Origin of the sequence: Arthrobacter sp. U41 (genome assembly GCF_001750145.1) — a bacterium.
Classification (GTDB): domain Bacteria; phylum Actinomycetota; class Actinomycetes; order Actinomycetales; family Micrococcaceae; genus Arthrobacter.
On record NZ_CP015732.1, the window covers coordinates 618,791 to 730,998 of the forward strand.

General features: G+C 65.9%; 108 protein-coding genes and 2 pseudogenes (2 of these 110 running past the window's edge). 47 read left to right on the forward strand and 63 right to left on the reverse strand.

Annotation, left to right across the window (positions count from 1 at the left end; genetic code table 11):
• A protein-coding gene (locus ASPU41_RS02985) for a VOC family protein (protein ID WP_069949664.1) crosses the window boundary here: on the reverse strand, positions 1-189 show its start. The gene continues 231 nt to the left of window position 1, outside the view; only the first 189 of its 420 coding nucleotides appear in the window; its start codon is at positions 187-189; its stop codon lies off the left edge, out of view.
• Between the two features lie 193 nt (positions 190-382).
• Positions 383-949: a type 1 glutamine amidotransferase domain-containing protein gene (locus ASPU41_RS02990; RefSeq protein WP_069949665.1), complete on the reverse strand. Its 567-nt coding sequence runs from the start codon at positions 947-949 to the stop codon at positions 383-385.
• A gap of 223 nt (positions 950-1,172) precedes the next feature.
• Between ASPU41_RS02990 and ASPU41_RS02995 the strand changes: the two genes are divergently transcribed.
• Both ASPU41_RS02995 and ASPU41_RS03000 read left to right on the forward strand, forming a co-directional pair.
• The gene (locus ASPU41_RS02995) at positions 1,173-1,424 is read left to right on the forward strand and encodes a DUF2630 family protein (protein WP_069949666.1); all 252 of its coding nucleotides are present in this window, start codon (positions 1,173-1,175) and stop codon (positions 1,422-1,424) included.
• Between the two features lie 22 nt (positions 1,425-1,446).
• Positions 1,447-2,424, forward strand: a complete 978-nt coding sequence (locus ASPU41_RS03000) for a CapA family protein (protein ID WP_069949667.1) — start codon at positions 1,447-1,449, stop codon at positions 2,422-2,424.
• Here ASPU41_RS03000 and ASPU41_RS03005 read toward each other — a convergent pair.
• The gene (locus ASPU41_RS03005; RefSeq protein WP_083266322.1) at positions 2,344-3,474 is read right to left on the reverse strand and encodes an LLM class flavin-dependent oxidoreductase; all 1,131 of its coding nucleotides are present in this window, start codon (positions 3,472-3,474) and stop codon (positions 2,344-2,346) included. The two genes, ASPU41_RS03000 and ASPU41_RS03005, sit on opposite strands and share 81 nt — an antisense overlap.
• Before the next feature lie 156 nt (positions 3,475-3,630).
• Here ASPU41_RS03005 and ASPU41_RS03010 point away from each other — a divergent pair, with 156 nt between their 5' ends.
• Positions 3,631-4,365: a GAF and ANTAR domain-containing protein gene (locus ASPU41_RS03010; protein ID WP_231941149.1), complete on the forward strand. Its 735-nt coding sequence runs from the start codon at positions 3,631-3,633 to the stop codon at positions 4,363-4,365.
• Between the two features lie 32 nt (positions 4,366-4,397).
• On the opposite strand, the gene ASPU41_RS03015 is transcribed toward ASPU41_RS03010, so the two are convergent.
• A complete protein-coding gene (locus tag ASPU41_RS03015) occupies positions 4,398-5,150 on the reverse strand; it encodes a GAF and ANTAR domain-containing protein (protein WP_083266323.1) in 753 nt (250 codons plus the stop codon).
• A 282-nt stretch (positions 5,151-5,432) separates the two neighbouring features.
• Between ASPU41_RS03015 and ASPU41_RS03020 the strand changes: the two genes are divergently transcribed.
• A complete protein-coding gene (locus ASPU41_RS03020; protein WP_231941150.1) occupies positions 5,433-6,632 on the forward strand; it encodes an IS110 family transposase in 1,200 nt (399 codons plus the stop codon).
• Positions 6,633-6,746: 114 nt separating this feature from the next.
• Here the strand turns inward: ASPU41_RS03020 and ASPU41_RS23690 are convergent, their stop codons facing one another.
• Together ASPU41_RS23690 and ASPU41_RS03025 are read right to left on the reverse strand one after the other, a co-directional pair.
• On the reverse strand, positions 6,747-6,875 hold the full coding sequence (locus tag ASPU41_RS23690; protein ID WP_269450072.1) for a hypothetical protein: 129 nt from the start codon (positions 6,873-6,875) through the stop codon (positions 6,747-6,749).
• Positions 6,876-7,263: 388 nt separating this feature from the next.
• Positions 7,264-8,391, reverse strand: a complete 1,128-nt coding sequence (locus tag ASPU41_RS03025) for an aromatic acid exporter family protein (protein ID WP_157356911.1) — start codon at positions 8,389-8,391, stop codon at positions 7,264-7,266.
• A gap of 612 nt (positions 8,392-9,003) precedes the next feature.
• On the opposite strand from ASPU41_RS03025, the gene ASPU41_RS03030 reads away from it, so the two are divergent.
• The 3 genes from ASPU41_RS03030 (at position 9,004) to ASPU41_RS22960 (ending at position 10,230) form a co-directional block, all read left to right on the forward strand.
• Positions 9,004-9,633 (forward strand): hypothetical protein, encoded by a 630-nt coding sequence (locus tag ASPU41_RS03030; protein ID WP_157356912.1) that lies wholly within the window; start codon positions 9,004-9,006, stop codon positions 9,631-9,633.
• Between the two features lie 77 nt (positions 9,634-9,710).
• Positions 9,711-9,923: a hypothetical protein gene (locus ASPU41_RS03035; protein ID WP_069949669.1), complete on the forward strand. Its 213-nt coding sequence runs from the start codon at positions 9,711-9,713 to the stop codon at positions 9,921-9,923.
• A 154-nt stretch (positions 9,924-10,077) separates the two neighbouring features.
• A complete protein-coding gene (locus ASPU41_RS22960; protein ID WP_197515737.1) occupies positions 10,078-10,230 on the forward strand; it encodes a hypothetical protein in 153 nt (50 codons plus the stop codon).
• Positions 10,231-10,822: 592 nt separating this feature from the next.
• On the opposite strand, the gene ASPU41_RS03040 is transcribed toward ASPU41_RS22960, so the two are convergent.
• Together ASPU41_RS03040 and ASPU41_RS03045 are read right to left on the reverse strand one after the other, a co-directional pair.
• The gene (locus ASPU41_RS03040; RefSeq protein WP_069949670.1) at positions 10,823-11,641 is read right to left on the reverse strand and encodes a DUF1206 domain-containing protein; all 819 of its coding nucleotides are present in this window, start codon (positions 11,639-11,641) and stop codon (positions 10,823-10,825) included.
• A gap of 391 nt (positions 11,642-12,032) precedes the next feature.
• A complete protein-coding gene (locus ASPU41_RS03045; RefSeq protein ID WP_069949671.1) occupies positions 12,033-12,770 on the reverse strand; it encodes a GAF and ANTAR domain-containing protein in 738 nt (245 codons plus the stop codon).
• Between the two features lie 266 nt (positions 12,771-13,036).
• Here ASPU41_RS03045 and ASPU41_RS03050 point away from each other — a divergent pair, with 266 nt between their 5' ends.
• Positions 13,037-13,516, forward strand: coding sequence for a transposase (locus ASPU41_RS03050; protein ID WP_069949672.1), 480 nt, complete (start codon positions 13,037-13,039; stop codon positions 13,514-13,516).
• A 78-nt stretch (positions 13,517-13,594) separates the two neighbouring features.
• Here ASPU41_RS03050 and ASPU41_RS03055 read toward each other — a convergent pair whose 3' ends face one another.
• Complete coding sequence (locus tag ASPU41_RS03055) at positions 13,595-13,831, reverse strand: hypothetical protein (RefSeq protein ID WP_157356913.1); 237 nt, start codon at positions 13,829-13,831, stop codon at positions 13,595-13,597.
• 513 nt (positions 13,832-14,344) lie between these two features.
• On the opposite strand from ASPU41_RS03055, the gene ASPU41_RS03060 reads away from it, so the two are divergent.
• The 5 genes from ASPU41_RS03060 to ASPU41_RS03080 all read left to right on the forward strand — a co-directional run bounded on the left by ASPU41_RS03060 (position 14,345) and on the right by ASPU41_RS03080 (position 18,543).
• Positions 14,345-15,019 carry a response regulator transcription factor gene (locus ASPU41_RS03060; RefSeq protein ID WP_069949674.1) on the forward strand — a complete coding sequence of 225 codons (675 nt, stop codon included), beginning with the start codon at positions 14,345-14,347 and terminating at the stop codon, positions 15,017-15,019.
• 595 nt (positions 15,020-15,614) lie between these two features.
• Entirely contained in the window at positions 15,615-16,049 is a 435-nt protein-coding gene (locus tag ASPU41_RS03065) for a hypothetical protein (RefSeq protein ID WP_069949675.1), read from the forward strand.
• Positions 16,050-16,293: 244 nt separating this feature from the next.
• Positions 16,294-16,518 carry a hypothetical protein gene (locus ASPU41_RS03070; protein WP_069949676.1) on the forward strand — a complete coding sequence of 75 codons (225 nt, stop codon included), beginning with the start codon at positions 16,294-16,296 and terminating at the stop codon, positions 16,516-16,518.
• 61 nt (positions 16,519-16,579) lie between these two features.
• Entirely contained in the window at positions 16,580-16,897 is a 318-nt protein-coding gene (locus tag ASPU41_RS03075; protein ID WP_069949677.1) for a DUF6221 family protein, read from the forward strand.
• Positions 16,898-17,097: 200 nt separating this feature from the next.
• The gene (locus tag ASPU41_RS03080; protein ID WP_083266325.1) at positions 17,098-18,543 is read left to right on the forward strand and encodes a S8 family peptidase; all 1,446 of its coding nucleotides are present in this window, start codon (positions 17,098-17,100) and stop codon (positions 18,541-18,543) included.
• Positions 18,544-18,582: 39 nt separating this feature from the next.
• Here the strand turns inward: ASPU41_RS03080 and ASPU41_RS03085 are convergent, their stop codons facing one another.
• Positions 18,583-19,203 carry a J-domain-containing protein gene (locus ASPU41_RS03085; RefSeq protein WP_069949678.1) on the reverse strand — a complete coding sequence of 207 codons (621 nt, stop codon included), beginning with the start codon at positions 19,201-19,203 and terminating at the stop codon, positions 18,583-18,585.
• A 192-nt stretch (positions 19,204-19,395) separates the two neighbouring features.
• Between ASPU41_RS03085 and ASPU41_RS03090 the strand changes: the two genes are divergently transcribed.
• The gene (locus ASPU41_RS03090; protein ID WP_157356914.1) at positions 19,396-20,565 is read left to right on the forward strand and encodes a glycosyltransferase; all 1,170 of its coding nucleotides are present in this window, start codon (positions 19,396-19,398) and stop codon (positions 20,563-20,565) included.
• Positions 20,562-22,013, forward strand: a complete 1,452-nt coding sequence (locus ASPU41_RS03095; RefSeq protein ID WP_069949680.1) for a lipopolysaccharide biosynthesis protein — start codon at positions 20,562-20,564, stop codon at positions 22,011-22,013. The genes ASPU41_RS03090 and ASPU41_RS03095 overlap by 4 nt, the downstream gene beginning before the upstream one ends.
• Before the next feature lie 45 nt (positions 22,014-22,058).
• Here the strand turns inward: ASPU41_RS03095 and ASPU41_RS03100 are convergent, their stop codons facing one another.
• From ASPU41_RS03100 to ASPU41_RS23695, 10 genes are all read right to left on the reverse strand, one after another.
• The gene (locus tag ASPU41_RS03100; protein ID WP_069949681.1) at positions 22,059-23,987 is read right to left on the reverse strand and encodes a hypothetical protein; all 1,929 of its coding nucleotides are present in this window, start codon (positions 23,985-23,987) and stop codon (positions 22,059-22,061) included.
• Between the two features lie 248 nt (positions 23,988-24,235).
• Complete coding sequence (locus tag ASPU41_RS03105) at positions 24,236-25,924, reverse strand: long-chain-fatty-acid--CoA ligase (protein ID WP_069952438.1); 1,689 nt, start codon at positions 25,922-25,924, stop codon at positions 24,236-24,238.
• A gap of 86 nt (positions 25,925-26,010) precedes the next feature.
• On the reverse strand, positions 26,011-27,039 hold the full coding sequence (locus ASPU41_RS03110) for an aminoglycoside phosphotransferase family protein (RefSeq protein WP_069949682.1): 1,029 nt from the start codon (positions 27,037-27,039) through the stop codon (positions 26,011-26,013).
• Positions 27,036-28,394 carry a hypothetical protein gene (locus tag ASPU41_RS22965; RefSeq protein ID WP_197515738.1) on the reverse strand — a complete coding sequence of 453 codons (1,359 nt, stop codon included), beginning with the start codon at positions 28,392-28,394 and terminating at the stop codon, positions 27,036-27,038. Before ASPU41_RS22965 ends, ASPU41_RS03110 begins: the two co-directional genes overlap by 4 nt.
• 71 nt (positions 28,395-28,465) lie before the next feature.
• Entirely contained in the window at positions 28,466-29,266 is an 801-nt protein-coding gene (locus tag ASPU41_RS03120; protein WP_197515739.1) for a glycoside hydrolase family 16 protein, read from the reverse strand.
• A 19-nt stretch (positions 29,267-29,285) separates the two neighbouring features.
• On the reverse strand, positions 29,286-31,445 hold the full coding sequence (locus ASPU41_RS03125) for a hypothetical protein (RefSeq protein WP_197515740.1): 2,160 nt from the start codon (positions 31,443-31,445) through the stop codon (positions 29,286-29,288).
• A gap of 219 nt (positions 31,446-31,664) precedes the next feature.
• Positions 31,665-32,975 (reverse strand): glycosyltransferase, encoded by a 1,311-nt coding sequence (locus ASPU41_RS03130; protein WP_157356916.1) that lies wholly within the window; start codon positions 32,973-32,975, stop codon positions 31,665-31,667.
• Entirely contained in the window at positions 32,972-33,979 is a 1,008-nt protein-coding gene (locus ASPU41_RS03135) for a glycosyltransferase family 2 protein (RefSeq protein WP_231941151.1), read from the reverse strand. The genes ASPU41_RS03130 and ASPU41_RS03135 overlap by 4 nt, the downstream gene beginning before the upstream one ends.
• Before the next feature lies 1 nt (position 33,980).
• Positions 33,981-34,844 (reverse strand): glycosyltransferase family 2 protein, encoded by an 864-nt coding sequence (locus ASPU41_RS03140; protein ID WP_331712768.1) that lies wholly within the window; start codon positions 34,842-34,844, stop codon positions 33,981-33,983.
• Complete coding sequence (locus tag ASPU41_RS23695) at positions 34,838-34,969, reverse strand: hypothetical protein (RefSeq protein WP_269450074.1); 132 nt, start codon at positions 34,967-34,969, stop codon at positions 34,838-34,840. Before ASPU41_RS23695 ends, ASPU41_RS03140 begins: the two co-directional genes overlap by 7 nt.
• A 513-nt stretch (positions 34,970-35,482) precedes the next feature.
• Here ASPU41_RS23695 and ASPU41_RS03145 point away from each other — a divergent pair.
• Positions 35,483-37,465: a hypothetical protein gene (locus ASPU41_RS03145; protein ID WP_157356918.1), complete on the forward strand. Its 1,983-nt coding sequence runs from the start codon at positions 35,483-35,485 to the stop codon at positions 37,463-37,465.
• A gap of 94 nt (positions 37,466-37,559) precedes the next feature.
• Here the strand turns inward: ASPU41_RS03145 and ASPU41_RS03150 are convergent, their stop codons facing one another.
• Positions 37,560-38,339, reverse strand: coding sequence for an SDR family NAD(P)-dependent oxidoreductase (locus tag ASPU41_RS03150; protein WP_069952442.1), 780 nt, complete (start codon positions 38,337-38,339; stop codon positions 37,560-37,562).
• Positions 38,340-38,423: 84 nt separating this feature from the next.
• Here ASPU41_RS03150 and ASPU41_RS03155 point away from each other — a divergent pair, with 84 nt between their 5' ends.
• From ASPU41_RS03155 to ASPU41_RS03165, 3 genes are all read left to right on the forward strand, one after another.
• Complete coding sequence (locus ASPU41_RS03155) at positions 38,424-39,029, forward strand: TetR/AcrR family transcriptional regulator (protein ID WP_069949687.1); 606 nt, start codon at positions 38,424-38,426, stop codon at positions 39,027-39,029.
• Positions 39,030-39,360: 331 nt separating this feature from the next.
• Positions 39,361-39,840, forward strand: a complete 480-nt coding sequence (locus ASPU41_RS03160; RefSeq protein ID WP_231941152.1) for a YidH family protein — start codon at positions 39,361-39,363, stop codon at positions 39,838-39,840.
• A gap of 2 nt (positions 39,841-39,842) precedes the next feature.
• Positions 39,843-40,190, forward strand: a complete 348-nt coding sequence (locus tag ASPU41_RS03165) for a DUF202 domain-containing protein (RefSeq protein WP_069949688.1) — start codon at positions 39,843-39,845, stop codon at positions 40,188-40,190.
• A 17-nt stretch (positions 40,191-40,207) separates the two neighbouring features.
• Here ASPU41_RS03165 and ASPU41_RS03170 read toward each other — a convergent pair whose 3' ends face one another.
• The 5 genes from ASPU41_RS03170 to ASPU41_RS03190 form a co-directional block, all read right to left on the reverse strand.
• On the reverse strand, positions 40,208-42,163 hold the full coding sequence (locus ASPU41_RS03170) for an ATP-binding protein (protein ID WP_069949689.1): 1,956 nt from the start codon (positions 42,161-42,163) through the stop codon (positions 40,208-40,210).
• A gap of 272 nt (positions 42,164-42,435) precedes the next feature.
• A complete protein-coding gene (locus ASPU41_RS03175; RefSeq protein WP_069949690.1) occupies positions 42,436-44,721 on the reverse strand; it encodes an alpha-galactosidase in 2,286 nt (761 codons plus the stop codon).
• Positions 44,722-44,842: 121 nt separating this feature from the next.
• Positions 44,843-46,180 carry an ABC transporter substrate-binding protein gene (locus ASPU41_RS03180; protein ID WP_069949691.1) on the reverse strand — a complete coding sequence of 446 codons (1,338 nt, stop codon included), beginning with the start codon at positions 46,178-46,180 and terminating at the stop codon, positions 44,843-44,845.
• 59 nt (positions 46,181-46,239) lie between these two features.
• Positions 46,240-47,193 (reverse strand): carbohydrate ABC transporter permease, encoded by a 954-nt coding sequence (locus tag ASPU41_RS03185; RefSeq protein WP_069949692.1) that lies wholly within the window; start codon positions 47,191-47,193, stop codon positions 46,240-46,242.
• Positions 47,194-47,205: 12 nt separating this feature from the next.
• Entirely contained in the window at positions 47,206-48,162 is a 957-nt protein-coding gene (locus ASPU41_RS03190) for a carbohydrate ABC transporter permease (RefSeq protein ID WP_069949693.1), read from the reverse strand.
• A gap of 286 nt (positions 48,163-48,448) precedes the next feature.
• Between ASPU41_RS03190 and ASPU41_RS03195 the strand changes: the two genes are divergently transcribed.
• Complete coding sequence (locus ASPU41_RS03195) at positions 48,449-49,480, forward strand: LacI family DNA-binding transcriptional regulator (protein WP_197515816.1); 1,032 nt, start codon at positions 48,449-48,451, stop codon at positions 49,478-49,480.
• 66 nt (positions 49,481-49,546) lie between these two features.
• Here ASPU41_RS03195 and galK read toward each other — a convergent pair whose 3' ends face one another.
• Entirely contained in the window at positions 49,547-50,707 is a 1,161-nt protein-coding gene (galK, locus tag ASPU41_RS03200) for a galactokinase (RefSeq protein WP_069952444.1), read from the reverse strand.
• A 42-nt stretch (positions 50,708-50,749) separates the two neighbouring features.
• Positions 50,750-51,868 (reverse strand): annotated as a pseudogene (gene galT / locus ASPU41_RS03205) (galactose-1-phosphate uridylyltransferase); the annotation flags it as partial.
• Positions 51,869-52,033: 165 nt separating this feature from the next.
• Here galT and ASPU41_RS03210 point away from each other — a divergent pair.
• Complete coding sequence (locus ASPU41_RS03210) at positions 52,034-52,828, forward strand: DeoR/GlpR family DNA-binding transcription regulator (protein ID WP_069949695.1); 795 nt, start codon at positions 52,034-52,036, stop codon at positions 52,826-52,828.
• A gap of 8 nt (positions 52,829-52,836) precedes the next feature.
• On the opposite strand, the gene ASPU41_RS03215 is transcribed toward ASPU41_RS03210, so the two are convergent.
• The 8 genes from ASPU41_RS03215 to ASPU41_RS03250 form a co-directional block, all read right to left on the reverse strand.
• On the reverse strand, positions 52,837-54,312 hold the full coding sequence (locus ASPU41_RS03215; protein ID WP_069949696.1) for an FGGY-family carbohydrate kinase: 1,476 nt from the start codon (positions 54,310-54,312) through the stop codon (positions 52,837-52,839).
• A gap of 111 nt (positions 54,313-54,423) precedes the next feature.
• Positions 54,424-55,308 (reverse strand): NAD-dependent epimerase/dehydratase family protein, encoded by an 885-nt coding sequence (locus ASPU41_RS03220; protein ID WP_069949697.1) that lies wholly within the window; start codon positions 55,306-55,308, stop codon positions 54,424-54,426.
• A gap of 132 nt (positions 55,309-55,440) precedes the next feature.
• On the reverse strand, positions 55,441-56,067 hold the full coding sequence (locus ASPU41_RS03225; protein WP_069949698.1) for a dihydroxyacetone kinase subunit L: 627 nt from the start codon (positions 56,065-56,067) through the stop codon (positions 55,441-55,443).
• A 3-nt stretch (positions 56,068-56,070) separates the two neighbouring features.
• The gene (locus ASPU41_RS03230; protein ID WP_083266329.1) at positions 56,071-57,072 is read right to left on the reverse strand and encodes a dihydroxyacetone kinase subunit DhaK; all 1,002 of its coding nucleotides are present in this window, start codon (positions 57,070-57,072) and stop codon (positions 56,071-56,073) included.
• 87 nt (positions 57,073-57,159) lie between these two features.
• On the reverse strand, positions 57,160-58,233 hold the full coding sequence (locus tag ASPU41_RS03235) for an ABC transporter permease (RefSeq protein WP_231941153.1): 1,074 nt from the start codon (positions 58,231-58,233) through the stop codon (positions 57,160-57,162).
• Positions 58,230-59,285, reverse strand: a complete 1,056-nt coding sequence (locus ASPU41_RS03240; RefSeq protein ID WP_069949699.1) for an ABC transporter permease — start codon at positions 59,283-59,285, stop codon at positions 58,230-58,232. The genes ASPU41_RS03235 and ASPU41_RS03240 overlap by 4 nt, the downstream gene beginning before the upstream one ends.
• Positions 59,282-60,796 (reverse strand): sugar ABC transporter ATP-binding protein, encoded by a 1,515-nt coding sequence (locus ASPU41_RS03245; protein WP_069949700.1) that lies wholly within the window; start codon positions 60,794-60,796, stop codon positions 59,282-59,284. Before ASPU41_RS03245 ends, ASPU41_RS03240 begins: the two co-directional genes overlap by 4 nt.
• Positions 60,797-60,855: 59 nt before the next feature.
• Complete coding sequence (locus tag ASPU41_RS03250) at positions 60,856-61,902, reverse strand: substrate-binding domain-containing protein (RefSeq protein ID WP_069949701.1); 1,047 nt, start codon at positions 61,900-61,902, stop codon at positions 60,856-60,858.
• A gap of 191 nt (positions 61,903-62,093) precedes the next feature.
• Between ASPU41_RS03250 and ASPU41_RS03255 the strand changes: the two genes are divergently transcribed.
• On the forward strand, positions 62,094-62,873 hold the full coding sequence (locus ASPU41_RS03255; RefSeq protein ID WP_069949702.1) for a DeoR/GlpR family DNA-binding transcription regulator: 780 nt from the start codon (positions 62,094-62,096) through the stop codon (positions 62,871-62,873).
• Positions 62,874-63,322: 449 nt separating this feature from the next.
• A complete protein-coding gene (locus tag ASPU41_RS03260) occupies positions 63,323-63,532 on the forward strand; it encodes a hypothetical protein (protein WP_069949703.1) in 210 nt (69 codons plus the stop codon).
• A gap of 572 nt (positions 63,533-64,104) precedes the next feature.
• Here the strand turns inward: ASPU41_RS03260 and ASPU41_RS23225 are convergent.
• The 5 genes and pseudogenes from ASPU41_RS23225 to ASPU41_RS03290 form a co-directional block, all read right to left on the reverse strand.
• Complete coding sequence (locus tag ASPU41_RS23225) at positions 64,105-65,283, reverse strand: ABC1 kinase family protein (protein ID WP_069949705.1); 1,179 nt, start codon at positions 65,281-65,283, stop codon at positions 64,105-64,107.
• 73 nt (positions 65,284-65,356) lie between these two features.
• Positions 65,357-65,440: pseudogene (locus ASPU41_RS23960) on the reverse strand (AarF/UbiB family protein); the annotation flags it as partial.
• 589 nt (positions 65,441-66,029) lie between these two features.
• Positions 66,030-66,467: a DUF2871 domain-containing protein gene (locus ASPU41_RS03280; RefSeq protein ID WP_069949707.1), complete on the reverse strand. Its 438-nt coding sequence runs from the start codon at positions 66,465-66,467 to the stop codon at positions 66,030-66,032.
• Positions 66,468-66,501: 34 nt separating this feature from the next.
• Positions 66,502-67,233, reverse strand: coding sequence for an ABC transporter ATP-binding protein (locus ASPU41_RS03285; RefSeq protein WP_069949708.1), 732 nt, complete (start codon positions 67,231-67,233; stop codon positions 66,502-66,504).
• Positions 67,234-67,339: 106 nt separating this feature from the next.
• Positions 67,340-68,473, reverse strand: a complete 1,134-nt coding sequence (locus tag ASPU41_RS03290) for an ABC transporter permease (RefSeq protein ID WP_069949709.1) — start codon at positions 68,471-68,473, stop codon at positions 67,340-67,342.
• Between the two features lie 564 nt (positions 68,474-69,037).
• Between ASPU41_RS03290 and ASPU41_RS23840 the strand changes: the two genes are divergently transcribed.
• The 4 genes from ASPU41_RS23840 (at position 69,038) to ASPU41_RS03305 (ending at position 71,460) form a co-directional block, all read left to right on the forward strand.
• Entirely contained in the window at positions 69,038-69,643 is a 606-nt protein-coding gene (locus tag ASPU41_RS23840; RefSeq protein ID WP_331712769.1) for an NAD(P)/FAD-dependent oxidoreductase, read from the forward strand.
• A gap of 32 nt (positions 69,644-69,675) precedes the next feature.
• Complete coding sequence (locus ASPU41_RS23845; protein WP_331712770.1) at positions 69,676-70,443, forward strand: hypothetical protein; 768 nt, start codon at positions 69,676-69,678, stop codon at positions 70,441-70,443.
• Between the two features lie 413 nt (positions 70,444-70,856).
• Complete coding sequence (locus tag ASPU41_RS03300) at positions 70,857-71,060, forward strand: hypothetical protein (RefSeq protein ID WP_069949710.1); 204 nt, start codon at positions 70,857-70,859, stop codon at positions 71,058-71,060.
• A 223-nt stretch (positions 71,061-71,283) separates the two neighbouring features.
• Complete coding sequence (locus ASPU41_RS03305; protein WP_069949711.1) at positions 71,284-71,460, forward strand: CsbD family protein; 177 nt, start codon at positions 71,284-71,286, stop codon at positions 71,458-71,460.
• 143 nt (positions 71,461-71,603) lie between these two features.
• Here ASPU41_RS03305 and ASPU41_RS03310 read toward each other — a convergent pair whose 3' ends face one another.
• Entirely contained in the window at positions 71,604-71,975 is a 372-nt protein-coding gene (locus ASPU41_RS03310; protein ID WP_069949712.1) for a VOC family protein, read from the reverse strand.
• A 257-nt stretch (positions 71,976-72,232) separates the two neighbouring features.
• Here ASPU41_RS03310 and ASPU41_RS03315 point away from each other — a divergent pair, with 257 nt between their 5' ends.
• Positions 72,233-73,429 (forward strand): NAD(P)/FAD-dependent oxidoreductase, encoded by a 1,197-nt coding sequence (locus ASPU41_RS03315; protein WP_069949713.1) that lies wholly within the window; start codon positions 72,233-72,235, stop codon positions 73,427-73,429.
• Here ASPU41_RS03315 and ASPU41_RS21910 read toward each other — a convergent pair.
• On the reverse strand, positions 73,378-73,839 hold the full coding sequence (locus tag ASPU41_RS21910) for a carbohydrate kinase family protein (RefSeq protein WP_231941154.1): 462 nt from the start codon (positions 73,837-73,839) through the stop codon (positions 73,378-73,380). The two genes, ASPU41_RS03315 and ASPU41_RS21910, sit on opposite strands and share 52 nt — an antisense overlap.
• Before the next feature lie 294 nt (positions 73,840-74,133).
• Here ASPU41_RS21910 and ASPU41_RS03325 point away from each other — a divergent pair, with 294 nt between their 5' ends.
• The 4 genes from ASPU41_RS03325 to ASPU41_RS03340 all read left to right on the forward strand — a co-directional run bounded on the left by ASPU41_RS03325 (position 74,134) and on the right by ASPU41_RS03340 (position 77,912).
• Entirely contained in the window at positions 74,134-74,445 is a 312-nt protein-coding gene (locus ASPU41_RS03325) for a helix-turn-helix domain-containing protein (RefSeq protein WP_069949715.1), read from the forward strand.
• A gap of 156 nt (positions 74,446-74,601) precedes the next feature.
• Entirely contained in the window at positions 74,602-75,087 is a 486-nt protein-coding gene (locus tag ASPU41_RS03330; protein ID WP_069952447.1) for a hypothetical protein, read from the forward strand.
• A 70-nt stretch (positions 75,088-75,157) separates the two neighbouring features.
• Entirely contained in the window at positions 75,158-76,582 is a 1,425-nt protein-coding gene (locus ASPU41_RS03335) for an MFS transporter (RefSeq protein WP_069949716.1), read from the forward strand.
• A gap of 82 nt (positions 76,583-76,664) precedes the next feature.
• Positions 76,665-77,912 (forward strand): NYN domain-containing protein, encoded by a 1,248-nt coding sequence (locus ASPU41_RS03340; protein WP_069949717.1) that lies wholly within the window; start codon positions 76,665-76,667, stop codon positions 77,910-77,912.
• A gap of 6 nt (positions 77,913-77,918) precedes the next feature.
• On the opposite strand, the gene ASPU41_RS03345 is transcribed toward ASPU41_RS03340, so the two are convergent.
• From ASPU41_RS03345 to ASPU41_RS03355, 3 genes are all read right to left on the reverse strand, one after another.
• A complete protein-coding gene (locus tag ASPU41_RS03345; protein WP_069949718.1) occupies positions 77,919-78,674 on the reverse strand; it encodes a GOLPH3/VPS74 family protein in 756 nt (251 codons plus the stop codon).
• A 152-nt stretch (positions 78,675-78,826) separates the two neighbouring features.
• Entirely contained in the window at positions 78,827-79,006 is a 180-nt protein-coding gene (locus tag ASPU41_RS03350; RefSeq protein WP_069949719.1) for a hypothetical protein, read from the reverse strand.
• A gap of 16 nt (positions 79,007-79,022) precedes the next feature.
• Positions 79,023-79,370, reverse strand: a complete 348-nt coding sequence (locus ASPU41_RS03355; protein WP_069949720.1) for a hypothetical protein — start codon at positions 79,368-79,370, stop codon at positions 79,023-79,025.
• Between the two features lie 140 nt (positions 79,371-79,510).
• On the opposite strand from ASPU41_RS03355, the gene ASPU41_RS03360 reads away from it, so the two are divergent.
• From ASPU41_RS03360 to lhgO, 7 genes are all read left to right on the forward strand, one after another.
• Complete coding sequence (locus tag ASPU41_RS03360; RefSeq protein WP_069949721.1) at positions 79,511-80,287, forward strand: electron transfer flavoprotein subunit beta/FixA family protein; 777 nt, start codon at positions 79,511-79,513, stop codon at positions 80,285-80,287.
• An 11-nt stretch (positions 80,288-80,298) separates the two neighbouring features.
• Positions 80,299-81,285: an electron transfer flavoprotein subunit alpha/FixB family protein gene (locus ASPU41_RS03365; protein WP_069949722.1), complete on the forward strand. Its 987-nt coding sequence runs from the start codon at positions 80,299-80,301 to the stop codon at positions 81,283-81,285.
• A 494-nt stretch (positions 81,286-81,779) separates the two neighbouring features.
• Positions 81,780-82,859, forward strand: a complete 1,080-nt coding sequence (locus ASPU41_RS03370; RefSeq protein ID WP_231941155.1) for a cytochrome b/b6 domain-containing protein — start codon at positions 81,780-81,782, stop codon at positions 82,857-82,859.
• A 74-nt stretch (positions 82,860-82,933) separates the two neighbouring features.
• Positions 82,934-83,362 (forward strand): NAD(+)--rifampin ADP-ribosyltransferase, encoded by a 429-nt coding sequence (arr, locus tag ASPU41_RS03375; RefSeq protein ID WP_069949724.1) that lies wholly within the window; start codon positions 82,934-82,936, stop codon positions 83,360-83,362.
• Between the two features lie 143 nt (positions 83,363-83,505).
• Positions 83,506-84,405, forward strand: a complete 900-nt coding sequence (locus ASPU41_RS03380) for an alpha/beta fold hydrolase (protein WP_069949725.1) — start codon at positions 83,506-83,508, stop codon at positions 84,403-84,405.
• A 45-nt stretch (positions 84,406-84,450) separates the two neighbouring features.
• On the forward strand, positions 84,451-85,107 hold the full coding sequence (locus ASPU41_RS03385) for a flavin reductase family protein (RefSeq protein WP_069949726.1): 657 nt from the start codon (positions 84,451-84,453) through the stop codon (positions 85,105-85,107).
• Positions 85,104-86,372, forward strand: coding sequence for an L-2-hydroxyglutarate oxidase (lhgO, locus tag ASPU41_RS03390; protein ID WP_069949727.1), 1,269 nt, complete (start codon positions 85,104-85,106; stop codon positions 86,370-86,372). The genes ASPU41_RS03385 and lhgO overlap by 4 nt, the downstream gene beginning before the upstream one ends.
• A 98-nt stretch (positions 86,373-86,470) precedes the next feature.
• Here the strand turns inward: lhgO and ASPU41_RS03395 are convergent, their stop codons facing one another.
• The 12 genes from ASPU41_RS03395 to ASPU41_RS03455 form a co-directional block, all read right to left on the reverse strand.
• Positions 86,471-87,631, reverse strand: coding sequence for an acyl-CoA dehydrogenase family protein (locus ASPU41_RS03395; protein WP_069949728.1), 1,161 nt, complete (start codon positions 87,629-87,631; stop codon positions 86,471-86,473).
• A gap of 4 nt (positions 87,632-87,635) precedes the next feature.
• On the reverse strand, positions 87,636-88,850 hold the full coding sequence (locus tag ASPU41_RS03400) for a CaiB/BaiF CoA transferase family protein (RefSeq protein ID WP_069949729.1): 1,215 nt from the start codon (positions 88,848-88,850) through the stop codon (positions 87,636-87,638).
• Positions 88,847-89,782, reverse strand: coding sequence for a fumarylacetoacetate hydrolase family protein (locus tag ASPU41_RS03405; RefSeq protein ID WP_083266333.1), 936 nt, complete (start codon positions 89,780-89,782; stop codon positions 88,847-88,849). Before ASPU41_RS03405 ends, ASPU41_RS03400 begins: the two co-directional genes overlap by 4 nt.
• A gap of 15 nt (positions 89,783-89,797) precedes the next feature.
• Positions 89,798-90,571, reverse strand: a complete 774-nt coding sequence (locus ASPU41_RS03410) for an SDR family oxidoreductase (RefSeq protein ID WP_069949730.1) — start codon at positions 90,569-90,571, stop codon at positions 89,798-89,800.
• The gene (locus tag ASPU41_RS03415; protein ID WP_069949731.1) at positions 90,571-91,476 is read right to left on the reverse strand and encodes a dihydrodipicolinate synthase family protein; all 906 of its coding nucleotides are present in this window, start codon (positions 91,474-91,476) and stop codon (positions 90,571-90,573) included. The genes ASPU41_RS03410 and ASPU41_RS03415 overlap by 1 nt, the downstream gene beginning before the upstream one ends.
• Positions 91,477-91,594: 118 nt before the next feature.
• Positions 91,595-93,730, reverse strand: a complete 2,136-nt coding sequence (locus tag ASPU41_RS03420; protein WP_083266334.1) for a TRAP transporter permease — start codon at positions 93,728-93,730, stop codon at positions 91,595-91,597.
• On the reverse strand, positions 93,727-94,242 hold the full coding sequence (locus ASPU41_RS03425; RefSeq protein ID WP_069949732.1) for a hypothetical protein: 516 nt from the start codon (positions 94,240-94,242) through the stop codon (positions 93,727-93,729). The genes ASPU41_RS03420 and ASPU41_RS03425 overlap by 4 nt, the downstream gene beginning before the upstream one ends.
• Positions 94,243-94,248: 6 nt before the next feature.
• Positions 94,249-95,268: a TAXI family TRAP transporter solute-binding subunit gene (locus tag ASPU41_RS03430; RefSeq protein ID WP_069949733.1), complete on the reverse strand. Its 1,020-nt coding sequence runs from the start codon at positions 95,266-95,268 to the stop codon at positions 94,249-94,251.
• Positions 95,269-95,279: 11 nt separating this feature from the next.
• Complete coding sequence (locus ASPU41_RS03435) at positions 95,280-95,957, reverse strand: carboxymuconolactone decarboxylase family protein (RefSeq protein ID WP_231941156.1); 678 nt, start codon at positions 95,955-95,957, stop codon at positions 95,280-95,282.
• The gene (locus tag ASPU41_RS03440) at positions 95,950-96,696 is read right to left on the reverse strand and encodes an SDR family NAD(P)-dependent oxidoreductase (RefSeq protein ID WP_231941157.1); all 747 of its coding nucleotides are present in this window, start codon (positions 96,694-96,696) and stop codon (positions 95,950-95,952) included. Before ASPU41_RS03440 ends, ASPU41_RS03435 begins: the two co-directional genes overlap by 8 nt.
• A gap of 123 nt (positions 96,697-96,819) precedes the next feature.
• The gene (locus ASPU41_RS03445) at positions 96,820-97,503 is read right to left on the reverse strand and encodes a GntR family transcriptional regulator (protein WP_069949735.1); all 684 of its coding nucleotides are present in this window, start codon (positions 97,501-97,503) and stop codon (positions 96,820-96,822) included.
• Positions 97,504-97,796: 293 nt separating this feature from the next.
• Positions 97,797-99,017 carry an MFS transporter gene (locus ASPU41_RS03455; protein WP_231941158.1) on the reverse strand — a complete coding sequence of 407 codons (1,221 nt, stop codon included), beginning with the start codon at positions 99,015-99,017 and terminating at the stop codon, positions 97,797-97,799.
• A gap of 278 nt (positions 99,018-99,295) precedes the next feature.
• On the opposite strand from ASPU41_RS03455, the gene ASPU41_RS03460 reads away from it, so the two are divergent.
• Positions 99,296-99,625 carry a hypothetical protein gene (locus ASPU41_RS03460; RefSeq protein ID WP_069949737.1) on the forward strand — a complete coding sequence of 110 codons (330 nt, stop codon included), beginning with the start codon at positions 99,296-99,298 and terminating at the stop codon, positions 99,623-99,625.
• Between the two features lie 109 nt (positions 99,626-99,734).
• Here the strand turns inward: ASPU41_RS03460 and ASPU41_RS03465 are convergent, their stop codons facing one another.
• Positions 99,735-100,841: an exonuclease domain-containing protein gene (locus tag ASPU41_RS03465; RefSeq protein WP_083266335.1), complete on the reverse strand. Its 1,107-nt coding sequence runs from the start codon at positions 100,839-100,841 to the stop codon at positions 99,735-99,737.
• Positions 100,842-101,388: 547 nt separating this feature from the next.
• Here ASPU41_RS03465 and ASPU41_RS03470 point away from each other — a divergent pair.
• Together ASPU41_RS03470 and ASPU41_RS03475 are read left to right on the forward strand one after the other, a co-directional pair.
• Complete coding sequence (locus ASPU41_RS03470; protein ID WP_069949739.1) at positions 101,389-101,649, forward strand: hypothetical protein; 261 nt, start codon at positions 101,389-101,391, stop codon at positions 101,647-101,649.
• A 62-nt stretch (positions 101,650-101,711) separates the two neighbouring features.
• Positions 101,712-102,284, forward strand: coding sequence for an MOSC domain-containing protein (locus ASPU41_RS03475; RefSeq protein ID WP_069949740.1), 573 nt, complete (start codon positions 101,712-101,714; stop codon positions 102,282-102,284).
• Between the two features lie 19 nt (positions 102,285-102,303).
• Here the strand turns inward: ASPU41_RS03475 and ASPU41_RS03480 are convergent, their stop codons facing one another.
• Positions 102,304-104,307, reverse strand: a complete 2,004-nt coding sequence (locus tag ASPU41_RS03480) for a vWA domain-containing protein (RefSeq protein ID WP_069949741.1) — start codon at positions 104,305-104,307, stop codon at positions 102,304-102,306.
• Positions 104,308-104,332: 25 nt separating this feature from the next.
• On the reverse strand, positions 104,333-105,721 hold the full coding sequence (locus ASPU41_RS03485) for a sigma 54-interacting transcriptional regulator (RefSeq protein WP_069949742.1): 1,389 nt from the start codon (positions 105,719-105,721) through the stop codon (positions 104,333-104,335).
• Positions 105,722-105,936: 215 nt separating this feature from the next.
• On the opposite strand from ASPU41_RS03485, the gene ASPU41_RS03490 reads away from it, so the two are divergent.
• The 4 genes from ASPU41_RS03490 (at position 105,937) to ASPU41_RS03505 (ending at position 110,815) form a co-directional block, all read left to right on the forward strand.
• Positions 105,937-106,506 (forward strand): histidine phosphatase family protein, encoded by a 570-nt coding sequence (locus tag ASPU41_RS03490; protein WP_231941462.1) that lies wholly within the window; start codon positions 105,937-105,939, stop codon positions 106,504-106,506.
• Between the two features lie 22 nt (positions 106,507-106,528).
• A complete protein-coding gene (locus ASPU41_RS03495; RefSeq protein ID WP_231941159.1) occupies positions 106,529-107,254 on the forward strand; it encodes an SCO1664 family protein in 726 nt (241 codons plus the stop codon).
• Between the two features lie 160 nt (positions 107,255-107,414).
• Positions 107,415-107,972: a hypothetical protein gene (locus ASPU41_RS03500; RefSeq protein WP_069949743.1), complete on the forward strand. Its 558-nt coding sequence runs from the start codon at positions 107,415-107,417 to the stop codon at positions 107,970-107,972.
• Positions 107,969-110,815 carry an ATP-binding cassette domain-containing protein gene (locus tag ASPU41_RS03505; protein WP_069949744.1) on the forward strand — a complete coding sequence of 949 codons (2,847 nt, stop codon included), beginning with the start codon at positions 107,969-107,971 and terminating at the stop codon, positions 110,813-110,815. Before ASPU41_RS03500 ends, ASPU41_RS03505 begins: the two co-directional genes overlap by 4 nt.
• Here the strand turns inward: ASPU41_RS03505 and ASPU41_RS22970 are convergent.
• Positions 110,805-110,957 carry a hypothetical protein gene (locus tag ASPU41_RS22970; RefSeq protein WP_197515741.1) on the reverse strand — a complete coding sequence of 51 codons (153 nt, stop codon included), beginning with the start codon at positions 110,955-110,957 and terminating at the stop codon, positions 110,805-110,807. The genes ASPU41_RS03505 and ASPU41_RS22970 overlap by 11 nt on opposite strands.
• 122 nt (positions 110,958-111,079) lie before the next feature.
• On the opposite strand from ASPU41_RS22970, the gene ASPU41_RS03510 reads away from it, so the two are divergent.
• Positions 111,080-112,039, forward strand: coding sequence for an IS481 family transposase (locus ASPU41_RS03510; protein WP_069949745.1), 960 nt, complete (start codon positions 111,080-111,082; stop codon positions 112,037-112,039).
• Between the two features lie 71 nt (positions 112,040-112,110).
• On the opposite strand, the gene metH is transcribed toward ASPU41_RS03510, so the two are convergent.
• Positions 112,111-112,208, reverse strand: partial view of a methionine synthase gene (metH, locus tag ASPU41_RS03515; protein WP_069949746.1) — the 3' portion only. The gene runs 3,553 nt beyond the window's last position; only the last 98 of its 3,651 coding nucleotides appear in the window; the start codon falls outside the window, past its right edge; it ends in the stop codon at positions 112,111-112,113.

Below are 112,208 nucleotides of genomic sequence, written 5' to 3' on the forward strand. Positions count from 1 at the left end.
CATCAGGACCATGCCCTTCTCCGCGATCAGCATGCCGTGCATGATCTTGTCCTGTTCGGCGGGATCCTCGCTGGCGTGATATTCGCCAAAGGTGCTCATGTTCAGTTGACCGCCGAAGACCGACTGATAAAAGGACATGGCTTCCTTGGCGTTGTCGCGGAAACTCAGGTACGGGTTCAGCGTGGTCATATCCGTGACTCCTTGCAGCTGGGGCGCCGGCCGGGATGTGCCGCGTTGCGGCCGTGGCCGGCACGCTTTTACAGGGCATATCCTGCCCCAAATCAGCGGCCCAGGGTAGGTGTCTGCGACAGGAAGGGACCGGCGGCGGTATGTGCCGCCGTCGGTCCCGGTCCTTATGTCCGTTCGGACCGGCTCCGGCCGCTCAGGCCGTCTGTCCGGCGTGCTCGCCCTCTTCGATTTCCTCCAGCAGCTTGTCGTTGAAGGCGGTAAGGTCGCGCGGGCTGCGGCTGGTCACCAGGCCCTGGTCCACCACCACTTCCTGGTCACTCCAGTTGGCGCCGGCGTTCTTCAGGTCGGTCTGGAGCGTGTGGTACGAGGTGACGTTCCGGCCGCTGATGACCCCGGCCTCGATCAGCAGCCAGGGGCCGTGGCATATCGAGGCCACCGGCTTGTGCTGCTCAAAGAAGGCGCGGGTGAACGCCTGGGCGTTCTTATCGGCGCGGAGATGGTCCGCGTTGACGACGCCGCCGGGGATCACCAGGGCGTGGAAATCGGAGGCGTTGGCCTCCGCGACGGTGAGGTCGACGTCGAACTTCTGCCCCTTCTCGGTGCCGTCGTAGCCCTGGATCTTCCCGCTCTTGGGCGCCACGAGCGTGGGCTCGCCGCCGGCTTCCTTCACGGAGTTCCAGGGGCTGGTCAGCTCCACCTGCTCCACGCCGTCCGTCAGCAGGAAGGCGACTTTCTTACCGGCAAGATTGTGCCCTGACATGTGTCCTCCTCTGGTACCGGGGAGATCCGCGCGGCCGTTGGACCGGCCGGGATCCTCCATTCGGTGAGTTGATGCCTTACAGAATTCACTCTAGGAAGCAACAAACTAATAAGCAAGCTGATTATGTTTCCCTGGCCTGCAGGAGGGTGGAACCTGCACTCTGGCCAGCGCGTTGCGGCCTCGCTACGCTGGCGGAAGTACTCCTACCCGAAAGAAGGCCGTGATGGACGAACAACACATCCTGGAACGCATCTCCGCGCTGGTGGACGAAGAGCAGGCGCTCCGCGAGAAGGCCCCGTCCTCCACCCCGGACTATGAACACGGTCCGGAACACGCCCGGCTCAAGCGGATTGAAGAGGACCTGGACCAGTGCTGGGACCTCCTGCGGCAGCGGCGGGCCAAGCTGCAGTACGGCGAAAACCCGGATGAGGCGCAACCCCGCCCCGTCAAGCAAGTGGAAAACTACGAGTCCTAGCTCACCGGCAGGCGGGTGTGCCATGTTGATTGCGCTGTTGGGGGACGTCATGCTGGGCCGGCTCGTGAACGAGCGGCTGCGGCGGGTCGGCGCCGACTACCCGTGGGGAGATACGGAGTCCGCGCTGGGCACGGCCGACCTCACGGTCGCCAACCTTGAATGCGTCCTCGCCGCGGGCGGGGAACCGGAAGCGGGGAAGGTCTTCCATTTCCGTTCCGACCCGAAAAACGTGGACTGCCTCCGCGCTGCGGGGATCGGAATGGTGTCGCTGGCCAACAACCATGTGCTGGACTACGGCGCCGGTGCCTTCCGGGAAATGCTGCCGGCGCTCGATTCCGCCGGCATCCTGCATGCCGGTGCCGGACTGGACCGGGAGGCCGCCCGCCGGCCGGCGGTGCGGCGCGTCTCGGGGACCGCCGTCGGCCTCATTGCCTTCACCGACAACCAGCCGGACTGGGAAGCGGGCCACGGACCCGGCGTCTTCTACGTGCCGGTGGTGGACAGCGACCGCAGGGTGGCGGAACTGCTGGCGCTGGTCCGGCGGACGAAGGCCCGCGTCGGCCTCCTGATCGTCTCGGCCCACTGGGGGCCAAACTGGGGCTCCGGGGCACCGGCGGAGCACCGCGAGCTGGCGCGGGCACTGATTGAGGCGGGGGCCGACGTCGTCTACGGGCACTCGCCGCACATTTTCCGCGGCATCGAGCTGTACCGGAACCGGCCGATCATCTACAGCGCCGGGGACTTCGTGGACGACTACGCGGTGGATCCGCTGGAGCGCAACGACCAGTCGTTCATCTTCCTGCTGGAGACGGACGCGGCCACGCCCCGGACGCTGCGGCTGTATCCGACGGTGATCACCGACTTCCAGGCCCGCCTGGCGGGCCGGAGTTCCCGGCAGATCGCGGAACGGATGCAGCGGCTAAGCCGGCACCTCGGGACCGCGAGCAGCTGGGATGCCGGCGGCGGGTTCCTCGAGATTCCGCTCGCGGCCGCGGGCTGAGCCGCCGTCCGGCGCCGGTGGGACCGTTCCGATCTCCCGGTTCACGGCCGGCATGATTTCGGTGGCGAGCAGCTCGATGGACCGGGCTGTCTCGGCAAACGGCAGTCCGCCGAGTCCGATCTGGGCCATGTAGCGGCTGTTCCCCAGGGTCGCATGGATTTCCAGCAGTTTCTCGGTCACCTCCTGCGGACTGCCCACCAGAAGTCCGCCACCGGGTTCGGTCCAGTTTTCGAAGGTGGAGCGGGGAAAATGGTCCACCGGGCGCGGCATGTTCTGTTCAAAGTAGGCGCGGCAGTAGGGGTAGAACGTGTCGCGGGCCCGCTGGGACGTCGCGGCCGCGTAGAAGTGTCCGCCGGCCCCGACCTGAAGGGCGGCCGGGTCGTGGCCGGCGTCGGCGGCGGTCTGGTGGTACAGCTCCACCAGACGCCGGAACCTTGCGGGTCCGGACAGCAGGGCTACAAACAAGGGAAGCCCCAGGCGTCCGGCCCGCGCGAAACTGGCCGGGGTCCCGCCGACACCCACCCAGACGGGGAGCTTGTCCTGGACCGGGCGGGGCGCGATGTCCATACCGGGAATGCTCTGGGTCAGCGACCCCTGCCAGGTCACGGCGGCGTTGTCCCTCAGTTCCAGCAGCAACCGCAGCTTCTCCTCGAAGAGGGCGTCGTAGTCCTCCAGTTCGTGGCCGAACAACGGATACGACTCGATGAAAGCGCCACGGCCGGCAATGATCTCGGCGCGCCCGTCGGAGATCAGGTCCAGGGTGGCGAACTGCTCGAAGAGCCGGACCGGGTCCTGGGTGGAGAGCACCGTGACCGCCGTGCTGAGCCGCAGCTTCGTGGTTTCCCGGGCGATGGCGGCCAGCACTATTTCCGGGGCGGACAGGGCGAAATCGCGCCGGTGATGCTCGCCGAGGCCCAGGAATCCCAGGCCGGCCTGGTCCGCCAGCTTGGCCAGCTCGATGATCTCCTTGAGGCGCTGCTGCGGGGACAGCGCCTTGCCGGTGCTGAGGTTGCGGGAAAGCTCGCCGAAGGTAAAGATGCCGAAGTCCATGATTCATTGAACATTCAAGCGTTGGATTTCATTCCGCCCGTTAGCCACCGCGCATCGGGCCGGGCTATGCTTTAAGTGGATCGCCGCTTGAGGCGTCCCGGCTCAAGCAGGGGGCATACGCAGGGTAGTTTCTATCCTCACGCCATAAGGCCCCAAGTGCTGAGCCAACCATTCAATCCACTCCCCCTCGATGAACTGACCGCCGTCTTCGCCCGCATCAAAGGCCTGCTCCTGACCGAGGACAAGGTAGACCGGGCGTTGCAGCTGCTTGTGCAGGCTGTCAGGGATGCCATTCCGGGATCGGCCGGGGCCGGGATCTCCCTCTTCGACGCCCAGGGCCGCGGAAGCAGCACGGCGGCGTCAGAACGGCTCGTGGAGCAGGCGGACGCCGCCCAGCATGACTTGGGACAGGGCCCGTGCGTCGCCGCCTGGACCGCAGGAAAAACGGTCCTGGTTCACGATGCCGCCGAGGATGGCCGGTGGCCGCTCTGGAGCCGGGCTGTCGCTTCGCTGCCGGTCCGATCCCTGGTCAGCACCCCGCTGGGGACCACCGGCGGGCCAATCGGCACCCTGAAGGTTTACGCCGCCCTGCCCGCTGCCTTTACCGCCGAGACCGGGCAGCTGCTCGAGAAGTTCGCCGTTCCCGCGGCAACCCTGATGGCCCATGTTCAAGGTCCGGAAACTCCCCGGCACCTGAGCGGGCCGTTCAAGGGTGCACTCGCCGGCCGGGACAACACCAACCGCGCCTGCGGGATCCTGATGGAACGCCACGGGCTGACGGCGGAGCAGGCCTTCCGTGAACTGCTGCGACGTGCCCGGACTGACGGAACGCCGCTGTCCCGGGTCTGCTCCGATCTCACCGACGGCCCGCGCCTGCCCACCGTCGGCTGACCCGCTGCCAAGCCCCATTCAGCCCGGCCGCGTCAGCCCTTCTCGGCCATTTCCCCGCTGACGGTCAGCTGTTCCGCGACGACGTGAAGCTTGATGTTCAGCTCTGAGCTGGCCCGTGAGAGCAGCAGGAACGCCTGCTGGGCGGTGATTTTGAACCGCTCCATCAGGATTCCCTTGGCCTGCCCGATCAGGTCCCGGGTATCAAGGGCCTGGGTGAGCTGGCTGACCTGCCGGCTGCCCGCGACGGCGACAGCCGCGTGGGCCGCCACCAGCGCCCCGATCCGCTCCGATTCGGCGTCGAAGACGCCCGCGTCATTCCCGAAGAGATTCAAGGCTCCGAGGTGGTCACCATCCACAAAGAGCTGGAAGGAGAGCATGCTCCGCGCTCCGAGCTGGAAGGCCTGCCGCGAGAATTCCGGCCACCGCTCATCCGTGCTGAGGTCCGGAACGCTGACCACCCGCTTTTCATAGGAAGCGTCCAGGCACGGCCCCTGACCGGTTTCGCTTTGGAGAGCATCCACCCGGCGCGGCAGATCACTGGAAGCGGCACGCGATTCGATCGTCCGGCTTCCCGTGATCAGGCTGACCGAGGCCTCGGCCGCGTGCGGCACCAGCTCCAGCGCGGCGTGCACGATCCCGTCCAGCATCGATTCGGTGTCCTCCTCGTGCTGGAGTTCCCGGGCGATGTCGCCCAGCCGGGCGGCAAGGCCATCGGCGCTGGTCGGCTGAACGCCGCGCGGAGCCCTTGCCTTGTCACCGGTTTCCGCTGAACTTGGTACCGTCATGGCGCACCCCTTATTTGCCTGGTTGGCTCCGTTGCTGTTCTCCTTATGGTGTTGCCGGGTGGTTCCGTGGCCGTTGTAGGGTCGTGGCTACCCGGGGGAGGCGGGTATGGCTTTGTTGCTGTGGCCGGACGACTCAGGTCGTGACGGCTCCGAAGGATTGGCCGCCCGCCGCCCCGCGATGACCCGACCGCTCATTGAGAGAAGCGACTTGAATCGCTGGATAAGGACACGACGGCGCGGTTATCTGCCGGGTTCGACCCGTACGACAGACTGGAGGCTGTTTTGGCGAAATTGTGGGCCGGTATCGACGCCGGCAAAGCCCATCATCACTGCGTTGTGATCGACGTCGACGGAAACCGGCTGCTCTCGCAGAAAATCCCCAACGACGAACCCGCCCTGCTCGAGCTCATCACCGCCGTCCTCAAACTCGGCGACGGGGACGAGGTCATCTGGGCAACAGACCTGAACCACGGCGGCCCGGCGCTGCTGATCGCCATCCTCGTGGCCCACGGCCAGAACATCCTCTACATCCCGGGCCGGATCGTCCACCACGCCTCCAAGCTCTACCGCGGCGAGGGCAAAACGGACGCGAAAGACGCCGCCGTCATCGCGGACCAGGCCAGGATGCGCCGCGACCTGCAGCCCCTGCGGGCCGGGGATGAGATCAGCACGGGCTTGCGGATCCTCACCGCCCGCCGGGCCGACAAATCCGCGGACCGCGTCCGGGCAATCAACCGCCTTCAGGCCCAACTGCTCGAATACTTCCCGGCGCTGGAACGGGCCTTCGACTACAGCCGCTCCAAAGCCGCGCTGCTGCTGCTGACCAAACACCGCACCCCGGACGGGATCCGCCGCGCCGGTCAAGCCAGGATCCACGCCTGGCTCAAAAAGCAGGGTGCCCGCTCGTCGGCAGCAGTTGCGACATCTGCCGTAGAGGCCGCAAAATCCCAGCACACCACCGTCCCGGCCCAGTACCTCGGCGAACTGATCGTCGCCGCCCTCGCACGGGAGGTCATCACCCTGAACAAGGAACTGGCCGAGCTGGACGCGCTGATCAGCGAGAAAGTCACCGAACACCGGCACACCAAGGTGCTGCTGAGCATGCCCGGCTTCGGACCCGTCCTCGCCGCGGAGTTCCTCGGGGCCACCGGCGGGGACCTGGAAGTCTTTGAAACCGCGGACCGGTTCGCCGGCGTCGCCGGACTCGCACCCGCACCCCGGGACTCCGGCAGGATCACCGGCAACCACCACCGCCCCCGACGCTACGACCGCCGGCTGTTGCGGGTCTTCTACCTCTCCGGGCTCTCGGCGCTGAAAAGCTGCCCCGCCTCACGGACCTACTACGACCGCAAACGCGGCGAAGGCAAAACCCACATCCAGGCCATGCTCTCCCTGGCCAGGCGCCGCCTGAACGTCCTCTGGGCCATGCTCCGCGACGGCACCACCTACGCACCTGTTGCTGCGGAGCTGAAAACTGCGTAATGGGTCGCTAGCCGCTGTCGGCGGTGAGGTACGGCAAGTGGAGCTCTGTCAGGCGCTCATTGATGACCAACGCCAGCAGATTGCAGTCCTGGGGCGGCAACGGTTTCAGTCCGTTCAGATATGCATCCACGGCCCATCGGCCGCGGTTGCCCCGTATGAGAGGTACGCCAGCCAGACTTCATCGGCCTCGAGGCCCGAGAGCAGGAAGGCAATATGAGTCAATTCCTGCTGGTATTCATCCACCGGGATCCGCACTTTCTGACCTCCCGAACTTCGCAGACCGTGCGGACGTCTGCAAGCCTCGGTAACCGAGCATGCCGGAACGTTCCGCAATCGGGACATACCTGGCGTGGCCAAATTTGGCATCATTCCTCCCGGAAACCAGCGCGAACTGGGCCCGGGGATAGAAGGCGACACTGAGCTAGTACGCGGGGCCGTGTTCCATCCGCCGGGCGATCTCTGGCCTTCTCCAGCCTCGGAGACATGCGCAGGGCCGAATCTCCCCACGTACCTGGATCGTAGGTCTCCGGCAATTCGTTGACCCGCCGGCCAAGGGATGTCCATCTCCCCTGAGTGCTCTCGCAGTTGTCGAAAGATCACCGCCCCCTGGGCCTCCGATGTCGGCCTGGTCCTAGTTCCTGGGTCCGCCGGACTTCACGACGCGGAGCATGCGGTGCAGGCTGACCAGGATGGATTCCACGGCACTGGGCGCGTTCGTTGCCGCTTCCTCGGCGCCGATACGGGCGGTCAATTCCTTCACCGCGACGTCGGCCGTGTCCATCAGCTCCGCCTGCCGTTCCGGGGGCTGCTCTTCGAGGGAACGCAGGATGTCAGCCACCGCGGCCATGGCGTCGGCGAGCGGGACGGTGTATTCATCCGGTATAACGAAGGGTGTGTCTCCGGCCCAGATGACATCCGAGAGGACCTGCGTGACGTCCTGGACGTGGAACGTCACCTGCTCCAGGTCCCGGAGATTCCGGTAGTCCAGTTCCACATCCCGCGGATGGAGGCGTCGCCGGAGGTTGGCCTGCCGGCTGGCATCTGCTTTTTCCACCGCGAGTCTGACCATGCGGGCCGAGCCTGCCAACTCCTCGGAACGGCCAGACCAGTCCTCATACTCCGGCGGCCAGTTCTCCTTCAGCGCCTTGCCCATGTCCCCCAATTGCCGGGCCAGGGCCAGACGCAACTCAGCGATGCTGAGCGCGGCGGCATTGAAATACAGCGGCGGGAACACGAGGAGGTTGACCACGATTCCCACAGTGACCCCTGCTCCCATCTGAACCAGGTAACCGAATGAGAAGCTATCGGGATTGTTCCCGCCGACCAGCAGGACCAGGAGCGCAGCCGTCGGGATCCAGTCGCTGCCGGATCCAATCCACGGGAGCCCGGCGAGAATGACACCAAAGCCTATAACGATGGCAACCGACACCGGGGTGGGGTTCCCGAGGCTGACGAGCACGAAGGCCAGGCCGATGCCGATCGCCAGTCCCGCCAGCGTCTGGACACCCCGGCGGATGGACCCAGCCACGTTCTCGTACATGGCGACTAGGGCGCCGAGCGGAGCGTAGTAGGGGTAGTCGGCTGCGGACCCGGGCATAAAGGGTGCAATTGCGAAGGCTATGCCGGCGGCCAGCCCCGCCTTCATGGCCAGCTGCAGCCGGGGCCACAGTAACGCCTGGGCCACGCTGCCGGACCCGATCCGCCAGAGTCTCGCCGCGGCGGAAGGCCGCGGAGTGCTTGGGTCTCTTACGTTGCCCATCCTGCTTCACCTTAGGGCGGGGGCGTTGTTACGACAAGTGGGCTCGATTCAAACTGCAGAAGTGGTCTCCATTCAAACTGCCATAATCAGCCGGACGGCCGCGGACGAGCGGGGGTGCACCCGCGGGGGCGGCCCTCTTAGCTCGGGCGGGGGCGGCCCTCTTCGCTCGGGCGGGAACGAAGGCCCCGGGCTCCCGCGTCCGGGCCAGGGTGGAAGAGCAGAAACTACTTGAACTGGTCTACGGCTCAGGCTGGACGGAGCCCCGGGCATCAGCGTCTGGTGGACGGATCACTCGGACCGCCAAGTGAACGTGCTCCTTGACCCCCGCAGCCCGTTCTCCTGCACTGAGGCGGCCCTCCAGGCCCCTCAAGCGTTCCCTGATCCGCGACAGAAACGACCCTGGGCGGCTTGTGCCCCCGTCTCCAGAGTAGCCGGGAGTCAGAGCAGGCCGGGTCGGCTGGCGAGGATGTAGTCAGCCGCGGCTGGCCCCATCATGCGCAGGCGAGGCCAGCCGTATGTGGACTTCATCGCCGAGGAGCTCAACGACAGACCCGACGCCGTTTCCCGGCTACCTGACACCGAGGAAAGTCGTCACCAAACTATTGAGCGGGGATGTTGCTTCGACAGCTTGACGGCGCCGGTCATTCCATAGTTAGTGGGCAGGTTTTGTTGTTTACTGGTGGTATCTGCATTGCCGCAAGCGGAAAGAGGCAGATCACCATGGATTCGGGCCAGCTGGTATGGATCATAGTCGTCGTCATCGTCGTGGCACTCGCCGTTGTTGGCCTGGTGGTCTTCTTCGGCCGCAAGCGGAAGCTGAACGCTGACCGGCGTCAGGCGGTCGAGATGCGCCAGCAGGCGGAGACAGATGAACTCGGCGCACGGGAGGGTGAAGCGAAGGCGGCCCGGGCGGAAGCGGACGCGCAGCAGGCCGAAGTGGATGCCGAACGCCTCCGCAGGGAGGCCCGCGATCGTCAGAAGGAGGCCCGGACTGTTCGTGAGGGTTCGCAGGAACGGGTCCGGGAAGCTGATCAACTGGATCCGGATGTTGATGCCGGCGGACGCCGGGATGCCCAGACCGGTGAGGGCCGGCCGGGCCCCGACGGCCCCGACGGCCCCGACGGCCCCGACGGCCCCGACCGGCCTGCTCAGGAAACCGGGCCGGGATCAGACATCTCCGGCGATGGCCAGAGCAGCCGCAACCCTGGCGGGCCAGAGGATCAGCTGAGGCGGCCGCTCTGATCCGGGGTGGATCAATTCCCTCCAAGGTGTGAATATTTACGCTGAAACGTCAGTCAGATCCGGTATCGGAGGACAAAATGCGGGTCAGAGTCAGAGTCATCGTCGGAATATTGGTGATCGTCTGGCTCGCGATCGGGGTCGCCGCGGCCGCGCAGCGCGACTATTTCGCCGGACAGCCGGTATCCTGCGCCTCGGTTGGAACTGTCGCGCTGACCATCGTTACGGGGCCGCTGAACTACACGGGCCTGAACCCCAAGATCGCCTGTGAGATTCCCCAGCCATCGCAGTAGCCCCGGGCCCGGAGCCCGGTCGTCGGGCCGGAACCGGCCTCTTGTGGAGAGCCGCCGCCGGCAGGCCCGGATTGCGGCGTACCCACCGGGGCGCCAGGCCCGGTGGCGGTGTCATTGTTGAACGTTTCAAAAAATGAAAAGGCAGGTAACGGTCATGAACATTCTTCTCATCGTCGTAGTGGTCCTTGCGGTGCTGTTCTTCTTCGGAGGCGGGCTGGTTCCTTCTTTGAACTTCCTGATCTGGGTTGGCGTGGTGCTGTTGATCCTCGCCGCCGTCGGTTTCTTCGTCGGGCGCAGGAGGAGCTGAAACCTCCGGGCTGGATGAGTCTGCGAAGAGTCGCTATCGGCTGGTCGGCCCGGGCCTGCCGCTGGCGGTGAATGTGCGGCGATCGCAGGGGTTTTCCGGATACTCATTCACTCCCCGGACCGGAAATCAGGCGACGATGCTCATTCTCATACGACTACCGTGACGGGCTGCAGGTCCGGACTAGCACCCTTCATCCAGGTGGCCCATCAGCCGAACGCATGACGGGGGGCGTTTATCGGCCGAATCCAGTGCGGCACGGTGCGGCGTTGGTTCGTTCATGCCAGTGCGAAGGCGAGCAGTCGTCAGTTTAGAGTTGCCGCTTACAGCCCGGTGCGTATCAGTGATGCGGGCCGCTTTGTCCTGGAATCACCGGCGGCCGCATTGATCTGAATCCGCGGCGTGAACAGCGGCGTTCCGGAAGATCGGCACGGTTCACGTCTGCACCGCGAAGATCGTCTCCGGTGAGGCCTGCTGACCTTCCCGGCGCCCGGCCCCGTCGGCTGTCGGCGGCCTCGTGATTGTTGCCGTCCCGGGCGGGCCGGTCGTTCCCCCTCACGTCGATGGAGCAGGAGCCGGCCGCGCCGGGGGCGGTTTACATCCGCGCGAATTTGGCCTTCACCATCAGGTATAGGCCGTAGCAGATCAGGCCGGCGCCGACGGCGGTCAGCATATATACCCCGTAGGGCTGCTCGCGCAGGGCCTTCAACCCGCCATCCAGGCCAGTGGACTCCTGGGGGCGGGCGGAAACGGTGGCAATGATGAACAGCAATCCCACCAGAAACAGGGCTATGCCCTCGGCCATGTAGCCGACAACGCCCAGCCCCGTAATAACGGACCGGCCGACGGCTGAGGTCGGCAGCCGCAGATCCTTCTTGAACGATGCCTTGACTCCGAGGACCATGAAGACAATGCCGACGACGGCGACCGCGGCCCCGATGGCGATCAGCAGCAACGGACCCCCGGGTGCTTTCATGATGGAGACCGTGAAATCGCTGGTGGACTGTCCGCTGTTCTTGCTGTTTCCGCTCGCGGAGGCAGCGAACGTCAGCGCCATGACGGCGAACACGACCGCCTTGCCGCCTGCGGAAAGTCTATTCCCCACCTTCTTTTTGGCTTCCAGCTGACCGTAGCCGAACACGGCGTTCCCGGTTTGCCAGAGCGCCAGAGCCACGCAGGCGGCGAATCCGGTCCACAGCAGCAGCAGTCCCTCGGGCTGTCCGGCGAGTTGGGCGACGGCGCCGCCCTGGTCCGCCTGTCCGGCCTTGCCGAAGGCCAACTGGATGGCGACGGAGCCGGTCAGCAGGTGCAACAGGCCGCTGACGGCAAAGCCTGCCCTGGCGGCGATCACGAGGGCCCTGGAATTCGATGCCTCCTCGACCGCGTTCGCGGCGTCGTCCAGCTCCTTCTTCATTTCCCGATCCTTCGTGCAAGCGCGCGCAGATGCCGTGGTGTGTAACACGCCTATTTTGTCACGTGAGTCCACGCTCACACAGGCCCGGTCTGAGCCAGCGAAGACAGCCGGTACCATCGTCGGTTTCCCGGCCGCGGCCCGGATTGCTTCGCGGGCAGAGGTACGGTAAGCGAGCACACCAGACCATCCCCGGGGCTTCGCCTCGGCGCAATCCCTGCAACGCTGCGTCAACACCGGGGAGGCGACGGCCGCCCTGACCGGACATGGCACACTTCTCCGCGGCGCGGGTCCTGGGAGAGCCGGCCGGGGCGAGGGCAAATCTCGCGCAGGGTGACTCGTGGGGACACCCGGTGGGTGTTGTTTGGAAGAGCGGGGAAGTCAGGGTTGTTGTTCAGGCTTCGAACCGGGCACTTGGCGGCACGTGCCCGGAGAGCCCGAGCAGCAGTTCTTCGGCGACTTGGTGTAGTTTTTGGTTCCGGTGGTTTGAGGCCCGGGTCAGGATGGCGAAGGCCTCTTCCTGGCTGCAGCGGTTTTGGGCCATGATGGCCCCGCAGGCGAGGTCGATCGTTGACCGGCTTGTCATGGCGGCTTTGAGGTCTTCGGCCAGGAGTTGTGCGGTTCCTATCCGGACGGCCAGGCGCAATGCGTCGCCGGCGATCGTGGCGAAGTTTTCGGCGATGGCGATGGACGCCGGGGTGAAGGCCCCGGCGGCCGGAGCGAACAGGTCAAGAGCGGCCCAGGAATCTTTGCCGAGCTCGAGCGGGATTCCGAGGACGGCGTGGTAGCCACGGTTGGTGAGTTCGTGTTGGAAGTCGGGCCAGCGCGGGTCGCCGTTGACGTCATTGAGCAGGACTGTGGTGTTGGTTTCCAGTGCCAGCATGCAGGGGCCGGCGCCGAGGGCCTGCTCGATCTGGTCCAGGGCGCGTGCCTCCTCGCTGCTTCCGGCGATCGTGATGGTGCGCCGGCGCCGCCGCAACGCCACGGCGCACTCGACCGGACGGCCGATGGCCGGGCTGATGGTCCGGGCCGCGAAGAGCGCCAGTTCGTTCAGGAACTCGCTCACGGTACCGGACTCCGTGATGAGGTCCTGAAGGTCTGAGACGGCGGATTCATCGGAAGGACTTGTCATGGCCTCAGAATACGACGCACCGGGCCCCGTGTGTGCCTTTTTCATATCCGGTTACCCGGCCTGACGCTGATCTTGCATCGACCGGCCGTGGCGGCTTCACTGCCCTGGGCCATCAGCAGATCTCCGTCCGCGAGCGGCACCATGTTGTGTAGGATTCTGCGCACGCCCGGACCCCGGACGGGATCCGCCGCACCGGCCAGGCCAGGATCCACGCGTGGCTGAAGAAACACGGTGCCCGCCCCTCCGCCGCGGTCGCCCAGGACGCCGTGGACGCCGCGAAATCCCAGCACACCACCGTCCCGGCCCAACACCTCGGGGAACTGATCGTCGCCGCCCTCGCACAGGAAGTCATCACCCTGAATGAGGAACTCGCCGAGCTGGACGCGCTGATCAGCGAGAAGGTCACCGAACACCGGCACACCCGGACCCTGTTGAGTATGCCCGGCTTCGGACCCTTCCTCGCAGCCGAATTCCTCGGTGCCACGGGCGGAGACCTCACCGTCTTTCAAACTGCGGACCGGTTTGCCGGGGTCGCCGGACTCGCCCCCGCACGCCGGGACTCCGGACGGATCACCGGCAACCACCACCGCCCCCGCCGCTACGACCGCAGGCTCCTGCGCGTCTTCTACCTCTCCGGCCTCTCGGCACTGAAAGCTGCCCCGCCTCCCGGACCTACTACGACCGAAAACGGACCGAAGGCAAAACCCACATCCAGGCCATGCTCTCCCAGGCCCGGCGAAGGTTGAACGTCCTCTGGGCCATGCTCCGCGACGGCACCACGTACACTCCTGTTGCTGCGGGACTGAAGGCTGCGTGATGCATCCTCAGCCGCTGTAGGAGGCAAGGTGCGGCAAGTGGAGGTCGCTCAGGCGCTCATTGAGGACCAACGCCAGCAGATCGCTGTCCTGGATCGGCAGCAGAATCAGTCCGTTCAGATATGCATCGACGACCAACAGGTCCTGGTTGCCCCCGTACACGAAGTACGCCAACCACGCGTCATGGACTTCGAGGTCTGCGAGCAGGAACGCAACATGAGTCAATTCCTGCTGGTTTTTGTCCATCAGAACCCACACCCTCTTACCTCCCGAACTTCGCAGAAGTGCGGGATTTCAAGCCGTTGTTTGATCGCAGGACAAGCATTCCCGCGGTCTCCCATAAGGCTACGACTGCGCCCGCACGGCGGCCACCCTTTCTTCATCGGGCCACCGCGCACTGCGGTGTTCTGTCCCGGATGGCCGGAAGCTGGCACGACGGGCCCGGCAAGGGGCCGATACGGGCCTCGCTGCGCTCGTGCAGCATGGGCGTTTCTCTTGACCTCGCCGGGGCATATGCCGCAACGCGTTGGTTCCGGATCCGGGATGCCTGCGCGCCCAAGGTGTCAGGCCTGACCCGGTGTCGCCGCGAAGCAGCATCTCCCGCGCCAGGTCACCACTGCCACTTCCTGGCTGGGTGATGGTCCTTTGGCCCTAGCAGCAGGTCTTCCCGTTTGGAACGATTTTGGTAGGTGACCCCCGGGTGGGAGGGACCTGCACGAAGTGGCGGGTCGGTGGCGCTCAAACAACAGGAGTCTGTCGATGGGTTTGCCTTTGGACGCCGCTGCTGCCCGGGAACGGGCCCCGGGGTCGGTGCGCGTCTTTGTCGTCGATAGTCACGAGCTCGTCCGGGAAGGGCTGAGGGACTTTCTCGAGGGAGAAGGCCTCGAGGTGGTCGGTGAGTGCTGGTCAGCGGCCGAGGCCAGCCGCCGGATCGTGGAAGCGGGCGCGGACGTGGCGGTACTGGATGGACCTCTGCCTGACGGGACCGGAATTGAAGTCTGCCGGTATGTGCGCTCCGTTGATTCGGATCTGCAGTGCCTGATGATGACCAGCTATGTCGATGACGAGGTGCTTCGCAGTGTCGTTCTTGCCGGCGCGGCAGGTTGTGTGCTCCGGCAAGTCCGGGGCCTCCACCTGGCCGAGGCCATCCGTCGTGCCGCTACGGGGGAATCGCTCCTGGGCACTGAGGTGGTGGACAGGGCGAGGGCGTGGTTCGCCAACGCGGCGGCGGACCCGGGATTTGGTGACCTGGCCGGCGCGGAGAGGGAAGTGCTGGCACTGATTGGCAAGGGTCTGAGCGACCGGCAGATCAGTGAGGCATTGGGTCTGGCTGAGACGAGGGTACGTGAGCTCGTTTCCACGCTGCTGGTCAAACTGGGGTTCGGAGGCGGTAGCGGGCCAGCGGTCGGCCGGCCGACAGATGCGCTCCCGTGAATCGACGAGACTGAGCCGTCCGGCGGCCGGATCCCGGGCCTGATCAGTGCACTTCACATTGGGTTGCCGCTGTGGCGTTCGCCCGGCAGCGCATCCTCCACGGATGAGACGAGGAGAAGGGTCCGGCCACCTTCACGGGATTCCTCCCGCCCCGGATACCCCTCGGCCGGCTCATGAAGAATCGTGGGACGAAGGCCGCACCCTGCTATCGCCTGTGAGGACCGGCAAGTCATCCTTTTCGGATGAGGTGCTCTTCCCCGGGCGCGGTGCAGACGATACAAAGCCCGCAATCGGGCCTCGCTGCGCTCGGGCAGCCCAAGCATTTTTCTTTTCCTTTTTTGCTGCTGTCCGTTGGATCCTACGTGCCCGCTCCACCGGCGCAACCGTCCTCCGGACGGCCGCGCACCGGACGCCTTGGGTCGGCGCTGCGCTTATTTCCTCCCACAACCCACCCGCTGCTTGCCCTTCGGGTTGCCCCGGCTCCGTCAGGCACAGCTACGCGATGCTCCGCCAGCAGGCAAAAAACATGGTGGGGGAGAGGGATGGCCGGTACTCCAGGCACCCGCCCCGCCCCAGCGAAACGGAGCATCACCTCATGAGCACAGCAACAATGACCCACACGACAACGGCCGACACCGCCGAACCGGTCACCGCCCCGGCCCTTCCCGCCGACGACCGGTCAGGGGACGGGTACGACTGGATGGACACCCTCGACGGCACCGCCTGGTCCGTGTTGCCGAACTGGGGCAGCGAGGGCTGGGATGCAGGGTCCTGGCCCTACATTATCTTCGCCGTCGCCCGCACCCGGGACGGGAACGGGGAACTGTTCGGCTACGGCACCTACGTCGAAGGAGACACCGCCACCCACTGGTTCCGGACCCAGGACGCCTGCTTCGAAGCAATCACCGCCGAAGTCTTCTTCCACTGGGCCTCCGGCCAGTCCGACGGCCCCGACAACCTCCCAGCCACAGCCACAGCCGCAGAACTGCCGCACCAGGACCGGAAGCCCTACCCGGGCTGGACGGACTAGAAGCGCTCCGGTGCCCCGGCCGCGAACCGGCCGGGACACCCGATAGGCACGCCAACATCCATTGACAACATCATTGAGATTCCTTCGAAATATACCCTGCGATCGGACCCCGGAGCCGGGCCCGGGACAAATATCTAAGGGACATTAGCCCCCAGGGAGCGTGGCCGTGTGAGACTGGGGGCATCGGACTCAATCGAGACTGGCAACCCGGCTGCACCCAGAAGCTCCAAGGAGCCACCCAGACATGAACAGTCAAGACCCCAACGCCTCCGGCCGCCCCCAAATTCACGAGCAAAGCCAGGCCCGGCCCGACCTCAGCAGCCTCCACGTCCGCGAGGACATCGCCGTCACCGGGCTCTGCGGCAACGTTCATCTCCCCACCGGCCGGACCTGCGATGCGTCCGAGCGGCACGACGGTTCCTGCAATTTCATTGGCCCCGAGGACGCGGAAAACCTGGCAGCGCACTAATCAGCAGCCCCGGCTGCAGCCGGAGCTGGTTGCCGGCCGGTACCGCGCGTACGCTCGCCGTGTGGACATTGTCGAATTCCTGTCCGAGCGGATCAGCGAGGACGAGGCTGTAGCCAGGACCCTCCTCGGCGACCGGACTGTCTCGAAATCCGGTGCCTGGTACGAGCAGCGGCTGTTGCTTGAATGCGAGGCCAAGCGGCGCCTGATCCGCATCGTGGAATCGGCCCGGCAGGCGGCCCTGGCTGCGCTGGTCAGCGACCCCGGTCAGGACGCGGGCTGGATCCCGCAGTCCCTGGAGTGGATGGAACACTCGCTCTACGCCCTGGCCCTGCCCTACTACGACCACCCGGACTTCCACCAGGACTGGTTCCGCGCCTAGGCCTCTGCCTGATTGATCAGGGCCGCTTCGTTCAGGCGGCCAACGGCGGCGGGATCCCGCCGCCTCAGGATCCCGCCGGCGGGCATCGCCTTTCGCTGGTCCCCGCGAAGTAATGCCAAAGGTCCGTGTGCAATAGACAGTCCCGGGCCTAAGCTAGGACCGGGGGCGCTCAGTAGCGAAGACGCTTAAGGGAGGCCAGTATGTTCAGCCACGTCCGCCGTCCGGGGTCATCACGGGAGCCCGCGGTTACCGCCGCCGGGCCGCGCCAGAATCCCGGGACCGCCGCGCCCCCGCCCAAGACCGGCACACTGATCCGGGGAATCGTGGGCGTCCTCGCAGCGCTGAGCCTGACCGTCGCCGGAGGCCTCGTCACGGCCCTCCCCTCAACCGGCGCCGAGCGGGAACAAAGCTACATTGTGGTGCTGAAGGACGGCGTCGTGGACGCCGGCACCGCAGCCGCAGCCCAGCAGGGCAGCTACGGCCTAACCGTGTCCACGGTCTACCGCGATGCCGTGAGCGGTTACGCCGCGAAAATGACACCATCCGTCGCGGCCCGCCTCGCTGCGGACCCGGGCGTTGATTTCATCACCGTGGCCAGGGAATTCCAGAAACCCAAGGACCCCGCACCGAGTACCCAGGTGGCGCCGCTCTGGTGGCTGAGGATCGGAGGCACTCCCCCCGAAGACCGGCACCATAAATCATCGGACGCTGTCGACGTCAACGTGGCCGTGATCGACAGCGGCATCGACGGAACCCATCCGGACCTCAATGTGCGCGGCGGCATCGACTGCTCCACAGGCTCGCCCGCCGAGGTGACCCCCACGGACAAAGTCGGACACGGGACCTTCGTGGCCGGGGTGATCGGCGCCAAGGACAACAAACGGGGCGTGATCGGCACGGCACCGGGAACCCCGCTGTGGTCGGTGCGCGTGGTGAACGACTCCGATGTGATCACCGAAGAAATGCTCATCTGCGCCATCGACTGGGTGACGGCAACGCGCAAGGACAAGGATCCGGACAACGACATCGAGGTGGCCAACATCAGCATCGGCGGGCCGGGCACCGAAACCGCCAACTGCGGCAAGGGAACGGATCCGATGCACTACGCCATCTGCCGCTCGGTCAAAGCCGGCGTCGCCTACGCCGTGGCGGCCGGCAACTCCGGTCAGGACATCGCCGGCTTTGTCCCGGCCACCTACGACGAGGTGCTGACCGCCACGGCGATGGCGGACTTCGACGGCAAGCCCGACGGCCTCGCCGCCCCGGTCTGCGGGCCCGAGGACTGGACCGAGATCGGGCAGCTGGATGACCGGCCGGCGTTCTTCTCCAACTTCGCCAGCAAGTCCAAGGACAAGGCCCATACCGTCGCCGGCCCAGGGGTCTGCATCACCTCCACCTCCATTGCGCCGGAAGGCTATGCGGTGGCCCACGGAACCAGTTTCGCAAGCCCCGTCGTCGCCGGCTCGCTGGCGCTGTGCATCAGCGAAGGGGAATGTGAGGGCTCGGGCAAGGAAGTGATGTCCCAGTTCATGGATCTCACCGCCGCGTACAACAAGAAACACCGCGACTTCGGCTTCGAAGGCGACCCGTTGCGCCCGATGGACGGGCAGTACTACGGCTACCTCGCCCAGATCGCGAAGTACTGACCACCGGCCCGGCCCTTAACGGATCCAGGCCAAGGCCAGCTAGGAACGGAACCGGATCCACCGCCACCAAGGACGGCGGATCCGGTCCTGTTCCTGCCCTGCCGCTTGTGCTGCGGCCTGCTCTGCGGCGGCTGCGAGCGCCGCCCGGCGTTCCGCCCAGTTCCGAACCTCGGTGTCGACATCGCGGGTCCTGGTGACAACCGGCGGTCCGCCCTGCAATTGCCGCCGCGCATCAATTACGCGGGCATTGAAATCCTCCAGGAGCTGGCGGACCGGTTTTTCGGACTGGAACTCGTCGATCCGGTCGTCGAGCCCGGCGTCCTCGGTGCGGAGCAGGATGGCTTTGGGCCCCATCCCGGTGATATTTTCGCGCTGGATCAGGCCCTTTACCCACCAGTCAGGGTCGTATTTTTCGCCCAGCCCGGGAACGGGTTTTCCGGCGTATTTGAGGTGGTCGAATTTTCCCTGCGCCATGGCATCCCGGATCAGGTACTCGGCCCTGGCGGCGTCGTCGAATTTTGCGCGCAGTCCGCGTTCCTTCTCTTCGGCTGCGGCCAGCTCCTCCTCTTCCTGCACCGTCATTCCGCTCACCCGCAGGGCGCGGAGTTCCGCTGCACGCTCCACCCTGCGCCGGAACGACCCGCCTGACGCGTCGCTCATGGCCTCCCACCCTTCATAGCTGCCCGAGATGCATCCTGCTTCCAGTATGCGAATCAAAGACCGGGCGGCCAAGGAGAAAGCTGCGGCGCTTCGGACCGCGGCTTCGGCGGCCCCTTGGGTCCGGGTGAGCCGTCCAGAACAGGGCCGTTCGACCCCCGGCTGCACGCCCGGGGGGTCCAGTACACTCATGCAATGAGGCTTCTGTACATCACAGAAAGTGTGCCCAACCGGGACCCCGTGTTCGGTGACGGCAGCTCGATGATCCCTTATGAGATTCTGCGGAATCTGCCGGCGGACGTTGACGTGACCCTGCTGACCTACGCGGGGCCGGTCGGGCTGCCGGACGAGGTGTTCAGCCGTTGTGAGTCGGTCCAGGTTCTGACTCCCCGGAGCCGCAAGGCGGCGTTCGTGCGGTCCTTCGCCGGCCTGAACGGTGTGGGAAAGCACGAACGTGCCACTGCGGAAGCCATTTCCACGGCAGCCAGGCTGTCAGCGGACAGTGATGCGACCCTGATCCACGGCCCGCACGCCCTCTTCCTCGCCCGCCACGTGCAGGGGCCGGTGGTCCTGCAGACAGTGGACCCTTGGTCGATCAGGGCCGGGATGGACAGTGCCATTGCGCCACGTTTCCTGCGGCCGGCGTACCGGGCGCGGGAGCGCCGGGCGCTGCGGGCCGAACACCGCCTGCCTGCAAGGGCCCGCCTCCTCACGGTGGGGTCCCGGGACGCCGTTGAATGGTCTGAGCGTCTGGGCCGGCCGGTGCGGAGCATCCCGAACGGTGCCGAGCGGGCCCTCCGCCCCGCCGCAAGGCAGTCCGGCCCCGTGGTCTGCTTCGTCGGCAGCCTGAACTACGGGCCCAACATCGACAGCGCGAAGGTCCTGGTCGGCAAGATCGCTCCCCTGGTGTGGGAGAAGGTGCCCGAGGCCAGGTTTGTCCTCGCGGGGCGCCGTCCCGGGCCGGATGTGCTCTCGTTGGCCGGCCCCCGGGTGGAGGTCCTGGCCAATGTGCCGTCGGTCCTTGACGTCTTCCAGTCAGCTGATGTGGCAGCCTTTCCCGACGAGCATGGCGTTGGCATCCGGAACTCGGTCCGCGAGGCGCTGGCTGCCGGCCTTCCCGTGGTTGCCACGCCGGTCGCCGCGCGTGAACAGGACCCCCATCCCTTGCTGACCGTCGAGCAGGACACCTCGAGGTTCGTTGATCACGTCGTGAACCGGCTGACAGGGCCCCGGCCAGGGCCTGCAGAGCGTGACGCCGACGCCGTCCGGACCTGGCAGACGGTCACGCAGGAGTACCTGGCCGAGCTGCGCAGCGCGATCCATCCCGGCAGCACCGGCCTGCCGCTTGGAAGCTCACCGGCATGACGTCCGCTCCCGGGGACCTGGCCCGGACCGGCGTCCGGGGCGCCATCTGGCAGGGGCTGGCATTCGCCAGCGGGAGAATCATCGTCCTGGCCACGACGATCGTGCTGGCCCGGCTGCTGTCTCCCGAGGAGTACGGTTTGGTGGCCCTGGCCCTGGTCCTCATTGCCTACACGGAGACCATTGCCGACGCCGGGGTGGCCCAGGCCTTGGTCTACCTGCCACGTGCCGGGGTTATTGCCAGATCTGCGCTGCTGATCTCGGTGGTGCTGGGCACGCTCCTGGGCCTGGGCGCCTTCCTTGCCGGGCCCCTGATTGCCCAGCTCTTCAGCCTGCCCGAGGTGGAACCCCTGGTCCAGGTCCTGGGGATCTCGGTGCTGGCCACCTCGCTGGGCGCTGTCCCCGAGGCCCTGCTGCGGCGTGACCTGCAGTTCAAGAAACTCACGGCGGCTCCCGTTATTCGAGCCGCCACGATGGGCACGGTGACCCTCAGCCTGGCATTGTCCGGCCATGGCGCCTGGTCACTGGCCGTGGGAACAGCTGCCGGGTCCGTGGCTTACGCCGCGACGTGCTGGTTCCTGGTTGGCAGGAGCGCGCCGTGGCAGATCTGGCGTGTTGGCAAAGATGCCCTCCGGGCCAACTTGAAATACGGCGCACCGGTCGCCGGCAGCAGCCTGCTGGCACGGTTGATCTTCGACATCGATTACCTCATCATCGGCCTGTTCCTCGGGGCGCAGGCACTGGGCTACTACACCCTGGCTTTCCGCCTCCCCGAGGTGCTCATCCTCAACGTGTTCTTCGTCCTCTCGACCGTCCTGTTTCCCTTGTATTCCCAGGTGCGCAGCGAGCCGGAACGGCTCCGCTCCGGCTATCTGACCAGCGTGCGGATCCAGTCCCTGTATGGCGTCACCACCGGTGTGGGGTTGGCCGTCGTGGCTCCGGTTCTGGTGCCGCTGGTCTTCGGCGAGAAGTGGATGGACGCCGTGTTGCCCCTCGTGTTCCTCGCCCTCTATGCCGCGGCCCGCTCGCTGGGCGCGGGCGCCAATGACGTGTACAAGGCCATCGGCCGTCCAGGCCTCTCGATCTGGGTGTCGCTGGTGCGGCTCGTGATCCTGCTGCCGGTCCTGCTGTTCGCCACCCAGTGGGGCATCGTGGGCATCGCGTGCGCGCAGTTCGTCGTCGCAGTGCTCTTCGCCAGCGGCATGCAGTTCGTGGCCGCCAGGGTCATTCAGCTGCGGGCGCGCGAACTGCTCCGCGCCGTGGCGCCCGGCCTGGTCTGCGGGGCGGCCGTGGCGTTGGCGGGCCTCGGCATCCTGGCGGCGCCGGTCCTGGGCGGTGTGACCACCCTGATCCTGGTAGTCCCCACGGCCGTTGCGTTGGTCTACGCGGTGCTTCGGTTCGGGTTTCGGCCGCTGCATGATGAGCTGGTGCAGCTGGTCCGCCGCCGCTGAGCCCGAAGTCCCGCCGACTCAGTCTGGCTGCCGGACAAGGCGTTCTCAGCTCTCCGGCCGGCGGCCGGTCACGGTCCCCTCCGGGACCGCCACCTCGAACAAATGCAGCACCAGGGCAAGACGGGCCATAACGGCCTTTGCCCATCCGAAGCGGACCCCTCTGTGCAGCGACAGCGTGTCCAGGACCGCCGTCGGCTGCGCCACGGGAACCATGCGGCCCGGGCTGTCCAGGCTGGTCGCGTGCCAGTAGACGCTGACGTCCTCGAAACCCTGCCGCTCAAAGGTGTGCTTCCACCCCGCCAGCGTGCGCGGGCCCGAGCGCCGAAGGAACGACCGTTTCACCTGGGCGCACATCCAGCCTCCGGGCTGGACCGCCGCCGCCGCGTCGCGGAAAAGCGGCAGCGCGGGCTCCCTGAGCAGCACAACCTCGAACCTCTCATCCGGGGTGCCGTTGCGGCCGGCCTGGATGCGGGCGGCGGCGGGGTCCAGGAGATGGAGCGCCGTCATCAGTTCCGGACCGATCACTCCGCCGTACCCCACGCTGCGGGGCTGCAATACGGGTATCAGGAACCGCCAGTCGAGCAGCCGCCAGAGGTGCAGCGAGAGGGCAGCCGCATCCCCCGGAGCCGCCCCGGTGGTGTCCGGGGCGCCCGGGCACATCCGATGCCACACCGTGTTCGTGGCCAGCCGCTGGACCAGGGGCTGGGGCTGTGCTGCGTCGAGTATCCGGGATCCGGGCAGCCGGTCGGCCAGCTGCAGGTACGACTGCCGCCATTTCTCCAGAATCTCCGCTGTGTGTTCGCCTTTCCGGGAGAACATCACGTCACCGGGCACGTCCAGGACCAGCAGGAGGTCGGGGGCGGCGCCCAGCCAAACGGCGAGGGCGTTGGAGACGCCGCCCTTGGGTTTGCTCTCCCCGGCCCCGGGCAGCAGGGCATCGTAGGCGACTCGATCCATCAGCACCAGGCGCCCGCGGAGTCGGTGGTACCGGGCGGCCATGCCGCCTTTGAGGGCGCGGATCATCTTCTTCGCGGTTCGCCCGCCGGGGACCCGGTGCAGCCAGCCGTCCCACGGACCCGCGCCCCACAGTCCCATGTAGACGTAGGCGGTAGGGATCGGGAAAGCTGCCCGCAGGCCGTGGAGCAGCGTGGTCTTGCCGGCGCCGTCGGGGGCCATCACCCCCACCACCAGGCCCCGGCCCGGCAGCCTCGGCCTGAGCTGGCGCAGGGCGCGGTTCCGCAGGGCGAGCGCCGGCGTGCGCAGGCGCGCGGCCCTGGTCCAGCCGGACCTCAGCCGGGCTGCCATGGCGGGGGCTTCGTCAAATCTTCCGGCACGGACCAGTTCCAGCAGGGACGCGGCGGCGCCCGCCCCGCTGCGCTGGTCCACGTATGCGGCGATGCGGTCCTCCGCGGAGGCGACCGCGGCAGCCACCCGGGCGCTTTGTTCGCGCTGCGGCTGGATCTGCCCTTTGTCCAGGGCGAGATGGAGCAGTTGCAGCCAGGCCTGGTCGTCCGGCGCGGGCAGCCACAGGGCACCGTTCCGGACCCGCCGCTCAAGGCAGCCCGGCGCCAACGGGGTCCGCCACTGCTGGAAGGGCCCGAAGGAGATTTCCGAGACGATGTCCAGTTTCAGCCACAGCTCACCGGAGTCCGAATAGCCGAAGTAGAAGCGGTGGCTTCCGTGCCCGGCGGCGCGCACCCGGCACAGTCCGATCCCGTTCATCAGCTCATCCAGGCCCGGCAGCATCCCGCCTGCCACGAGGATGTCCACATCCCCGGAGGGCAGGGCGAGGTCGTCCTCACCGCGGAGCAGGAGCCAGGCCAGTCCCGTTTCGTCAAGGGCGTGAAACGCCCTGGCCACCGTCGGATGCAGGGCCGAATGGCTGGTTTGCGGGAGGGCGGTCACGCGCGCCGCCGCCGAGCGTGTCCCCCGCGGCGGGGGCGCCTGGGCTTCGTTGCGAACCGCGTGAACCATGTGGGACCTCCTTGGCCGGGCCACCAGCCGGCTGCCGGGTGGAGCCGTCCCACCACGTCCACTCACCCGCTTCAGCCACCGGAAGACACCAACGACGAGCGGCCGTTGGAGCCGTGTACTGAAGCCTACGATCCGCGCCGCGGGGGTGTCACCAGTAGCCGCTTCTGGTCCGGCAAGGCATATCTACTTGAGCGGTGCGCTTAACCCACGTAGGGCTACTCGCCGAGTCAGGCCCGGCTGTCAGGCGCTCAGAGCGTCGGCAGCACCTGTTCGCGGACCTGCTTGCGCAGGATCTTGCCGAGCATCGAGCGCGGCATGTCAGGGATGGCGACAATCCGCCGGGGGACCTTGTAGCCGGTCAGGTGCTCGCGGCAGTGTCCGCGAAGGGCGTCCTCGTCCAGCACCGTGCCGGGTTCAAGCTCGACGGCGGCGACCACCATCTCGCCGCCCCGCTCGAGTGGTTTGCCAACGACGGCAGCGTCCTTGATGTCCGGGTGCAGCCGCAGCACCGTTTCCACCTCGGTGGGCGAGACGTTGAAGCCGCCGGTGATGATGAGCTCCTTGGCCCGGTCAACGATCGTGGTGAAACCGTCCCCGTCGACGGTCACGACGTCACCGGTCCGCAGCCAGCCGTCGGCGGTGAGTGTCTTCGCTGTTTCCTCCGGGTTGTTCCAGTAGCCCTGGAACACCTGCGGGCCTTTCAGCAGCAGCTCCCCCGGCTGGCCCGGCGCCACCTCGACCGCGGGATCGTGCAGGTCCACGACCTTCATCATGGTCGAGGGGAACGGCACCCCGATCGTGCCATTCCGGCGTGTGGGGTGGAAGGGGTTGCCCAGCGCGACCGGGGAGGATTCGGTCATGCCGTAGCCCTCCACCAGCAGCCCGCCGGAGACCGACTCCCACAGTTCCACCACATGATCCGGCAGGTTCATGGCGCCGGAGATGCAGTACTTGCAGGACCGGAGCGAGATGCCCTTCTCTTTCGCTGCCATGGCGGTGCGCTCGTAGATCGGCGGGACCGCGCAGTAGACCGTGGCGGGCGATTTCTTCATGGCGGCCAGCACAAGCTCGGGGTCGAACTTGGGGAACAGAACCAGCAGGCCCTGCTTGCGGATGCCATAGGTGAGGTAAAGCGTCATGCCGAAGGCATGGAACATCGGCAGGATCGCGTAGAAGATTTCCTTGCGGTACTCGGCCCCCTGCATCCAGGCCTCACCCTGCAGGGCGTTGGAGTACAGGTTGAAGTGGGTGAGCATGGCGCCCTTGGGACGGCCGGTGGTTCCCGAGGTGTACTGGATCGCGGCCAGGTCACCCACCGAGGGGCGGGGGTGTTCCGGGTCGATGCGGCCGTGGCTGAGAAGTTCCTTCCACGGGACGGTTCCCGGGGCGGAGCCGGTCAGCGCCTCGCGTGACTCACGAAGTTTCTTCAAGGGCAGGTGCAGGGCAAAGCGCTTGACGGCGGGGAACGCCTCGAGGAGGTTGACGGAGACCACCTGGTCGATCTCGATGTCGGACGGGAACTCCCGGATGGCCGCCGCGGCCTTGTCCCAGGTGATCACGACGCGGGCCTGGTGGTCCTCGAACTGGTGGCGGAGTTCCCGGGAGGTGTACAGCGGGTTGTGCTCGACGACGACGGCGCCGAGGCGCAGGACCGCGTAGAAAGCAACGACATGCTGCGGGCAGTTCGGCAGGATCAGGGCCACCCGGTCGCCGGCGCGGACACCCAGCCGGCGCAGGCCCTCGGCCGCCCGGTCGACCTGTTCGCCGAGCTCGGTGTAGCTGGTGCGCCGGCCGAAGAACTCCAGCGCGGGGGCGCTCCCGGCCTCGGCCACGGAGCGCTCCAGCATCGCGACCAGCGACTCGGTGGGCAGTTCGATTTCAGCCGGGACGCCCGGCTGGTAGTTCTTTACCCAGGGCTGCTGGTCGGTGTTCTCCATGGTCACATCTTGCCGTGAACCGCGTGCCTGCAGCGAATTTTCGGCCCTGCTGCGGTCCGCTCTAGTCCGGGCCAGTCCTGCCCGGACTAGTTCGGCCCGGACTGGTTCGGCTCCGCCGTCACGACGTGCCGCCACAGCCAAAAATCGCGGTCGTCCAGGATGGCGGTCCGAAGCCGGGCTGAGTCCGGCGCCGGAACGCCCTCGGACGCGAGGCGGTAGGCCAGCGTGGAGGCAGAGCGCGCCCAGGTCGCGATGACCAACAACGGGAGCAACGCCGGGTCGACATTCCTGAACTTCAGATGCTCGCGCAGTGGCGGCAGCGCCCACCCGCCGGGTCCGAAAGCTTTGTCGAACGCCGCAAGCTGCGCGACCCGGGAAAATGCCATATCGGAGGATTCACTGAGGTATTGAAGGTAGAAGATGAGGTCGTGGCCAGGCAGGCCGAACAGTGACGACCGTTCCCAGTCCATGACTTGAAGCCGGCCACCGGCCTGCACCAGGAGATTGGGGTGGCTCAAGTCCCCGTGTTCAAACACGGCGGGCAGCGTGCTGTTACGCAGTGGCCGCAGCAGCTCGTGGGTGCGGTCGACGAGTGCGGAGACTTCAGCGTCGCCTGGCAGCAGCGAGGCGAGGGCCTCCAGCGGGCGCTCGAGCGTCCGCTCGTACCAGTCCCGGTTGTCCGGGCCGGGCAAGGTGCAAGGCAGGGCAGCCACGAAGTCCACACCGAGTGCGACGGCCCCGGCCAGATCCTTCGCGACCCGGTACGGGCCCAGCGCAGCGCCGGTCAAGGCAGTCTCCACCAGGACGGTGTGCTCTCCCACGTCCAGGGTGGCCACAATGTGGGGGGTCCCTTCCATCCGCCCGTCGCTGAGGGCCGTGAGCTGCCGCAGCATCTCCGCCTCCCGCCGGACGCCTTCATTGTCGCCGGGGCACCGCGGGATCTTGACGACAAGGCTGGGACTGTGGGCGCCCACCGGGAAGATCAGTCCCACGACGTGCCGGGAGGTGGTGAACTGCGGCGTAATCATGACGGTGGACCACTCCGCGCCCGGCCCGTATGCCGCCAGACCCCACTCTTCGTAGTGCTCGTGAAGCACCGAGTCAATGAAGTTCATGGCTGATCTCCGGGTTCCGGAGCCTGTGAACCGGACCGCCCGGGCGCGGCCGGGGCCGGGGAGGATCCCGCCAGCTGCCCCCAGACAATCTCGGTGGCGACCCTCTGGATGAGCGGCTGGGGCTGGGCATCGTCGAGAACCCATGTCTTCGGGTGCCGCTTCGCCAGGTTCGGGCGGGCCTGAAGCGACCGGTCCCGGACCCCGGCCGGGTGCCCGCCGTTCCCCGCGGGCACGACCGGGCCAGGTGCGCCGAGCACGAGCAGCACGTGGGGTTCGGGCGCCAGCGCGGACGCCAGTGCGGTCTCAGTGCGGCCTCCGGCAGTGGTCGAGGGGGCCGGCGGCAAAGCATCGTAGGCCGGCCGGTCCACAACCACGACCCGGCCCCGAAGGTAATGGTATTTGGCGGCCAGCGCGCCCCGGAGCTGCCTGATCACCGTCTGGCCGCGTCGCCCGCCGGGAATCCGCGAGATCCAGCTGTCCCTCCGATCTTGCCCTTTCACGCCCAGGTACACGTAGCGGCTGGGAAGGGGAAAGGTCTCTCCGAGCCGGTGCAGCAGCAGCGTCTTGCCCGGGCCGGCCGGTCCCATCACACCAACGACAATCCCTCGGCTGAAGCGTCCGGGAAAGGTCGGGCCCAGCAGCCGGAGTATCCTGTTTCTCGCGGCGGTCACCCGGGTGCGCAGGGGTGCGTTCCGGGTCAGGGCTGATGCCATGCGCCCGGCGGGATCCCGGAAATCGTCAAAGCTGCCGGACCGGACGAGCTTCAGCAGCTCCGCCGCGGTTCCGTGTCCCACCTGGCGGTCGACGTAGGCCGCGATCGCGTCGTCGGTCGAGGCCAGCGCGCCGGCGACCCTGACGGTTTCCATCCGCCCTGGTGTGACGACTCCGCCTTTGTCCAGCATGATGTGGAGGAGGTGGAGCCATGCCTGCTCGGTTGTTGCGGGGAGCCAGAGCAGTCCGTTCCGGAGGCGCCGTTTGAGGCAACCCCCGGCCAGGGGGGTGTGCCACTGCTGGAACGGCCCGAAGGAGATCTCCGAGACGATGTCCAATTTGAGCCACAGGTCTTCCGTGGCGTCGTAGCTGAAATAGAACCGGTGGCTTCCGTGCCCGCGGGCCAGGACTCGATGGAAACCGACACCCGCCAGCAGCGCGTCCATGCGCTGGGACAGGCCGTCCCCGACGAGGATGTCCACATCCCCGTGTGGGCGGACCAGGTCATCCTCACCGCGCAACAGCACCCAGGGAAGACCCGATCCGTCAAGCGCGCGGAACGCCCTCGCGATCGCCGGGTGTATGTCTGGTTGCTCTCCGCTCCATTCCCCCGGGTCGGGCTGGCGGTTGCTAGGGACGTCCATCTGTTCCTCCCGCCGTGACACTGGAAATCATGCCTGACGAATCGTGCCGGTGTTTGGCGAGTGGGTGGGGGCTAGGGCGCGTAGGCATACTGCACGACCCAGTCGACCTCCAGGTGCCCGGAAGTCTCAGGCTTGGGAGAGGACCAGTCTGCCCCGTCCTTCGTCTCGGCCTGCAGCGTCAACCGCATGTTCGTGGTGGGAACTCCTTTGGGCATCGTCGTCTCACCGACGAGTTCCCCATCCCAGAACCACTTGACTTTTCCGGGGGTCCATTCCGTCGTGGCCACATGCCAATCTGTCGCGTCGGTCCGCGAGTAGTACCGGGTGGAGGGATCGAACCGGGCCGGGCCCTTCAGGGTGGAGTCCTTGATGGCTGAAACGCCGTACATCTTCCCGTCGAGTTCGCCCTCCGGCCAGTCAATTTCGCCCTCGATCCAGTCGTCGCTTGAGGGCCAGAGCATAAAGGCGATCTTGTAGCCCGGCAGGGTGTCTGACCGGAACCGGATGGAGTACCGGGCGTAGGTCTGACCGGCATAGCCGAAGGGGACGATGCTCGCCACCCGCGGAATCCCGCCCTTCGTGTGCAGGTGGTAGTCGAGTTTTCCGTCTTTCACGGAGAGCACGGAATCCGGCGTGTAGAGGCCCTCACCGGAGGTGTCCTCAAGGTCGTGGTAACCGCGCATGTCCGAGCCGTATACTTCACCCACTCGGCCCAGCCGGGCCGGCGTGGTGAAGTCCTGGGCGCCGGTTTGCTTCCAGCCCGGCAGGTCCCCCACGGGCATCTCCGTCGTGGTTGATTCCCGCGTAGAGATGAAGAGCAGGGCGCTCAGCAGCGCGACCGCGGCGAACATCGCAGCAACCCTGGCGAGCACCGCGCCGCCTTTCCCCAATCTAAAGGGTTTTTTTGATTTGGTAGATTCGGACGGCTCCATTGTCAAATACATGATCGGCCTTATCCCCTGCAGCTAGCTCCCGTTCAAGAGCGGGGAGCATGTTGGCATCGAACAGCTTGTCTTTGATCGCCTGCTCCAGCTGTGAGTCCGAGAAGACTACGAAGATGCGCTCAGGTTTCCAGTTGTTGTTCGCGTAGCGCTCCACGTCCTCAGGCAGCACGTTTCCGTTGGATCTCTGGAGGAACTTGGTCAGCGAGGTGACCCGGCCCCATTCCAGATAGCTGGGGTAGTTCGGCCCGATCAGGAGCGGGAAAAAGGCGTTGGTTTCAAAGATTACGTCCTTCTCGCCAACCCGCGCGTCCAGCCACTGCGCGGCCACCACGTCTTCCTTGGGTACCCGGAATTTCGCCTCCTGCTGGAAGTACACAATGGTGAACAGAACAGCCATGATCGTCAGCGAGGCGACGGTGCCCGTGACAGCATTCCGGGTTCGAACGGGCCCGGAACAAAACAGCCAGGCCGCCCCGATCGCAAGCCAGGGGAGGGCGAACATAAAGACCCGGAACTTCGCTTCCCCGCCATAGGACTGGCCCAGGAGCCAGAACATTGGTGCGACTGCCAGCCAGCCGACAATCAGTGTCTGCCTGACGTTGCCCCGGAGCAGGTTGCGGATAAAGCCCGCCAGCCCCAGCAGCCCCACAAAGAGCGAGAGGCCATCCGGAGTGCGTGCCATCCAACGGGACGCGTCGTCAATATGGCTGACCTCGGGCAGCGTGTAACTTGCGTTCTTGAAGAAGTCGAAGCCGGTGAACAGGCCATATTTATTGTCAACATAGTCGAGGTTGGGCAGCAGGTACGCGAACGCCATAATCGCCAGCACCGGACCAAGCCACTTGGGCCTGAAATAGCCGAAGACGAAGAGCGGGAACAGCGACAGGATGACCATGTACGGTGTCAACTGATGGCTCGCGACCGTTACGGCCTGCAGGAGGAGGAGAGCCGCCACCGCCGGCATGACCAGGGCGCGGCTGGAGTGGACGATTTCAGCCGTGGCGGTCGGAGTCGTCCGGTGAAAGCGCCCCTGCAGCCCTTTCAGCCGGCCCTCCACCACCGCGGCGATTTTGACCGGAGTGCTGCGGAGGAACGTCAGCGCGATCAGGCACATCGTCAGGTACAGCGTGTAGGAGAACGCCTGCGGCGAGTAGTAGTTCTGGTTCACCCAGTTGGTGAGGGTGAAGACCAGGGTCGCGGTCCAGTAGATCCGCGGGTTGGAAGTGAGCGTCCGCGCTATGGCGAGGATAATCATGACATCCAGCAGGGCGAACCCGAACTCTGCCAGGGCGGCATAGTCCAGTGCATTGCGGTAGCCAACAACCTCGCCCAGGAAGGCACTGACGGAGAAGAAACCCGGCCACCGGTTGTAGATGTCGATCGAGGGATCCACCTGGCCCGCGGCACCGATGTAGTTCGTTACGGCGATGTGTTTGTAGGACCATGGCAGGCGCGGAACACTGACCACCATCGGCGCAGAGGCGTAAAGCATGGCGACGAGCCCCGTGGTGGAGGCTGCGAGAAAGGCGTGGGACGCCATCTTCCGCGCCGCCACGGCCCAGATGCACAGCCCCACGGCTGCTGCCACGGCCAGGTACCAGATCGGGGGGAATGTTGTCAGCAGCCCCCGGCCTCCGACGAGTTCCTCGCCCGTCATCGACAGGGCGACACCCCAGACCACCAGCGCGGCACCGAGGACGGCCCACGGCACGTACGGCGCAATGCCCCGGCCCCGGAACGCGTCCAGACTCCACACGGAACGCCAATCGAAACGGCTCCTGTTGACCGGATGCCCGTAAATTGCATGCCGGCCAGTTCCGGCAACAGGGGGAAAGACGGCGATCAGGGCCGAGGCGGCAACCAGGACGGCCGCCGCGACGGGCCGGGGATGCCAAATGTGGGCCCACGCCATGATGAGGGCCGGAATTGTGTAGATGGCTGCGCTCATCACTACGGTCCACACCACCCGTGCCACCGGGTCAGCGTCCGGAAGCCGCCGGACCAGGACCCATCCGGGCAGCACGAAGCAGCCGAAGATGGTGACCGGGGCGAGCACCGGGCCGCCCAGGTCGAGAAGGATAAGGGCTGCAAGCAGGAGGCCGGCCAAAGCCAGCCCAAAGTCCAACGGCCGGTCCGCCCTCAACGCCGATATCGTTGGTCTCGGGTCTTTCGGGGTTGGTGTTTCGTCTTGGAGTAAGAGACTCATGTCGCTGAACTTCCTTGATCGGTCTGCGGGGACTTTGCGAGTGGGAAGTCAGCGTCCCCTTGTGACGCATTCCCCCAGGAACTGTGTGCGATCGGCCGTGCCAGAGATGATGAAGACCTACTATGTCTTTCCCGACCAGCGTTCGAGAAGGTAGTTCAGCGGCCCTCGCGCCACCGAGAAGAGTTCAGTCCGCAGGGCCTTTTCGACTCGGGGATCGCGGGACGCCGACGTCGTCGCGGTCGCGGTCGCGGTCGCCGCAGTTTGCCCCCGTGAATGGTTCCGTGCGTTTCTTAGGAAATGCCGGGCGCCCTGGGGGCTTCGGGCGATCGCCAGCCGCGCCGTGTGCGGGTTCAAGAGGATTTTGGTCAGCCAGGAGCCGAGGCCCTTGCCGTACCCGCGGGCCTGAACCATCAGGTCCTCGACCTCTGCCCGGTGGCGGTGCCAGACGATCGCGGACGGCTGGACGACCAGCGAGTGGCCACCGAGGATGACCCGGGTGAACATGTCGATGTCCTCGCCACCGCCCGTGCGAGTTCCGACGCCGAGCGCCGGGTCAAAGGCGCCCAGCGCCAGGGCAGTGCGTCGATCGAGCGCAAAGTTCGCTCCTGTGCCGAAGGCCCCCACGCAGAACGGAAACGTCGGCAGATCGGCCGGAGGATCCGCCATGGAATAGACTTTCGGCGCGACGATCTTGGACCAGTTCACCCGTTCGTCGAAGTAGCCCTGGGCGGGCGAACGCAACTCTCCGGCCGGCACTAGTCCTGTCACGCATCCAACATCAGGGGCCTGTTCAAAGCCGGCTGCAATCCCCCGCAGCCAAAACTCGTCCACGACGACGTCGTCATCGGTGAACGCGACGATGTCCCCGCGCGCACGGCGCAAACCGGCATTGCGTGCCTTTGACAGCCCGGGCTTGGGCTCCGAGATCAGGGTGAGCCGGGGGTCGGGGAACTCGTCACGGATCATGTCACGGGTCTCAGCGGTGCTGGCCCCGTTGTCCACGACGATGACGTCGAAGTTCGGGTAGTCGAGGCGCAGGATTGCAGCGATGGCGCCACGCAGCAGTGCGGGGCGGTCCCGGGTGCAAACGATCACGGTGATTGACGGTGTCGACGACGGCTGGGATGCCACGGCCGCCGGCAGTGCCGCCGCAGCGGACTCTAGGACGCCGCGGTCCAGGACGCCGTCTGGAGCTTCGACGTCGATGAATCCGCGGACGGACGATCCGCTGCGCACCAGCAAGCGAGCGCGGTGATAGCCGATGGAGTCCTGAAGCCTCAGGTGGGTGTAGCCGGCGAGGGAATCGAGATCGACGGCGCCAACCCACAGAGCTCCTGGCCAGTCGGGGACGGCCTCGGTCCCCATCGACGGTGCAATATCCAGTCCTGCGTCCTCATGTGCCACCACAATCTCGTTTCCAACTTCAATCACGTGGCTTCCCTCCAGGGAAGACGGCGATGGTGGACAGGAGTTGAGCCGGTTAGGAGCGATCCGGAGCCTTCGGCGACCCTGCGCCCGCGGAAGTATCCTGCGGCTGTAACAGCCAGGACGGCCACGTAGGCGCCGGCCCGGCGCAAACCCTGGGGGTCGGCACCGCGGCTCCAGTCCGCCATGGCGGAGAAGACCGCTCGGGGCAGGACACTGCGTACGTAGCGCCGCTCCGGACCCAAGGCCCGTTTGTGGCCCACCACGTGGCTGACCTGGGCTTTGGAAATACCCTCCGACCAGGACCGTTCCATCATGTAGCGGAATGTCCCCCGCTGGACCGGAACGTGGTGACGCACCAGGGCCGCCGGTTCGTACACGATGCGCGAACCCGGGGAACCGATCGCTGCCCGGATGCAGATCTCCGTCTCTTCGCATCCCAGCGGTTTCGTCCCCTGACGGCCGAGGGCGACATTGAAGCCCCCCACCTGCTGGAGCACTGAAAGGCGGAAGGACATGTTGGCGCCGATGACGTTCCGCACTTCGGAGGCAACTTTGGGTAAACCGCGGTGGCTGCAGCCGACGATCCAGTCCAGCTCCGGGCCGAAGTAACCGGGCCGGCCGGCTTCCCACACCGGTTCGACCTTGCCGCCGACTGCCAGGACGTCGGAATCGTCGTAGAGTGCCGTCAGTTTTTCGAGCCAGTCGGGAGTCGCCACGGCGTCGTCGTCCAGAAACGCCACGATCTCCGAGGTGGCCAGGCCGACGCCCGTGTTTCGTGCCCCGGAGAGCCCTTGAAGCCCGGTGCTCTCCACCAGGGTGACATCCTGCACGGCGGCCACCAGCCGCTTGTACAGGTCCTCGTTGTGGTCAACCACAACGATCACCTGCTTCGGCTGGAGCGTCTGGGCGTGGACGGAGTCAATGACGTCCATCAGTAGCTCCCAGCGCTGCTCCGTGTAGGAGCAAATGACCACAGAAGCGGCGGGCCTGAAATTGAAGTCGAGCACCTTAGGCTCCTTCCGCCACGGTAAGGACGCTTTGCGGATCCGTGGGTGTTCGAGCAAACCGGACATTCGGATAGGTGTACTTCACCCGCCGGAGGGCTTCGGGCCTGGCCCCGGCGGTAGGCGCTTCCCAGGTGATGCATTCCCGGGCGAGGGTGCGGAGGACCCGCCATCCGTCGCGGAAGGTCTGCAGGTTCGAGGCTCCCGAGATGCGGTTCAGTTCAAAACTCGGTACCTCGGCAATGCGCAGACCCGCGCGCGCCGCCCTGACAATGAGTTCCGTCTCGATCTCAAAGCCGTCCGACTCCAGCTCGAGAACCTCGAGGCATTCCCGGCGGAGTGCTATGTAGCCGTAGCAAAGGTCCGAGTAGTTGCTTCTGAGGACGATGTTCGCCAGCTTCGTCAGGACGCGGTTGCCGATGTTCCGGAGCCAGGTCAGATCCTCCGACCCGCCGCCGGTGACATAGCGCGAGCCCTTGACGAAGTCGTAGTCATGCTGGAGCGGGGAGACGAACCAGCCGATTTCCTGCGGATCCATGCTTCCGTCCGCGTCAAGCATGACGATTATGTCCCCCGAAGCCGCTGCGAAGCCGGCACGGACAGCGATGCCCTTGCCCTTTCGCGGTTCAGCCACCACCACGACGTCGACCCTGAGGGCCCGGGCAACGTCGATGGTGTGGTCCCGGGACCGCCCATCCACGATGACAACTTCATCCACATAGGAAGGCATCCGCCGCAGCACCCACGGCAAGTTCATTTCTTCATTTAGCGTTGGAATTACGACGCTCACCGAAGCCCGTGGCGAGGAGGTAATTCGCTCGGACGGCGAATTCGGGACCAAATTTGGAATAGACAAAAGCCTCACCACTTCATGAAATTTCCGGTCGCCGACTGCGATGCCATCAGCGAATGAGAACCTAAAGGACGAATTCGTAGCAATCCGTCGAAATTATGCGCAACCCCATACCCCAGCTGCCACTGGACGGTGGCCATGCCTTGAGCCTAAAGTTCACCCAAAGTTGTGTCACGAGTGGCTAGTACTTGGTTTACTGTTCAAGTCCCCGAGTGACTCCCGCGCCTCTACTTGGGTCTTCGGGGCGGCCTACTCGGGAACCACGAGTCATCCTCGAATGGTGTACTCGGTCAGCGGCCAAGGGGCGAAAATCCGTTGAGTTTCAGCGCTTTTGTCCCGATACTGGAACCGTACGCCGACGGGATGGCAAGGTCTAGGGCCGGCGTTACTCCACAGTCAAAAAAGCGAAGATGCCGCGGTGACTGCGGACGCAGGGGGAAACGGGGCCTGGTGCAGTTCAGCTGGACAACCAGGGTGCATATCGCGGATTTCATTGCGGTGCTTTCTCCGCCAGAAAAGCAGAACAGAACTCCGAAAAGGCAAAATACCCTTTTCACTTCCGGAAAGAGTGGCTAGCATCACCCTAGTCGGGAGACATCTGCATATTCACCATGGAAACGGCGATCAAACGCATGAAAGAAACGGCGATCAAGATGAAACGTACAGCCCGCTGGCTTAGCCAGAGCCTGGTATTGGTATTAGTTGTGGCCGGCGGCCTGCTGGGAATTTCAAGCAGCGCTTCGTCGGCCAGCAACTACGGATATCCCAGCATCAGCTACTCAGGAGTGAGCAACCCGCCAACATCGGACAAACCCCAGAGCAAGCTCTGGTGGACCGGTGGATCGTGGTGGGCCGACATGTGGACCTCCGGGAAGGGCTGGCAAATCTACCGGCTGGACGTCGCCTCGAAGACCTGGGTCAACACCGGCATCACGAATGACACCCGCGCCAGCACGCTGGCGGATACGCTCTGGGATGGCACTCATCTCTACATCGCCTCCCACGTTGTGACCATGTCGAGTGAGACGTCGCCGAAGGCATCGGTCTCGGGCCAGCCGGCCAAGCTGTACCGCTACAGCTTCTCCGGAGGAACGTTCACCCTGGACAGCGGCTTCCCGACCACGATCATGAACAACAGCAGCGAGTCGCTGACGATCGACCAGGACAGCACCGGCGCAATCTGGGCCACCTGGACCCAGGTTTCCGGCAGTTCGACCAGCGGCTTCACCAACACCGTCTACGTCAACCGCTCCGCGCCGGGCGGGACCAGCTGGAACTCACCGTTCGTCATCCCTGTCTCCAACCCGAACCCTGCGCCGGATGACATTTCGGCGATTGTGGCCTACGGCGGCAACAAGATCGGGGTCATGTGGAGCGACCAGCGTGCAGGCGCCGTACGCTGGGCGACCCACACCGACGGGAGCAGCCCCACCGCGACGTCCGCGTGGAAAGTCCAGGACGCCGTCAAGGGCAACAAGCTCGCCGACGATCACTTGAGCGTCAAAACGCTCCAGTCCGACAGCACCGGCCGGGTGTTCGCAGCGATCAAAACCGGCCTCAACGACGGTTCGACCAACAAGAGCCTGGCGCAGGTGCTGCTGGTGGTTTTCAAGCCCGGAACAGGCGCGTTCTCGCAGTCAACGGTGGCCACGGTCGGGGACTGCGTGTCCCGCTCGCAGATCGTCCTTGATACACAGAACAACACTGTTCACGCCTTCCACACAGCACCCGGCACCGGCGTCAGCGGCTGCGCTTACTCCGGCATCCCCGGCGCCATCTATGAAAAGACGGCTTCCATGGACAACCCGGTCTTCCCGACCGGGCGCGGCACGCCGATCATCCAGGACGGCGCGTCCGCGAACATGAACGATGTGACCACGAGCAAGCAGAGCGTTGACAGCACGACCGGCCTCGCAGTGCTGGCCAGCAATAACGTGACCAAGCGCTACTGGTTCTCCTACCGGACGCTGGGAGGCACACCGGAACCGCCGCCGCCGCCGCCGTCGTCGTCAGCGATCAGCGTCGTTGCCTCCAGCACCACGAACAACCCACTTGCCGCAACGGCCGTCTCGCTGACCAAACCGTCGGGCACGGCAGCCGGCGATGTGCTGGTCGCTTCGTTCACGGCGGACAAGAACCCGACGGTATCCGCCGTCCCGGCGGGCTGGACAGCCATCGTCAACAACCTGTCCATCAGCAGCGGCGCACGGGTGTTCGCCTACTACCGGGTGGTGGGTTCCGCTGACCCGGGAAGCTACAGCTGGACCCTGAGCACCACGGCAAAGTGGGGCGGCGGAGTCACCGCCTACCGGGGCGTCAACAACACGACACCCCTGGACAGCGCTGTCGCCACCGCTGCGAACACGAGCTACACGGCGACCAGCATTGCAGCCCCCAGCATCACCACGGCGAGCAACAATGCCATGCTGATCGGCGGCGTCGGCTTCGACAGCTCGACACCGGGCGCCGCCGCCCCGAGCGGCTGGACCGAGCGCTGGGAATCCGCGGACGGTCAGATCGCCGAACAGGCCGACCAGCCGCAGGCTACGGCGGGCGCCAGCGGCACGGCCACCTGGACCTTCAACACCGCAAAGGCCGTCGCGGTGTGGCGGACGGCGTTGAAGCCGGCCAGCTAGGCGAGGGATCCAACCGGCCCGGCTGACGGGCAGTAAGGGAATCAAGAAGAGGGCGACGGCGGGAGAATCCCGCCGCCGCCCTCGCTCGTTCTGCTTAGACCGCGGACCAGCCGCCGTCGGAGGCGAGGATCGCGCCGTTGATGTTGGTGCCGTCGTCGCTGAGCAGGAAAGTGATCGATGCCGCCAATTGTGCGGCGGTGGCCGGGGTCGGGATGTTCGCGCCCATCAGCGGGCCGAGGCGCTCGGCCGCGAGCTGGGAACCCCAGGTGGCCTCAATGTTGGTGATGGTGGCGCCGGGGGCCACGGCATTGAAGCGCAGTCCCTTGGGCCCGTACATCACGGAGGAATTCTTGGTCAGGCCAACGACGGCGTGCTTGGAGGCAGTGTAGGCGGCGCCGGCGGCGGAACCACGCAGGCCGGCCTCGGAGGCGACGTTGACCACGGAGCCGGTGCCGGCGTCGAGCATCAGCGGCACCACGGCGCGGGTGAGCCGCATGAGGGCGGTGACGTTGATCCGAAAGACCCGTTCCCAGGTGTCGTCGTCGACCTCGTGGACCGGGGCGAAGTGGTCCATAATGCCCGCGACGTTCGCCAGCGCATCGACCCGGCTGCCGGCGGCAGTGACGACTGCGGCGACGGTGGCTTCATCGGAGATGTCACCGGCCACCGGGACAAGGTCCAGACCGCCGTTTTCGGCGACCAGGGCGTCCAGCCGGTCTGAGCTGACGTCGGCGGCGATCACCCTGCCGCCCTCCTTGGCAACGCGCAGGGCCGTCGCCAGCCCAATGCCCGAGCCGGCACCCGTGACGATGACGGTCTTGCCCGCGAAGCGGCCTGCCGTGATGGATTCCTGCCATGAAGCTTCGTTGCCCATGATGTCCTTCCGAACGTTTCCGAATGCTGACATCTTCCACCTTATGACACGCTGTGTCATTATGAAAGAGTGAATACTGGTGGGATGTTTGAGCGAGACCCCAAGCCCACCGGCACGCGCTCCGCCGGGCGTCCCGTGACCATCGACCCGGACGCCGTGGCCAGCCTTGCGCTGCGGCTCTTCGCCGAAAACGGTTACGAACAGACCTCGATGGAGGACATCGCCAGTGAGGCGGGGATTGGACGCAAGAGCCTGTACCGGTATTTCTCCAGCAAGGCCGAGCTCATCTGGGGCGGCATGGAACCGGTGATCGAGGCCTCGGGGCTGGCCCTGGAAGCGGCCCCGGACGGGCGTGACGGACCCGACGGCCTCATGGCGGGACTGCGGGCCGCCGCCGTCGCCGGTGTGGCGGTCATCCCCGACCTGTCGGTGTCGCGGGGGCGGCTTCGCCTGATCGCCGAACACCCCGAGCTTGCCAGCCGCAGCTACGACTCCTTGGGGTCCCAGCGCAAGCGGGTGCGGCGGTACCTTGCGGAGTACGGACTCCCCGAGGGCACCGCGGGATACCTGACCGCGGCCTATCTGGCCGCGACCTTTGAGGCGTGGATGCAGTGGGCCGGGGGCACGGACCCTGATCCGGTGCCGTATCTGCTGGCTGCCGTGGATGTGTTGCGGGTTCCGGGGGCCTGACTGGCTCCGGGCACGGTGATGCGGCGAGGCCGGCGTGATTTTCGCTGCGCAAACGTGTATACCCTGCGCTACGGGCATTCGCGTAGCGCCGTCGATGTGGCGCAGCGCCAGATACTTCGCTGCGCGCCAGATACTTCGCTGCGCGCCAGATGTTTTGCGCAGCGCCAAGCGCGACGGCAGCGGCGGGCAAAGTGTCGAATTTTTCCGAGGGGTGACATCCTGAAGCTGTGCCGCGTCCGCGGCACCGGGAACTGCGCGGTCGGCTGAATTTCCACCGGCGCCCCGCCGTTCCTGCGCTTTCGGTCACCGCCGGTGCCGGGGAAGAGGCCTTATGACGGAGCACGACAATTCACTCATCGGTGGTACGGAACCGGACGGCATGACCACGGCCGCCAACGGCGCCAGGGCCGAGGCGGCCGGCGCCGTTTCGGGCAAGGACCGGAGTCGTCGCGGGCTCCTTGATCGGGCGCTGGGCGGAGGGACCGACCCGGATGCCCGGTTCACGCTTGCCAACGAACGTACGTTCCTGGCCTGGATCCGGACCTCACTAGCGATGGTGGCCGGCGGCATCGCCGTCGAGGCCTTCACCTCGGAGCTGTTTGTCCCTGAACTCCGCAAGACCGTGTCCGTGCTGTTGCTCCTGCTGGGGCTGGTGACTGCCGGTGGCTCGTTCTTCCGCTGGCTCAACGTGGAACGGGCCATGCGGCGCGAGGCCCCGCTCCCCGCTCCCCTTCTCACTCCGATCCTGGCAGTCGGCGGCGCCCTCGTCGCGGCCGTGCTGATCGTTTTTGTGATCGGGCGGTCGGCCTAGCCGTGGCTAAAACCAGGCCCGCGGCCTTACACGATGACCCGGGGCTCCAGCCGGAGCGTACGGACCTCGCCTGGCGGCGGACCTCATTTACGCTGATCACAGCCGCCTGCATATTCCTGCGCTGGGTGCCGCACCACGGCTGGTTTGCGGGCACGCTTGTGGCGACTTCCCTCCTGGTCGCCCTGGGCATCGCCCTCACGCAGCGACGCCGCTACCACCACCATGCCAGCGGCATCGGCGGAGCGGCGATGACAGCCAACTTCAGGGGGACGGCGGCGATCGCCGGCAGTGTTGTGGTCCTCGCCGGGCTGGGAATCTACACGGTTTTGTACCTGCCGCTGCAGCAGTAGCGCCGGATCGCGTCGGCTCAGCCGCTCAGGAACGACAAATGGATGTCGCTGCCGTACCGGCGGATGATGTCCCGCTTAGCATTGCGGAAGGCCTCAAGGTCTCGCGCATGCCCGTGCTGTTCGATGCGGCGCCGGGCCAGCTCGTCGGCGATCACATCCATAAAAAGCTCGGCAAGCAGCAGCCGCGCGGAGTCCCGGAAGCGCCCGCGGCCGTCAACGTAAAGCCGCACGGTGGGCGCAGCGGTGTTGATGATGACCTTGCGCTCGGCAGCGCTGTAGACGGCCCGGTCCGCGCTGTTGTGCAGGCTCCGGAATTCGTAGCCGACGAACAAATCCCTGCCGTGGTCCCGGGGTACCCGGTGCGCCACCGGGTGGTCAGCAGGGTGGCTGGCGGGTCGAACAACAGCAGCGTGCGGGGGCTGGCCTTCGCTGCGGTGGGAGGCGTGCTCGGCCACCACAATCTCGCACCACGCCCAGTAGGCGCCGGCCCGGACAGTGATCTCACCACGTTCCCCCGGCACCTCCCCCGTGACCGTCCACTCCATCCGCTGGATTCCGTCCAGGGAATCGACCGCAACGGCAGCAGGCGCAGGCTCAATCCGCATCGACGCCGGAAGTTCGAGCTCGAAGGTGAGCTGCTCGCCGTCGGGCAGCTGGCCTGCATCGATCAGCAGCGCGACGTGGAACGGGTGCCCCGGTTTCCGGTAGTAGAACGGGGTGGTGAAGCGCAGCGCGGCCGGCGGTTCCTCCTCGGCCGGGATCCGGCCCGCGGCGTCCGGGGAGGACTCGATGCCCAGGTCGACCACGGCTGCCTCGCTCATGTGCTGCAGCAGCCGCTCGATCATCTCGGCGGTGCGCCCGGACGTGGTGGCCCTTTCCAGATGCGAGAGTTTCTCCTTCTCGGCCAAAACGGCGGCGCCAATCATGGTGCTGACGGCCTGCGAGAACGCCGCCACCAACGGATCCTTGAAGTTCAGGCCCTCCCGCTCGTCGCTGATGACCGCCTTGCCGCGGCCCAGCATCTCCGTCAGTGCCGCACAGCGGACGGAACCGAAGAGATACTCCGTTCCCACCTGGTTCTCATACTCGAACAGCGTGCAGTCAAGCACCGCCATCCCGGACAGGACCACCAGGCCGTTGGTGCGTTCGTCGCCCTTGAGCGTCAGCTCCACATCCTTGGCCCGCTTGAGCGTGAGGGTGAACGGATACTCCTGCCCCTCGTGGCTGAAGCTGCCCGGCTGCTCCGGGCCGAGGAGGAGGATGGACGGGGGTTCCTCGAAGCGGATCCTCTCGCTGACGTCCTTGCTGGCCCCGTGTTGTCCGCTGCCCGGCCGGCCATGCAGCAGCTCCACCGTCCGACGGTCCAGCACGTCCCGCAGGTAGATGTTGTCGGAGAGGGACTGCACCAGGGTGGCGTACTGCGTGATCGTGACGTGGGGATTGTCGACGACGATCGTCACCCGGGTGCCGCTCTCCGCGACGCCTGCGGGCATGCCAAGCCGGGCGTAGTCCGCGGGGAACGCCCGGCGGTCCTCATCGCCGTCGTCGTAGAGGTAGCCGCCGTTCTCACCGCGGAAGACGTCGATGCGGGTGAACCGGCCGTCCTTGATGGTCTCGATCCAGCCGTGGCCCAGGCCGAAAATGGCCTGCTTGAGTCCGCGGCCGAAGTACCCGCGGCCGTCGCCCTCGCCGCGGGAGAGCGGGCTGTGCGCGCCGCCGTAGGTGAGGATGCGGGAGGCCTCTTCGAAGGACATGCCCTCCGCCTGGTCGGTCACCATGAGCACGGCGCCGGTGTGGTGCCGTTCGTAGCCGACGTGGATGCGGCCGGTCACGGGCGCTCCGCTTTTCTCCAGCCTCGCGTAGCTGTCGTCGCTGTTGGTGATGAGCTCCACCACCGCCTTCTCCACCGAGGCAAAACGGCGGGAGTCGATCCCGATCACACGCTGGTCCACCTGGATTTCGGCAACCGTCATGGCGTCTCCCTCGCTCGCAACCCCGCTGTTGCTCCACTTGCCGGCACCGGACAGCGCCGATAGGTGGAGCGTAGCAGTTTGGCGCGCGGGGATGCCGGGGCGCGGGAGCGCCGGGCGTCGGTGCGTTGGGGTACGCGGGGTCGTTGGCGTGCGCGGGGGCGTTGGCGTGCGGGGTGCGAAACCTGGCGCCCGGCGCGGCAGCACTCATCGACTGCTCCACACCCGCCGTTTTGAGGGTTCAAAAGGGCCGTCGCGGAGCAGTCGATGGGGGGCTAGGCGGTGGTGACCTTCAGCAGCAGGGCATGTTCCGGGTTGAGGGCGGGCATGGGCAGGCCGACCTCGGCCAGGAATCGGCCGCTTGCCGTGGCCCCGGATGCCAGCCAGGCCGGGGGCTGGACCTGGGTGAAGGTGCGGGCGTAGTCCGCGTCCCCCGGGGCGGGGAAGACCGCCTCCACAAGGTACTCGGCGTCGGCGGCGAGGCCCGGGATGGCGATCCGGCCCGGCTGTTCCGCCGGGGAGGTCCGGGTGCTGACCAGCGCAAACAGCGCCGCCGTCGGGCCCTGCGCTACGTGCGCCGGTGTGCCGGCCGATCCGTTCGCCGGGCCGTCAGCTGATCCATTCGGCGCAGCCACCACGCCGTGCAGCATCAGGGAGTCATCGGCCAGATCAGCCCGGACCATCCGGCCCGAGTGGATCAGGCCGCGGTGCTCCTTGTAGATCCCGATGAATCGCTTGAGCTCCTCGCGCTCGGTGCCCTGGACCTGGCGGACGTCCCATTCCATCCCGAAGTGTCCGAACAGGGCGGTGATGGCGCGGAAGGCCAGGTCGTGGGTGCGGGCCGTGGTGTGCGAGGTGGTGGGTCCTACGTGGCCGCCCACGAGCTCCGGCGGGACCACCAGCCCGGTCCAGCGCTGGATGGTTTGCCGTTCCAGGGCGTCGTTGCAGTCCGAGGCCCAGATCCGGTCCGTCCGTTCCAGGATGCCGAGGTCCACGCGGCCTCCGCCGGAGGAGCAGCTTTCAATCTCGACACCGGGGTGCGCGGCCCGCAGCGCGTCAAAGAGCCGGTAAGCGGCGAGGGTCTGTTCGTGCACCGAGGCGCGGCCGGCGTGGCCGTGCTCCAGCAGGTCCCGGTTCTGGTCCCACTTGAGGTAGCTGATGTTGTTCCCCCGCAGCAGCGCGTCCACCCGGTCGTAGATGTACCGCCAGGCGTCCGGGTTGACGAGGTCGATGACGTGCTGGTGGCGCCATTCCAGCGGCAGCCGCCCGCCGTCCTTGTAACTGCGCACCGAGGGGCCGACGATCCATTCCGGATGCGCCCGGACGGCGTCGGAGTCCAGGTTGACCATTTCCGGCTCCACCCAGAGCCCGAACTCCATCCCGCGGGACGTGACGGCGTCGATCAGCGGCGTGAGCCCGGCCGGCCAGAGGGTCTCGTCCACGTACCAGTCGCCGAGCCCGGCGTGGTCGTCGCGGCGGCCGCGGAACCAGCCGTCGTCGAGCACAAAACGTTCGACGCCGAGTTCCGCGGCGGAATCGGCCAGGTCAATCAGGGTGGTGAGGTTGTGGTCAAAGTACACGGCCTCCCAGGTGTTGAGCACCACCGGGCGCGGCTTCCCGGATCCGGCCAGCCCGGCCTGCGACAGCCCGGCCTGCGACAGCCCGGCCTGCGTGGCCGCGGCGGGCAGCACGTGGTGCGGCCGGTTCCGGAACCAGGCGTAGAAGGATTCGCTGATGCCGTCCAGGCCGCGGTCCGAGTAGGCGGCGAACAGCGCGGGCGTCGTGTGGCTGCCGCCGGGGGCCAGGATCACCTCGGCCGGGCCGAGCAGTTCGGAGCCGCCGATCATGGTGCGCCCGTCCGCGGTGCTGTCCGCGAACTGTTCGTGGTTGCCGCTCCAGGCCAGGTGGGTGGCCCAGACCTTGCCGTGGCGGTTGCCGAAGCCGGCGGTTCCCGCGGCGAAGAGCAGCGAGGAGTCGTGGCCGGTGCGGCCGTGCCGCCCGGTGCGCACCCAGGTGCCCTGCTGGAGGGGCCGGCGCTGCGGGTGGCGTTCCCGGCACCAGCGCCCGGTCAGGTCCAGGAGTTCGACGGCGGCCGGGGCCACCGGGAGCACCGTGGCCAGTTCGTCGAGCTGGTAGGGCGAGGTGCCGGTGTTGGTGACGGTGTGGCGCAGTTCCAGCAGGCCACCGTCGTGCAGGGTGAGGGCGGACGAAACGCGGATCCCGGCGTCGGCGTCGGCCTGCACAATCGCCGCGGAATTCCCGACGGCGCCGCCCGTCACCTCCGCCACGCGGAGCCGGACGGAGAAGTCATAGCCGGGAACGCCGTCGGCGATCCGGTGCCCGCGCAGGGCGGGGCGGCCGCGCCAGCTTGAGGAGGCCTGTGGCAGGAGCCCGGCGGGAACGGCGGCGTCGACCGCGGAGTGCGTGACGGGCGCGCCGAGGATGGCCAGATCCGGCAGGGAGTCGCCCAGGTCCGCGCCCCAATGGATGACCTCGGCCTCCCCGCTGTCGAAGCTGATCACCAGGCTGGTGCTGGCGGAGCGGAGGTACAGGGGTTCCATGGCGGGTCTCTTTCGGTGGTTCGGGGCGCGTCCGGGACGCGGGTTAAGTGCGGTGGTTCAACGGGAAGTGCCGGGTGCCGCCGCCGCGAGGAGGCAGCGGCGGCATCCGGGCGGTTGGGCCCTACTTGAAGAGGGCGTTGACCTGGTTGTTGGCTTCGGTCAGGGAGCTGGCCGGCTTCTTGCCTGCGAGAACGGCGTCCATGGCCGGCTTCATGATGCCGTCCACCTTGGCTGCCTTGTCCGCGATCGGGAAGAGGAAGGTGGTGCCGTCCTTGATGTGGGTGGTGAAGGCGGAAACGTCGGTGCCCTTGTCCGCGAAGGCCTTGGCCGCGATCTCGGTGGAGCTGGTGATGGCCGGGAAGACGACGGCCTTGGAGGCGACGACGTCCTGGCAGGCGGTGGAGCCGAGGTATTCGACCCACTTGACCGAGGCGGCCGGGTTCTTGGTGCCGGCCCAGACGGAGTCGGCGAGTCCGTTGAACATGCTGGCGCGTTTGCCCTCGGGGCCTTTGGGGGTGGGTGCGAACGCGGTTTCCACGCCCTTGTAGCTCTGGTACTGGCCGATCAGCCAGTCGCCGGTGGTGTTGATGGCGGCCTTGCCGGCGCCGAAGTTGTCCGCGAGGCTGGCGCCCACGGCGGTTTCCAGCTTGGGCATGTAGCCCTTCTCGATCAGGCCGGCCCACCAGGCGATGGTCTCCTGGAAGCGCGGGTCGTCGTAGTTGAACTCGGTGCCCCACGGGTTCTTTTCGGTGTGGGTCCAGCCGGTGGTCGCGGTCAGGAAGCTCCACTCGGTCTGGCCCTGGCCGGAGCCGCCGCCGGCGAGGCCGAGGCCGTAAACCGCGACGTTGTTCTTGTCGAAGCCGGCTTCGTCGCCGCGCACGCCGTTCTTGTCCACGGTGAGGTGCGCGATCGCCTTCTCGTAGCTGCCGCCGTCCTGCGGGTTCCAGTCCAGGTTGGCCATCTGCTCGGCGGTAAGGCCGGCGGAGTCGGCCATGGCCTTGTTGTAGAACAGGCCGACAGTGTCCCAGTCCTTGGGCAGCCCGTAGCGCTTGCCGTCCTGGCCGACCCACAGTTCGGGCAGGCCCTTGGTGTAGCTCTCCAGCTTGATGCCGTCCTTCGCGACGGCGTCGTCCAGGGAGAGCAGCTGCTTCTTCGCCGCGTACTCGGGGTACTTGGAGAGGTGGTTGGTGAAGACGTCCGGGGCGGTGCCGGCGACGAAGCCGTTGGTCAGCGTGGTCCAGTAGTCGTCCCAGCCGCGCTGGGTGATCTTGACCTTGATGTCCGGGTTGGCCTTGGTGAAATCGTCGGCACACTGCTGGTAGGCGGGGAGCTGGTTGGCGTCCCAGAGCCAGTAGTTGATTTCACCCTTGGCTTCGGCGGAGGGGGCGGAACCGCCGCAGGCGGACAGGGACAGGGCGATGGCTGCGGCGGCAGCAACGGCGCCGAGGGTCTTCTTCATGGTGAACCTTTCAGGGACGTGCAAGGTGGACATGCGCTTGGGGGTGCGTTGGGTGGGGGTTACTTGATGCCGGAGAAGCCGATGGAGTTGACCACCCGCTTGCCGAAGGCGATGAAGAGCAGGAGTACGGGCAGGGCGGCGATCAGGGTGGCGGCCATCAGGCCGGACCAGTCGGGGGCGCCCTGCGGGGACTGGGATTTGAAGACGCCCAGGCCCACGGTGAGGACGCGGACGCTTTCGTCCTGGCCCACCAGCAGCGGCCAGAAGTATTCGTTCCACTGGCCGATGAAGGTCAGCAGGGCCAGGGTCGCCAGCGGGGCGGCGGCGTTGGGCAGCACGATCTGGAAGAAGATCCGGACGTGCTTGGCGCCGTCGAGCATGGCGGCTTCCTCCACCTCGCGGGACATGGAGAGGAAGAACTGGCGCAGGAAGAAGATGGCGAAGGGGGTCATGAACAGGAAGGGCAGGGCCAGTCCGGCGAAGGTGTTGAGCAGGCCGAGGTTCTTGATCATGAGGAAGTTGGGCAGTGCGGTGAAGATCGGCGGGACCATCATGGTGGCGAGGAACAGGCCGAAGACCACGTTGCGGCCGGGCCAGCGCAGCCGGGAGAAGGCGTAGGCGGCCATCGCGCTGAAGAACACCTGCCCGGCGGTGGTGACGGTGGCGAAGATGATGGAGTTCCGCAGGTACAGCCAGAAGTTGATGGCGGCGCCGGAGCCGCCCTCGGCGATGGCCTCCTCCGCGGTCTGCAGGCCGAGGACCCGCTTGAAGGCGCCGAGGCTGAAGTCTGCCGGCAGCAGGTTGCTGGCGTTGGAGGCGAGCGAGGCGTTGCTGGAGAGCGCGGTGCGGAGCATCCAGAGGAACGGCGCCACCGTCACGACGACGGCGACGGCGACGAGGGTCCAGGCGGCGGCGCGGCGCCAGTTGAAGGGCTTTTTGCGGGCTGCCTGCCGGGCGGGGCTGGTGCCGGGCTTGCCGCCGGGCGTCTTGCGGGAGAGTTCGGAGGTTGTCATGGCTGGGTTTCCTTAGTCCAGATCCGATTCGTTGCCCTTGAGGAACTTCATCTGGATGAAGGCCACGAGGGCGAGAATGACGAAGAGAATGACGGACAGGGCCGAGGCGTAGCCGAAATCGGATTCACCAAAGGCCTTCTGGTAGATGTACATCTGGATGACGCGGGAGGCGTTGATGGGGCCGCCGCCGGTGGTCACGGCCACGGTGTCGAAGACCTGGAAGGACCCGATCACCGTGACCACGAGGACCAGCACCAGCACGGGGCGCAGGAGCGGCATGGTGATGCTCCAGAAGGTCCGGGTTTGGGATGCGCCGTCAAGGGACGCGACTTCGTAGACATGGCTGGGGATGGACTGCAGACCGGCGAAGATCAGCAGGGCCGTATAGCCCATGTGCCGCCAGACATTGACGCCGGCGATGGTGGGGATGGCCCACTGCTCGCTGCCGAAGAAGGCGATGCGGGGCAGGCCGAACCAGTTGATGATCTCGTTGACGATGCCGATCTGGTAGTCGAGCATCCAGAACCACAGCAGCGCCACGATCACGTTGGCCACGAGGAACGGCAGCAGCAGCGCGCCGCGGATGAGCGTTGATTTGGCCACCCGGTGCATCAGAAGCGCCAGCCCGAGGGCGATGACGGTCTGGAAGCCGATGTTCAGGCCGACGTACTGGAGGGTGACGGCCATGGCGTTCCAGAACAGCTCGTCCGCGAAGATCGCGGTGTAGTTCCTGGTGCCGATCCAGGTGGGATCCCCCAGGACGCTGTACTCGGTGAAGCTGAGGTAGACGCCGCGGACCGTGGGGACCAGGAAGAATGCAACGAAGCCGATCATGGCCGGGAGGATGAACAGCAGGGCGATCCGCAGGTCGCCAAGACGGCGTCCCCGGCCGGCCCGGGCAGTTTTACCGCGGTGCGGGGGCTTGGATCCGCCTGCCACGGGATCCGGAAGTTTGGTGATGGTAGTCATCGTTGACTCTTCCTGATGGTGTGATGTGGGTAACAACTGGAATCGAATCTACACGAGTAGATATTGGCTGGCAAGAGTTATTTCCAGCCATAGCTGGCTTTTTCTTGTACCAGTGAGTAATCGTTGACTCGAGTAGATCAGCGTGGGACACTGTCCGAAACGTGCATATCGAGAGGTCTCCCTTGAGTTTTTCAATCGGCGCCGCCGGCTCCGGCCGGTTCAGCCGCCACCTAGCTGTCCTCGGCCCCGGTGTCCCGTCGGCGCAGCGACCGGCGGCGTGGCTAGCATGGAAGCCATGACGACCCCGGTAGTGCCCAACCACCGCAGCCAGGTGACCCGCAAGGACGTCGCCCGCTACGCCGGCGTCAGTACCGCCGTCGTAAGTTATGTGGTCAACGGCGGGCCGAAGAAGGTGGCGCCGGGCACCGAAGCGAAAGTGCAGGATGCCATCAGGGTCCTGGGCTACCGGCCGAATGCGGCAGCGCGGGCGTTGAAGCTCGGCTCCAGCGAGACGATCGGCCTCGTCATCCCGGACAACACCAACCCGTTCTTCTCACTGCTGGCCCACGCCGTCGAGGACGCCGCCGCCGAGCTCGGCTACGCCCTGCTGCTGACCAACTCCGATGGCAACCTCGCGAAGGAGCGCCGCAACATCCGCAACCTCGCCTCGCGCCAGGTGGACGGCGTGGTGCTCGCCAGCGTGCTCTTTGAACCCGACCTTGAGGCCCTCGAATCGGCCGACATTCCCGCCGTGCTGCTGAACCATGGCGGCAAGGCGCCGGGATTCAACAGCGTGGGCGTCGACCTGGCAGCCGGGGCCCGGATGGCCGTGGAGCACCTGATCGGCCACGGGCACAGCAACATCGCCCTCGCCATGGGCACGAACACGGCGGGAGACTTCGACCTCCGCGAGGAGGGCTGGCTGCAGGCACTCGCAGCGGCCGGGCTGCCCGAGGGTCCCATTGTCCGCGGACCGTTCAGCCGTGACGGCGGCTATGCGGCCGGCCAAAGGCTGCTCGCCTCGGCGACCCGGCCCACCGCCATCTTCGCCAGCTCCGACATGCAGGCGATCGGCATCCTGCGCGCCATCCACGAAGCCGGCCTCACGGTGCCGGGCGATATCGCCCTGACCTCCTTCGACGGCTCCGCCGAGGCCGAGTACAGCTGGCCCGCCCTGACAACCGTCGAGCAGCCGGTCCGGGTGATGGCGGAAGCGGCCGTCGAGGCCCTGGTGGGGGCGAGCCGGGGCCAGCCGTCCGAGCACCGGACCTTCCCCACCAAGCTGCGGATCAGGCAGTCCTGCGGCTGCACCGCCTAAACCCCATCGACTGCTCCGCAACCGCCATTTTGAGGGGTCAAAAGGGCGGTTATGGAGCACTCGACGTCAGGAAAGGCGCTCCGCTCCGGCCGCCGGCGTGACCGTGAAAATGTCCGGCGCGGTGAACCCGGCTTCCGCGAACGCGCGGACGACGGCGGCGCGGACCTGCCGCTCGTCCTGCACCGGGGTGAGGGCGATCGCCGAGCCGCCGAACCCGCCGCCGGTCATGCGGGCGCCAATGGCGCCGTGGCTGCGGGCCGTGTCCACGGCGAGGTCCAGCTCCGGGCAGGAAATCTCAAAGTCGTCCCGCATGGAGGCGTGGCTGGCATCGAGCAGTCCGCCGATCCGGGCCGGGCCCTGGGACCGGAGGGTGGCCACGGTCTGCAGCACGCGGTCGTTTTCGGTGACGATATGGCGGACCCGCCGGAACGTGACGGGATCGAGCAGGCCGGAAGCCTCCTCAAGGCCGGCGACGGCGACATCCCGGAGCGCCGTGACGCCAAGGATCCCGGCGCCGAGCTCGCAGGACGCGCGGCGGGAGGCGTAGCCGCCGTCGGCGTGGGAGTGCGCCACCTTGGTGTCGATGACCAGCAGGACAAGTCCGGCCTCCTGTGCCGGGAACGGGACGAGTTCCGCGGACTGGTCCCGGCAGTCGAGGAAAACGGCGTGCCCGCTCGCGCCGCGCAGCGAGGCCGACTGGTCCATGATGCCGGTGGGCGCGCCGACAAAAGCGTTTTCCGCATGCCGGGTCAGCGTGACCATGTCCTCAGCGCTCAGTCCGGCGCCGGTGAGTTCGTTCAGGGCCGTCACGACGGCGCACTCGATGGCGTGGGAGGAGGACAGCCCCGCGCCGAGCGGGACATCGGAGTCGAGGAGGAGCTCGAAGCCGGGAACCTCGATGCCGCTCTGCCGCAGCGCCCAGACCACACCGAGCGGGTACTTGGCCCAGCCGGTGACGGTGCCCGGCGTCAGTGCCGCGGCGTCGGCTTCGACGAGTCCCCGGTCGCCGACGGTCGAGAGCAGCCGGATGGTGGAGTCGTTCCGGAGCCGGACCGCCGTCGTCGCCCGCTTGTCGATGGCAAAGGGCAGGACGAAGCCCTCGTTGTAGTCGGTGTGTTCACCGATCAGGTTTACCCGGCCGGGGGCAGCCCAGAGGCCGTCCGGGGCGGCGCCGAAGGTGGCTTCGAAGCGGCCCGCGAGCGCGCCGGCGCGTGTGGTCGTGTTCATGCGGGGGCGCCTTCCGGGGTCAGGGTGGTGCGGGCTGCGGCGCCGGCCGGTCGGGGGGGCCGCTTCACTGGCCACTTCGCGCAGCCGGGCGGCGACGGATTCGGGGGTGGTGTCGTTGATGAAGGCGCCCATGGCCGCCTCGGAGCCGGCCAGGTACTTGAGCTTGTCCGCGGCGCGGCGGGGCGAGGTCAGCTGCAGGTGCAGATGGCCGGCCCGGCGCAGGGCCGGCTCCAGCGGCGCCTGGTGCCAGGCCGCGATGTAGGGCGTCGGCGTCGGGTACAGGGCGTCGAAGCGCTTCAGGAGTTCGGGGTAGAGCTCCGCCAGTTCGTCGCGTTCGTCCCCGGCCAGGGCCGCGAGGTCCGGGACCTGGCGGTGCGGGACGAGGTGGACTTCCAGCGGCCAGCGGGCTGCGAAGGGGACGTAGGCGCTGAAGTGTTCGCCTTCCAGCACCATGCGGCTGCCGTCGTTGCGTTCGGCCCGGAGCAGGGAGGACGTGAGCGTCGCCGCGCCGTCCGATGCGTCCAGGTATTCGCCGGCCGCTGCGGCGAGGACCGCGGCGCGGGGCGTGACGTAGGGGTAGGCGTAGATCTGCCCGTGCGGGTGGTGCAGGGTGACGCCGATGTCCGCGCCCCGGTTTTCGAACGGGAAGACCTGCTCGATGCCGGGCAGGGCGCTAAGGGCTTCCGTGCGGTGCGCCCAGGCATCGATCACCGTGCGGGTGCGGCGCCAGCCCAGTTCGGCGAATGATCCGGTGTGCTGCGGGGTGAAGGCCACCACCTCGCAGCGGCCGACGGCGGGTGCGGTGGTCCCCCAGCCCGGCGCCGCGGGGACTTCGCGCGTGTCGGGGCCGAGGGAAGGGAAGCGGTTTTCGAAGACGGCGACGTCGTAGTCCGGGGCCGGGATCTCGGTCTGGTTGCCCGGCGTCGTCGGGCAGATGGGGCACTGGTCCGCGGGCGGCAGGTGGGTCCGCGCCTGGCGGTGCGCGGCGACGGCGACCCATTCGCGGCTGAGCGCATCGAAGCGCAGCTGGCCGGGTTCGGGGCGGGCGGGCAGCTCGCGGTGGTCCACGAGGGATGCGGCGGTCCGGTCGGCGGAGCCGGCGTCGTCAAAGTAGAGGATCTCGCGGCCGTCAGCCAGCCGGGTCGTCGTGGTTCGCGTCATGGTCATAGTTGTACACGAGAAAACATTTTCAAACAATAGAGAACAAATTGAAGCAGGAAGTGTGTGCGTTTGGGGTGTGCGAAAGTTAGGATGTGCAGGAGGAAGCCTGCGCAGTCGCCGCCGTCCACTCCCCCGAGCCCTGTCCATTCCCCCTAAGGACGCAGAATGCTAGCCGCAGCCCGCCATTCGGCCATCATCGCCGAGGTCCAGCGCGAGCGGATCGTCCGCGTTGCCGATCTCGCCCGGATGCTGGGCGTGTCCCTCATGACCGTCCGGCGGGACATCGAGGCCCTGGATGCGGCCGGCGCCGTGGAGAAGATCCACGGCGGGGCCAAGCTGCCCGGCGGCGTGAGCACGCACGAGCCCGGCTTCGACCTGAAGGTGACACAGCTGCAGGACGAGAAGATGGCCATCGCGCACGAGGCGGCCGCCCAGGTCCGCGAGGGCATGGCGGTGGGGCTCAGCGCCGGCACCACCACGTGGGCCCTGGCCCAGCTGCTCTGCGCTGGACCCCGGATCACTGTGGTCACCAATTCGGTGCGTGTCGCCGACGTGTTCCACCAGAGTTCGTCCCCGTCCACGGTGATCCTGACCGGCGGCGAACGTACGCCCTCCGATGCCCTGGTGGGGCCGCTGGCAACCTCGGCCCTCAAACAGCTGCATCTGGATGTGCTGTTCCTGGGCGTCCACGGCGTGGATGCCGACGCCGGATTTACGACCCCCAACGTGCTGGAAGCCGAGACGGACCGGGCCTTTGTCGCGGCGGCCCGCCGGGTGGTCGTGCTGGCCGACCACACCAAGTGGGGGACCTTTGGCATCAGCACCATAGCTGGCCTTGAGGAGGCGGACGAGCTGATCAGCGACGAGGGCCTGCCCGGCGAGGCCCGGCGCATCCTCAGCGAGCGGGTGGGGCGGCTTCGGCTGGCAGCCGGAAGAACCGTTTCAGGGGCCCGACCGTAGTTCTTGTGTCACTGCGATGCTAGATCAACGAGCCGGTGTGTGACCGAAGCCGTGGACTCGTAAAGTTCCCGGTACAACCCGTAGAGAGTTTCGTACTTGGCCAACGTTTCCTCGCGCGGCCGAGTTTTTGAAACAATTGGATTCCAGTCTCCAATTGCAACCGGGCCCAGTGCGTCCGCGGCCAAATAGGCGGCACCGAAACTGGCCCCAATGGTCACAGAAGGTATCTGCTGTTCCAGACCAGTGACATCTGAGACGATCTGCGTCCACAGGCCACCCTGAGTGCCGCCGCCAACCGCAATCGTGCGATTCACGGCCCCACCCATATCTGTCAGAGCCTTGACATTGTGTCGGACTCCAAACGCCGTCGCCTCCAGTGTGGCCCGATACAAGTCGCCGCGACTGTGATCCAAACTGAGGCCCGCAACGAGCCCGCGGGCGTTGGGGTCTGCCACAGGTGTCCGCTCACCCGCAAAATACGGGAGCATGAGCAACCCATTCGCACCGGGGCCTGACTTATCTGCCTCTGAGAGTAGAGTCGCGAAGTCGGGGGAACCGACTATCTTCCGAAGCCAAGCTGTGATGGCACCGGACGTTGCCATGCCGCCGGCCAGGTTGTAGGTACCGGGCACCACTCCGACTGTGCCCCACAATGACGACGATGTCGCTCTTGCCTGCAGCGTATTTATCAGAAACATGGTTGTGCCGTACATCAGCATCAAATCGCCTGGCCGCTGGGCGCCCACACTCACAGCTTCCGACCAGGCATCAATTGTTCCGCCGATAACCGGAACACCTTTTGGAATCCCTGTTCGGTCGGAAGCAGTCTCATTCACATAGCCGACGACGTCCCCTGGCCAGACGAGCCGGGGTAACTCGATGGATTGAATCAGAGGGTCGGCGTACGGCGAATACCATTCGTGAGCTGAAGTGTCATACATGGGAGTGCACTGGCTCGCCGAGTGGTGGTCAAGAAAGTACTCGCCCGTCAGCTGATAGGCCAGCCAGGAACTAGGCATGAAGAGCATGCGAGCTCTCGACGCGACGCCCGGCTCATGCTCGGCAAGCCACGCCAACTTAGGTCCGACAGCTTGGGTAGAGAGCGCTGATCCGCATCTATCCACGATCGATTGCTCGCCGAATCTTTTGTTAATGTAATCGATCTGCTCGAGTGCCCGAGTGTCGACTCCGTAGAGGATCGAGGGACGGAGGGCCTTGGCGTGCTCATCGGTAATGAGGAGGCAGGGGCCCATGCCACTAACCCCGACTCCTACTATGCGGAAGTTACCCGCCGCAGTCAGCTCACGCGAGATCTCAATGAATTCCTGCCACCAGATGGCAGCGTCCATTTCCACATGCCCCGGAAAGGGTCTCGACACTTCATGATTTCGCACCGCAGTCGCATGGATTCTGCCGCCGAAGTCCACCAGAACGCCCTTGCTGCTGGACGTGCCGATATCGATGCCTAGAACGACTTCCTGCATCAGTTCCCTACCGATTGAGGTCCGTGGCCCGCCCTTGAAGGGCGGGCCGGTTATTGATCACGCCGATTGCGCAAATCCGACTGGCCATGCTCGAATAACAAGCCGGCAGGGTTATCCCTCTATCGCGCGGCCCTCTGCGTCCAGGTGATCACGCCAGGACCGCTTGGCTTTCCAGCCGAGCATCCGTTCGGCCTTCGCGCATGAGATACCCGAGGAATCGACACGACCCAAGTCCCGCAGCTCGATCTTGTCACCGTAATACTTCTTGAGCACGGCGGCGAAGTCGCGCCCGCCGACGTTGTCGGGGTTGGCGATGTAGAAGACCTCGTGGCCGGGGATGTCCGACTCGACCGCGAGCACAATGGCATCCGCGAGATCCTCCGAATCAACGTAACTCCAGAGGTTTGGACTCAGATTTCCGGCATCGCGGACTTGGGCGCCCAGGTTCCGTTCATAGTTTCCAGGGTGCTGGACATGACTCGGCCGGATGGAAATGCAACGAATATCGCTGCGGCGAACCGCGGCGTCGCATAGCTCTTCACCGAACAATTTTGAAAGGGCGTACGGGTCCTGCGGCCGTATCGGGTGGCTCTCGTCGACGGGTGCATAGTCCGGAAGTACCGGGCGCTCGGGGAAGAAGAAGCCGGGGACGGTCTCGCTGGAGATGTTGACGAAGACTTTGACGCCCGCACGCACGGATGCCTCAAGCATGTTGAAGGTGCCCATGATGTTGTTCTGGAAGACCACGTGCGGAGGATTGTGTGTAGGTTCGGGAATCGCGCCAGCATGGACCACCGCGTCGAAGCCACGAACGATTCCATAGGCCTGACCTGCATCCGTCAGGTCAGCCTGCTGGTAGTCGGGCTCACCCGGAAGGATCCGGTCAAAAGTATGGCGCCCAAGGTCCGAGCCGGTGACATGGTGTCCCGCGGAGATGAGGGCGCGCACCACAGCGGTGCCAACCTTGCCCCGGGAACCTGTTACGAGAACTTTCATCTTTGCTACTCCTTATTTGTTGTACCCCGGCGGCATGCGGCCGTTCAGCGGCCGCATGCCGGCCAGACGGGCCGCCGCGCCGTCACCTCGATGTGAGCCGCGGCAACCAGCTGTGAGGTGAAGCCCGTTGATCTATGAGTGGGAGGGCACGCTGGCAGTGCGCCAGGCTTCCAAGAAACGCCACATCGCCGTCGCTCCCGGATCCTGAAGTCCGATACTCCTTTCCTGAAGCCAAGCTGCGCGGCCCCGCCGTGAACGCAACGAACGCGTATCAACCACGGCTTTTTCGGCTGCCGCAATGGCAGAATCCAACCCGCTAGCTCCGTTGTGGCTAGCGCCGAGAGCGTCGGCCGCGGGCATGATGGCATCGACGATCGTCTTATCCCCCAACTGTGTCTTGCCGCGCTGGGCGATGTTGTCCCCAGCAGCGCGGACAAAGCGCGCCGCCGCGGCGATGTCCACGTCCTCAACGTCCTTCCAAACCTTGGACCCCGCCAGCAATCCTCCAGCCACCAGCGCAGCCATGGTAGATGGATTGGCGTTGGCAAAGGCCTTTGCACAAGCGCGGGCGATCTCCGACGGGCTGGCGCTTTCCGACAGTTCCGCTAGAGCGTCGACGACCGCACCGGCGCCGAGAGTGATCGTGATACCGAGGTCGCCGTCCCCCAGCGCTTGGTCGAGGTCACGCAGCTCGTCCGCGTATTTAACGACCTCTTTGAGGCTTCGCTGGATCTGTTCAATGAGTTGGGTCGAGTGCAAGGTTCAAACCTCCAAGAAGAAAGGTGAGGAGGCCGGTGCTTCAAGGAGCGCCAGCCGGTCGTCGTTGAGCTTGAGAAGCGAGATGGAGGCGCCGGCCATCTCCAGGCTGGTCGCGTATTCGCCGATGTAGTTCTTGCTGATCGAAACGCCCCGACCGGAGAGGATCTGATGCACACGGCGATACATAACGTAGAGCTCTTCCAAGGGCGTTGCGCCCATGCCGTTCACGAGTACTGCGACGCGGTCGCCCTCAGCTAGCTCGAGATCCTCGACAAGCGCTCCAACCAGTCGGTCAGTGATGGCGTCCGCGGACTCCAGCGGACCGCGGTGTATGCCGGGTTCGCCGTGAATCCCGATTCCGATTTCCATTTCTCCGTCAGGCAGGTCGAAGCTCAAGGAACCCGTTGTCGGAAGGATCGTGGGCGACAGCCCGATTCCCATAGTCGCGGTGTTGTCGACAATGTCCTCGGCCACTGCAGCCACCTTGTCCAGGCTGTCCCCCCGTTCGGCGGCCGCGCCGGCCGCCTTGTAGGCGAAGATCAAACCAGCGACACCGCGGCGTTCGAGGCGGTTGTCCTTGGGCTGGCTGGCGACGTCGTCGCGGCCCACAACGGTCCGGGTCTCAATGTCTTCAAGCTCCGCCAGGTCGGCAGCGAGGTCGAAGTTGAAGACGTCGCCGCCGTAGTTCCCGTAGAGATAAAGCACGCCGGCGCCGCCACTCACGGCCATTGTTGCTTCGAAGACCTGCTGTGAGCTGGGCGAGCTGAAGACATTGCCGATCGCCACTCCCGAACACAGTCCCTGCCCGACGTAACCCTTGAAGAGCGGGAGATGCCCGGAACCGCCACCGGTGACGATTCCTACCTTGCCGGCGACCGGTGCATCGGCGCGGACGAGGATTCGGGGGTCATCGCCGGGTGTCTTCAGCTTGTCGGGGTGTGCGAGCAGTATTCCGTCGATCATTTCGTTGACGAAATCCTCGGGCTTGTTAATAATTTTCTTCACGATTTTCTTTCTGTTGACGCTGGGGAACGTTTGTTTTGCCAGGGGCGTTTTCGCAGGCTCGTGCAGCTGCCCTGAGCCGGACCAGCTCTAGCTGGGCTGTACCGCGGGTTTTGTCAGACGCCGACGGCGGCGCCACCGGACGTGTTCGAAGGCCATGGCCGCGACGAGGATGAGGCCCTGCGCGATTGCGTACTGGTAGGACGAGAGCCTCAGCGCAGTGAAGCCGCTGGACACGATCTGGAGCGTGAGCGTTGCCAACACGACGCCCAGGACGGTGGCGAATCCGCCATTGGGATTCGTGCCACCCAGGACAGCGATGACGATAACGAGGAGAACGTAGGAAGCCCCGTAGTCGGCGGAGGCCGTGGGGTTGCGCGCGATGAAGAAAACGCCTGCGAAGCCGCTCAGCAGGCCCGTGATCACATACGTGCTCATGAGGGTCTTCCGGCTCGCGATGCCCGAATACCGGGCCGCGGTCGGGTTCGCACCCTGCAACTGAATTCTTAGACCGAGGGGCGTGCGATTGATGACGACGCCAATGGCGATGGCAAGGAGGACAAACACGAAGAAGAGAGTCGGAATCCCACCGAGGGTGGATGCCCCGATTGCGCTCAGGACTGCCGGCGTCCCGTTAAGTGTCTTGCCACCAGTCCAGGCGACAGCGATCCCGTTGAAGACCTGCATTGTTCCCAGTGTCGCAAGAATCGGAGTTATGCCTACGACGGAGATAAGGAGACCGTTGACGAAACCCCCGGCGACGCCTACAGCGATGCCGGCGAGGACAATGAGCGGGAATGTTTGCTCGGCAAGGGCAGGATTGCCGGCGGCAACGGCCGTATAGATCGTGGACATCGTGATGGCCGCGAGGTTGGCCATGGCAACCAGCGACAAGTCAATGCCCCCGGTCAGCATTGCCAGCATCATGGCAATCGCGATCACCCCGATTTCGGGCGAGTTCAGGGCGATGTTGCGCAAGTTAGTTCCGCTGAGGAACACGGATGGCTTGAGCGCGGCGAAAATGACGAAAGCAACGACGAGCAAGACCAGCATCCGTTTGACGCCGCCTTGCAGGTTAACCTTTCCCTGAATGCGCGTCCAGGCAGAGTCGACAGACTCGTTCAGCCGGTTTAGCGGTCCGGCCTCGGAATTGACGGGTTTCATGCTGCAACCTCCTGCTTCTGGGGAGCCTCTTCGAGGATGCTGGCAGGGGCGGCCCGGCGGGAGGCCACCGCCTGAATGCCGACTCCGACAAGGAGGAGAACGCCGACAGCGGTCCGCTGCCAAGCGCTGGGGACGCCCGCAAGGATGAGGCTGTTGTAGATCACCTGGACCAGCAGGACACCGAGAGTCGTTCCCAGAACAGAACCTCGGCCCCCGAAGATAGACGCTCCGCCTAAGACGACGGCCGCGATGATGTCGAGTTCGCTGCCTACGAGAATCTGAGGGCTAGCGCTGCGTCCCATGATGACGTAGATCATCCCGCCCACGGCCGCCATGGTTCCGGCAATGACGTAGACGGACAGTTGAGTCCGGAAGACACGGATACCAGCCCGGCGTGCGGCCTCAGGATCCCCTCCGATGGCGTAGACGCTTCTTCCGAACATGGTGCTCCTCAGGACCCACGCGAGTCCCAGCGCCAGAAGCACGGCCGGGACCACCAGTACATGCAGGTAAGCGCTGCCGGTAGAGGTCTCGACTTCAAAGAGGTTCGTCGTGGAAATCTGCGCCATCGACTCCGGCAGGTCGGCGATATAGCGTGAGCCAACGTAGGTAAGCAGCACACCCTTGAATATTCCTTGGGTGCCGAGGGTAACGATCAGGGTGGGTAGTCTGAACTTGGCGATGAGGAAGCCGTTGACGGCGCCCAGTGATGCTCCGATCAGCAATGCCACAACGAAAGCTCCGACAAGCCCGAAGTCCGGCATTCCAGTCTCGAGCGCACGCACGGTGGTGTAGGCCGCGAAGACGGCGATGGCGGCAAACGACACGTCGATGCCGCCGGAGATGATCACAGTGAGGACACCGAGTGCAAAAATTAGGGGCACGATCGAGCTGCGAAGGATGCTGAAGGCTGTCGGAAGCGTGAAGAACACGGGATTTGCGACGGACATTGCCACGATGAGGGCCAGAAGAACGACAGCGAGGATGCCTTCGTTATTGGGGCCACGGAGCGTTCGGAGCCGTGCCGAAGTATCCAACCTGCCGCCGCTCATGCAGCCACCTTCTCTCGGATGATGTCGACGGTGACGTTGTCGCCTTCGAGGATTTCAACGACCCTGCCGTGGCGGACGACTATTACGCGGTGGCAGCAGGCCACCAACTCGGGTGCATCGTCCGATATGACGATGATGCCCATTCCCTGGGCTGCTTCGGCGCGAAGGATGCTCAGAATCTCGGCCTTCGATCCGATGTCGACGCCGACAGTCGGGCCGTTCAGCATCAGGATGCGAGGACGACGTGCCAGCCACTTGGCGAGCACCACGCGTTGGGCGTTGCCGCCTGAGAGGGTTCGAACCGGCGATTGTACGTTCGGCGCCTTGACGCGCAAACGGGTGAAGAGACCCTGGATTGTCTTCCTTACGGCGGGAAAATCCAGGGTGCCGAATCGCGTCGTGTGTTCGTTCGGGGAGCCTGCGATGATGTTGTCGGCGATCGACTTATCCATGAATAGACCCTGGGTCAGGCGGTCCTCAGGGACGTACCCGATGCCCGCCTCGAGGGCGTCCTTGATGGAGCGGATGGGAACTTCTGTGCCGTTGATCTTTATCGCGCCGGAGTCGTGCGGCACGGCCCCAAATAGCGATTCGGCGATTTCAGTGCGTCCAGAGCCGAGAAGTCCGGTCAAACCGAGAATCTCCCCGCTGCGGAGGTTGAAGGAGACGTCCTTGTACGCCCCCTTCAACCCAAGTCCATCGAGTTCCAGGACAACATCAGAGGCCGGATCCAACTGGCTAACGTGCCGGGTTTCGTCCAATTCGCGCCCTGTCATGTGAAAGGCGATGGCATTGGGGTCCAGCGTTGCGGCAGGGCTCGTGACGACATTCTTGCCGGAGCGCAGGATCGCAACGCGCTGGGAAATCTTGAGAACCTCATCCAGCTTGTGGGAAACAAAGATGAGTCCCACGCCCTTGGCGCGCAAACGTTCAACGATCACGAACAGCCTGTCCACCTCGGTATGCGTCAGCGCCGTAGTTGGTTCGTCCATGATCAGCACGCGGGCATCGCTGACGAGCGCACGACAGATCGCGGTCAGCTGCTTGTCGGCGACTGAGAGTTGTTCAACATCGGCGTCGAGGTCCAGATTCAAACCGAGATCATCGACGATGGCCTGCGCGGCAGGACGTGCTGCTCGCGCGCTGTAAAGCCGGCGACGACCTGCCACAGCTGCAGTCAAGACGATATTTTCGGCCACGGTGAGGTTGGGGAACAGGGAGAAGTCCTGATAGATGACCTGGATCCCGCTCTTAATTGCGGCGGTGGGGTCCATCGAAGAATAACTATTGCCATCGACGAGTATCTCGCCGGAGTCTGGCTTCTCGGCGCCCGAGATGATCTTGATGAGCGTCGACTTTCCGCAGCCATTCTCTCCGGCGAGGCAGAGCACTTCACCGGGAAACAGGTCTAGCGAGACATCACTCAGTGCGGCGACACCACCAAATGTCTTGACAATATTTCGCACCTCAAGCACAGGCGGAGGCGGCCCTTTGAGGGCGTTACTTGTCATATCGGAACCTTTCAGGAGGGCGTGGGACGACACGTTTGCTGGCCCCACGCCCCGTACTATCAGAAGTTGTACTGCTTGGCGGATTCGGCGTCCGCCTCGATGGAAGCATCGCCCAGGAAGACGTTGTCGTAACCGTCCAGCTTCTTCAAGCTGTTGTAGCCCTTAATGCCCAGATCGGTGCCGGCTTCGATCTTGCCTCCGGTGGCAAGAATGCGGGCAATCTCAAGCTGGGCCTCTCCGGCCAGGGCCGGGTCCCAGAAGAAGATCTTGTCGATGCCCCCGGTGGCGAGGTACTTGCTCGCAGCGGAGGGAATCGAGGTCCCCATGACGCAGATGTCCTTGGCTTTCCCGGCTTCTTCCACTGCGCGGGCGATGCCAGGAACGTCGTTACCGGCAGAGCCCTCAAATCCCTTGATATTCGGGTGCTTCGCAAGGATTTCCTTGGCCTTTTGGTACGCGGCGGCTTCGTTGTCCGTGCTTTCGATCGGGTCCTCAACGCGCTTCATGTCAGGGAAGTTCGACTTCTGGTAGTCGTAGGCAGCCCCGACCCACTCCATGTGTGTCTTGGCCGTGAGACCCCCGACAAACTGGACGTAGTCCCCCTTACCCTCCATGCATGCACCCAGGCTCGTCATGATCTTCTGGCCGTAAACGGCATTATCGAAGGCTTCAATGTCGATGTCGACATTCTTGATTCCAGTGGCCTCATGCGCGACCGTAATGATGCCCTTGGCCTTGGCTTGGGCCAACACGTTGGCAACGGCTTCCGGCGAATTCGGTACCACAGTGATCGCCGTCGGGTTCTGCGCGACCAAGTCCTGAATGATCTTGATCTGCTTTTCCGGGCTGACATCGTCGCCGCCTTCGGTGCGGGTGTCGATGCCCGTGCGCTTACCGTATGCCTGCACGCCTTCGTCCATGCGGTCGAACCATGCGATGCCCTTGAGTTTGACGACGGTCACCATGGTCATGTCTGACGCTTTAGCGTCGCCGCTGGCTCCAGGTGCGGGCGTCGCTGCAGCCCCGTCGTTAACAGAGCCGCAACCCGTCATGAGGACGGCCGAGAGACCTGCGGCCAAAAACGCTGATGTACGCAAAAGCTTCATCAATTCACTCCTTTGTGATCACGCAATGCGGATGCCTGAATCCGCGCATCGGTTTCTCCGATCTGTGCATACGCTAGGTGAAATTCGCGCACGTGTCGAGGGTTTCGTGCATATTTGCTAAAATCCGTGCAAATATTGCGCGAAATCGCGCACAGGTCTACCCTTTAGCTCATACCAAGGAAAGGGGCCCAATGTCGCGCCGCCAGGAGATTGTCGAGCTTATTGAGGAGCACGGCTTTCAGAGCGTCACTACGCTTGCCAGGAAGTACGGAGTAGATGCGTCTACGATTCGGCGAGATCTGGAGCGGCTCGCCGAGGAGAAAAGAATCCGGCGCACCCATGGCGGTGCCGCGCCGGCCGAGCCTTCTGCCCGCGCTCGCGGGACAGAATTTCAGGCACAGGAAAAAGAGGCAATCGGCGCAGCCACCGCTGACAGGATTCTTGAGAACCAGACGGTGCTACTCGATAGCGGCACCACTTGCCTGGAAGTGGCCCGGCACCTTGGTCATTCGCGCCTGACCGTGGTTACCCACGACCTGATGGTTGGGATGGAGATCGCACGCAAACCGCGTATCAATCTGGTATTCATTGGCGGCGAACTCCTTCCAGGCACGACCTCCATGTGGGGTCCGGCTTCGCTGCAGCAACTCGAGAACATGCGGGTCAACGTGGCTGTTTTTGGGGCGGGAGCCGTAATGGATGACGGGATCTACGCAAGCTCGAGCTATTCGATTGAGCTCAAACGCAAGATGCGCTCCGTGGCAGGCGAGGCCTTTTTTGTCGCAGATAGCTCAAAATTCGGGCGCGAGGCACTTTTTAAGGTCTTCGGGTTCGAGGACTTCACTGCGGGGATCACCGATGACGGGATCGATCCGATTCGAGCGGCTCGTTGGCCCATCCCCCTGATCCGGGCAGGCACAACGAATGAGTCCTCAGTCACACGAAACGAACAACAGGTCCGGTACCTTTAGTTTCCGATGATCGATTTGCGGCGTTCGATTACCAGCTGGTGCTCGCCACCGCGGGCGCTGCAAGCTACCGCCCGACCTCTCGGACAAAGTCCATGGTGAGGCGAAGTGAGTATCTATCTCCCCAGCACCTCGGTGTCGCCGTCGACAATTGCCAGCAGCTGGGTCTGTAGTTACCTATCAGAACGGCCTCCGGGGCGTGACGAGAACGGCGCAAATGGCGCTGCCCGAAGTTGAACCGTGCCGGCCGCTGACATGGAAGATACTTTGGGGTAAGGCCAAAAGCTACAGGTAAGACGTCAGGCCCTTCATCTGCTCGTGTCCCCTGAGCACGCGTCTGATAGTTCTCGAATTCGGTGGCAAACGGCCGCGCCACCTTCGCCATCTGCAGTTAGCCGGCAATTTGCAGCGTACTCGGCTCGTTAGGATCCGGCGCCGGCCCGACACCGGTTTTGAACCCAGTAGAACTGCAGGACCTGATCGATCACGTCGGGCGCACCGCGGCAGCCAGCTTCGCGTCTGATTTCCTCGACCTTCTCGAGGACCGCCTCACCCACGTGAACGCAGCACTAAGGCAGGCGGACGCTGTATCCGCCCTGAACGCCGTTCTTATCCTCAAGGCAAGCTCGGCGATGCTCGGAGCGGTGCAGATGGCCCTCTAGTGCACCGGCCTCGAGACCGAACTCCGCAGACAGCGAATACCCCACACCGGCCCACTCCCGCGGCTCGCCGCCGACTTCACCTCGGCTTTGGGGGCTTTGATCGCTATCACGTTTTTAGGCGACGCCAACGGTGGCACGTGCTCAAGCTTTCGTTTGCCGGAACACGGGCACCCTCCAGGGCCACGGAGTTCCCGTCGGACAGGGCGGAACCGTCCGGAAGAACCAATGATTCACCGTTGAAGTTCGTTCCTTCGGGAAAGACCAGCGTCGTGGTTTCACCGTCTTTCGCTCGCGCGGTAATGCAACCGGCCCCGTCCGACGCCAAGCTGCCGGTGAGCTGCGCCTCTACCCTCGGAGCAGAGGACGGGCCGGAATGCATGACGGCCTTCTTGCCCCCGATACTGAGCAGCAGCTCGGTGGGCAACTCCTGCTGCGCTGGAGGAGAGGCAGGCCCATTCGTCGGGTCGCTCTGCGGCGTCGCGGCACATGAGGTCAAGGAAAGGGCGATGGCCGCAGCAACGCCCCAAGTAACTCGGTGCTTCATGTCTGTACCCCCGAGCGGTTCGTCGCAGTCATCGGGCGGTGGAGTATCTGGCCGACGCATCCTGGCCGGTGTTGTTGAAGACCAGGTAGAGGACGCGGAGCATGAGGACGGCGGCCACGCCGGCAAGGTTGTATCCGATGACGTGGAAAAGCAGACCGGGGGCGACCTCGGCGCTGTTGCCGAAGGCGAGCAGGACGACGCCCGTGATTCCGAGAACCCCGGCGATGACGGTCAGCAGCGTCTGGCCCAACATACGGGTCAGGACTTCCCGGTCGCGGCGGTCTGCGAGGAGCCGGACGTTGACGCTCTGGTGACCTTCCTGCAGGGCTGAGACGAGCTGGTCAAGATGGCGCGGCAATTTGCGCAGGAGCGGGAGGGTGTCCATCAGCTCCCGTTGCACGGTTTCCTTGATCCCACCGGCGCTGAGTTGTTCCCCGATTTGGGCGTCGACGAACGTCCGGGCCTCGGCGACTATGTCGAAGCCCGGTGCGAGCGAGGTCAGCGTCCCGTGGACGGCTGCTATTGCACGGAAGGCACCGGCCAGGGCCGGGGGGATCGCGGGATCGAACCGGCCTAGGATGCGGATCAGTTCGTTGAGGACTTTCAGATCCAGCGGGACACCGGGTTGGAGGGACGTTCCCATGAATTGGCTGAGGGTGCGTTTAAGGACGGGAACGTCGATCTCGTCTGGGCGGATGACAACCTCTAAGAGGGCCTCGACAAGGAGTCCTGCGTCGGCCCGGTCGATGGCCAGGACGACATGTTGGAGGCTTATCCGGAGTTCGTGGTCCAGCCGGCCTACCGAGCCAAAGTCGACCAGGCCCAGCCGGCCGTCACGGAGAATGATGATGTTTCCCGGATGCGGGTCCGCGTGGAATGTTCCGTCGATCATTATTTGCCGCAGAAGGCTGCGCATCAGCTGGGTCGCATAGTCCTTGCGGGTGCCGGCGTCCATGGAGCCGGCCGTGGCCGGGTCGCTGAACGTGCGGCCGTCCAGCATCTGCATCACAAGCACGCGGGAGGAGCAGAGCTCGGGGACGTGGTGCGGGATGACGACCCGCACGTCGCCGGGGTGCCGGGCGACGGCGGCGCGGAGCGCGACTATGTTGCGCGCCTCCTGCTCGTAGTCCAGTTCTTCGCGCAGGTTTTCCGCGAGACCTCGAGCGAGGGCCTCGAGCGAGGGCCTCGGTGCCCAGTGAGCTGCCAAACGTTGTCGAATTTTCCAGCATCTTCCCCAGCCGCACGGCGATGTCCAGGTCAAGGGCTACCTTGCGCCGGATGTGGGGGCGTTGGACTTTGACGGCAACCCGGGATCCGTTGTGCAGGGTGGCGCGGTGGACCTGTCCGATTGACGCGGCGGCCAGAGGGGTTTCCTCGAAGTGGCGGAATAGGTCTGCGAGGGCCGAACTTCACGAACGTCACGCCGGCTTCCTCGAGGGCGAGGCGCAGGGAGTCCGCCCGCCTGGCGTTGGCGTCCGGGTCGTTTGAGGTCCGGAGCGGGAAGAGCCCGTGTCTGGCACCGATGCGCAGGATCTGGGCGTACCGGATCCCCCGTTGGGATCCGGCTCTCAGCGCGGGCAGCCAGGTGTGGGGCGGGGGCAATACCCCGCGGGGAAGGACCAGCTCGGCGACGACCAGGAACAGAAATGCGGCGAACAGCGCGATGCCGAACTGGAGACTGATGAACGCCAGTCCGCGGTCCGGGATCTGCCACAGGACCTGGGATTCGAAGAGGAATTCCGCCACGACCGCCACGACCAGCGCCAGGATGGTCCGGGCCGGACCGACACGCACCCCCAGTATCCGCCGGGACAGGACTGCCAGCAGCATCATGACCAGTGCGAGCAATCCGATCATTCCGGCTATCAAGATGACTCGACCTGGATCCATGCTTTTCTTCTCCTGATGCTGCGCCCCTGGTGTGGGGGACGGATGGACTCGTGGCGGGCGGCGTCAGTTGGCGCGGGTGAGTTCGGGGGCGGCGGTTTCCTTGCCTGCCACCCGCTTGCCGAGGGTGATGAACAGGAGGATCAGGCCGGCGGTGAGGCCGATGTGCCCCAGCCCGGAGATCCCTGCGATCGCGGCTGACGGGGTGATGCCCCGGACGGTGAATACGCCGCTGAGGACCATCATCGCGGCGGTGAGTGCCAGACCGGCGTTGTAGACCCAGAAGAACACGTTGAACATCCGCAGGCCGGAGAGGTTGAAGAGTTTGTCCAGTGCCAGGACTGCGAGGAAGAACAGCGTGCCCAGGGCCAGGAGGTGGGTGTGCAGCAGGGACAGCTGGCTGCCGCCGGGGAAGTCGCTGGCTTTGGTGAATTCCCGGTAGAACAGTCCGGAAGCCAGGCCGGCGATCATGTAGGAGAGGGAGGCGTAGTAGAGCTTTTTCATGAGTGGTGGTCCTTGGTTTGAGGGATGCTGGGTGTCAGACCGTCGTCAGCACGGGGGCGGTGAGTTTGCCGTCGCGCATGGTGGCAACCGAGTCGGTGAGCGGGACGAATTCGGTGTCGTGGGTCACCATGACGGTGGCGACCAGGAAGTCATTGGTGATGCGGCGCAGCAGCCGAACGATGGAATCGCTGCGTTCGTGGTCCAGGGCCGCCGTTGGTTCGTCCACGAGCAGGACCTTGGGATCGCCCATCAGGGCTCGCGCGATGTTGACCCGCTGGCGCTGGCCGCCAGAGAGCTGGTGGGGGCGCTTGTCCGCGCTGGTGCTGAGTCCGACGACGTCGAGCAGTTCCGCGGCTTTGGCCCGGGCGGCTTTGACGGACTTCCCGCGCAGGTGGTCGCCGATGACGAGCTGTTCGGCGGCAGTTAGGGACGCGAGCAGGTTGGGCTGCTGGAAGATGATGCCGATCTTCTCCCGCCGGAGCGCGGTGAGGTCCTTGTCGCCGAGCCCAGTGGCGTCGGTGCCGTCGATGATCACCAGTCCGTGGGTGGGGCGGACCAGGGTGGCTGCGGCGGCGAGCAGACTGGATTTTCCGGATCCTGACGGGCCTACAAGGGAGACCATCTGGCCGGCCTTCACCGTGAGGTTCACAGCGTCCAGGGCTTTGAGGGTTCGGTCCCCGTCAGGGTATTCGAGGGTGACGTTGACGAGGTTCAGGGACCCGCGGGCGGCGGTGCGGGGTTCGAGGGGGCTGGGGGTGGAGGTCATGGGTACTTCCTTCAGAAGGTTCTCGGGGGAAATCTGCAGCGGCGCCACGGACGCGACCGGCGGGCTGGCTGGCCGGCGGGCCGGCTGGCCGGCTGGCCGGGAGGGTTTAGTTCCCGCCGAGGGCGATCAGGGCGTCGACCTTGGTGACGCGGCGGACGGCCAGCGCCGCGCCGGCCAGACCGAGGGCGACGATTCCCAGGATGGGCAGGAGTGTTGTTGCGGGGGTGATCAGGAAGGGGGCCGCCTGGGCTGCGACGAAGCCGCCGAGGATGCCGATCCCGCCGCCGATTCCGGCACCGGCCAGCAGGACGATCGCGGCCTGGGTGATGGCGTCGCGCAGGATGTAGCCGCTTGATCCGCCCAGGGCCTTCAGGACCGCGATGTCTCGGGTCCGCTGGACGGTCCAGACGGTAAGGAAAGCCACGATGACCAGGGCGGAGATGCCGTAGAGGAAGGCCTGCATCAGTGTCAGGGAGCCGTTTTCGCTCTTGTAGGAGCCCAGGGCCTGGAACGATCCGGTGCGTGAATCGCTCACGGTGCGGGCTGCGATGTTGGCCGCGGCCTCGTCAACGGTGGCGCCGTCCTTGTAGGTGACGGCGGCGACCGTTCCGAGCTGCTCCGGGTCGGTCAGGCGGGCGAGTTCGGACCAGGTGGGAAGCGCGGTCCAGACAACGCTGGTATGGGAATACCACTGGTCTTCGACCACGGCGCTGACGGTCAGCTCGAGTCCTCCGACGCTGGCTTTGTCTCCGGTGTTCAGGGACAGGGCCTTGGCGACGGATTTGCCGATCACGACGGTGTCGGCGGTTACCGCGGACGGCGCCAGCTGGCCCGCCGGTGCGACGCCGAAAACGGCGACGTTGGTCGTGCCGGTGCCCGAGCCGGTATCCGCGGCCACGCCCTGGAAGCGGGTCTGGCTGATGCCCAGGGCCTCAGCGTTTCGGACGCCGGCCCGGTTCTTCCAGCTGTCGACCTGCGCGGCGGTGACCTCACTTTCGGTGAAGGAAGCCTTGGGCGCGTTCGTGCCGGGGGCTCCGAAGACGATGCTGTCCACTGCTTTGGAGGCGGCTCCGCTGCCGTTGACGGCGCCGAGTTTGGCAATTGCCGACGTCGACTGGTCACCCAGCCCGGCCGTCAGTCCCGAGAGCATTACGAGCAGCAGGGTGATCAGGGCAACGACGCCGCCCATCAGGGCAAACCGGCCCTTGGCGAAGCGGATATCGCGGATAGCAAGAAACACGTTTGTTCTTCTTTCAGTGGGTGAAGCAGCGGCCGAAAGGCTCTTAGTCCACTCTCCCGCGGGCCGGACCCGGTGCCATCGTGCAGTCGGTTGATACGCGGCGGAAGAATGGCTGACCCCCGGGTCAACCATTCGGTTGATCCCGCCGGGAGCAGCGAATTGCGGCGGACTGCTTCCTCGGCCACGGCGTCCAAGCCGCCGGGCAGGACGCCGCCGGCCGCGGTTCTGCACCATCTCTTTTTGACTTATCCACAGCGCGGATGAGCATAATGCAAGAGGACCGCCGACCTTATTGGATCGTAGGCGGACCGCTCGGAACAGTTATGCGGGACCATATTCCTGCTGACAGCAGACACCCATGGCCCTTTCTCCCGTTGCAGGCACAGGCCCGCAGGGATTGATTATCGAGGCCCGGCGCGCAGCCGCGCCGGCAGTGTCATTGAAGAAGCCGTTAACCGCCGTGCGCCTTTGCGCCGCCTGCGGTGCGGCAGGTTTGCCTCACGGCCACCTCGTGCATTCCGGGCGTCGAATCTGATGGAGAAGATCCAACGAACAGGAGTAGGCATGTCAATGCGAGTCGGAATCATCGGGGCTGGCCCCAGCGGTATGGCACAGCTACGGGCGTTTGAGTCGGCACGGCAGGCAGGAGCCAGCATCCCGGAAATCACATGCTTCGAAAAGCAGGGCGACTGGGGCGGCCAGTGGAACAGCAGCTGGCGGATCGGCTTGGATGCCTTCAGCGAACCCGTCCTCAGCAGCATGTACCGCCATCTGTGGTCCAACGGTCCGAAGGAGTGCCTGGAGTTCGCGGACTACACCTTCGACGAGCATTTCGGCCGGGCGATCTCGTCCTATCCCCCGCGCGAGGTCCTCTTCGATTACATCAAGGGCCGGGTGGAGAAATCCGATGTCCGCACGTACGTCCGTTTTAACACGGCGGCCCGCTGGGTTTCCTACGACGAACAGGCGCAGGAATTCACCGTAACCGTTGAGGATCTGGTGACCGAGACCACCGAGACCAACGTCTTCGACAAGCTGGTGGTCTCCACCGGCCACTTCTCCTTCCCCAATGTCCCCGAGTTCGAGGGCATCGGCGGCTTCCCGGGCGAGGTGCTGCACGCGCACGATTTCCGCGGCGCCGAAAGGTTCGCCGGCAGGACATCCTGCTGATCGGCAGCAGCTACTCCGCCGAGGACATCGGCATGCAGACCCACAAAATGGGCGCGAAGTCCGTGACGTTCAGCTACCGCAGCGCACCGATGGGCTTCGACTGGCCCGAGAACGCGACGGAACGCCCCCTGGTGACACGTTTCGAGGGCAGCACGGCGCATTTCAGCGACGGCACCACCGGTGACTTCGACGCCGTCGTCCTGTGCACCTGCTACCAGCACAAGTACCCGTTCCTGCCGAGTGAGCTGTCGCTGAAGTCGCGCAACGTGCTCTACCCGGACCACCTCTACAAGGGCGTGGTGTGGCAGGACAACACAAACCTGTTCTATCTCGGAGCGCAGGACCAGTACTACACCTTCAACATGTTCGACGCCCAGGCGTGGTTCGCCCGCGATCTGATGCTTGGCCGCATCGGGCTGCCGGACGCCGCGGAGCGGGCAGCAGACATCGCGGTCTGGCTCGAGCGCCAGGCTGCCCTGGCGGACCACGATGCCGAGGCGGACTACCAGACGGACTATCTGCGCGAACTCATCGCGCTGACGGACTACCCGGAGTTCGATCTGGACACCGTTTCCGCGCTGTTCAAGCAGTGGATGCGCGACAAGCAGGACAACATCCTCGGCTACCGGGACAACGTGCACCGCTCGGTGATGACCGGCACGATGGCGGCGCGGCACCATACCCGCTGGATCAATGCCATGGATGACAGCCTGGCCCGTTACCTGGCGGGACCGTCGGAGAATGTGGACACCGGCGCCCTCACTGCCCTCACCGCCGACGCCGCGGGACAGCACCGGTAGGCTCCAAAACTTCCGCGCGAAACGGTAACTGTGTAAAAAGTGGACGACGGCGGGAACTTTCCGCCGTCGTCCTCTTGCGTTCGTCCGGACGCGCCGTCGCGTCCCAAGCCGCTGTGATGAGTCTCACCCGCAATAATCGCCATCTGGCTTGAGACGCCACGCGGGCGCTGTGCATTATGAAAAGGCATGATCGGGACGGAACATTCCCGGTGCAGCAGCCCTGACCACGTCGACGCTCAGCGTCCGCTGCGGACCAGCGGCAAAGTTTTACCCATTCTGGTGGACGCAATGAGGCCATACCGGTGAGCTCGCTGAGCTGGCCAGGGCTTCAGGCGTTCCTGGTTTGGCCCCACGGCGGCTCCGCATTGGTGCGGCAGCCGGACCTCCGGATTCACGAATGGAAGAACTGAACAATGACGTTTGAAACTGCCACCTCTGTCACCCACAAGCTCTGGGACCGCTCCACGATGCACCACGAGCTGGACGCCCTGATCCACGACCTCTCGGTCCGCCACAACACCCCGAAGAGCAACATCGCGGTCCACGCCAGCGGCCCCAGCACTTTCACGCTCAGCCTGAACCACGGTGCCGCCAGCCTCGAGTCCGTCTCCTCCTAGCACCACAGCCACCACGTAACACCACGACGACGGCGGGACTCTCCCGCCGTCGTCGTCCTGTCTCAGCCGCCGGTCCACATCTGCCGTTCGACGGCGTCCGGGCCCCAAGTCACCGCAATTGCGGATCGACCCCGCCTCCAATTTCGACTGTTCTGTCCCTACAATTAAGTGTTGGCCCCCACGGCACACAGGTCGAGGGGGCGACCAAGTAAGGAGAACCACCATGGGCCTGGGTGACAAGATCCACAATGCCGCCGAGAAACTGCACGGCAGGGGCAAAGAGGCAGCCGGCGGAGCCACCGGCAACGACCGGATGAAGGCCGAGGGCAAACGCCTCCACATCAAGGCAGACCTGAAGCAGGCCGGCGAAAAAGTCAAAGACGCCTTCAAAAAACACTGACACAAGACGCCAGGCCGAGGTGCGGTCCGTCGGAACGCACCCCGGCCCTGGCGCGCAACAATCCCGGTTCCTCCGGCCGGCCATTTCCGCCAGGACCTCCGCTCACGGCGGGCACCCCTTAGCCCGACGCGGCTCCCCGCGGGTCAGACGTGCTGGTCGACGAGCACAGGGTTGCCGTCCGGATCCAGGACGATGAAGCTCGCCGGCCCCGCCGTCCCCTCGTCTGCCTCAGCCACGAACTCCGCGCCGCTGGCTTTCAGCTGCCGCTGGAGCTCGCGCACGTCGGTGAAGGGTTCCACGGCCTCCGCATCCTGGTTCCAGCCCGGGTTGAACGTGAGCATGTTCTTTTCGAACATCCCCTGGAAGAGACCGATGACCGCCTCACCGTTCTTCAGGATCAGCCAGTTCTGGGTGATGTCGCCCCCGAACCTGGTGAAGCCGAGTTTCTCGTAGAAGGCTGCAGAAGCCGCAACATCCTTGACGGTGAGGCTGACCGAAAAAGCGCCGAGCTGCATGTGTTTCTCCACTCTCCAAGGGCACGGATCCTACCGATCATACCCGCGGGCAGAAATACCCCGGAGGGTATACGGCTATACCCTCCGGGGTATAGAGTGATTATCACCACAGTGTTTAACCAGCACGGAACGGGGGTCCGGCGATGCGGGCGAAGAAGCCGTCAGTACCGGCTCCGCCGATGTTCCCGGCCCGCTCAGTCCCCGATATGCCCGGCGCCGCTGAAGCGACGCCCGATTCCTGGAGAGGCGTCTTACAAATGACTATGCACCACGAGATCCTGATCATCGGAGGCGGCAACGCCGGGCTGAGCGTTGCGGCCCGGCTCCGCCATGCAGGGCGGACTGACATCGGTCTGATCGAGCCGAGCGAGCAACACTATTATCAGCCGTTGTGGACCCTGGTCGGCGGGGGCGTCGCAGCCCAGGAGGAAACGGTCCGCCCCCAGGCATCCGTCATGCCCCAGGGGGTTGCCTGGATTAAGGATGCCGCGGCGGACATCGACCCCGAGAACCGCACGGTCGCACTCGCCTCCGGCGGTTCCGTCACGTATGACTATCTGGTGGTCTGCCCCGGCATCCAGCTGGACTGGGACAAGATCCCGGGCATGGCCGAAGCCATGGAATCGCCGGCGGCGTCCAGCAATTACCGATACGACCTGGCACCCAAGACCTGGGACATGATCCGGAACCTGAAGTCGGGGACGGCCGTTTTCACTCAGCCCTCGGGCCCAATCAAGTGTGCCGGCGCCCCGCAGAAGATCGCCTACCTGGCAGCCGACTACTGGCGCAAGCAGGGGGTGCTGGACAACATCCGGGTCGTCATGGTCCTGCCGACCCCGGGCATGTTCGGGGTCAAGGTGTTCGCCGACGAGCTCGAGCGCGTGGTGGAGAACTACGGCATCGAGGTCCGGTTCAACAGCGAGATGACCGAGGTGGACCCAGCCGCAGGCACTGCGGTGATTACCGACAACGCGGCGGGTTCCAAGGAGTCGCTGCACTACGACCTGCTCCATGTCGTGCCGCCGCAGTCGGCCCCGGACTGGCTCAAGCGCACACCGCTGGCAGATCCGGCCAACCCCGCAGGCTACGTCGACGTCGACAAGCACACCATGCGGCACAAGCGCTACCCGGAAATTTTTGCCCTGGGCGACGCCGGGTCGACGCCGAACTCGAAGACCGGAGCGGCGATCCGCAAGCAGGCCCCTGTGCTGGTGGAGAACCTGCTGGCCGCCCTTGACGGCGAAACCCCGTCGGCACAGTACGGAGGCTACGCCTCCTGTCCGCTGACGACGGCGCGGGGGAAGATGCTGCTGGCTGAGTTTGATTACACCCTCCAGCCCGCCCCCAGCATCCCCTTCATCGACACCACCAAGGAACGCAGCGACATGTGGCTCCTCAAGCGCTATGTGCTGCCGTTTATGTACTGGAACCTGATCCTCAAGGGCCGCGTCTGAGGTTCCCTGCCCGGACAGGCACCGGACCACACCCCTAGCACCACAGCCACGACACAGCACCACGACGACGGCGGGAGTCTCCCGCCGTCGTCGTCCTGTCTCAGCCGCCGGTCAAGGAGCGCATAAGCGGCCAGTGCGCGCAGTTCATCCGGGGTGATGTCCCGCAGGCGCGGTCTTGCAGGCGCACCCAGCGCGCCCAGCTGCGCGAGTCCGCAGATCAGCGCTGCCATGAAGGAATCGCCTGCGCCGACAGTATCCGCCACCGTGATGGTTTCCCCTGGTATTTCCACGCGGCCCCGCCGGGTGATGATGACGGGCCCATCCGCGCCGCGGGTCAGGGCCACCAGTGCCGGTCCGAGCTGCAGCCACGCTGCCAGCGTCGCCTCGGCGTCCTGTCGGGGTAGAGCCACCGCAGGTCCTCGTCGCTGGCCTTGACGATGTCGCTGGCGGCAACAAAGTCCTCGGCCTGGCGCCGGGCCGAGCCCGCGGCCCGGCTGACAGAACGGCTGCTGGGCATGCACGCCAACCGGGAGGTCATCCGGACTCCCGCACGACTGGGTCAGCGACCTGGAGCCCGGCGAAGTCCTCGAGGGCAGGGACGCCCTTATCCAGTTCGACGGAAAATGGGTGGACCAGGCCGCTTCCATCATTCCGGAAATGGCCGAGGTCAAGCCCCTGCTGGAACAGTCCTCACGCGGGATCGAATGCCTGGGACCGACGGCCGGGGCCGCAGCCCTCAACGCGATGGGGAACATCCACCGGCCTGGATCGGCTGCACCACCTCGTCGGAGCCGACGTTTTCGAAGTACTTCAAGCGCGCCACCGGCCAGAACTTCAGTGACCTGGTGCGCAAACTGCGGCTCGCCCATGCCCGGCGCCTGCTGGAGCACAGCGACAAAGCCATCTCCGCCATCTGCTACGAAGTGGGCTTCTCGAACCCTTCGAATTTCAACCGGCATTTCCTCAACGACGCCGGCGAAACCCCACGGGACTACCGGCAGCGGGTCCAGGGCTGACCATATTTGGTGACGTCCCTGCCGCCCGTGAGATAGATACTCGTTCCGAAGGACACAATCTCGGATTCCGCGCGGCGAACCACACCGTAGACTCAGCCCATGTCAGGTCGTGGGGGAACGAGACCGGCCCGCCGGGCTGCGGCACTAGTGGTGAGCATGCTGCTGGTCGGCGGCATGGCTGGCTGCGCGTATCGAGATGCCAGCGATCCTCAGCAGCCGGCATCCCCTGAGCGCAGCGGGCGTCCTGCGCCATCGGTCCCGACGAAGAGTCCGAGAATTCTGGATCTGGAAGCGGAAAACTACGCTGAACTGAAAAAGCGCCTTGCGGCTGCGCCCGGGTCCGTGCTCCTTGACGACTCCGGCCCCGCCGACGGACCCGGGGCCGGCTTCAGCAAAACCGCGACAGTGAGGATTGCTGGCTCGTACACCGTCACTGCGGCTTGTGTGGGTATCGAACACGCCCAAGTTTTCCTCTCTCAAGAGGCTGGGGCCGAACTGTCGCCACTCGATATTGATTGCTCAGGGGTCCTATCGCAGGTCATCGAGCTCAAGGCCGGATACGTCGGAGCGCAATTGGTGCGCCAAGACCCGAACGGTCCTTGGACAGGGGCCGTCGCCGGGATAAAGATCACCGTCACATGAGACCGGCGAGTGTCGGTACGCAACGAATTAGGCCGGACGTCTGCGGTTAGTTGTCAGTAAACTGGGACTCATGACCGAGCAGGAACCGGCCCCGCCCGGGGCCGGTGCGGCTCCGGATGCCATCGACACGACGTTGCGCAGTCCGGCAGAGCGGTCCCGCACTTTCGCCGGGATCCTGGTGAACACCGCCCTCGCCAACATCACGACCAGCTACCTCTGGTTTGCCCTGACGTTCTGGGTGTACCTGCAGACGCGCAACGTGATCGCCACCGGGGTAATCGGCGGCGCGTACATGCTGTTGATCGCCGTTTCCAGCATCAGCTTCGGCACCTTCGTGGACCGGTACCGCAAGCTGGCCGTGATGCGCTTCGCCGCCGGCTTCACCCTGGTCCTTTTCGTGCTGTCCGGGGTTATGTTCCTGCTGACTCCCGCAGCCGAACTGCTGGACCTGACACAGCCGTGGTTCTGGGTCTTCGCCCTGGTCATCCTGGTCGGCGCCGTGGTTGAAAACATGCGCAACATTGCGCTCTCCACCACGGTCACCATCCTCATCGAGCCGGAACGGCGGGCCAACGCCAACGGTCTGGTGGGCATGGTGCAGGGAATCATGTTCATCATCACCTCGGTGCTCTCCGGGCTGTCGGTCGGGCTGCTGGGTATGGGCTGGACCATCGTCATGGCTGTGGCACTCACGGCGCTGGCATTCGCGCACCTGCTCACACTGCACATGCCCGAGGAGGTGCGCCCCGCCGCCACGGACGCCCGCGGCGGATTCGACCTGCGGGGCTCCTTCGCCGCCGTGCTGGCTATTTCCGGACTGTTCGCGCTGATCCTGTTCTCCTCGTTTAACAACTTCATCGGCGGCGTCTACATGGCGCTGATGGATCCCTACGGCTTGGAGATGTTCCCCGTGGAGCTGTGGGGGACCTACTTCGCGCTCGGCGCCACCGGATTCATCGTGGGCGGCGCACTGATCGGCAAGTTTGGACTGGGGTCCAACCCCCTGCGCACCATGCTCATCGCTGTGATCCTGATGGGGGTCCTCGGCGCGGTGTTCACGCTCCGGGAATGGGTCTGGCTGTACATCGCCGGCATCTGGCTGTACCTGGTCCTGGTGCCCTTCGTGGAGGCCGCCGAGCAGACGATCATCCAGCAGGTGGTGCCCCTGCACCGGCAGGGCCGGGTGTTCGGATTCGCCATGGCGTTCGAGTCCGCGGCAGCGCCGATCACCGCGTTCCTCATCGCGCCGATCGCCCAGGTCTGGATCATCCCGTACGCGCGGTCCGCTGAGGGCGCCGCCCAGCTTGCCCCGCTGCTGGGCGAGGGCACCTCCCGCGGCATCGCACTGGTCTTCCTGATCGCCGGAATCATCATGATCGCGGCCGCGCTGCTGGCCTTCCTGACCCGGGTGTACCGCCGGGTCTCGGCGTCGTATGCGCCGGCGGCTGCGGAGGCGCCAGGGACGGCGGACACCGGCTCCCGGTCCCCCGGATGAGTCGGATCGTGCTGGGAATGATGTGCAACGCCGCGGACGTAATATCCGGCACGCGCCGCCCTTCTGCTGGCACACTGAGCCGATGACCGCACCTCTCCCCCAATCCAGACGGCCCGGCATCCGCGCAGCGATGTTCGTTGACTTCGACAACGTCTACACCGGTCTGATGGCCCTGGACCCCGCCGCCGCCAAGAGGTTCGCCGAGGATCCCAAGCATTGGACGGAGGCGTTGGCCGGCGGCGCGGGCGAGGAATCCCGGCGCTTCCTGATCCGTAACTGCTATCTCAACCCGGTGGTCTACTCCAAGTACCGGCCGTACTGGACCCGTGCCGGGTTCCGCGTGATCGATTGCCCCTCCCTCACGCAGCGTGGAAAGAGCAGCACCGACATCAATCTGGTGCTGGACGCCATGGATGCCTTGTCCGGGGCCGCACATGTTGAAGAATTCTTCGTCGCTTCGGCAGACGCGGATTTCACGTCGCTGATCCAGCGGTTCCGGGCCGCTGACCGCATGACAACGGTCATCGCTGCCGGTGCTGTGGCGTTCGCGTACCGGGAGATGGCCGACAGTGTCGTCGAATCCCACGACTTCGTCGCAATCCTCAACGGGACCTCCGCGGAGATCCCGCGAATGGTGACGTCTGCCGGGCTGACCGCCCCGCTCACAACCGCACCTCTGGCTTCCGGGGCAGCCGGGACGGCGGCTGACGCTGTCCGCGCCCTGGTGCAGGCCGCACCGGGCCCGGTTGCCGGATCGGTTGCAGCGCACAGGGCACTGACCGCGGACCCCTCGCTGAAGACCGACTGGGGCGGCCACGGCAAGTTCGGGTCCTGGATCGCCCAGATCGGGCAAGGCGTCCAATACTCGTCGACGCCGTCGCCCGGCTGGGTGTGGGACGCGAAGCGGTTCTCGCCGGAGCTCTACTCGCTGGCGTCCGAGGGCCGGCCGGCGATCGAGGAGCAGGTCACCAGGGTTACAGACGTGCCGGCGCTTTCGACCGAACAGTTCCGGCAGGTCTTCCTGTCGCTGGAGGCAAAGTTGCGCGACCACCCGGGCAACCGCAGCGAACTGGCACGATCCGTCAGGGACGACTGTGTTGCAGCCGGACAGCCGGTGTCCCGCTCGGCCGTCAACTTCGTAATCCAGGGCGTGGTCTCCGCAGGGGGCTCCGTCACCGACGAGATGACGGCCAGGGAACTCGCTGCGGCGTGGACGAGAAATATTGAAGAGCTGTGCCGGTTGGCCTTGATGGAGTTCGACGACGCGGAAAAACTCGCGCTCAGGCGATGGGCCAGCGGCGGGCTCCTGGAATCCAGCCCGCCGCGATAGCCAGTATCACAAGGTGGGGGCTTCCGCCTCCGCCAGTCTGATCATCCGAAGTTCGTCCTCCACCGCGCGGGAAGGCCAATAGTCCTTCGCCAGCTGAGCTGCCCGGCTTTGGTCTGTCGCCGGGAAAAGCTTGCCGAGCAGCCCGGCAGCCTGAAGCAGGGCGATCAGCGCCGTGGTCCTGGCATCGGGCACCTTGGAATCGGGCTTGGCAGCAGGGGCCTTGGTATCAGGCGCGTTGGAGTCAGTCATGGCATCAGGCGCCTTCGCCTCGGGCGCCGTGGCGTCAGGCTTCACGGCCTCCGACGGCGCACCGCTGAGCGCGGTTTTGATCTTTTGCAGGAGCGCAGCTTCCGGGCCGTGGTCCTTCTCCGGATACCGTGTGGATTTGAACAGGCCAAGGCGTTTTTCGCCGACATGTTCCACGATGCCCTGGGACGCCATCCCCTCGTAGATTCGCTGCACTTCGGCGCGGTTCTCCAGCATGGAGACCCACCGCTTGGGAGTGTGGGGCCGGGATTTGCCCCGGATGAGCTCCAGCTCGTGCTGGAGCTCCGTTTTCGGGGTGGCGCCGGTAGCCCTGACGTTCTTGCCCTGCAGTTCGATGGCACCGAGCAGTTCCAGCTCGGCCAGTATTGCCCCTGCCAACGTGGTCCTGAGCGCGTATACCGGCACTTCGGGTTTTCCGTTCTTGTCGTTCGTTGCCAAGAGCAGGAAAGCCTGGGGAAGGCTCAGCTCATCCACCTTTGTTGTTTCAGCATCCATACGCTCATGGTGGCGCAGTCGGGCGGCCACCACAATGAGGATTTAGACCCCTCTTCAGCGGAACCTCCCGCCGTCGTCCGCCGGCGTTTGGGGGCCCTGTTGGGTCCGCTACCCGCCAAGGAACCGCAGCAGGAACGGGACGGTGGCGCGCATCATCCACAGCTCCCCGGCGCTGGCGGCCTGCTCGCCGCGGGTTCGGGGTTGAGACGGCGGTCGGCGTCCTTGTAGGTGTCAGGCAGCGGGATGAGTTCGCCGAAGTTTGTGCCGATGGTGGGTCCGCCGCCCTGGATCAGGAGCAGCGGAGGACGGCGGGCGCTTCCCGCCGTCGTCATCCGCTTGCGTTTGGCGCTAGTCCGCGGGAGCGGTTCCGCCCGGCACACTGGAATCGACAGGGAAGGTCATGAACGCCGGCGTCTCGTACGGATGCACGGACAGTGCGGCGTCGATGATGGCGCTGCGTTGGGAACGCTGGTAAATTGCCTCGATCCGGGTTTCCGGCACCTCCTCCGGGGAATTGACGGCGCCGACGGCGGGGTTCGCTCCCGGCAGCGGCGTGAAGCGCCCGATGCCTTCGACGCTGAAGGAGCAGTGCGAGTAGTTGCCCAGGCTGCCCGCCCCGGCGTCGCCGATGGCCTGCCGGACAGCTTGCGCGGCTTCGGTGGGGACGTATATGACGAGACAGTCAATTGGCTCCATGGGAGAAAGTCTGGCATGGAGCAACCGGTGAATCACGGGGACATGTGCCTGCCCGGTCCCGACCCGGACGCCTCGTAGACTCAATGGAGATTCGGCTTGTCTCCTCTCTGGAGACAAGCCCGCCACAGGAAGAGCCATCGATGAAGATTATCGTCCTCGTAAAGGAAGTCCCCGACACGTACGGGGACCGAAAACTGAACCTTGAAACAGGCCTCGCCGACCGGGAAGCCAGCGAGGCAGTCATTGATGAGATCGGCGAGCGGGCCTTGGAGCTGGCACTGACCTACGCCGACGCCCATGCGGGCGCTGAGGTCGCAATCCTCTCCCTCGCTCCCGAGGGTGCCACGGCCACGATCCGCAAGGGGCTTGCGATGGGCGCGGGAAGCGCCACCCTCGTCTCTGACGAGGGGCTCCGGGGTGCGGATCTTGGACTTACCGCTGAAACCCTCGCAGCAGCGATCCGTCGCGTTGGGTTTGACCTGGTGATTGCCGGCAACGTCTCTACCGATGGATCCGGCGGCATGATTCCCGCGATGCTTGCAGAACTGCTTGACGTGCCGCTAGCTACGGGCCTCAGCTCCGTGGAGATCAGCGACGGCGCGGTCTCCGGCTCCAGGGGCGTTGAATCCGGGGTGCAGAAGGTATCAGCGAACCTGCCTGCGGTGATTTCCATTACCGAGGCACTGCCCGGGCCGCGCTTCCCGAACTTCAAAGGAATTATGGCCGCGAAGAAGAAGCCCCTTGAGACGCTCACCCTCGCAGACCTCGGGATCACGCCCGACAACCCGGACGCGGCGCGTTCGATCATGCTGACCGTTGCAGAAAAGCCCCCGCGCGCGGCGGGCGTAAAGATCGTTGACGAGGGTGACGCCGGCGAGAAGCTTGCTGCCTTCCTTGTCGAAAACCGACTGGCTTAAGGAGCAACGACATGACTGAATTCGCTCGTGACGCAATCCTCGTCGTCGTGGAAACCGGGCCTTCCGGTGAACTCGAGAAGGCTGCGGCCAGCCTCCTCGGTGCTGCCGCCGAAGTTGGCACGCCCATTGCCTTGGTCCTCGCCTCACCCGGCGCCGGGAGCGCCGCCGCCGCCGAGGCCGCGGCCCTTGGTGCCGCGCGCGTCCTGATCGCGGAAACTCCGGATCCTTCCGCACTCGGTGTGCCGGGCGTCGACGCCCTCGCCGCCGCTGTGAAGCAGGTGCAGCCGGACGCGATCCTGATTTCGCATTCCCTGAACGGGCGCGACCTTGCCGGCCGCTACGCTGCCCGTTCGCGTGCAGCGATTTCCGTCGATGCGATCGGTGTGTCACGTGATGACGAGGGCGTCGTGGCACACCACTCCGTCTACGGCGGTGCCTACGACGTGACGTCGACGGCCACGTTCGGGCCGCCGGTAATCACGGTTCGCCAGGGCTCCATCGAAGCGCGTGCCACGGCTCAGCCGCAGGCGTCGGAGACCTTGGCAGTGACGGGCTCCGGGAAACCGGCCGCGCGGATCGATTCGTTCGAGGAGGCAGTTGTTGCCACCTCGCGGCCGGAGCTGCGGGGTGCCGCGAAGGTTGTCGCGGGCGGCCGCGGCCTCGGGTCGGAGGAACAGTTCGCCCTCGTTGGACAGCTCGCCGATACCCTCGGTGCTGCCGTTGGTGCTTCGCGTGCCGCGGTGGATGCCGGCTACATCCCGCAGTCGCATCAGGTCGGCCAGACCGGGGTTTCCGTGTCGTCACAGCTGTATATCGCGCTGGGCATTTCCGGCGCGATCCAGCACCGGGCCGGCATGCAGACCGCGAAGACGATCGTCGCCATCAACAAGGATTCAGACGCGCCGATCTTCGAGATCGCCGACTTTGGTGTGGTCGGCGACCTCTTCAAGGTTGTGCCCCAGCTGATCAGCGCCCTTGAGGCCCGGAAGAAGTTGTGATGGCACCTCTGTCTCGGTCCATCCGGCGTGGCCTGCCCCGCGTCGAAGGCGGTGACCCCTGGCCTCCAGCAGGCCAGGTACCCGCACACATTGTCACGGCAGCAGCGGCAGCCCCGTCCGCGACTGCCTCCGGGGTCGGACCGGCCACCGCCCCGCCGGCGACCCCCGCGGCGGTGCGGCGGCTTCGCCGTGGCCTGCCGCGGGTGCCGGGCGGCGAGCCCTGGCCCCCAGCGGGCGATGCTTTGGTATCAGTGCCGGTTCCATCCGGAGCTCCCGCCGCGGTCGCCACACCAGTGCCGGCCGCTGATGCTGCAGCGCCGCAAGCGACGGCAGCGACGCCGCCTACAGCAGCTCCGGCCACCGGACCTGCCACCCCGACGCCGGGAACCACCCCGCTCCGCCGCGGGCTCCCCCGTGTCCCCGCTGGTGAACCGTGGCCGCCGGCCGGACTTGCTCCGGCGGCCGCCGCCGCCCCCGCGGTGCAGGTAGATGCGGTGCAGGAAGATACAGCACACCTCGCCAGGCCCCAGGCCCCGGCAACCAGCGTGGCGGAGACCGTGGCCGAGGCTGAGCCGACGGCGACCGCGAGCGCACCCGCGGTTCCGGCGGCCCCGGCAGCGGCGGCCCAGCCCGTCCCCATCGGGAAGCCCGTGAGGCCGAAGGCCGAGGCAAGGCTCTACGGTTCGCGCACCCTGGCGCAGTGGATCAGGCTCGTTGCGCTCCTCGCGGCCGGCGCCGTGGCCGCCGCAGGGATCCTTGTGCTCGCCGCGCGCGGTGTGACGACGCTGCCGGGGGTGCCGGAGTTCCTCGTAAGGTACCCCGGCGAGTATCACCTGCCCGAGACGGCCGAGCCGGGCTTCCCGTGGTGGGCGCAGTGGACCCACTTCCTGAACATCTTCCTGATGGCGCTCATCATTCGCTCCGGCTATCAGGTGCGCTCCCAGCAGAAGCCGCCGGCGTTCTGGACGCCGAAGCGCGGTGGCAAGAAGATCAGCATCAACCTGTGGCTGCACCAGTCGCTGGACATTATTTGGCTGGCCAACGGGCTCATCTTCGTGGTGCTGCTCTTTGCCTCCGGCCACTGGATGCGAATCGTCCCGACCAGCTGGGAGGTGTTCCCGAACGCGCTCTCCGCGCTCCTGCAGTACATGACACTGGACTGGCCCGTCGAGAACGGCTGGGTGAACTACAACAGCCTGCAGCAGCTGATGTACTTCCTCGTGGTGTTCATCGCGGCCCCGCTCGCGGCGATCACGGGTGTGCGGATGAGCGAGGTCTGGCCGAAGAACGCGAAGACCCTGAACAGGATCTACCCGGTGGAGGCTGCGCGCGCGGTCCACTTCCCGACGATGCTGTTTTTCGTGCTGTTCATTCTCATCCACGTGTTCCTGGTGTTCTCGACCGGTGCGCTGCGCAACCTGAACCACATGTTCGGCGGCACCGACGTGGTGAACTGGGTCGGGTTCTGGCTCTTCGCGGCCGCCATCGCCATCACGGTGGCCGGGTGGTACGCCGCCCGCCCAATCGTGCTCGCACCAATCGCGAAGCTGTTCGGTCCGGTGAGCAGCCGTTAGGCTTCCAAGCGCCGGCCCCGTGACGGGTCCGGCGTGCTACTGCCGTAATTGACCCAACCTCGAGGAGGGTGTGCATGGAGAACCAACCGCTGTCGTCCGGGGCCAAAGATCCCGGGCCTTTCTACCACGGCACGAAGGCTGACCTGAAGCCGGGGGACCTGCTGGAACCCGGTTACAGCTCGAACTTCGGGGAGCGGAAAAGGGCGAACTTCATCTACCTGACCGCAACCCTGGAGGCGGCCACCTGGGGAGCGGAACTCGGGCTGGGCGAGGGACCAGGCAGAATCTATCGGATGGAACCCACGGGCGACTTTGAGGATGACCCGAACCTGACCGACCAGAAGTTCCCCGGCAACCCGACACGGTCCTACCGCACCCGGGAGCCGCTGCGGGTAGTTGAGGAGATCCTGGATTGGCAGCCGCACTCCCCTGAAGTGCTTCAGAACATGCGGAACCACCTTGAGGAACTCAAACGGCAGGGCATCGAGGCCATCAACGACTGAACGACCGTGCGGCGGATTCCACCAATCGCCTTCCAACCATCGCGTTCCAAGCACAGCCGCATAGCGGCCTCGCCGGACGGCAGCCGGGCGCGTCCCCCTGCAGGTTCTGCGGACAACCCGCCCGGCGGGGTCAGAATGGCAACATGAGCTTTACATCCTTCGGCCGCATCGAGACCCCCGTCCTGGACATCGGATACGAGTCCGCGGGTGATCCGGGCGGGACCCCGGTGATCCTCCTGCACGGATTCCCGTACGACGTTCGGGCCTACGACGACGTCGCTGCCATCCTCGCCGGCCAGGGCGCCTTCGTGCTCGCACCGTACCTTCGCGGCTTCGGTCCGACCCGATTCCTCGATCCCACAACGATCCGCTCAGGACAGCAAGCCGCCCTCGGGCAGGATCTCATCGACTTCATGGATGCTCTCAACATCGAGCAGGCAGTCGTTGCGGGCTACGACTGGGGCGGCCGGGCGGCGTGCATCGTGGCGGCACTGGACCCCGGACGCGTCACCGGCCTCGTCTCCGTGGGCGGCTACAACATGCACAACCTCGCGCGTTCCGGCGAGCCTGTCAACCCGGAATGGGAGCGAAGCTACTGGTATCAGTACTACTTCCACTCGGAGCGGGGGCGCCGCGGGCTGGAACGAAACCGGGACGAACTGTGCGAGCTGCTCTGGCGCACCTGGTCGCCCGCCTGGGGTGGAGCACGGCAGGCGTTTCCCGCCAGCGCCCCGAGCCTGCACAACCCCGACTTCGTCGACGTCGTCATCCACTCCTACCGCCACCGTTACGGACTGGCCGACGGCGACCCTCGCTACCAGCGGTTCGAGGACCTGATCGCCCAAGAGCCGCGGATCACCGTCCCGACGGTGGTGCTCGAAAGCGGGGACGACGGCGTCGGCGGCCCCGCGGCGATGGCAGGCAGGGACCACTTCACCGGCCCCTACAGCCATAGCGTCCTTCCGGGTATCGGACACAACGTTCCGCAGGAGAATCCGACCGCGTTCGCACAGGCCGTGGTGAGCCTGTTCGACGGCCTCTGAGAGACTGAGGGGGTTGGAGTGATCCCCACCACATGGAGAGATGTCATGAAATACAACCCGGCCACCGAACCAAGCCCGTTGCCTCACTCGCCCTTCAAAAGCTGCACCATCCCCCGCCCCATTGGCTGGCTCTCCAGTATCAGCACCACCGGCGTCGAAAACATCGCCCCCTACAGCCAGTGGCAGAACCTGACGTTCGACCCGCCCATGGTGATGTTTTCAGCCAACCAGCACCCCGACGGGCGCCGGAAGGACACCGTGATCAACGCCGAGACCACCGGCTGGTTCGTCTGGAACATGGCGACCTATCCGCTGCGGGAAGCCGTCAACAAGAGCGCCATGGCGCTGGGTCCGGAGGAAAGCGAATTCGATCACCTGGGGCTCACGCGCAGCTATGCCGACAATTACCCGATCCCCATGGTGCACGAGAGCCCCGTGAAGTTCGAGTGCAAGTACCATTCCACCCACCGGATTCCGGGGACCACCCCCGCCGGGACGGTCGACGTGATCTTCGCAACCGTTGAAACCATCCACATCGACGATGCGGTCATCACCGTTGACGGACGGCTGGACATCAAGAAAATCGAACCCATCGCCCGCCTGGGCTACTTCGACTACACCGTGGTGCGTGAGACCTTCGAAATGCGGGTCCCCGGCACGGAAGAGGTCGCCCGGACGGGCCAGGAAGGACGGGTAGCATGAGAAGCGAGTCGACGTCGAACTCCGCGCCCACGAAACCGTTGCGCTGCGCGGTCATCGGCGGTGGCATCATCGGTGTCGCCGTTGCCCGGGAGCTGATCAACCGGCTGGACGGCGCGTCGGTGACGGTCTACGAGAAGGAGGACAAACTCGCCTATCACCAGACGGGCCACAACTCCGGGGTGGTGCATGCCGGCCTCTACTACGAACCCGGCGGCCTGAAGGCCACCCTGTGCCGCCGGGGAGTCGATCTGCTGAAGGAATACTGCTCCGCCAAGCAGCTCCCCTACGATCAGTGCGGAAAGCTGGTCATCGCGCAGACGGCCGAGGAAAGCCGACGGCTGGAGGACATCTTTGTCCGGGCGCAAGCCAACCGTGTGCCCGGGGCCGCGATGCTCAGCAGCGCCCAGATCAAGGACGTGGAGCCGAATGCTGTCGGGCTCTCGGCTCTGCACTCGCCTGAAACGGCCATCGTTGACTACGCCGCTGTCACCAACGCCCTCGCCGACGATGTCCGCCAGGCAGGCGGGCAGATCAGGCTGGGACAGGAAGTCAGCTCCCTGGAACAGCAGGGGCACGGCGTTGTGGTGCACACCAGGAGCGGAGGTGAGCACTACGACCTTGCGGTGGCCTGCACCGGGCTTCAATCCGACCGGCTGGCCGCGTCGACGGGGGAACCCTCCACCCCGCGCATCGTGCCGTTCTTCGGGCAGTACTTTCTCCTCGGCCCGGAGGCACGCACCCAGGTCAAGGGCCTGATCTATCCGGTCCCTGACCCGCAGCACCCTTTTCTTGGCGTCCACCTCACGAAGCGCATCGACGGCGAAATGATGCTGGGTCCCAACGCCTTCATCTCGTTCGGACGGGAATCCTACTCCTGGAAGGACGTCAATGTGCGCGATGTCCTGGACTACGCGTTGTTCCCCGGTTTCTGGAACTTCGCCCGCAAAAACCTGCCGTCGGCAGTGCGTGAATTTCAGACGGTCATCAGCAAGCGCAAGTTCATCGGCGAGGCCATGCGCTTCGTCCCCTCGCTCGAGGGTGCGTCGATCGTTCCCGGCACGCGGGGTGTCCGCGCCCAGGCGATGAACGGGGACGGGTCGCTTGTGGATGACTTTGTGATTGCCCGCCGCCAGGACATGGTCCTCGTCCGCAACGCGCCCTCGCCGGGCGCGACCTCCTCCCTGGCCATCGCCGAATACATCGTCAACCAGGCGCTCGAGGGGCGCGACGTCCCCGGGCGGGCCAGGGGGCAGCTCCCGCACTGACGCAGGACAGGTCCCGTGACCTACCCGGCCAGGGCCGCCAATGGGTCAGGCCCGCCGGATGCCGCGACGGCTCGGCCGCGGCTTCCGGCAGGGTCTCCTCAGCGGAAGGCCGGGATCCCGGTGATGTGGTTGCCCAGGATCAGCGTGTGCACCTCGTCCGTTCCCTCGTAGGTGCGCACGCTCTCGAGGTTGTTGGCGTGGCGCAGCGGGGAGTACTCCAGGGTGATGCCGTTGCCGCCGAGCATGGCGCGGGCCTCGCGGCAGATCTTGATCGCTTCGCGGCAGTTGTTCAGCTTGCCCACGGAGATCTGGTGCGGCTGGAGGACGCCGGCGTCCTTCAGCCGGCCCAGCTGCAGGGCCAGCAGCGTGCCCTTGTTGATCTCCAGTGCCATGTTGACCAGTTTCTCCTGGGTCAGCTGGTAGCCGGCGAGCGGTTTGCCGAACTGCATGCGCTGCTGCGAGTAGTCCCGCGCCGTGAGGAAGCTGTCACGGGCCGCTCCCATGGCACCCCAGATGATGCCGTACCGGGCCTCGTTGAGGCACTCGAACGGGCCGCGGAGCCCCTTGGCGTTGGGAAGCATGGCACTGGCCGGCAGCCGGATGTCCGTCAGTTCGATGTCGCACTGAATGGACGCGCGCATGGAGAGTTTCTGTTCGATCGGCGTGGCCTTGAAGCCCGGGGTGTCGGTGGGGACGACGAATCCGCGGACGCCGTCGTCGGTCATGGCCCAGATGATGGCCACCTGCGCCACCGAGGCCAGCCCAATCCAGCGCTTGCTGCCGTTGAGGATCCAGTCGTCGCCGTCGCGCTTTGCGAAGGTCAGCATGTTTCCGGGGTCGGATCCGGCGGAGGGCTCGGTGAGGCCGAAGCAGCCTATGGCAGTTCCGGCGGCCATGCGCGGAAGCCACTCGAGTTTCTGCTCTTCCGATCCATGCTTGGCAATGGCACTCATGGCCAGCGAACCCTGGACGCTGACAAACGTCCGCAGACCCGAGTCGCCGGCCTCCAGCTCCAGGGCGGCCAGACCATACTCCACCGAGCTCCGGCCGGGGCAGCCGTAGCCCTTGATGTGCATGCCGAGCAGGCCCAGTTCCGCCATTTGCGGGACAATCTCCAGCGGGAATTCCGCGCGCTCGAACCAGCCGGCGATATTCGGTTTGATGACGGAGTCCACGAAGCCGCGGACTTTCTCCCGCACGGCGAGTTCCTCCGGCGTGAGCAGCGTGTCGATGCCGATGAGGTCTGAAGTGTCAGTCATGGTTCTACTTTCCGGTGGGGGTGGGTTGGCGGGCTGCCGGTTTGTTCCGCTCCGCGAAGGTCGCGCCGCGGTGTTCGCCGAGCAGCGGCGGCAGCCGCCGGTACGTGGCGGGCGTTTCGGAGAGCTGGATGGGGTTGGCCACCTGCCGGGAGGTTCGGGGGCTGGACCCGTCGGCAATCTCCACCACGGGCTCCAGCCCCAGGTCGGCGGCGAGCTGGATCGCTTCCACGATGGAGTTGACCTTGCCGGCGGGTACGCCCGCCTCGCTCAGAAGTCCCGACCATTCCACCGCCGTCCTCTTCCGAAGCTGTTCCTCAAGCAACGCCTTCAGCTCGACCCGGTGGGCCACCCTGTTCTCGTTTCCGCGGAACCTGCTGTCCTCCGAAAGTCCGGGAACGCCCAGCACCCGGGTCAGGGCAGCAAACTGCTTGTCCGTTCCGACCGCCAGGGCGAGCGGCCCGTCCGCGGTCTGCAGCGTCTCGTAAGGGGCGATGCTGGGATGGGCGTTGCCCATGCGCTGCGGGGATTCGCCGGTGGCGAGGGTGCTGGACGCCTGGTTGACGAGCCCGGCCAGCAGCGAGGACAGCAGGTTGACCTCAACCCGCTGGCCCCTGCCGGTCTGGTCGCGGCTTCGCAGCGAGGCCAGGATGCCCACCACTGCGTTTTGGCCGGTCACCACGTCCACCAGCGCCACTCCCACCTTGCTCGGTTCCGACTCAGGGGATCCGGTGACGCTCATCAGTCCCCCCACGGCCTGGACCAGGAGGTCGTATCCGGGCAGATGCGCCCCGCCCTTGCTTCCGAATCCGGTGATGGAGCAGTAGACCAGGTCCGGGCGTTCCGCGCGGAGGCTTTCATAGTCCAGGCCGAACCGCTGCATCACGCCCGGCCGGAAATTCTCAACAACGACGTCGGCGGTCAGCGCTATGTCCCGGGCCTGCGCGAGTCCTTCCTCGGTGCGCAGGTCGCACACGACCGAGCGCTTGTTCCGGTTCACGCTGGAGAAGTACGTGCCCGCGCCGTGTTCGTCCACGGGCGGCACCCAGGCCCGGGTGTCGTCGCCGGCCGGGCTCTCCACCTTGATCACATCGGCGCCGAAATCAGCGAGCATCATGGTGGCAAAGGGTCCGGCGAGGACCCGGGAGAAATCCGCCACCTTGATTCCGGCCAGGGGTGCGGCGGCGGGAGGGCCGTCAGGGACAAGTTGTGCGCTGTTCAACGAGCGTCAGCTCCTTCGGTTGTGGTTCCGGGGTCTCCGCTGGAGGCGGTCACGGGATTACGGAGGGTTCCGAGCCCCGTGACGCGGCATTCGGCGATATCCCCCGGTTCGATATGGACTGCTCCGGGGGTTCCCGTGGAGATGATGTCACCGGGGAAAAGCGGCATGACCTTGCTGTGGAAACTGATCAGGTATGCCGGGTCGTAGCGCATGTTCGAGACCGTATTGCTGCGGCGCACCTCCCCGTTGACCACGGTGGATACCGTGACCTCGGCCAGGGAACCGGCGGCAGCCTCCACCTCGGCGAGGGGCACGATCCGGGGACCGAAGGAAAAGAATCCCGGAAAGTTCTTGGAGCGGGTGAGGAACCGCGGATTGCGCTGCAGGATGTCCTCGGCCGTTTGGTCCAGGACCGGTACGACGCCGGCCAGATAGGACAGTGCATCCTCCGGCTCGACATTGCGGCAATAGCGGCCGATCACGACGGCGATCTCCGCTTCGGTCGTGGTGCGATGGCTCTGCTCCGGTATCGGGATGTTCTCGTCCGGGCCGATGACCGTGTGGTCGCCTTTGATAAACGAGGCCGGCTCGTCGGGCACCGCCTCGGTGAGGTCGCAGGCGTGCTCCACGTAGTTCAGGCCGATCCCCCACAGCATGCGGGGGTGACGGTACGGGGCGCCGAAGCTGAGCTGCTCAGGATCTTGGAAGACGGCGTCGTCGGCGCTGGCGGCGGCCGTTTCCAGGTCCCCGAGCAGGTCTCCGGTGAGGACGTCGAGGATGTCGCCGGTAAAGCCCGGGAGCAGGTCGCGGACCAGCGCGGCTCCGCGCTGCGGGTGGACGACGGCCGCCTCTTCGCGGGCCTGCCCGGGGTTGGCGCTGTCGGGGGCGGATCCGTCGCGGATCGCGCAGAGATGAAGGATGCGGGAAGTCATGGATTGTTCTCTCGGTTAGTAGGAACGGACGAGTCCGCCGTCGCAGCGGATCTGTTCCCCGGTCACGTAGGATGCAGGTCCGCTCGCCAGGAAGGCCACGACTGCCGCGAATTCCTCGGGCCTGCCGTACCTGCCTGCAGGGATCGATGCTTCCGAGGCCGCCCTCGTCTCCTCCGGCGAGCGGCCGGTGCGTTTGGCCGCCGCTGCGTCCAGTGAGCCAACGCGATCGGTGTCGATGCGGCCCGGGAGCACCATGTTGACGGTCACGCCGTCCTTTGCCACCTCCGCCGCCAGGGTCTTGAGGTAACCGGCGAGCCCGGCCCTCCCGATGTTGGACAGCGCCAGGTTGGGTAGCGGCTGCTGCACCCCGCTGGAGCCCACTGCCACGACGCGCCCCCACCCGCGTTCCCGCATGCCGGGTAGCACCAGGGCGGTGAGCCGGATGTGCTGCAGCAGCAGCTGGTGCACGGCGTCAAGGGCCTGTCCGTCGGAGACGTCCGCGGCGGCGCCGGGAGGCGGTCCGCCGCCGTTGAGGATGAGCACGTCGACGGGGCCAAAGGCCTCCACCGCGGCTTCCGCCAGTGCGGAAGGGGCGCCGACGTCCGTGAGGTCAATGCCGATGCCGACGGCGGAATCCAGGCGGGCAGCTTCCGCCCGGACCAGGTCCCCGCGACGCGCAGCCAGCACCACGTTGGCGCCTTCCGCGGCCAACGCCCGGGCGATGGCGAGGCCTATCCCTGAGCTTGCGCCCGGAACCAGGACGTTCTTTCCCTTCAGACCGGTCTCCATCAGGCGGTCACCGCCCGAACGGCTTCGAGGTGGGCATCGATCAGGTCCGCCAGGGCTTGCGGCAGTTTCGGAGCGGGCGGCCGCACGCTGGACTCGGCGATGATGCCGCGGCGGCGCAGTACTTCCTTGCGCAGGGCCAGCCCGACGCCGGGCTGGGCCTCGAAGTTCACCAGCGGCAGCCACGGGGCGAAGGCCTCGCGGGCGGCGCGGAAGCCGCCGTCGGCCCATGCTGTCAGCGCGGCCTGGAGGCCCTCGGGATGCGAGAATCCGGTCATGGCACCGGCCGCGCCGGCGGCCAGCTCATCCAGCAGTCCCACTCCCCCCAGTCCGCCGTATACGGGTACGGACGTGGCGCGCGTCAGCGTGGCAATCGCGGAGGCGGTCGGCGGTGCTTCCGATTTGACGGCCACGATGAACGGGCACTGCGCCAGGACCTCGAGGATCTGCCCCGCCTTGATGTTCACGCCGGACGCCACGGGGTAGTCCTGCAGCACGATTCCCGCGCCCGTTGCCTGGTGCACGGCGGTCAGGTGGGCCGCGAGCACCTCGGGATCGGAGCTGTTGGCCTGCACCATCAGTGCGGCGAGGTTGCTGCCCGCAGCATTAACCGCGACTCGGGCCTGCTCCAGCGCCACGGCTGTTGAGCGGGCTGAAAGGCCCACCACGAGCGGCGTGTCCTTCCCCTCCTCCGCGACGGTGCGCACCACCAGGGCCTGCTCCCCGGCATCCAGGGATGCCCCCTCGCCGAAGACGCCAAGCACCACCATTCCGGTGGCCGGTATTGCGGTGTAGAGCTGCACTTCGCGGCGCAGGGAATCGGTGTCCACGGCAAAATGCGGTCCGCTGAACGGTGTGGCCAGGACTCCCCAGAGCCCTGGGGCGAGGTGCGGGATTGGTGTCGTCATAGTGATGCGTTGTCCTTTCGGCCATGGGCCATCGAAACTGTGGGGCCGGCGCTGGCCAGCGGCGGCGCCGCGGCTGGCGTCCGGGCATTGCGGACGCCAGCCGCGGCGCCCGTGAAGGTCACGTCCGCTCTGGCTTTGCCTCCCGGGACGCGGACACGCCGGCGGCGCCGTCCGGTTCGTCCCGGCGATGCCGGCGCAGCCCGAGGATATGGACCAGGACGCCCAGGGCGATGATGGCCGCCCCGATACCGATGTAGAGGGGTTCCATGACCAGCATGGGCAGTGACCCGACGCCCAGCAGAATCCTTTCGGGCCAGCGGGCCGGGCCGAGGAGCCAGGCCCCGGTTGCCACGGCAAGGGAGGCCACAGCCAGGAGCGAGACCACGAACGCCAGTGCAACCGTCCCCGGACCGCCCTGCAGGAGCAGCCCGACGCCGTCGTCGGACAGCACAAAGATGAACGGGACCAGGAACGCCGACAGCGTGTACCGCCAGGTGAGCCACATCGTCTTGATGGGCTTTCCGCCGGTAATGGCCGACGCCGCGAACGGCGACAGTGCGGTCGGCGGTGACACCTCGCTGAGCACCGAGTAGTAGAAGATGAACATCGCAGCCGCGAAGGCCGGCACGCCGACATCCTGCAGGGCGGGTCCGATGATCACCCACGAAATGATGAAGCTGGCCGTTACCGGCACGGCAAGTCCCAGGAGGGTGACGGAGATCGCGGAGAAGATGGCGGTCAGGAGAAGGCTGCCGCCGGCAAAGTCCACGATGATGTTCGCAAGCTTCAGGCCCAGGCCGGTGAGGGTCATGATGCCGACGATCAGGCCGGCGGCCGCCATAACGGGGATCACGGAGAGGGCGCCCATGGCGCCGAGGGCGAGCGCGTCCCAGATGCGCTTGGGCGTCAGCCAGGACTGGCGGTCCAGGAAACTGAGGATAAATGCGAGACCCGTAGCGTAGACCACGGCCCGGAACGGTGTCATGCCCAGGGACATGAACACCACGATCGCGATGAGGGAACTGAAGTGGTAGCCGAACCGCAGCAGCAGTTTGCCGACCGGCTTGACGTCCAGCTCCACCGCCCTGGTCTTGAACCGCCGGGCGTCCATTTCGATGGCGAGGATGATGCCGAAGTAGTAGAGGACGGTGGGAATGGTGGCCCAGATGAGCACCTGGAGGTACGAGACTCCGAGCAGCGCGGCGATGATGAAGGCTGCGGCGCCGAGGGTGGGCGGGGACATGATGGCGCCGATACCGGCAGCCGCCAGGATGGCGCCGCCGTGTTCCTTCGGGTAGCCGGCCTTGCGCAGCAGGGGCCAGGAGATGCCACCGAGGGTCACGGTAGTGGCGACGCCGGAACCCGACACGGTGCCGAGCAGGAAGCCGGCCAGGGTCACGGTCCGGCCGGGGCCCGATTTCGACTGCCCGAAAGCGGAGAACGAGAGGTCGATAAAGAATTTGGTGGCGCCCGAGGCGCCCAGGACGGCGCCGTAGATGGTGAAAAGAATGATGTACGATGCCGCGACGTCGGTGGGAACCCCGAACAGCCCCTGTGTGCCCATGACGTTGTGGCCAATGAGCCGGATCCAGTTGAAGGAGGCCGTGTTGAACGGAGCAGGAACGAAGGAACCGAACGCCGCATAGGCGAAGAAGCCCATCACGACAAGCGGGACGAGGATGCCCACCGTCCGGCGGGCTGCCTCCAGCGTGACCAGGATCGCGATCACGCCCATGGCCAGGTCGAGGTAGGTCGGCGTGATTGCGCGGCGGAAAAAGCTGTCCCAGTCCGAGATGATGTAGGCGAACGGAACCACGGCAATGGCGGCGAGCAGCCAGTCCAGGATGGGCGGGTTGTCGGAACGTCCGGCCTCCTTGGCCGCAGCCGAGCGGCCCCACCCGCGGTAGACCAGGAAGGTCAGGGGCAGCCCGAACATCAGGAACGCGGGCAGGTAGAACTGGGTGGGCATCGGATTGAAGACCCAATAGAGCGCAAACAGGGACAATGCCACACCAATGATTTTCACCGCGGTGCCGGGTAGCCCGCTCAAGTGGCGTGCGGGTTTCTCCGCCTCAAACTCCGCGATCAGCGCCTCTTCGTCAATCACCCCGTCCCTAGCCAGGTCCATAGGGTTGACGGCGGCGTCATTGTCCGCGTCCGCCCGCTCGGTGTTCCCCTTCCGCACGGTACTCCCCGGGGGTTCAGGCGAGGTGCGTGCGTCAACGGCTCCGTTGCCGTTGGGTGTCTCGGTCATGGGGTCTCCTTGAGGGATAACACAACGAACGGGTCGCTGTCTTCGACTAACTTCCATAGTTCAAGCGGCGGGGCACCCGGGATGTACACGGTGCGGCGGCCCAGGTCCGTTGCTGCCAGCGACAGCCGGCTAAACTCCGCGGGGTGCCCCGGGTCGGGGTCGGTCACCCATTCCCTGCGGTCGGTGTCCCCGGCCGCCGACGGCGGTCCGGGGACGGCGTAGTACTCTTCAAGCACCGCCAGCTGGTCGGCGGCCAGCTGCGCCAGGCGGTAGCTTCCGTCCTCCTGCACGGTGTACCGCTCTTCAGCGACGGTGCCGTAGATCGAATTGCGGTAGCTCACCGCGAACGTGTCCCCGGAAAGGGGAATGCTGGCCAGCACGCCGCCGTCGTTGCTGATCACCAGGGCACGGGGACCGTGGGATTCAGCCGGCGCGCCGGCCACGGCAATCCCACCCGCTCCCAGCATGCCGAGGCAAACGAGGCCGACGACGGCGGCGGCTGGCTTAGGCATGGGGTCCTAGCTTCCGGCCTTGTCGAAGTAGGCCTTCGAACCTTGGCAGGTCTCCACGAAGGCGACCTTCCCCGCGGTGGCCCGATCCATCTCACTGGCTGCGGGATGGACCTTGATCAAGGCCTCCTTGTTCTCAAAGAGGGCGGTGGTGATGTCCTGCTGAAGCTTCTGGTCCATTTTCTTGCTGGCAACCAGGATATTCGGCGAAGCGATCGCCGGGACGGCCTCGGTCTGCCCTTCATAGGTGTTGGCCGGAATGTCCTGCTTCACGTAGTAAGCGCCGTATTTCTGCGCGAGCGGGTCCGCGTACTCCCCGATCGGCAGCAGCTTCATGTCGCCGTCGCCGGCCAGGTCAATCAACGCGCCGGTGGGCAGCCCGCCCGACCAGAATCCGGCGTCGATCGTTCCGTCGCGCAGCGCAGCGACGGTCTCGGCCGCTCCGAGCTGGCGGCGCTGGATGCCCGAGGTCGGATCGATTCCGGCGGCCTCGAGGATGCGCAGCGCCCCTACCTCGGTGGCGGAGCTGGGCGCGCCGACCGAGACGACTTTGCCCGCCATGTCCTTTACGTTCTGGATGCCTTTGTCGTTAACCGTGACGGCCTGCATGAAGTTGTTGTAGATGTTGCCAAGGGAGCAGACCTCCAGGGGCTTTCCCTTGAATTCGCCCTCGCCTTTGACTGCATCGGAAACCACGTCGCCCACAGCGAAGGCGAGCTGCGCCGACCCGTTCTCGATCAGCAGCATGTTGTCCACGGAAGCGTTCGTTTCCTGGACGGTGGCATTGTAGCCCTCGACCTTGTCCCCGATCACGGTGGCGAAGCCACCACCCAGCGGATAGTAGACGCCGCCGGTGCCGCCCGTAGCGATGGACAACGTGCCGCCCTGGCCCGACGCGCCGCCTCCCCCGCCACCGCCGCCGCTGGGGGCGGGGCTGCCGCACGCGGTGAGGAAAACTGCCGGTACAAGGGCTGCTGCTGCGCAGAGACGCTGCAAGCGCCTCCGGGCAGGGATGGTCATAGCGGTCATGGTTGTTCTCCCTAGGTGGTGATGGTGTGGGTTGGATGAATGTCAGTCGGCCGGATGTGCGGTTCTCCGGTGCCGGCTGGCGGAACGGGGACATCCCCGGCGGCGAGGATGCCTGCCAGCAGGCGGTAGTAGCCCACCAGCACCGAAAGCTCCGTAATGCCTTCGTGTCCGAAGTGTTCAAGGGCGGCCGCATGTATTTCGTGGCCGACGGTTTTGCCGCGCAGCAGGGCGCGCGTGAGGCCCAGCGCCGCGCTTTCGGTGGCGGTCAGCGTGTCCGGGAATTCGCCGTCGCGCAGCTGGTTCAGCTCGGTGCCGCTGATGCCCACGCTTGTGGCGACCCGGCTGTGCGCATACCACTCGTAGGCGGATTCCAGTTCCGCGGCGACGGCGCAGATGACCAGTTCCCGGGTGCGGTCCGGCAGTGACCCGCCAAAGCGCAGGGCGGCACCCAGGGCCTGTACCGCGTTTCCAATCGCGGGCGAGTACAGCAGCGCGTTGAAGGGGCCGTTGAGGCGGCCGGTTTCGTCGACGATGGAAAACGGCCCGTTTCCCCTCGGCGGGCCGGCGATGGCGCCATACAGATCGCGCTGCTGATCCGAGAGTTCATCCGGGGCGAGGAGGGGGAAGCGGCCGACCCGGGGTGATCCCGGCGCGGCGGACGAGGCTTCCCGGTGCGTCGATTCAGACAAGGGTCCTGCCCCCGTCCACGTACAGGACATGGCCGGTGACGAACGCCGCCTGGCGTGAGGCCAGGTAGAGAACGGGACCGGTGAGGTCGTTGACCGTACCGAGCCGGCCGGCCGGGACCATCGAGGTGTAGTGCTCGCGGACCCCGGGGCGGTCCAGATGCGTCCTGGTAAGTTCCGTCTCCACGTAGCCGGGGGCGATGGCGTTCACCGTCACTCCGCGGGAGGCCCACTCGCGGGCCATGACCCGGACCAGCTGGTTGATGCCTCCTTTGCTGGCTGCGTAGGGGCCGTGGTCCGGATGTGCCAGGATGCTGGAGACCGAGGAGCAGTAGATCTGTCGCCCGAAGCCGGCCTCGACCATCACGCGGCCGGCTGCGCGGCCCAGCCGGAAGGCGCTGGTGAGGTTGATCTCCAGGATGCGGTTCCAGTCCTCATCCGCAGTTTCGAGAATCGGCACCCGGTGGTTGACGCCAATGGAGTGCACCAGAACGTCCAGCCCGCCGAGCCGGTCCTGGGCTGCCGCAACGGCATCATCGCAGCCCTCCGTGGTCGTGAGGTCGAGACGTTCGGTGGCCGCGCCCGGGCCAAGGGCAGCCAGCCGCGAGTCATCGCGGTCCACCGCGAGCACGCTCGCCCCGGCTGCCACGAATTCCTTAATGCAGGCGCTCCCGATTCCGCCGGCGCCGGCAACCAGGACCCGGGCACCGCTCAATCCGAGCCAGTCGTTCACGGACGGCACGACAATCCGGCGGGCGGTTGTGCCACGCCTGCGTTGAACGCCGCATCATTGCAGGTTTCTCGAAAGACCATTTGGATAATGTATCCAATTTTACGGTTAAGTGTAACCCGTGTCACACAATCGTTATGTTATCTGGCTCGGGACTTCCAGGAAGGTTCGGAGGGCATCCACGGCGTGTTCCCGGTGCTCGTCCAGCAGGGCGACAAGCAGTTCCGCGTCCCCCTCCGCGTAGGCCTTGACGATCCGGGCATGTTCCCGCTCCACCCTGGCCCGGTTGCTTTCCGCCCCGTAGTACACGAACCGGTACGCCTCGGTGGCGTCCCACAGGACCTGGACGATCCGTTCCAGACGCGGCATGCGGGCCGCTGCCAACAGTTCGAAGTGGAACCGCCGGTTCGCCTCGGTCATCTTCAGCAGATCACCGGCGGCGCTGGCCAGTTCAACGTCCCTGGCCGCCGCCCTCATCGCGGCGAGCACACCGTCGCTCCGGTTCGCAACGGCAACCCGGGCGGCCTCGGATTCCAGCAGCTGCCTGAGCCGGTAGACCTCCAGGAGGTCCGTGAGTGACAGGCTGGCGACTTTATGGCCGCGGTGCGGCTCGTAGACCACCTGGCCCTCGCTTTCGAGGACCTTGAATGCTTCGCGGACGGGAACGCGGCTGACACCGAACCGCTCGGCGAGAGTGTTCTGACGAAGCGGCTGTCCGGGCAGGAACTCCCCTGCGATGATTGCGCGCCGAAGCTCGGTAAGGACGAAAGCCTGGGCCGTGGGAGGGCGCCTAAGCTCTTTCGCGGCGTCCTCGCTCATGCCGCCACCGCCAAGACATCTGCTTTCACACCTGAATTCTAACGGGGCGGGCCTCCGACGCCGCTATTCCGGCCGGACAGACCCTGCTCGCCGAGGTGGTCACGGTCCGCTGCCCCTTGGTCATGGCGGGGTCATTGAACATCTGCTCGACGGGCGCTTCGCCTGTCTTGGCACGTTCCGGATGCGAGTGATCCCCCTGCGCCCTGGTGCCTGACGCCGCGGTCTCGATCGCCTCTCCCACATCTGCACCGCTGCGGGAGTCATCGGCCTGGACGTCCGCACCGGACCTTATATCAGGCTGACCCGCTGATCACCCGGTCACGCCCGGCCAGCAGACCCGTCACGGCGAGAACCGCCATGATGCCCGCGGTGACGAGGAGCGGAAGCGTCCAGCCTCCGCTCACGTCCCGAAGTCCACCGAACATCACCGGCCCCACCGCAGCGAGACCGTAGCCGACGGATTGTGCCATGCCGGACAGGGACGCTGCCTGCGGGTAATTCACAGTCCGGAGGCTGAACAGCGACAGGGCGATGACAATGAGGCTCCCGCACCCGATTGCCCCAAGAATGACCCACAGCAATGTGAAATCCGGCGCAAGTGCCAGCCCGAGAAACGTCGCGAACGTGAGCCCGCCGCTCGTGAAGGATACAAGCCGCTGGTCCGAACCGCGGTGAAGGATTCCCCCTGTGGCAAGGCTGGCGAACACGCTGATGAGCAGGAATACGGACAGATGAACGCCCGCCGTAGTCGCGGGAACCCCCTGGCTTTGTTCAATGGTGGGCAACCAAGCCATCAGGACGTAGAAGGCGATCGATTGCAGTCCCATGAAGATTGTCACCTGCCAGCCCAAGGCTGAGGCCCAGGGCGACCGGTAGGAAACCTCCGGCCCGGTGGCGTGCGCGGCGCCCAACGCGGCGCCTACCCTGTGCCGGCGCAGCCACGGCAGGAGCACCGCCATGGCGATGAGAGCCAGCCCCACCCAGATTCCGAGGGAAAGCCGCCATCCCGCCGGGGACGTTTGTGCCACGGGAACGACGACGGCTGCCCCGATCGCGGCGAAAGCGGCCTGTGTAGCGGTGTAGCTTCCGGTGACCTGGCTGACCCTCATCGGAAAGTCCCGCTTTACCAGGGAGGGCACCAGGACATTGAGAAACGCGATGGCCAAGCCGATCAGTGCGGTGCCCGCCCAGATGACGCCGGGCACCGGTAAGGAGCGAAGCACGATGCCCGAGGCGAGGATCAGCAGGGACATCCACAGTGCCCGGTCAAGACCCAGACGGAAAGCGAAGCCGGGTGCCACGGGTGAGAAGACTGCGAAGGCAATGAGCGGAAGACCCGTGAGGAACCCCGCTGCGGCACTAGATAACTCAAGGTCGCTGCTGATGTTCCCAAGTACCGGTCCCACGCTGACAAAGGACACCCGAAGGTTAACCGCGATGAGCAGAACACCGATGAAGGCGAAGCCGATCCTGGCAGTGCGGTCCGGCGCGTTCCGGGTGGCAGCTGGCATCATGCGTTCTTCCATCCTTCGGGAGGCGAGGAGCGCCCTCGCGCCTCTTACTATTCCGCCTTGGTCAGATAAAAGTTGACTAGGCATTTCAATTTGCCGACAACCCACCTTATGCCGAGCCGGTTGAACTGCCGCGTACGCCGTCGGTCACCACGAGCAGGACAGGCATTGGAACATCGTCTCCGGACCACCCCTTCCGTTGCACTGGGATCGATGGCAGGGTCCGGTCGGCAGGCATAAGCTGGTACCAGAACGTCTCTTCCAGCGCCGGGAAGGTCATCATGGACTCTGAAACCGCCGATGTCATCGATCACGATGTCACCACCATCACCTGCGTGTGCGGCAACACCGTCAGCCAGGACGGGTTGATTCAGGCCAACTCACAGGGCGTCCCCGTCTACATCGGAGACATCAGCCCGGTTCCCGCCGAGCTGGCGGAATGGCCTGCGGATGAGGATCTCTACACCCTGTGTCCCTCGTGCGGCCGCGTCTACCGTGACTCGGTCATCGAAGAGACAGGGACCGCGCCCGTTGCTTTCCGAGTCGACGTCAGCGCTGGCCCGATTGCTGAGGCCATCCGAGTTCACTGGAACCTCAGCGCCCAGGAATGAACCTGGTGAGCGGACGACGGCGGGACCTCCCGCCGTCGTCCGTTTGCGTTTTACCTCTCCCGGGGACTGAAGCTGCCTGGCCTCTGTCCAGGTTTGACCATTCAGATGGTTACTTCAGGCCAAAGACTCGCTTGAGCGTGATTAGCCACCGTGGCGTACTGGCAGAAGCAGGACGATTCGATGTCCCAGCTTTGGCCTTCGGTCTGGTGCCAGGAACGACGGGTGCCACAAGAGGCACGGACGGCAAGACCTCCCTGTTGACTTTCGCACCGACCAGAAGCTGAACGAATTGCCGCTCGCCCAGCACCGTGATTTGTTGGCCCAGTGCCATGTAGTCGAAGGCCTTGCGTTCCTTACCGGAAGCGCCCAAGTCCCCGGCAGATGCCGAGTGCATAGAGTCTGACCGCCCGAGGACGACATAGGTTGTCTTCTTGGTCACTCCCTGACGATTGGTCGCTCCGCAGTCCGCCACCGCGGCCATGGCGTCAAGCCTTGAGAAACTCTGCAGCTCACCCGTGAAACAGAATGTGTGACCAAAAAAGGGATGCTGCGGGTCGGCGGCGGCATTGGGTTGCGGCAGATCAGCCAGGCGAAGGTTCCGCTCGGTCGTGTAATTAATTTGCCCGCCGACCGGGGTCCGTGTCTTAGTGGGCGCTGAAGCCTTGATTCTTTTCGCGCCGATCGGGGCAGCCCACATCTCAGCGACGGACTCGAGCTGTCGCATACGGGCTATGGCAAGCACCACGCTGGCGCACGCGATCGCATCCGCTCCGGCTTCGTGGTGTTCAAAGGGCGGGAGTTCTAAGTGTTCAGTAACGTCGTTCAACTTGTGACGCGGGAGATCCAGATGCCCGCGGGCGAGTTCCAGTGCGCAATAGAAGTCGTGCTGTGGCAGGTCGATTCCAGTCGCATCAGAGGCGGCTCTCATGACGCTCGCATCAAACCTGGCGTTGTACGCCACGAAGTGGCCGCCAGCAGCGAATCGGAAGATGCTTGCGAGTGACTCTTCCCAATTACGTGCAGTCACAACATCCTGTGGTCGGATGCCATGAATGCCGACGTTCCGGGGCTCAAAGTGATCGATTCCGCTCGGCGGCTTGATCAGCCAAGATGCTCGTTCGACTATCTCTCCATTTACGACCCTTGCCAGGCCGACTGCGCAGACCGAACCACGTTGACTATTGGCTGTCTCAAAATCGATGGCGGTGAAGCTCATTTCACGCACGGATATCCCCTATTTTCGATTTCGCACTTAGTTTCAAGATTCTTGGCCTGCTTCGACGCTCGCGCTGGCCGAGCCGGGCTTCGCACAGGATCTATCGCACGCCAACGAGCTGACCCGTCTCGCGCAGGTCCCTCTGGCCGGATGACAAGTCAGACATGGTTCCCCAATAGTCAAGCAATTATTCTCGAACGCTAGCAGCACCTACCGACAGAAACTCGCCACGTTGCTGTGGCGCTGGCTACGAGCCCAGGTCCCCGGCCTCGGGTGCGACGACGCGGCCGTCGAAGCGGCGGAACCTCCCGCCGTCGTCCGCTTGTGTTTTGGCGGGCTGATTCACCGAGCCTGTCGTTCACCCGTCTGCCGCCAACCAGTACCTTTCCAAGCTTCTCGAGTGGCCGCTTTGCGAGGGGCCGAACTGTCGATTTTCCCCGCTACCGCTGCATTCGAGGCCGTGGTACGTTCGGCATGATCAGGATGTCCCGACGCGGCCCCTTGACCAGCCCGGCTCCTGGCACCACCCCAGAAAGCGGAGGCAACGATGCCAACATTAGTGATCTTCCACGAAGTCGACGACGTTGAGCACTGGCTCAGCTCACCAAAAAGGGAAGAGGTATTCGGGCCTCTGGGCATCACGGTTCGAACGTTCATCGATCCGGCAAAGAGCCACCGTGTAGGCCTGATCGTCCAAGTCCCCGACATGGAAACTTTCCAGCGAATCATGGAGTCCGAAGCGGCAGCCGAAGCGATGAAATACGACGGCGTCCGTCCGGAAACGATCCTGACGCTCGTCGAGCCCTGATCACCGCCGGGCGTGACCCTGACGCGTGTTCGGCCTGGACCCCCAGACGGTAGTTTGATGGGATGACGGCTAGCTACAGATACGACGTCGAGATCCTGCACCTGCTCGTGTCGCCGGCGCACGCCTACTTCGGCCGCGCACGAGAGGGGGCCGCCGTTGTCCCCACGACAGATGCCGAGCAGGCGGCCTTCGTGGCTGGCAAGGGAATCGTCGGCGACCGGTTCTTCGGCAAAGCCGCGCACATGGATGCCGCTGTTACTGTGTTCGCCGTCGAGGCCCTCGAAGCGATCGCCGCAGATCTGGGAGCGGCACCCCTTGACCCGCTGCTGACGCGCCGCAACGTGCACATCCGGGGAGCCCAGCTGGCTCCGCTGTTCGGTCACGACTTCGCGCTGGAGTCCGGCGGGGAGCTGGTGCGTTTCAAGGCCGGGCGGCCCGCGCATCCGTGTGTGTGGATGGATGCGAAGCTCGCCCCGGGCGCCCACAAAGCCATGCGCGGGCGTGGCGGCGTGCGGTGCCAGGTACTCTCCGACGGCGTCCTGCACCGCGGTCCGGCGGTGCTGGTCAGTCCCGTGCCCCTCGATCCCGATCGTGCGGGAGACTCGACGCTGCTGAGCCCCTCGCGGCTGCCGTAGACCGACGCGGCGCCTCCATCTATTTGGCCCAGTCGGCGTCGTCGTAGGGGCGGCCGCGGAAATGGGCGCGGAGGTACGCCCCCACCACCGCGGCCCCCAGATCCCCGGCCTCGGGCGCGACGACGCGGCCGTCGATCCGGCGTGCCATCTGCTGGACGAACCGTTCCAGGCCCGGGTCGTCGCCGAGCCGGAAGAACGTGGCCTGGGTACCGGCACGCCCCAGCCGGTCCAGCTCGGCCACCGTGACGCGGATGGTCTCCGGGGCCGGCGGCCAGGAGAACCACGACTCACCGTCGGCCAGCAGGTGCGCGGTGGGTTCGCCGTCGGTCACCACGAGCAGGACGGGCTGCATCGACGGGTGCTGGCGGAAAAACCGGCCGGCCAGCAGCAACCCGTGGTGCAGGTTGGTGCCCTGCTCCCGCACCGCCGGCAGGGCCGTGAGCTCGCCGATGTCCATGGACTGCGCATAGCGGCCGAACGTGATCAGCTGCAGCCGGTCGCCGCGGAACCGGGTGGAAACGAGGTGGTGCACGGCGAGCGCGGTGCGTTTCATGGGCACCCAGCGCCCCTCGGCGGCCATCGAAAAGGACACATCCACCAGCAGGGCGACGGCGGCCTGCGTGCGCGCCTCCGTCTCCGTCACCTCAATGTCCCCTACGGCCAGACGCAGGCCGCGGCCCGGATCGCCGCCGCCGGCAATCGTGCGGCGGATCGCGTTGGTGATGGTCCGGGTGACGTCCCACGGTTCGGCGTCGCCGAACTCCCACTGGCGGCTGGAGCCGGTCTGCTCCCCTGCCGCCCCGGCAACCCGCGTGTCCCGGCGCCCCTGCCGGCCGGAAAGCTGCTTGGCGGTGTCCCGCAGCAGCGACCGGCCGAGCCGCCGCATGGCCTGCGGCGAGAGCCGGAGGTCGCCGTCAGCCCCGCGCTGGAGGAAGCCGCCGTCGTGCATGGCCCGCTCGATCTCCGCCAAAGTGCGGGCCGACACCGCGGCGTCCTGCCCCAGCTGGCGGGCGAGGGCGTCCAGGTCCAGGTCTTCGAGGCGGGAGCCGTTGTAGGACTGGGAGAGCTGTTCGGCCAGCTCGTCCAGTTCGGCAAGGTCCTGCAACACGCCGGTGCCGTCGCCAAGCCCGAGCCCCTCCTCCCCCTCGAAGCGTTCGGAGCCGGTCCAGTCCTCGCCGGGGCGCAGGGCCTGCAGGTTCGCATCAAGTTGGCCCAGCTGTGCCATAAGCCCGGGCGAGCCGAACGCCTGCGCGGAGAGCTGCATCAGCTCCTCGCGCTGCTCGGCGGACATGGATTGCAGGAGCCGCTGGGCGGCGGCCGCGCGCTGGGCGAGCGCGTCGATCAGCTCCTCAACCGACTGCGGGTTCTCCGGAAAGAAGTCGCCGTGCTTGGCCATGAACCCCTGGAAGTCCGCGTCGGTATCCTCGCCGCGCCGGTGTTTGTCGAGCAGCCCGTTGAGGTCCTGCAGCATCTCGGCCACGGCCGCGCGGTCCTCATCCGTGGCGCCCTCGAGCGCCTGCTTCATCCCGGCGAACCGCTGGTCCAGAATTTCGCGGCCCAGCAGATCCTTGATCCGCTCATAGGCTTCCCGGGCGGTGCTCGACTGCCAGTCGTAGGACGCCAGGTCGTTGACCGCCGCTGCCGTGGATTTGGGCAGGTTCTGTAGCTGCATCTCCCGGAAGGCGCGGTCCGTATCGTCCATCCGCACGTCGCGGGCCAGCTGCTTGCGCTCCTCCAGCACCGCGGTGTCCAGCAGCTTCCGGACCTCGTTGAGGGTGCCGTCCAGGTTGTGCCGACCCAAGAGGTCCTTGCGCCGCTGCTGGGCGCGGCCGGCGAGATCGTCAAGCCCTTCCCGGTTCCGGCCGCCGCGCCGCAGGTATTCCTGCAGGGCCTGCCGGGGCGAGTAGCCGGCCATGACGTCCTCGGCGACGGCGTCCAGCGCCTCCGCCAGGTCCACCGGCGGCGCGAGCGGATCGGGCCCGCCCGCGTAGCGGCCGTACCGGGACCGGTGGTGAGCGGTCATGAGGCCTCCTTAACCGTCAAGCTGCCTACCCGTAGATCGTCGCCTCGTCGTCGGAGTCCTTGGAGATCCGCCGGGCGAGGTAGAGCCCTTCCAGTGCCAGTTCGACGGCGGCGGCGCGCTGCCCGTCGTTTTCCGCGCCCAGGCGCTCACCGATCTCGTCGTAAAGGCGCGATCCGTTGAGGGACGGGAGGTTCTCGAGGAACTCCCGTGCGGTGACCAGTTCCCCGGTGGACACCGTGGTGTGCCCGTCGAGCGCCGCCACGAGTGCACCCATGTCGATGCCTTGGAAGTGCGCCCGGACGGCTTCCGCGGTGGCCATGCGCAGGAGGTGGTCCAGGATGTCCTGTTCCCGCCCTTCCTCCCCCGATTCGAACTCAATCTTCCCGGCGAGGACCTCCACCGCGGCGTCCAGATCGATGATCCGGGCCACCGCCTCATCCTCCCCGCGCACACTGGCCCGGCGCAGGGCCGCGGCGGCAACGGTTTCGGCACCGGCGATGGCGAACCGCGCGGAGACTCCGGAGGTCTGGTTGATCGCCGGGGACTGCCGCAGCGCCCGGGTGTAGCGGGCCAGGATCTCGAGGATGACGGGCGGGACGCCGGCCACCAGGTGCCCCTCCTGCCGGATCACGGCGACCTCGTCGTCGAGCTCGATCGGGTAGTGGGTGCGGATCTCGGCGCCGAAGCGGTCCCGCAGCGGTGTGATGATCCGGCCGCGGTTCGTGTAGTCCTCCGGGTTGGCGGACGCGACGACGAGCACGTCGAGCGGCAGCCGCAACACGTAGCCGCGGATCTGGATGTCGCGTTCCTCCATCACGTTGAGCATCGAGACCTGGATCCGCTCGGCCAGGTCCGGCAGTTCGTTGATGGCGATGATTCCGCGGTTGGAGCGCGGGACCAGGCCGTAGTGGATGGTTTCCGGGTCGCCCAGGCGCCGGCCCTCGGCCACCCGCATGGGGTCGACGTCGCCGATCAGGTCCGCGACGGAGGTGTCCGGCGTCGCGAGCTTCTCGACGTAGCGTTCCGAGCGGTGCCGCCATGCCACCCGCAGCCGGTCCCCCTCGGTGAGGGCGCGGGCGCGGGAGTGCTCGGTGATGGGTTCGTAGGGGTGTTCGTTCAGTTCCGAGTCCTCGATCACCGGCGACCACTCGTCCAGCAGTCCGGCCAGGGTGCGCAGGAGCCGGGTTTTGCCCTGACCGCGTTCGCCGAGCAGGACGACGTCGTGCCCGGCCAGCAGGGCCCGCTCGAGCTGGGGCAGGACAGTCCGGCGGAAACCGAACATCCCGGGCCAGGGGTCCCGGCCTGCGGCGAGCGCCGCGAGCAGGTTGTCGCGGATTTCGCGGCGCAGGTCCTTGTGCACGTGGCCGGAGGCACGCAGTTCACCAACAGTGAAGATATCGGGGCGATCGCTCACTCTCCTACGGTAGACCTCTACCCGGCCGGTAATCGAGGGATTCTTGCAGAATTCCTCCGCATTGGGATGCGGCCGGTTTACGCTGGATTCTGATGACTGCAGCAGCGCGTCCGGCATCGCCGGCACCGGGTTCTTCGTCGAAGGAGCCCTCACCCGAGCGGCAGGGCACGCTCCTGCTGCTGGTGCGCCATGGGGAGACGCCGACGACGGGCACGGTGCTGCCCGGGCGGGTTCCGGGACTGCATCTTTCCGACCGCGGCCGGGCCCAGGCCGAACGGGTCGCGGAACGGCTTGAGGGCCTGTCCGTCAGCGCCGTCTATTCCTCGCCGCTGGAGCGCGCCTGCGAGACGGCTGAGCCGACGGCGGCCCGCACCGGTCTGGAGGTAAAGCACGACGACGGTCTGCTCGAATGCGACTTCGGCGAGTGGACGGGTGCTGTGATCGCCGACCTGTCGTCCCTGCCCGAGTGGCAGACCGTGCAGCACAATCCGTCCGCCTTCCGCTTCCCGAACGGCGAAAGCTTTCCGCAGATGCAGGCGCGGATCGTCGGAGCCCTGGAGGCCCTCCGCACCGCCCACGCCGGGGGCGTGGTCGTGTGCTTCTCCCACGCCGATCCCATCAAGGCCGCCGTCGCCCACGCCCTGGGCACGCACCTGGATCTCTTCCAGCGCATCGTCATCAGCCCGGCCTCGGTTTCAGCCATTTCGTTTGTGGAGGGACAGGATCCCGCCGTGCTGATGGTGAATTCGACCTCGGAACCGTTGAGTGGGCTGAGGACGCAGTGAGTTCGGTGCTGCGTGCGTTGGGATGTTCGGTGAAACGGGGCAGACGGTGTCCGGCCGGGAGCTGACGCTGCTCACCGAGGGCCGCGTTGAACTGCTCGGACGCATTCCGCGCAGCAGCAACGAAACGTTCTTCGTCCAAGTTTCCTGCGGGGACGACTCTGCGTATGCGGTCTACAAGCCGGAAGCCGGGGAAAGGCCGCTGTCCGATTTCGAGCCCGGGCTCTTCCGGCGGGAACGCGCGGCGTACCTGCTCAGCGAGTCCCTGGCGTGGGGACTCGTGCCGCCGACAGTGATCCGCGAGGAGGCGCCGCTGGGGGTCGGTTCGCTGCAGTGGTTCATCGAGTGCGACTTCCAGGAGCACTACTTCACGCTGTACGAGGATGCACCCGAGACCCACGGCGAGCTGGCGCGGATCGCCCTGTTCGATTACGTCGCCAACAACACCGACCGCAAAAGCGGTCACGTGCTGCGCGCCCATAACGGACGGATCTGGGGCATCGACCACGGGCTGTGCTTCTCGGCGGGCTTCAAGCTGCGCACCGTGATCTGGGACTTCGCCGGTGAACCCATTCCCGACGCCCTGCTCGAGGACATCGCCCCGCTCGCAGAGGCCGTGCCGCCCGAGGTGGCCGACCTCCTCAACGAGGACGAGGTCTCTGCGCTGCAGCGCCGCGTGCAGCGCCTGCTGCAGGCCCGAGTGCTACCGGTCGACCGCACCGGCATGCGTTACCCGTGGCCGCTCGTTTAAGCGCACACCCCGGATTCCGAGGCCCTCCCGACGGTGCCGACCAGGCGCCATCCAAGGTGGCAAGGGCCTGCGGGTTTGCGACGTTGGTTTACAGGGAGACCTAACGTCACACAACACGACGGCCTCCGCATCCGGATCAGCAACGCCCTACCCTTGACACGTGACTTTGACTAAGATCCGCACCGCCGCCGCGAGCTCCCTCGCCGCCGCCGGTCTCCTGTTTACCCTCGCCGCCTGTTCCACTCCGGCCGCCACCCAGCCAGCCACCTCTGCCGCGGCGTCTACGGCAGCAGCTTCATCCAGTGCCGCCTCCGAGCCCTGCGCCGGTGTGAAGGTCATCGTCGATTCGGGCTCCCTGAAGCATGCCGCCGCTGACTCCTCCGTGTGCGTGACCGTGGACGGGCCGACGCCCGCTTCCAAGGTGCTCGACGAGGCAAAAGTGAAAACAGAGGGCACTGCCGAATATCCCAAGGAACTGGTGTGCCGTGTGAACGGCGTGCCCGCCGCCGACCTCGACATCGCCCACAAGGGCGGCACGTACCGGGAAAAATGCACCAAGATGCCCGCCGCCTTCGCCTACTGGGCGCTCTGGGTTAAGCCGGCCTCCGGTGACTGGGCGTACGCGCAGGAAGGCTTCGCCACCCTGCAGGTGAGCCCGGGCGAGAGCCTGGAACTGCTCTACACGGTCGACGGCGAACCGGCCGCCCCCGCGGCATGACCTTTCGACCCGCGCCGTTACGCGCGGCGGCGGTCCTCGCCGTCGTCTTCATCGCGGCGCGGGTCATCTACCGCATCCTCTTCAACGGGGCGGGCATTGGCGAACCGGTGCTGCTCGACCTGTCGGCGATCCGGCTGCCAGCCCCGTACGCCCACGTGGTCCTCCTCGGTCCGGTTACGGCGCCCGGCCTGTGGGCGGCGGTCCTCTCCGCCCTGCCGATTGCCGGGATGTTCCTCGCTTTCGGCCTGCTCAACGCCTTGGTGGACGTGGCCCGCGGCTTCGTGCACCTGGCCCGCCGCGGCCCCATGCAGGGAGTAGCCCGGATGCTTGTGGTGGCGTGGGCGGCGCTCCCGGCGCTCTCCGACGCCGTGACCTCCGTCCGCCTGGCGTTTCGGTTGCGGGGCGAACGCTTCGGCCCCCGCGCCCTGGTGCCGGTGCTCGAGCGCACCCTCGAGCACGCGGGCCGGGTCGCCGCGGCCTTGGAGTTGCGCGGCTTCGGAAGCGGGGCCGCACACCAACCCGGCCAAGGTACCGAAACACCGGTCCTCGTCCGGGACGCACACTTCCGCATCGGCGACGCGCAGGTCCGCGTCGCCGGATTCACGCCGTCGAGCGGGTCCATAACGGTCATTACCGGACCGACCGGCTCCGGCAAATCCACCATCCTGCGGGGTATCGCAGGCCTCCTTTCACACGTTGACGGCGGGAATATTTCCGGCACCGTGCGCGTCGCCGGAACGGACCGTGCCACCACGCCGCCGCGCTATACCGCCCGCCTCATCGGCGTCGTACTGCAGAATCCCCGCGCAGCATTCGCCAGCACCCGGGTCCGGGACGAAATCTCCCTCGCACTTGAGCTGCGCGGCATGGCATCCGGGACCGCCAAGATCCGGGTGCTGGAGGTCGCGGAGCGTATCGGGGTGTCGGCGCTGCTGGACCGGAATGTCAGCACGCTCTCAGCGGGTGAGGCAACGCTCGTGGCCATCGCGGCCGCGGTGGTGGATCATCCGGCTCTGCTCCTGGTGGACGAGCCCTTGGCCGATCTTGACACCGCAGCACGCGGACACGTCATCGCCGTGCTTGACTCCCTCGCCCGCGACGACGGTGTCTGCGTCATCGTGGCGGAGCACCGGGCTGCGCCGCTGGTCCCCGTTGCCGACTCGTGGTGGACCATCGACGACGGCGCCCTGGTACCGGGTGCCACGCCATCCGCGCCGTCGCTCGCTGGCGGCGCCCGTCCAACGCCTATACAGCCGGCGGAGCAAGTGCCAGTGCTGACTGCGACAAAGCTCGCGGTGCACCGCAAGGGCAAGCCACTCGTGCACAAAGCATCCCTGACCCTGCACCGCGGTGAGGTGATGGCCCTGGTGGGGCCGAACGGCGCCGGGAAGTCGTCCCTCCTGGTGGCGCTCGCCCTCGGTGAGGGAACGGTCGACGGCGGCACGGTCGACGGCGGCCGGGTCGCCCTCGTTCCGGATGCCTCGGACGACCTCTTCACCAGGGATACGGTGGCCGGTGAGCTCCGCGCAGCAGAGCGGCGCCAGACGCGTGCCGGGCGCCGCTCAGACCGGCGCAATGACCAGCTTCCCCCAAGGCCCGCGGCGTCACACCTGGCCCGTCTTCGAGGAGAGGTCCGCATTCCCATCGGGCACGAGCATCCCCGGGACCTCTCGGCAGGAGAGCGCCGGATCCTTGCCATCGCGCTGCAGACCATGGACGACCCCCAGGTACTCCTGATCGATGAGCCCACCCGAGGACTCGATCCTGCGGCGCGGGCAGCAGTTTCGGCGGCGTTGCGGGCGGCAGCGGACTCGGGCGCGGCGGTCCTGATCGCCACGCACGACCTCGACTTTGCCCAAGACCTCGGCGCCCGGATCCTCCCGATGCGTGACGGCGTCGCACCCTCTTCCGTGGCGGCCACTGCACCAGAAGCACCCCTCCCGCTTCCCCGGCAAGCAGGTGCCGCACCGTGGCCACGGGTCCTTGAACAAACAGACACCCAGAGCCCGGCTAGGCAGCGCCTCATCCGGATGCCGCGGGGCGTCGAGCTCGCAGTTCTCGCGGCGGCAAACGTTCTGGCCCTCGCAGCGTTCTGCTGGCCGCTGCTCGCCGCGGCCTTCCCGGAGGATGCCGCTGCGGCCCTGCCCTACGCGGCGCTGGCCACTGCGCCGCTCGCCGTCATCGCCATCGCTGTGTCCCTCGACGGTTCGGTCCGCTCCGCTCACACGGTGGCGTTGCTCGGCGTCCTGGCCGCAGTGGGTTCCGCGGTGCGGGTGGCGAGCACCGGCGTCGGGGGTGTGGAGGCAGTGTTTATCCTGCTGATCCTGGCCGGCCGGGCCTTCGGCCCCCGCTTCGGTATGCTCCTCGGCGCCGCCACCATCGCCCTCTCAAGCGCTTTGTGGGGTGGCATCGGCCCCTGGACTCCGTTTCAGATCTTCGCCTGTGCGTGGGTGGGCGCGGGAGCCGGCCTGCTCCCCCGCCGGGTGCGGGGCAAAGCCGAGCTGTGGATGCTGTGCGGTTACGGCGTTCTGGCGTCCTACGTGTTCGGCCTGCTGACGAACCTTTGGTTCTGGCCCTTCGCGGTGGGCGCCGGCACCGGCATCTCCTACGAGCCCGGCGCGCCGCTGGCCACCAACCTCAGCAGCTTCCTGCTCTACTCGCTGGTGACCTCGACGGCGGGCTGGGACACCCTGCGTGCCATCACCACGGTCATCGGAATCGCTGTGGTGGGGCGGGCCATTATCGCCGCACTCCGGCGGGTGAAGCCGGTATACAACGACGGCGGGCAGGCCACCAAGGCCCCACCCGCCGTCGTACCTGATCTGGAGGAGATCAGGCGTTAGTTTTCCGCTTGAGCCAGCCCCACACGGCCGTGGCCACGAACAGGATCAGGCCAATGAAAGCCAGCCACAGCAGGCCCTTCACCACGAAGCCGAGGATCGAAAGGACAAGCCAGATAATAAGCAGTGTGATGAAAATTCCCATAGGGGAAGCCTAGGTGTATTAACCACGGACGTTGGTGACAGGCGGCGTGGTTAGGTGACAAAAAGAAGACCTCCGGGTGGAGTGGGCTTGTCTAGAGTCCAGTTCCACAAACGGAGGTCTTCATGTCCCACCCTAATGCTTTTCTCGCTCCCCGGGGACGGCTGCAGCTGGCCAAGTGCGTCGTCGATGACGGGTGGCCGTTGCGTCGGGCTGCGGAGCGGTTCCAGGTGTCCGTGCCGACAGCGGCACGCTGGGCCGGCCGTTACCGTGAACACGGCGAGGACGGGATGGAGGACCGCTCCAGCCGCCCACTGAGGTGTCCCTCGCGGACCCCGCAGCGGCGGGAGCGGCGGATCATCGCCCTGCGCGTGAACCGGCGGTGGGGGCCGGCCCGGATCGGGTATCTGCTGGGCATCCACCCATCCACCGTGCACAAGGTCCTGTCCCGGTTCGGGCTGGCGAAACTGTCCTGGCTGGACCGTGCCACGGGCCGGGTGATCCGCCGCTACGAGCACGAGAAGCCCGGCGACATGATCCACGTCGACATCAAGAAACTCGGACGCATCCCCGACGGCGGCGGGCACCGCGTCATGGACAGGGCAGCGGGCAAGAGGAACAAGACCGGAACCGAAGCGAACCGGCGCCCCGGCTACGCCTACCTGCACAACGCCGTGGATGACCACTCCCGCTTCGCCTACACCGAGATCCTCGAAGACGAGAAGAAAGAGACCGCCGCCGGCTTCTGGGAACGCGCCAACGAGGCCTTCAACGCCGCCGGCATCACCGTGAAGCGCGTCCTGACAGACAACGGCTCCTGCTACCGCTCCCACGCCTTCAAAGACGCCCTGGGCCCGGACATCACGCACAAACGAACCCGGCCCTACCGCCCCCAGACCAACGGCAAAGTCGAGCGCTTCAACCGCACCATGCTCGAGGAATGGGCCTACGCCCGCCCCTACACCTCAGAGGCCGAGCGCGTTGCCGCTTTCCCGGCCTGGCTCCATGACTACAATCATCATCGAGGCCACACCTCACTCAAGGGTCAGCCACCAGCAAGCCGCGTCACTAACCTCAGTGGGTAATACACCTAGGCCCGGTTCCCGCTGAAACCGTCCGGCACGCAGCAATCCGTGCCTGAGATCACGCATCTGGCTCACACCTTGAAGTACTTCGCCTCCGGGTGGTGGAACACGAACGCGTCGGTGGACTGCTCGGGGTGCAGCATCAGCTCATCGCTCAGCACCACGCCCA

Bases quoted from the DNA above. Each gene is read 5' to 3' on its own strand.
- ASPU41_RS02990 (WP_069949665.1), bottom strand. From the start codon at position 949: ATGTCAGGGCACAATCTTGCCGGTAAGAAAGTCGCCTTCCTGCTGACG.
- ASPU41_RS02995 (WP_069949666.1), top strand. From the start codon at position 1,173: ATGGACGAACAACACATCCTGGAACGCATCTCCGCGCTGGTGGACGAA.
- ASPU41_RS03000 (WP_069949667.1), top strand. From the start codon at position 1,447: ATGTTGATTGCGCTGTTGGGGGACGTCATGCTGGGCCGGCTCGTGAAC.
- ASPU41_RS03005 (WP_083266322.1), bottom strand. From the start codon at position 3,474: ATGGACTTCGGCATCTTTACCTTCGGCGAGCTTTCCCGCAACCTCAGC.
- ASPU41_RS03015 (WP_083266323.1), bottom strand. From the start codon at position 5,150: ATGACGGTACCAAGTTCAGCGGAAACCGGTGACAAGGCAAGGGCTCCG.
- ASPU41_RS03025 (WP_157356911.1), bottom strand. From the start codon at position 8,391: ATGGGCAACGTAAGAGACCCAAGCACTCCGCGGCCTTCCGCCGCGGCG.
- ASPU41_RS03030 (WP_157356912.1), top strand. From the start codon at position 9,004: ATGTTGCTTCGACAGCTTGACGGCGCCGGTCATTCCATAGTTAGTGGG.
- ASPU41_RS03035 (WP_069949669.1), top strand. From the start codon at position 9,711: ATGCGGGTCAGAGTCAGAGTCATCGTCGGAATATTGGTGATCGTCTGG.
- ASPU41_RS22960 (WP_197515737.1), top strand. From the start codon at position 10,078: ATGAACATTCTTCTCATCGTCGTAGTGGTCCTTGCGGTGCTGTTCTTC.
- ASPU41_RS03040 (WP_069949670.1), bottom strand. From the start codon at position 11,641: ATGAAGAAGGAGCTGGACGACGCCGCGAACGCGGTCGAGGAGGCATCG.
- ASPU41_RS03045 (WP_069949671.1), bottom strand. From the start codon at position 12,770: ATGACAAGTCCTTCCGATGAATCCGCCGTCTCAGACCTTCAGGACCTC.
- ASPU41_RS03055 (WP_157356913.1), bottom strand. From the start codon at position 13,831: ATGGACAAAAACCAGCAGGAATTGACTCATGTTGCGTTCCTGCTCGCA.
- ASPU41_RS03060 (WP_069949674.1), top strand. From the start codon at position 14,345: ATGGGTTTGCCTTTGGACGCCGCTGCTGCCCGGGAACGGGCCCCGGGG.
- ASPU41_RS03065 (WP_069949675.1), top strand. From the start codon at position 15,615: ATGAGCACAGCAACAATGACCCACACGACAACGGCCGACACCGCCGAA.
- ASPU41_RS03070 (WP_069949676.1), top strand. From the start codon at position 16,294: ATGAACAGTCAAGACCCCAACGCCTCCGGCCGCCCCCAAATTCACGAG.
- ASPU41_RS03080 (WP_083266325.1), top strand. From the start codon at position 17,098: ATGTTCAGCCACGTCCGCCGTCCGGGGTCATCACGGGAGCCCGCGGTT.
- ASPU41_RS03085 (WP_069949678.1), bottom strand. From the start codon at position 19,203: ATGAGCGACGCGTCAGGCGGGTCGTTCCGGCGCAGGGTGGAGCGTGCA.
- ASPU41_RS03090 (WP_157356914.1), top strand. From the start codon at position 19,396: ATGAGGCTTCTGTACATCACAGAAAGTGTGCCCAACCGGGACCCCGTG.
- ASPU41_RS03095 (WP_069949680.1), top strand. From the start codon at position 20,562: ATGACGTCCGCTCCCGGGGACCTGGCCCGGACCGGCGTCCGGGGCGCC.
- ASPU41_RS03100 (WP_069949681.1), bottom strand. From the start codon at position 23,987: ATGGTTCACGCGGTTCGCAACGAAGCCCAGGCGCCCCCGCCGCGGGGG.
- ASPU41_RS03105 (WP_069952438.1), bottom strand. From the start codon at position 25,924: ATGGAGAACACCGACCAGCAGCCCTGGGTAAAGAACTACCAGCCGGGC.
- ASPU41_RS03110 (WP_069949682.1), bottom strand. From the start codon at position 27,039: ATGAACTTCATTGACTCGGTGCTTCACGAGCACTACGAAGAGTGGGGT.
- ASPU41_RS22965 (WP_197515738.1), bottom strand. From the start codon at position 28,394: ATGGACGTCCCTAGCAACCGCCAGCCCGACCCGGGGGAATGGAGCGGA.
- ASPU41_RS23695 (WP_269450074.1), bottom strand. From the start codon at position 34,969: ATGGCCACCGTCCAGTGGCAGCTGGGGTATGGGGTTGCGCATAATTTC.
- ASPU41_RS03145 (WP_157356918.1), top strand. From the start codon at position 35,483: ATGAAACGTACAGCCCGCTGGCTTAGCCAGAGCCTGGTATTGGTATTA.
- ASPU41_RS03150 (WP_069952442.1), bottom strand. From the start codon at position 38,339: ATGGGCAACGAAGCTTCATGGCAGGAATCCATCACGGCAGGCCGCTTC.
- ASPU41_RS03155 (WP_069949687.1), top strand. From the start codon at position 38,424: ATGTTTGAGCGAGACCCCAAGCCCACCGGCACGCGCTCCGCCGGGCGT.
- ASPU41_RS03160 (WP_231941152.1), top strand. From the start codon at position 39,361: ATGACGGAGCACGACAATTCACTCATCGGTGGTACGGAACCGGACGGC.
- ASPU41_RS03170 (WP_069949689.1), bottom strand. From the start codon at position 42,163: ATGACGGTTGCCGAAATCCAGGTGGACCAGCGTGTGATCGGGATCGAC.
- ASPU41_RS03175 (WP_069949690.1), bottom strand. From the start codon at position 44,721: ATGGAACCCCTGTACCTCCGCTCCGCCAGCACCAGCCTGGTGATCAGC.
- ASPU41_RS03180 (WP_069949691.1), bottom strand. From the start codon at position 46,180: ATGAAGAAGACCCTCGGCGCCGTTGCTGCCGCCGCAGCCATCGCCCTG.
- ASPU41_RS03185 (WP_069949692.1), bottom strand. From the start codon at position 47,193: ATGACAACCTCCGAACTCTCCCGCAAGACGCCCGGCGGCAAGCCCGGC.
- ASPU41_RS03190 (WP_069949693.1), bottom strand. From the start codon at position 48,162: ATGACTACCATCACCAAACTTCCGGATCCCGTGGCAGGCGGATCCAAG.
- ASPU41_RS03195 (WP_197515816.1), top strand. From the start codon at position 48,449: ATGGAAGCCATGACGACCCCGGTAGTGCCCAACCACCGCAGCCAGGTG.
- galK (WP_069952444.1), bottom strand. From the start codon at position 50,707: ATGAACACGACCACACGCGCCGGCGCGCTCGCGGGCCGCTTCGAAGCC.
- ASPU41_RS03210 (WP_069949695.1), top strand. From the start codon at position 52,034: ATGCTAGCCGCAGCCCGCCATTCGGCCATCATCGCCGAGGTCCAGCGC.
- ASPU41_RS03215 (WP_069949696.1), bottom strand. From the start codon at position 54,312: ATGCAGGAAGTCGTTCTAGGCATCGATATCGGCACGTCCAGCAGCAAG.
- ASPU41_RS03220 (WP_069949697.1), bottom strand. From the start codon at position 55,308: ATGAAAGTTCTCGTAACAGGTTCCCGGGGCAAGGTTGGCACCGCTGTG.
- ASPU41_RS03235 (WP_231941153.1), bottom strand. From the start codon at position 58,233: ATGAAACCCGTCAATTCCGAGGCCGGACCGCTAAACCGGCTGAACGAG.
- ASPU41_RS03240 (WP_069949699.1), bottom strand. From the start codon at position 59,285: ATGAGCGGCGGCAGGTTGGATACTTCGGCACGGCTCCGAACGCTCCGT.
- ASPU41_RS03245 (WP_069949700.1), bottom strand. From the start codon at position 60,796: ATGACAAGTAACGCCCTCAAAGGGCCGCCTCCGCCTGTGCTTGAGGTG.
- ASPU41_RS03250 (WP_069949701.1), bottom strand. From the start codon at position 61,902: ATGAAGCTTTTGCGTACATCAGCGTTTTTGGCCGCAGGTCTCTCGGCC.
- ASPU41_RS03255 (WP_069949702.1), top strand. From the start codon at position 62,094: ATGTCGCGCCGCCAGGAGATTGTCGAGCTTATTGAGGAGCACGGCTTT.
- ASPU41_RS03280 (WP_069949707.1), bottom strand. From the start codon at position 66,467: ATGAAAAAGCTCTACTACGCCTCCCTCTCCTACATGATCGCCGGCCTG.
- ASPU41_RS03285 (WP_069949708.1), bottom strand. From the start codon at position 67,233: ATGACCTCCACCCCCAGCCCCCTCGAACCCCGCACCGCCGCCCGCGGG.
- ASPU41_RS23840 (WP_331712769.1), top strand. From the start codon at position 69,038: ATGTCAATGCGAGTCGGAATCATCGGGGCTGGCCCCAGCGGTATGGCA.
- ASPU41_RS23845 (WP_331712770.1), top strand. From the start codon at position 69,676: ATGCAGACCCACAAAATGGGCGCGAAGTCCGTGACGTTCAGCTACCGC.
- ASPU41_RS03300 (WP_069949710.1), top strand. From the start codon at position 70,857: ATGACGTTTGAAACTGCCACCTCTGTCACCCACAAGCTCTGGGACCGC.
- ASPU41_RS03305 (WP_069949711.1), top strand. From the start codon at position 71,284: ATGGGCCTGGGTGACAAGATCCACAATGCCGCCGAGAAACTGCACGGC.
- ASPU41_RS03310 (WP_069949712.1), bottom strand. From the start codon at position 71,975: ATGCAGCTCGGCGCTTTTTCGGTCAGCCTCACCGTCAAGGATGTTGCG.
- ASPU41_RS03315 (WP_069949713.1), top strand. From the start codon at position 72,233: ATGACTATGCACCACGAGATCCTGATCATCGGAGGCGGCAACGCCGGG.
- ASPU41_RS03325 (WP_069949715.1), top strand. From the start codon at position 74,134: ATGCCTGGGACCGACGGCCGGGGCCGCAGCCCTCAACGCGATGGGGAA.
- ASPU41_RS03330 (WP_069952447.1), top strand. From the start codon at position 74,602: ATGCTGCTGGTCGGCGGCATGGCTGGCTGCGCGTATCGAGATGCCAGC.
- ASPU41_RS03335 (WP_069949716.1), top strand. From the start codon at position 75,158: ATGACCGAGCAGGAACCGGCCCCGCCCGGGGCCGGTGCGGCTCCGGAT.
- ASPU41_RS03340 (WP_069949717.1), top strand. From the start codon at position 76,665: ATGACCGCACCTCTCCCCCAATCCAGACGGCCCGGCATCCGCGCAGCG.
- ASPU41_RS03345 (WP_069949718.1), bottom strand. From the start codon at position 78,674: ATGGATGCTGAAACAACAAAGGTGGATGAGCTGAGCCTTCCCCAGGCT.
- ASPU41_RS03350 (WP_069949719.1), bottom strand. From the start codon at position 79,006: ATGACGACGGCGGGAAGCGCCCGCCGTCCTCCGCTGCTCCTGATCCAG.
- ASPU41_RS03355 (WP_069949720.1), bottom strand. From the start codon at position 79,370: ATGGAGCCAATTGACTGTCTCGTCATATACGTCCCCACCGAAGCCGCG.
- ASPU41_RS03360 (WP_069949721.1), top strand. From the start codon at position 79,511: ATGAAGATTATCGTCCTCGTAAAGGAAGTCCCCGACACGTACGGGGAC.
- ASPU41_RS03365 (WP_069949722.1), top strand. From the start codon at position 80,299: ATGACTGAATTCGCTCGTGACGCAATCCTCGTCGTCGTGGAAACCGGG.
- arr (WP_069949724.1), top strand. From the start codon at position 82,934: ATGGAGAACCAACCGCTGTCGTCCGGGGCCAAAGATCCCGGGCCTTTC.
- ASPU41_RS03380 (WP_069949725.1), top strand. From the start codon at position 83,506: ATGAGCTTTACATCCTTCGGCCGCATCGAGACCCCCGTCCTGGACATC.
- ASPU41_RS03385 (WP_069949726.1), top strand. From the start codon at position 84,451: ATGAAATACAACCCGGCCACCGAACCAAGCCCGTTGCCTCACTCGCCC.
- lhgO (WP_069949727.1), top strand. From the start codon at position 85,104: ATGAGAAGCGAGTCGACGTCGAACTCCGCGCCCACGAAACCGTTGCGC.
- ASPU41_RS03395 (WP_069949728.1), bottom strand. From the start codon at position 87,631: ATGACTGACACTTCAGACCTCATCGGCATCGACACGCTGCTCACGCCG.
- ASPU41_RS03405 (WP_083266333.1), bottom strand. From the start codon at position 89,782: ATGACTTCCCGCATCCTTCATCTCTGCGCGATCCGCGACGGATCCGCC.
- ASPU41_RS03410 (WP_069949730.1), bottom strand. From the start codon at position 90,571: ATGGAGACCGGTCTGAAGGGAAAGAACGTCCTGGTTCCGGGCGCAAGC.
- ASPU41_RS03415 (WP_069949731.1), bottom strand. From the start codon at position 91,476: ATGACGACACCAATCCCGCACCTCGCCCCAGGGCTCTGGGGAGTCCTG.
- ASPU41_RS03420 (WP_083266334.1), bottom strand. From the start codon at position 93,730: ATGACCGAGACACCCAACGGCAACGGAGCCGTTGACGCACGCACCTCG.
- ASPU41_RS03425 (WP_069949732.1), bottom strand. From the start codon at position 94,242: ATGCCTAAGCCAGCCGCCGCCGTCGTCGGCCTCGTTTGCCTCGGCATG.
- ASPU41_RS03430 (WP_069949733.1), bottom strand. From the start codon at position 95,268: ATGACCGCTATGACCATCCCTGCCCGGAGGCGCTTGCAGCGTCTCTGC.
- ASPU41_RS03445 (WP_069949735.1), bottom strand. From the start codon at position 97,503: ATGAGCGAGGACGCCGCGAAAGAGCTTAGGCGCCCTCCCACGGCCCAG.
- ASPU41_RS03455 (WP_231941158.1), bottom strand. From the start codon at position 99,017: ATGATGCCAGCTGCCACCCGGAACGCGCCGGACCGCACTGCCAGGATC.
- ASPU41_RS03460 (WP_069949737.1), top strand. From the start codon at position 99,296: ATGGACTCTGAAACCGCCGATGTCATCGATCACGATGTCACCACCATC.
- ASPU41_RS03465 (WP_083266335.1), bottom strand. From the start codon at position 100,841: ATGAGCTTCACCGCCATCGATTTTGAGACAGCCAATAGTCAACGTGGT.
- ASPU41_RS03470 (WP_069949739.1), top strand. From the start codon at position 101,389: ATGCCAACATTAGTGATCTTCCACGAAGTCGACGACGTTGAGCACTGG.
- ASPU41_RS03475 (WP_069949740.1), top strand. From the start codon at position 101,712: ATGACGGCTAGCTACAGATACGACGTCGAGATCCTGCACCTGCTCGTG.
- ASPU41_RS03480 (WP_069949741.1), bottom strand. From the start codon at position 104,307: ATGACCGCTCACCACCGGTCCCGGTACGGCCGCTACGCGGGCGGGCCC.
- ASPU41_RS03495 (WP_231941159.1), top strand. From the start codon at position 106,529: ATGTTCGGTGAAACGGGGCAGACGGTGTCCGGCCGGGAGCTGACGCTG.
- ASPU41_RS03505 (WP_069949744.1), top strand. From the start codon at position 107,969: ATGACCTTTCGACCCGCGCCGTTACGCGCGGCGGCGGTCCTCGCCGTC.
- ASPU41_RS22970 (WP_197515741.1), bottom strand. From the start codon at position 110,957: ATGGGAATTTTCATCACACTGCTTATTATCTGGCTTGTCCTTTCGATC.
- ASPU41_RS03510 (WP_069949745.1), top strand. From the start codon at position 111,080: ATGTCCCACCCTAATGCTTTTCTCGCTCCCCGGGGACGGCTGCAGCTG.